The organism is SAR324 cluster bacterium (assembly GCA_015232315.1).
Taxonomy (GTDB): Bacteria; SAR324; SAR324; order SAR324; family NAC60-12; genus JADFZZ01.
Genome location: JADFZZ010000001.1, coordinates 230,685 through 346,027 on the forward strand (window position 1 = coordinate 230,685; position 115,343 = coordinate 346,027).

At 45.2% G+C, this 115,343-nt stretch carries 93 protein-coding genes and 1 tRNA gene (2 of these 94 cut by a window edge); 54 read left to right on the forward strand and 40 right to left on the reverse strand.

The annotated features are described in order from the left end of the window. On the reverse strand, positions 1-212 hold the 5' portion of the coding sequence (locus tag HQM11_00935) for a hypothetical protein (protein ID MBF0349562.1). The gene continues 19 nt to the left of window position 1, outside the view; 212 of the gene's 231 nt are visible here — the first part of the coding sequence; it begins with the start codon at positions 210-212; the stop codon falls past the left edge of the window. 1,113 nt (positions 213-1,325) lie between these two features. Between HQM11_00935 and HQM11_00940 the strand changes: the two genes are divergently transcribed. The 5 genes from HQM11_00940 to HQM11_00960 all read left to right on the forward strand — a co-directional run bounded on the left by HQM11_00940 (position 1,326) and on the right by HQM11_00960 (position 7,505). Beyond that, entirely contained in the window at positions 1,326-1,607 is a 282-nt protein-coding gene (locus tag HQM11_00940; GenBank protein MBF0349563.1) for a BrnT family toxin, read from the forward strand. Beyond that, the gene (locus HQM11_00945; GenBank protein MBF0349564.1) at positions 1,579-1,824 is read left to right on the forward strand and encodes a CopG family transcriptional regulator; all 246 of its coding nucleotides are present in this window, start codon (positions 1,579-1,581) and stop codon (positions 1,822-1,824) included. Before HQM11_00940 ends, HQM11_00945 begins: the two co-directional genes overlap by 29 nt. A 427-nt stretch (positions 1,825-2,251) precedes the next feature. Beyond that, a complete protein-coding gene (locus tag HQM11_00950) occupies positions 2,252-2,716 on the forward strand; it encodes a hypothetical protein (GenBank protein MBF0349565.1) in 465 nt (154 codons plus the stop codon). Between the two features lie 86 nt (positions 2,717-2,802). Next, a complete protein-coding gene (locus HQM11_00955) occupies positions 2,803-5,571 on the forward strand; it encodes a DEAD/DEAH box helicase (protein ID MBF0349566.1) in 2,769 nt (922 codons plus the stop codon). Between the two features lie 8 nt (positions 5,572-5,579). After that, positions 5,580-7,505 (forward strand): hypothetical protein, encoded by a 1,926-nt coding sequence (locus tag HQM11_00960; GenBank protein MBF0349567.1) that lies wholly within the window; start codon positions 5,580-5,582, stop codon positions 7,503-7,505. A 55-nt stretch (positions 7,506-7,560) separates the two neighbouring features. Here the strand turns inward: HQM11_00960 and HQM11_00965 are convergent, their stop codons facing one another. Further along, complete coding sequence (locus HQM11_00965) at positions 7,561-7,812, reverse strand: AtpZ/AtpI family protein (GenBank protein ID MBF0349568.1); 252 nt, start codon at positions 7,810-7,812, stop codon at positions 7,561-7,563. A gap of 193 nt (positions 7,813-8,005) precedes the next feature. Here HQM11_00965 and HQM11_00970 point away from each other — a divergent pair, with 193 nt between their 5' ends. The 14 genes from HQM11_00970 (at position 8,006) to HQM11_01035 (ending at position 23,241) form a co-directional block, all read left to right on the forward strand. After that, positions 8,006-9,910: a SurA N-terminal domain-containing protein gene (locus tag HQM11_00970; protein MBF0349569.1), complete on the forward strand. Its 1,905-nt coding sequence runs from the start codon at positions 8,006-8,008 to the stop codon at positions 9,908-9,910. Positions 9,911-9,913: 3 nt separating this feature from the next. Beyond that, positions 9,914-10,447, forward strand: coding sequence for a hypothetical protein (locus HQM11_00975; GenBank protein MBF0349570.1), 534 nt, complete (start codon positions 9,914-9,916; stop codon positions 10,445-10,447). A 45-nt stretch (positions 10,448-10,492) separates the two neighbouring features. Further along, positions 10,493-11,104, forward strand: a complete 612-nt coding sequence (gene cysC, locus HQM11_00980; GenBank protein MBF0349571.1) for an adenylyl-sulfate kinase — start codon at positions 10,493-10,495, stop codon at positions 11,102-11,104. 90 nt (positions 11,105-11,194) lie between these two features. Next, on the forward strand, positions 11,195-11,416 hold the full coding sequence (locus HQM11_00985) for a hypothetical protein (GenBank protein ID MBF0349572.1): 222 nt from the start codon (positions 11,195-11,197) through the stop codon (positions 11,414-11,416). After that, the gene (locus tag HQM11_00990) at positions 11,413-11,808 is read left to right on the forward strand and encodes a type II toxin-antitoxin system VapC family toxin (GenBank protein MBF0349573.1); all 396 of its coding nucleotides are present in this window, start codon (positions 11,413-11,415) and stop codon (positions 11,806-11,808) included. The genes HQM11_00985 and HQM11_00990 overlap by 4 nt, the downstream gene beginning before the upstream one ends. A 23-nt stretch (positions 11,809-11,831) precedes the next feature. Beyond that, on the forward strand, positions 11,832-15,482 hold the full coding sequence (locus HQM11_00995) for an exodeoxyribonuclease V subunit gamma (GenBank protein ID MBF0349574.1): 3,651 nt from the start codon (positions 11,832-11,834) through the stop codon (positions 15,480-15,482). Further along, on the forward strand, positions 15,479-16,258 hold the full coding sequence (locus HQM11_01000) for a lipoate--protein ligase family protein (protein MBF0349575.1): 780 nt from the start codon (positions 15,479-15,481) through the stop codon (positions 16,256-16,258). Before HQM11_00995 ends, HQM11_01000 begins: the two co-directional genes overlap by 4 nt. Before the next feature lie 190 nt (positions 16,259-16,448). After that, positions 16,449-16,685 carry a type II toxin-antitoxin system Phd/YefM family antitoxin gene (locus HQM11_01005; GenBank protein MBF0349576.1) on the forward strand — a complete coding sequence of 79 codons (237 nt, stop codon included), beginning with the start codon at positions 16,449-16,451 and terminating at the stop codon, positions 16,683-16,685. Next, complete coding sequence (locus tag HQM11_01010; protein MBF0349577.1) at positions 16,672-17,046, forward strand: PIN domain-containing protein; 375 nt, start codon at positions 16,672-16,674, stop codon at positions 17,044-17,046. Before HQM11_01005 ends, HQM11_01010 begins: the two co-directional genes overlap by 14 nt. Positions 17,047-17,110: 64 nt before the next feature. Beyond that, positions 17,111-18,370, forward strand: a complete 1,260-nt coding sequence (locus HQM11_01015; GenBank protein MBF0349578.1) for a CoA transferase — start codon at positions 17,111-17,113, stop codon at positions 18,368-18,370. A gap of 58 nt (positions 18,371-18,428) precedes the next feature. Next, the gene (locus HQM11_01020) at positions 18,429-18,713 is read left to right on the forward strand and encodes an antibiotic biosynthesis monooxygenase (protein ID MBF0349579.1); all 285 of its coding nucleotides are present in this window, start codon (positions 18,429-18,431) and stop codon (positions 18,711-18,713) included. A 122-nt stretch (positions 18,714-18,835) separates the two neighbouring features. Then, positions 18,836-21,748 (forward strand): tetratricopeptide repeat protein, encoded by a 2,913-nt coding sequence (locus HQM11_01025; protein ID MBF0349580.1) that lies wholly within the window; start codon positions 18,836-18,838, stop codon positions 21,746-21,748. Beyond that, a complete protein-coding gene (locus tag HQM11_01030) occupies positions 21,748-22,425 on the forward strand; it encodes an alpha/beta hydrolase (GenBank protein MBF0349581.1) in 678 nt (225 codons plus the stop codon). The genes HQM11_01025 and HQM11_01030 overlap by 1 nt, the downstream gene beginning before the upstream one ends. Positions 22,426-22,440: 15 nt before the next feature. Continuing rightward, the gene (locus HQM11_01035) at positions 22,441-23,241 is read left to right on the forward strand and encodes a methyltransferase (protein ID MBF0349582.1); all 801 of its coding nucleotides are present in this window, start codon (positions 22,441-22,443) and stop codon (positions 23,239-23,241) included. A gap of 120 nt (positions 23,242-23,361) precedes the next feature. Here HQM11_01035 and HQM11_01040 read toward each other — a convergent pair whose 3' ends face one another. The 3 genes from HQM11_01040 to HQM11_01050 are packed head-to-tail and all read right to left on the reverse strand — an operon-like array spanning position 23,362 to position 25,626. Continuing rightward, on the reverse strand, positions 23,362-24,129 hold the full coding sequence (locus HQM11_01040) for an RNA methyltransferase (protein ID MBF0349583.1): 768 nt from the start codon (positions 24,127-24,129) through the stop codon (positions 23,362-23,364). A 25-nt stretch (positions 24,130-24,154) separates the two neighbouring features. Then, positions 24,155-24,946 carry an iron export ABC transporter permease subunit FetB gene (gene fetB, locus HQM11_01045; GenBank protein MBF0349584.1) on the reverse strand — a complete coding sequence of 264 codons (792 nt, stop codon included), beginning with the start codon at positions 24,944-24,946 and terminating at the stop codon, positions 24,155-24,157. Beyond that, entirely contained in the window at positions 24,943-25,626 is a 684-nt protein-coding gene (locus HQM11_01050; GenBank protein MBF0349585.1) for an ATP-binding cassette domain-containing protein, read from the reverse strand. The genes fetB and HQM11_01050 overlap by 4 nt, the downstream gene beginning before the upstream one ends. A gap of 252 nt (positions 25,627-25,878) precedes the next feature. On the opposite strand from HQM11_01050, the gene HQM11_01055 reads away from it, so the two are divergent. The 4 genes from HQM11_01055 to HQM11_01070 all read left to right on the forward strand — a co-directional run bounded on the left by HQM11_01055 (position 25,879) and on the right by HQM11_01070 (position 30,748). Then, positions 25,879-26,598 carry a hypothetical protein gene (locus tag HQM11_01055; GenBank protein MBF0349586.1) on the forward strand — a complete coding sequence of 240 codons (720 nt, stop codon included), beginning with the start codon at positions 25,879-25,881 and terminating at the stop codon, positions 26,596-26,598. Between the two features lie 260 nt (positions 26,599-26,858). Then, the gene (gene rodA / locus HQM11_01060) at positions 26,859-27,965 is read left to right on the forward strand and encodes a rod shape-determining protein RodA (GenBank protein MBF0349587.1); all 1,107 of its coding nucleotides are present in this window, start codon (positions 26,859-26,861) and stop codon (positions 27,963-27,965) included. 16 nt (positions 27,966-27,981) lie between these two features. Then, positions 27,982-29,418: a glutamate--tRNA ligase gene (locus HQM11_01065; GenBank protein MBF0349588.1), complete on the forward strand. Its 1,437-nt coding sequence runs from the start codon at positions 27,982-27,984 to the stop codon at positions 29,416-29,418. Beyond that, positions 29,402-30,748: an SUMF1/EgtB/PvdO family nonheme iron enzyme gene (locus HQM11_01070; GenBank protein ID MBF0349589.1), complete on the forward strand. Its 1,347-nt coding sequence runs from the start codon at positions 29,402-29,404 to the stop codon at positions 30,746-30,748. Before HQM11_01065 ends, HQM11_01070 begins: the two co-directional genes overlap by 17 nt. Positions 30,749-30,752: 4 nt before the next feature. Here the strand turns inward: HQM11_01070 and HQM11_01075 are convergent, their stop codons facing one another. Both HQM11_01075 and HQM11_01080 read right to left on the reverse strand, forming a co-directional pair. After that, a complete protein-coding gene (locus HQM11_01075) occupies positions 30,753-32,072 on the reverse strand; it encodes a 3-deoxy-D-manno-octulosonic acid transferase (protein ID MBF0349590.1) in 1,320 nt (439 codons plus the stop codon). After that, positions 32,069-33,484 (reverse strand): hypothetical protein, encoded by a 1,416-nt coding sequence (locus tag HQM11_01080; protein ID MBF0349591.1) that lies wholly within the window; start codon positions 33,482-33,484, stop codon positions 32,069-32,071. Before HQM11_01080 ends, HQM11_01075 begins: the two co-directional genes overlap by 4 nt. Positions 33,485-33,767: 283 nt before the next feature. On the opposite strand from HQM11_01080, the gene HQM11_01085 reads away from it, so the two are divergent. From HQM11_01085 to HQM11_01120, 8 genes are all read left to right on the forward strand, one after another. Next, the gene (locus tag HQM11_01085; protein MBF0349592.1) at positions 33,768-35,132 is read left to right on the forward strand and encodes an SUMF1/EgtB/PvdO family nonheme iron enzyme; all 1,365 of its coding nucleotides are present in this window, start codon (positions 33,768-33,770) and stop codon (positions 35,130-35,132) included. A 162-nt stretch (positions 35,133-35,294) separates the two neighbouring features. Further along, a complete protein-coding gene (locus tag HQM11_01090; GenBank protein MBF0349593.1) occupies positions 35,295-35,504 on the forward strand; it encodes a hypothetical protein in 210 nt (69 codons plus the stop codon). Positions 35,505-36,029: 525 nt separating this feature from the next. Continuing rightward, positions 36,030-36,803 carry a flagellar basal-body rod protein FlgF gene (gene flgF / locus HQM11_01095; GenBank protein ID MBF0349594.1) on the forward strand — a complete coding sequence of 258 codons (774 nt, stop codon included), beginning with the start codon at positions 36,030-36,032 and terminating at the stop codon, positions 36,801-36,803. A 26-nt stretch (positions 36,804-36,829) separates the two neighbouring features. Further along, the gene (gene flgG, locus HQM11_01100) at positions 36,830-37,618 is read left to right on the forward strand and encodes a flagellar basal-body rod protein FlgG (GenBank protein ID MBF0349595.1); all 789 of its coding nucleotides are present in this window, start codon (positions 36,830-36,832) and stop codon (positions 37,616-37,618) included. Between the two features lie 32 nt (positions 37,619-37,650). Beyond that, positions 37,651-38,688: a flagellar basal body P-ring formation protein FlgA gene (flgA, locus tag HQM11_01105; GenBank protein MBF0349596.1), complete on the forward strand. Its 1,038-nt coding sequence runs from the start codon at positions 37,651-37,653 to the stop codon at positions 38,686-38,688. Beyond that, positions 38,685-39,485 carry a flagellar basal body L-ring protein FlgH gene (locus HQM11_01110; protein MBF0349597.1) on the forward strand — a complete coding sequence of 267 codons (801 nt, stop codon included), beginning with the start codon at positions 38,685-38,687 and terminating at the stop codon, positions 39,483-39,485. Before flgA ends, HQM11_01110 begins: the two co-directional genes overlap by 4 nt. Positions 39,486-39,570: 85 nt before the next feature. Then, on the forward strand, positions 39,571-39,951 hold the full coding sequence (locus HQM11_01115; GenBank protein ID MBF0349598.1) for a hypothetical protein: 381 nt from the start codon (positions 39,571-39,573) through the stop codon (positions 39,949-39,951). A gap of 350 nt (positions 39,952-40,301) precedes the next feature. Further along, a complete protein-coding gene (locus HQM11_01120) occupies positions 40,302-42,116 on the forward strand; it encodes a hypothetical protein (protein MBF0349599.1) in 1,815 nt (604 codons plus the stop codon). A 133-nt stretch (positions 42,117-42,249) separates the two neighbouring features. Here HQM11_01120 and HQM11_01125 read toward each other — a convergent pair whose 3' ends face one another. Further along, positions 42,250-43,365, reverse strand: coding sequence for a DUF3187 family protein (locus tag HQM11_01125; protein MBF0349600.1), 1,116 nt, complete (start codon positions 43,363-43,365; stop codon positions 42,250-42,252). On the opposite strand from HQM11_01125, the gene HQM11_01130 reads away from it, so the two are divergent. From HQM11_01130 to fliM, 8 genes are all read left to right on the forward strand, one after another. Further along, complete coding sequence (locus HQM11_01130; protein ID MBF0349601.1) at positions 43,355-43,759, forward strand: hypothetical protein; 405 nt, start codon at positions 43,355-43,357, stop codon at positions 43,757-43,759. The two genes, HQM11_01125 and HQM11_01130, sit on opposite strands and share 11 nt — an antisense overlap. A gap of 243 nt (positions 43,760-44,002) precedes the next feature. After that, entirely contained in the window at positions 44,003-47,881 is a 3,879-nt protein-coding gene (locus HQM11_01135; protein ID MBF0349602.1) for a hypothetical protein, read from the forward strand. 62 nt (positions 47,882-47,943) lie between these two features. Beyond that, positions 47,944-48,507 (forward strand): elongation factor P, encoded by a 564-nt coding sequence (gene efp / locus HQM11_01140; protein MBF0349603.1) that lies wholly within the window; start codon positions 47,944-47,946, stop codon positions 48,505-48,507. Further along, positions 48,507-49,778, forward strand: a complete 1,272-nt coding sequence (gene genX, locus HQM11_01145; GenBank protein MBF0349604.1) for an EF-P lysine aminoacylase GenX — start codon at positions 48,507-48,509, stop codon at positions 49,776-49,778. Before efp ends, genX begins: the two co-directional genes overlap by 1 nt. A gap of 30 nt (positions 49,779-49,808) precedes the next feature. Further along, positions 49,809-50,735 carry an ornithine carbamoyltransferase gene (gene argF / locus HQM11_01150; protein ID MBF0349605.1) on the forward strand — a complete coding sequence of 309 codons (927 nt, stop codon included), beginning with the start codon at positions 49,809-49,811 and terminating at the stop codon, positions 50,733-50,735. Between the two features lie 40 nt (positions 50,736-50,775). After that, positions 50,776-52,068 (forward strand): citrate synthase, encoded by a 1,293-nt coding sequence (locus tag HQM11_01155; protein ID MBF0349606.1) that lies wholly within the window; start codon positions 50,776-50,778, stop codon positions 52,066-52,068. Positions 52,069-52,273: 205 nt separating this feature from the next. Next, a complete protein-coding gene (gene sthA, locus HQM11_01160) occupies positions 52,274-53,674 on the forward strand; it encodes a Si-specific NAD(P)(+) transhydrogenase (GenBank protein MBF0349607.1) in 1,401 nt (466 codons plus the stop codon). A 106-nt stretch (positions 53,675-53,780) separates the two neighbouring features. After that, complete coding sequence (fliM, locus tag HQM11_01165) at positions 53,781-54,788, forward strand: flagellar motor switch protein FliM (protein MBF0349608.1); 1,008 nt, start codon at positions 53,781-53,783, stop codon at positions 54,786-54,788. Here the strand turns inward: fliM and panB are convergent, their stop codons facing one another. The 13 genes from panB to HQM11_01230 all read right to left on the reverse strand — a co-directional run bounded on the left by panB (position 54,789) and on the right by HQM11_01230 (position 68,377). Next, positions 54,789-55,598, reverse strand: a complete 810-nt coding sequence (panB, locus tag HQM11_01170) for a 3-methyl-2-oxobutanoate hydroxymethyltransferase (GenBank protein MBF0349609.1) — start codon at positions 55,596-55,598, stop codon at positions 54,789-54,791. A gap of 104 nt (positions 55,599-55,702) precedes the next feature. After that, positions 55,703-57,538: an RNB domain-containing ribonuclease gene (locus HQM11_01175; GenBank protein ID MBF0349610.1), complete on the reverse strand. Its 1,836-nt coding sequence runs from the start codon at positions 57,536-57,538 to the stop codon at positions 55,703-55,705. Between the two features lie 155 nt (positions 57,539-57,693). After that, positions 57,694-58,527: a hypothetical protein gene (locus HQM11_01180; protein MBF0349611.1), complete on the reverse strand. Its 834-nt coding sequence runs from the start codon at positions 58,525-58,527 to the stop codon at positions 57,694-57,696. Between the two features lie 17 nt (positions 58,528-58,544). Next, positions 58,545-59,015, reverse strand: a complete 471-nt coding sequence (locus HQM11_01185) for a DUF2007 domain-containing protein (GenBank protein ID MBF0349612.1) — start codon at positions 59,013-59,015, stop codon at positions 58,545-58,547. 358 nt (positions 59,016-59,373) lie between these two features. After that, a tRNA-Lys gene (locus HQM11_01190) sits at positions 59,374-59,449 on the reverse strand. 88 nt (positions 59,450-59,537) lie between these two features. After that, positions 59,538-60,098 (reverse strand): hypothetical protein, encoded by a 561-nt coding sequence (locus HQM11_01195; protein ID MBF0349613.1) that lies wholly within the window; start codon positions 60,096-60,098, stop codon positions 59,538-59,540. Positions 60,099-60,111: 13 nt separating this feature from the next. Then, a complete protein-coding gene (locus tag HQM11_01200) occupies positions 60,112-61,842 on the reverse strand; it encodes a hypothetical protein (GenBank protein MBF0349614.1) in 1,731 nt (576 codons plus the stop codon). A gap of 14 nt (positions 61,843-61,856) precedes the next feature. Further along, positions 61,857-62,378 carry a hypothetical protein gene (locus tag HQM11_01205; GenBank protein ID MBF0349615.1) on the reverse strand — a complete coding sequence of 174 codons (522 nt, stop codon included), beginning with the start codon at positions 62,376-62,378 and terminating at the stop codon, positions 61,857-61,859. Between the two features lie 9 nt (positions 62,379-62,387). Beyond that, positions 62,388-63,032, reverse strand: coding sequence for a hypothetical protein (locus HQM11_01210; protein MBF0349616.1), 645 nt, complete (start codon positions 63,030-63,032; stop codon positions 62,388-62,390). Positions 63,033-63,039: 7 nt separating this feature from the next. Continuing rightward, positions 63,040-64,620 (reverse strand): hypothetical protein, encoded by a 1,581-nt coding sequence (locus tag HQM11_01215; GenBank protein ID MBF0349617.1) that lies wholly within the window; start codon positions 64,618-64,620, stop codon positions 63,040-63,042. A 27-nt stretch (positions 64,621-64,647) separates the two neighbouring features. After that, entirely contained in the window at positions 64,648-65,847 is a 1,200-nt protein-coding gene (locus HQM11_01220) for a type II secretion system F family protein (GenBank protein MBF0349618.1), read from the reverse strand. Positions 65,848-65,865: 18 nt separating this feature from the next. Then, complete coding sequence (tadA, locus tag HQM11_01225; protein MBF0349619.1) at positions 65,866-67,569, reverse strand: Flp pilus assembly complex ATPase component TadA; 1,704 nt, start codon at positions 67,567-67,569, stop codon at positions 65,866-65,868. Positions 67,570-67,735: 166 nt separating this feature from the next. Further along, positions 67,736-68,377 (reverse strand): thiamine diphosphokinase, encoded by a 642-nt coding sequence (locus HQM11_01230; GenBank protein MBF0349620.1) that lies wholly within the window; start codon positions 68,375-68,377, stop codon positions 67,736-67,738. On the opposite strand from HQM11_01230, the gene rsmI reads away from it, so the two are divergent. Further along, positions 68,376-69,107 (forward strand): 16S rRNA (cytidine(1402)-2'-O)-methyltransferase, encoded by a 732-nt coding sequence (rsmI, locus tag HQM11_01235; protein MBF0349621.1) that lies wholly within the window; start codon positions 68,376-68,378, stop codon positions 69,105-69,107. The genes HQM11_01230 and rsmI overlap by 2 nt on opposite strands. A 28-nt stretch (positions 69,108-69,135) precedes the next feature. Then, complete coding sequence (locus tag HQM11_01240) at positions 69,136-69,579, forward strand: acyl-CoA thioesterase (GenBank protein ID MBF0349622.1); 444 nt, start codon at positions 69,136-69,138, stop codon at positions 69,577-69,579. A gap of 8 nt (positions 69,580-69,587) precedes the next feature. On the opposite strand, the gene HQM11_01245 is transcribed toward HQM11_01240, so the two are convergent. The 4 genes from HQM11_01245 to HQM11_01260 are packed head-to-tail and all read right to left on the reverse strand — an operon-like array spanning position 69,588 to position 73,021. Beyond that, positions 69,588-70,055: a septum formation initiator family protein gene (locus tag HQM11_01245; protein MBF0349623.1), complete on the reverse strand. Its 468-nt coding sequence runs from the start codon at positions 70,053-70,055 to the stop codon at positions 69,588-69,590. Beyond that, complete coding sequence (locus HQM11_01250) at positions 70,048-71,226, reverse strand: phosphoribosylformylglycinamidine cyclo-ligase (protein ID MBF0349624.1); 1,179 nt, start codon at positions 71,224-71,226, stop codon at positions 70,048-70,050. The genes HQM11_01245 and HQM11_01250 overlap by 8 nt, the downstream gene beginning before the upstream one ends. A 48-nt stretch (positions 71,227-71,274) precedes the next feature. Next, the gene (locus tag HQM11_01255; GenBank protein MBF0349625.1) at positions 71,275-71,640 is read right to left on the reverse strand and encodes a polymer-forming cytoskeletal protein; all 366 of its coding nucleotides are present in this window, start codon (positions 71,638-71,640) and stop codon (positions 71,275-71,277) included. 10 nt (positions 71,641-71,650) lie between these two features. Beyond that, positions 71,651-73,021: a peptidoglycan DD-metalloendopeptidase family protein gene (locus HQM11_01260; GenBank protein MBF0349626.1), complete on the reverse strand. Its 1,371-nt coding sequence runs from the start codon at positions 73,019-73,021 to the stop codon at positions 71,651-71,653. A gap of 210 nt (positions 73,022-73,231) precedes the next feature. On the opposite strand from HQM11_01260, the gene HQM11_01265 reads away from it, so the two are divergent. Next, complete coding sequence (locus HQM11_01265) at positions 73,232-75,379, forward strand: hypothetical protein (GenBank protein MBF0349627.1); 2,148 nt, start codon at positions 73,232-73,234, stop codon at positions 75,377-75,379. Then, positions 75,376-76,299: a hypothetical protein gene (locus HQM11_01270; protein MBF0349628.1), complete on the forward strand. Its 924-nt coding sequence runs from the start codon at positions 75,376-75,378 to the stop codon at positions 76,297-76,299. The genes HQM11_01265 and HQM11_01270 overlap by 4 nt, the downstream gene beginning before the upstream one ends. Here HQM11_01270 and HQM11_01275 read toward each other — a convergent pair. The 3 genes from HQM11_01275 to HQM11_01285 all read right to left on the reverse strand — a co-directional run bounded on the left by HQM11_01275 (position 76,293) and on the right by HQM11_01285 (position 84,776). After that, positions 76,293-77,696 (reverse strand): voltage-gated chloride channel family protein, encoded by a 1,404-nt coding sequence (locus tag HQM11_01275; GenBank protein MBF0349629.1) that lies wholly within the window; start codon positions 77,694-77,696, stop codon positions 76,293-76,295. The two genes, HQM11_01270 and HQM11_01275, sit on opposite strands and share 7 nt — an antisense overlap. A gap of 258 nt (positions 77,697-77,954) precedes the next feature. Next, positions 77,955-79,235, reverse strand: coding sequence for a phosphopyruvate hydratase (gene eno / locus HQM11_01280; GenBank protein ID MBF0349630.1), 1,281 nt, complete (start codon positions 79,233-79,235; stop codon positions 77,955-77,957). 153 nt (positions 79,236-79,388) lie between these two features. Continuing rightward, entirely contained in the window at positions 79,389-84,776 is a 5,388-nt protein-coding gene (locus HQM11_01285) for a hypothetical protein (protein ID MBF0349631.1), read from the reverse strand. A gap of 309 nt (positions 84,777-85,085) precedes the next feature. On the opposite strand from HQM11_01285, the gene HQM11_01290 reads away from it, so the two are divergent. The 4 genes from HQM11_01290 to HQM11_01305 all read left to right on the forward strand — a co-directional run bounded on the left by HQM11_01290 (position 85,086) and on the right by HQM11_01305 (position 91,365). Next, the gene (locus HQM11_01290; GenBank protein MBF0349632.1) at positions 85,086-89,024 is read left to right on the forward strand and encodes a hypothetical protein; all 3,939 of its coding nucleotides are present in this window, start codon (positions 85,086-85,088) and stop codon (positions 89,022-89,024) included. Between the two features lie 182 nt (positions 89,025-89,206). After that, the gene (locus tag HQM11_01295) at positions 89,207-90,382 is read left to right on the forward strand and encodes an ATP-binding protein (GenBank protein ID MBF0349633.1); all 1,176 of its coding nucleotides are present in this window, start codon (positions 89,207-89,209) and stop codon (positions 90,380-90,382) included. A gap of 159 nt (positions 90,383-90,541) precedes the next feature. Continuing rightward, positions 90,542-90,913: a hypothetical protein gene (locus tag HQM11_01300; GenBank protein MBF0349634.1), complete on the forward strand. Its 372-nt coding sequence runs from the start codon at positions 90,542-90,544 to the stop codon at positions 90,911-90,913. A 17-nt stretch (positions 90,914-90,930) separates the two neighbouring features. Then, entirely contained in the window at positions 90,931-91,365 is a 435-nt protein-coding gene (locus tag HQM11_01305) for a hypothetical protein (GenBank protein ID MBF0349635.1), read from the forward strand. A 117-nt stretch (positions 91,366-91,482) separates the two neighbouring features. On the opposite strand, the gene HQM11_01310 is transcribed toward HQM11_01305, so the two are convergent. The 4 genes from HQM11_01310 to HQM11_01325 form a co-directional block, all read right to left on the reverse strand. Beyond that, positions 91,483-91,896 carry an HIT domain-containing protein gene (locus HQM11_01310; protein MBF0349636.1) on the reverse strand — a complete coding sequence of 138 codons (414 nt, stop codon included), beginning with the start codon at positions 91,894-91,896 and terminating at the stop codon, positions 91,483-91,485. A gap of 125 nt (positions 91,897-92,021) precedes the next feature. Next, complete coding sequence (locus HQM11_01315) at positions 92,022-93,710, reverse strand: hypothetical protein (GenBank protein MBF0349637.1); 1,689 nt, start codon at positions 93,708-93,710, stop codon at positions 92,022-92,024. 15 nt (positions 93,711-93,725) lie between these two features. Beyond that, complete coding sequence (locus HQM11_01320; GenBank protein MBF0349638.1) at positions 93,726-95,978, reverse strand: RNA-binding transcriptional accessory protein; 2,253 nt, start codon at positions 95,976-95,978, stop codon at positions 93,726-93,728. Between the two features lie 35 nt (positions 95,979-96,013). Beyond that, entirely contained in the window at positions 96,014-97,033 is a 1,020-nt protein-coding gene (locus HQM11_01325) for a MoxR family ATPase (GenBank protein MBF0349639.1), read from the reverse strand. Positions 97,034-97,398: 365 nt separating this feature from the next. Here HQM11_01325 and HQM11_01330 point away from each other — a divergent pair, with 365 nt between their 5' ends. The 4 genes from HQM11_01330 to HQM11_01345 all read left to right on the forward strand — a co-directional run bounded on the left by HQM11_01330 (position 97,399) and on the right by HQM11_01345 (position 101,277). Next, a complete protein-coding gene (locus tag HQM11_01330) occupies positions 97,399-98,379 on the forward strand; it encodes a malate dehydrogenase (GenBank protein MBF0349640.1) in 981 nt (326 codons plus the stop codon). 126 nt (positions 98,380-98,505) lie between these two features. Further along, on the forward strand, positions 98,506-99,738 hold the full coding sequence (sucC, locus tag HQM11_01335; GenBank protein MBF0349641.1) for an ADP-forming succinate--CoA ligase subunit beta: 1,233 nt from the start codon (positions 98,506-98,508) through the stop codon (positions 99,736-99,738). A gap of 33 nt (positions 99,739-99,771) precedes the next feature. After that, positions 99,772-100,641, forward strand: coding sequence for a succinate--CoA ligase subunit alpha (gene sucD, locus HQM11_01340; GenBank protein ID MBF0349642.1), 870 nt, complete (start codon positions 99,772-99,774; stop codon positions 100,639-100,641). 111 nt (positions 100,642-100,752) lie between these two features. Continuing rightward, a complete protein-coding gene (locus HQM11_01345; protein MBF0349643.1) occupies positions 100,753-101,277 on the forward strand; it encodes a hypothetical protein in 525 nt (174 codons plus the stop codon). Between the two features lie 141 nt (positions 101,278-101,418). On the opposite strand, the gene HQM11_01350 is transcribed toward HQM11_01345, so the two are convergent. The 8 genes from HQM11_01350 to HQM11_01385 form a co-directional block, all read right to left on the reverse strand. Further along, a complete protein-coding gene (locus tag HQM11_01350; protein ID MBF0349644.1) occupies positions 101,419-103,260 on the reverse strand; it encodes a DUF4105 domain-containing protein in 1,842 nt (613 codons plus the stop codon). Positions 103,261-103,288: 28 nt separating this feature from the next. After that, positions 103,289-103,774 carry a DUF3015 family protein gene (locus tag HQM11_01355; GenBank protein ID MBF0349645.1) on the reverse strand — a complete coding sequence of 162 codons (486 nt, stop codon included), beginning with the start codon at positions 103,772-103,774 and terminating at the stop codon, positions 103,289-103,291. Between the two features lie 152 nt (positions 103,775-103,926). Next, positions 103,927-107,094 carry a DUF3427 domain-containing protein gene (locus HQM11_01360; GenBank protein MBF0349646.1) on the reverse strand — a complete coding sequence of 1,056 codons (3,168 nt, stop codon included), beginning with the start codon at positions 107,092-107,094 and terminating at the stop codon, positions 103,927-103,929. Between the two features lie 210 nt (positions 107,095-107,304). Continuing rightward, positions 107,305-107,736: an HNH endonuclease gene (locus HQM11_01365; protein ID MBF0349647.1), complete on the reverse strand. Its 432-nt coding sequence runs from the start codon at positions 107,734-107,736 to the stop codon at positions 107,305-107,307. Next, positions 107,729-108,124 (reverse strand): STAS/SEC14 domain-containing protein, encoded by a 396-nt coding sequence (locus HQM11_01370; protein MBF0349648.1) that lies wholly within the window; start codon positions 108,122-108,124, stop codon positions 107,729-107,731. Before HQM11_01370 ends, HQM11_01365 begins: the two co-directional genes overlap by 8 nt. A gap of 90 nt (positions 108,125-108,214) precedes the next feature. Then, complete coding sequence (locus tag HQM11_01375; GenBank protein MBF0349649.1) at positions 108,215-110,440, reverse strand: NADP-dependent isocitrate dehydrogenase; 2,226 nt, start codon at positions 110,438-110,440, stop codon at positions 108,215-108,217. 367 nt (positions 110,441-110,807) lie between these two features. After that, the gene (locus HQM11_01380) at positions 110,808-112,184 is read right to left on the reverse strand and encodes a DUF4175 family protein (protein MBF0349650.1); all 1,377 of its coding nucleotides are present in this window, start codon (positions 112,182-112,184) and stop codon (positions 110,808-110,810) included. A gap of 26 nt (positions 112,185-112,210) precedes the next feature. Next, positions 112,211-112,435, reverse strand: a complete 225-nt coding sequence (locus HQM11_01385) for a hypothetical protein (GenBank protein MBF0349651.1) — start codon at positions 112,433-112,435, stop codon at positions 112,211-112,213. Between the two features lie 243 nt (positions 112,436-112,678). Between HQM11_01385 and HQM11_01390 the strand changes: the two genes are divergently transcribed. From HQM11_01390 to HQM11_01400, 3 genes are all read left to right on the forward strand, one after another. Continuing rightward, entirely contained in the window at positions 112,679-113,332 is a 654-nt protein-coding gene (locus tag HQM11_01390) for a hypothetical protein (GenBank protein ID MBF0349652.1), read from the forward strand. 27 nt (positions 113,333-113,359) lie between these two features. Next, positions 113,360-114,478, forward strand: a complete 1,119-nt coding sequence (aroB, locus tag HQM11_01395) for a 3-dehydroquinate synthase (GenBank protein MBF0349653.1) — start codon at positions 113,360-113,362, stop codon at positions 114,476-114,478. Between the two features lie 283 nt (positions 114,479-114,761). Beyond that, positions 114,762-115,343: the 5' end (the start) of an FIST C-terminal domain-containing protein gene (locus tag HQM11_01400; protein ID MBF0349654.1), read on the forward strand. 600 nt of this gene lie beyond the right edge of the window; only the first 582 of its 1,182 coding nucleotides appear in the window; its start codon is at positions 114,762-114,764; the stop codon falls past the right edge of the window.

Sequence of the window (115,343 nt, forward strand, 5' to 3'; positions counted from 1 at the left end):
TCACGCATCTCCAGAATTTTCTCATCAATTTTGTCGAAGTGAGTGACTCCATAGAATTTTTCTGGATCAAACTGTTTTGAAACAGTTTGAGATGGTTGGTTTTCTTCAACCGGTAATACTACTAATTCAACCTTTGAATAGTGAAAATCTTTAGGAATGTTTATAATTCCTCTCAAATTTTCCAAATCAATTATTTCCCTTAATGCAATCATCTTAATCTCCAATTCTCTGGTTTTCCTATATATACATGCGAATCCGGTGTTATAATTTATTCATTAATATCAGCTTCGTTCAGTGTCATCTCGACTTCAGGAGAGATCTTTCAACGCTCAAGGCCTTAAGATTTCTCCTATCGTCGAAATGGCACAGACTTAACTCCGGATCCACATATATCTGTGTGAAAGTAATACTCTATCCATTATTCACAGCAAACAAGGTAAAACCAATGCATGAACAGATTTCTGGTTTCAAATCTCCAAAGCGTTACTCCCAGATTAACGCCGTCAATTTTCTTCAGCCTCTTCCCTGTGAATTTGAATTTTCCAGTGGAAATCCTGATTGAGAGCTTTGAAATCAGGAAGATTGAAGCGGCTGAATGACTTGCTTTACCGTGTTAATATCGACCAGTCTTCCTTCATTGTATTTGTGGATAATGCTGGTAATCAGAAAATTTAGGTTGACCTGCAACAGTCAACAAAATGAAATTACCAGTGTCTGGGTAAAAACCAATTTTAGAAGTAAAAAATTTCATAAATTTAGAGGATTAGCTAAATTTGAAGTAAGGCGGAAGTACTCAAAACATGAATGCGCTATTGGCGAAACGGTGACCATGGCCGGCGCTGGCATGGATGGAATTTGCAGAAAATTAATCATTCCCTATTTTGTCTTTAACCCCATAAGAGTCCATCACAATCCTGATTTTATGAGCACCTTTCAGAGAAAATTGATTAAAAGATTGCTTAACATATGGCTAATGATACATATAACCCAAGTTGTGACCGATCTGAAAAAAACTCTCGTTGAGGAACTTTCGAAAAATAACTTCCATAACTTTTCAAAAAATCATTTCCTGCCGGGCATGCGTAGAGATGCGCGATTCGCAGGTCTCTACAGACCTGGGCAAGGGCTGTGTGTTAAAAAACTTTGGGCAGTTATTCTTTTGTCGTTCCTAAGGGCATTTCACCCAGATTTTGTGTCATCCCCAATGAATATGCGGAATCTTGACCACGATTTGAGCAGTGATTTCTCCCTTTGGTCAATATGGCACCGTAGGTCACAACTTGGGTTACATATATAAATATGGTTAATTATCAGGATGATGCAAAGTGGAATTTGAATGGGATGAGGATAACAATAAAATCAACAAGGAAAAGCATGGCATCTCATTTTACGATGCTCAATATGCTTTTGCAGATCCCAATCGTATAGTTGCAAAAGATCTCAAACATAGCCAAATTGAGAAACGATTTTATTGTTTTGGAAAGGTAAAAGAAGAAATTGTAACAGTCAGATTCACTTACCGAGATCATAAAATAAGGATTATTGGCGCAGGATATTGGCGAAAAGGGAGAAGTACTTATGAACAGCAAAATAAAATACGTGGATGAACCAATGGAGTTTGAGGTTGTTGAGGATTTTCTGCCACCCCCTGTCGATCTTGTGTTTAAGGAAGAGACGATAAAAGTGACAATCAACCTCAACAAATCCAGTGTAAAATTCTTCAAAAAAAAAGCACAGGAAGTTGGGATTCCTTATCAAAAAATGATTCGTAAAATAGTAGATTTATATGCGAATCGATACAGTGATACGGGAAGCTCTCATTAAAACTTTAGGAGTGATAATGGCAATGTCGGAGTCAGTTTGATGTGCGGATGTTTAAGGCTATCAACGAAAGCCGATACACTTTGTAAATTCAATGAATTAGAGAACCCCTGCAAGGTCAGACGGGACGTACGATTTTGACTAAAATTTTACGACCATCTGTATCGGGTTAACCTGGTAGCCCTCAAAACATGAATGCGCTATTGGCGAAACGGTGACCATGGCCGGCGCTGGAATGGATGGAATTTGCAGAAAATTAATCATTCCCTATTTTGTCTTTAACCCCATAAGTGTCCATCACAATCCTGACTTTATGAGGATTCATCAGAATCCTGTCTTTCCTTCATGCCCATCCTGATTTTTTCTGGCCTATTTTTTCAAAGTCGATAGTTCTATAAAAAACATCCACAATCATCTGAATGGAGTCGCTATGGGATTGAGTGTTGAAGATAAAAAAGAAGTGGAGGACTTTGTCAAAAACGTCATGCAGTTGAACCAACTGGATGTGCAGGACCTTCAACAGCAATGGCGAAAATTCAAGGAAGCTCCTGAAGCCAGTTTGGCGGCACTTGAAGTTCAGACATCAGAACTTGGCCGGGAAATTCGGGAATTCAAGCAGGATGTATCAAAACGTTTTGAGCAGGTGGATAAACGTTTTGAGCAGGTGGATAAACGTTTTGAACAGGTGGATAGACGTTTTGAGCAGGTAGATAAACGTTTTGAGCAGGTGGATAAACGTTTTGAGCAGGTGCGTCAGCAGTTGGATGATGTCAACAAAACCATGATGCGGCTCCATGAAAGCATGAATGCCCAGGTCTGGAAATTTCTTGGCGGATTAGGGGTCATTCTCATTTTGTTACGACTGTCCGGCGCAATTTTTCCTAATCTGCCATAAGATGACTCTGCATTGAAACGCACCTGTGCTAGTGAAATATTGTCATTCCATTCATTGTAATCACACAAACAGCGAAGATATCAGACATGGATTCTTTAACAAAATTCAAACGAAAAGGTTTCAGCGCTCAAGCGGCCACAACAGAAGACAACATTGGTTTTCAGATCAACTTTGATCAGACAGGAGCCTACCTGTCTGTCATCAACTCGCAGGGAAAAGAGGTCGATCCGGATTATCGAAGTTACAGCGGAATCACCCGGGACATACTTCGTCTGATAGCGGATATTCAACTGAGGCAGGAATTTCAGATTGATTGGGATTCTGACAATTCACGAGTCTATCTGGCCTCTCATGAATCCCTGATTATGAAACTGCGTCTTCATCCCAAAGTTCTCACCGATTCCGGACAATTGATCAGTTTTTCAAGCCATGCCGCCAAATTGCTTATGGCTGTTGAGGAGAATGCCAAAAAAAAGCTCAGTGGAAAATTGCGACTGCTTCTTGGCGAGGGGGAATCTCCTGAGGTACGCTTTTTGACAGATTCTCTGGTTCTTTCGGGCACCACTGTTTATGAAATTCCATCCGCGGGAGAACGGTTTGCTGATCTTGCGATGTTTGAATCTGCGTTTCAGGCCAATGAACTGGAAAATTTTCTGTCCCTGTTTTATTCCCACTTTGCAGACATTCCGATTCGTTATCAGGATTACCAGTGTGTAGAAGGTCCCACCCGTCTGGCTCAGGCCGCTCTCGTGTTTGAGAAAATAGACCATGAACAAAATCTCTATCTGCGAGTCAGTACGACCGTGGAAGGTCTGGATGCCGATTTCTTTGAGGAGTATGAAATCAATCGGTTGGTGACACTCAATGAAATGGAACGTGTGATTCAAATATGTCCCCTGGTCGAGGAAAGCTCAGTGGATGCCTTGCGCGAAATCAACAGTCTGTTGAACAAGCGAAAGCGCCAACTGAAGACAGACAATGCGGATTTTTACCTGGAAGAGAATCTGTTCATCATTCAGAAAACACTGGCTCAGGAATTTATCTATCTGGATTTGCCCAATCTCATTGGTCGCTACTCACTGCTCGGTTCTGAAAAACTGAAAGATTACAAGGTACGTGCGGTCACGCCTCGTTTGAGTCTGGCATTGGCACATGGCATTGATTTTCTGGAAGGCGAGGCCACCCTCGAGATTGAAGGGCAGAGCTTTTCCTTGTTTGAGGCCATCAGCCTTTATCGAAAAAAATCCTATATTCCGTTGACCGACGGCACCCATGCCCTGATCAACCAGGGGTATATCGAAAAGCTGGAACGTCTGTTTAAAAAACAGCAGGATCAGGTCAAAGTTTCATTCTTTGATCTTCCCGCGATTGAAGAATTGATTGATGAAAAAGCGGCTCAGGCAACCTTTCCACAATCCCGTGAAATTTTCAGGGGATTCAATGAATTGAAGGATCAAAAAATCAAACTGCCAACCGTCAAGGCTACCTTGCGCCCCTATCAGCAACAAGGGTACAAGTGGCTTGAATATTTGCGAAAAAACAATCTGGGAGGATGTCTTGCGGATGATATGGGTCTGGGAAAAACAATCCAGACTCTGACCATGCTGGCTGGCGTGTATCCCAAAGAAAAAATGCCCTCCTTGCTGGTAATGCCTAAAAGTCTGCTGTTCAACTGGCAAAAGGAAATCGAAAAATTTACGCCGAATATCACGTGTTATGTGTTTTATGGCAATGATCGGGATATGGCCAAAGCCAAAGAGCACAATCTGATTCTCACCACCTATGCCATGCTACGCAATCAAATTGAACAGTTTTGCGAGGAACAGTTTTATTATGTAGTTCTCGATGAATCACAGAATATCAAAAACATTCAGTCCCAGATTTCCAAGGCTGTTCTGCTGTTGAAGGCTCAACACCGTCTGGCCCTGAGCGGTACTCCTGTTGAAAATAATTTGGGTGAACTGTATTCCCTGTTTCGGTTTCTCAATCCTGCCATGTTCAATTCCGCTGATGAATTCAACCGGTATTACATTGCTCCGATTCAGCAAAACAATGATAAACAGGCGATTCATGAGCTTAAAACAAAAATTTATCCCTTTATTTTAAGACGTCTCAAAAAAGATGTGCTCAAAGAACTTCCGGACAAGATTGAGCAGGTGTTGTATGTGGATATGTCTGACGAACAAAAACGGCTGTATCACCAACGGCGTGTGTTTTATCAGGATTCGCTGAAACAACAGATCGCGGTGAACGGAATCAACAAATCACAATTTTTTATCTTCCAGGCACTGACCGAATTGCGTCAGATCGCATCCATTCCTGAAGCCCAAAGTGATGGAGCGATTGTCTCCCCCAAACGGGAATTGTTGCTGGAACAAATCATGGAATCCACCGCCAACCGACACAAGGTGCTCGTTTTCGGCAATTTCCTTTCAATCCTCGAGCATGTCGGCGAAGATCTTCAGCAGGCCGGAATCCAGTATCTGGTCATGACTGGAGCAACCCAGGACAGAGGTGCTCTGGTGGAACGGTTTCAGAATGATCCCGACTGCCAGGTTTTTCTCATGACTCTCAAAACCGGCGGTTTGGGGTTGAATCTCACGAAAGCGGATACCATCTTCATTTTTGATCCCTGGTGGAATCTGGCCGCTGAAAATCAGGCCATAGACCGCAGTCATCGCATTGGACAGGATAAAACAGTGTTCAGCTACAAACTCATCACCCGTGGTTCCATCGAAGAAAAAATCCTTCAACTTCAGGAAAAGAAACGGGAACTGTTTGAAAACATCATTTCCAGTGACAGTGCGTCTATTAAATCATTGAATGAAGAAGATATTAATTTCATTCTCAGTTAAGGAATCTTATGGCGGATCTGAATAAAATATTTAAAAAACTCAGTGATATGGGCATCATTGTGGATAAAACTACAGAGGGTGTCATCATAGACAAGGTCAGTGAGTTACAGGGCATGGCGAAACCAACACAGCAAAAACCGGAAAACCAGCTCTATGCAATGATTTCCTCAAGCTACACCAAGGCCATTCTCTCTATTCTTTATGAGAAATGGATCAGGAAGCTTATTGACCGTTTTCCCGAATTGTTCAGAAAACATGGTTGTCCTGTCCCCTTGAAGTATCCTAACAAGGACCATCTCACCAGGATGCTGCTGGCGGTGTATTCAGAAAAAAAAATGTTTGACGCATTATGGCAGAACCTGCCGGAGGCGGTACGACAAATTTTTATCTGGACGATCTGGTATAAAAGATTCTGTCATCAGGACATGCTGGCACAAACACTCAAAATCCAGATTTGGCAAACTGCGGATCGCTACTCTAATGAACACCATATGTATCTGAAACCAGAGTATCTGTTTTTTTCTTATGAAGTTCAGTACAGTTACCTCAGCAACAGAAATACTGAAAAACCACCCTACATTTACAACCTGTATTTCAATCCGGAACTGGGAGAATATCTGAAACAATTCTTGCCCACGCCCGACGGTTATGATTTGCATCCAGAGGCCAAGATTCCGGAATGCAGGATTCACGAAAACCGGGGTCTGATCCTTCAGGAGTTGCCTGTGTTATGGGCCTATATCCAGCAGGGCCAACTCAAACTTTCCAATAATGGCAAAATTCTGAAAGCGTCTCTCAAGGAATTTCAGAAATTGATGCAGGTTCCTGAATTTTTTGAGGAACAGAATCTGAATTCCCTGCGAACGGAAATGCTCACCAATCTGCTGGCCTGCATCAAGATCAAGCCGCAATCCGATCCGTTAAAACTCCTTCAACAGGTTTTTGAAAATTATCAGGTAAAAAACACCTACTCTCATCTGAATGGTTTGTTGTTTCATCTCAAGGGGCGTTCGACTTATCTTTCTCATATTTATTACGAAGAATTCAATCTTGCTCCAATTCTGGTGCAAAGACTGCTTTCCGCCTTGCCACAGGGGCAATGGGTATCTTTGGAAAATCTGAAGGATTACGCGAATTTAAGGTCGGTTCCCATCCTGAACGTATTGGATCCTTATCATGCGACACGCTATCTGCATTATATCTCTGGTGAACAGAGCACGTATGAACACAAAAAGTATATCATGCGTGATAATCTTGAATATACCATCAAACAGCCTTTGATTGCCGGGTCCATGTTCCTGTACGCCTGTCTGGGATTGGTGGACATCGCTTATGATTTCCCCAAAAATGACGTGGTGCAGGAGCGTCAACTGGGTTATCTCAGTGTGTTTGATGGATTGCGCTATGTGCGGTTGACGGATCTGGGTGCCTTTCTTACAGGCAAAACTTCAAGTTACAGTGCTCCGGTCATGGCGGTGGCTCAGACAAAGGTGCTTCTTGATGAAAATCGCCTGATCTGCGGGCTGGATGGCAATGATCCCGTCAAACGCCTGATTCTTGAAAAAATGGCAAAACCCATTGCCTTGAATCATTTCAAGGTTGATCATGAATCCTTTCTGAAAGGCTGTGTGACCAAAAAAGATGTTCAGGAAAAGATTGATCTGTTCCACACTCATATCGAAGGAAAACCACCTGAAATCTGGAAAAACTTTTTTAAACAGACACTCGCCCGCATCAATCCGCTAACCCATAAAAAAGATTTGCTGGTCTTTGAACTGGAACAGGATCGGGATCTGATTCATTTGCTGGCGACAGACGCAATTCTTAAAAAACACATTTTGAAAGTTGAGAATTTCCACATCGCCATTGAACGGAGTGATTATAATAAGGTTAAAAAAAGATTGGAATCGCTGGGTTATCTGTTAACCAATTGACGTGTGACGGGACGGTGCAGGCGTGTTGTTTATAGAGACGTCGCATGCAACGCCTCTATGGTGAAGGTTCCTGTTTTTCGTGTTCCTCGGAGGCTACCGTGTTCTGCAATTTGCGAAGCAGGCGGTAGATGCTCCGGTAACCGGCAAAGACGCCAAAGAGAACAAACAGTAAAAAGAGCCAGGGCGTGGTTCCAAAAACTCTATCCAGATATTGCCCAACCACACATCCCACCACTACCGACAATCCCAGTTCCAGTCCCATCGAACTGAACATGAGCCATTTTGACTCCAGTTTAGGCCATTGCATGACGCTCCTGTCAGAGGATAAAACAATTTTGCATCTGTCTGCTGGACAAATGCTTGAGATTTTAAAAGGTTTTCTCTAAGGTTCCCTTCTTGATGAAAATCCGTTGCTGACCTTAGTAAGGGAAAGCACTGCTGTCAAGCGGGAGAATGGGTTTCCGGTTCTTTGCATGTTTATTGGTTGTTTGGGAGAAACTATGATTCAACAGTTACGTTCATATTCAGAAAGCATTTTTTTTAAGGCATTGCTGGGCTTCATTGCCATAACGTTCGTGATTTCATTCGGAATTGGCGCAATTTCAGGTGACAAAAAAGAAGTGATCGCAACGGTCAACCATACAGAAATTCTGATGAAAGACTATCAACGGGCCTATCAGAATCAGCTTCAGTCTTTGCAGGCCAATCTTGGTGAACAGGCAGAACAGTTCGCCCAGCAGTTCAATCTCAAACAACGTGTGCTGGATCAGTTGATCAATCAACAGTTGCTGATAGACGAAGCTAAAAATCTGGGAATTTTTACCACAGACAAGGAACTCAAGGAATATATCACCGAACAGCCCTACTTTCAAAAGAACGGGCATTTTGATTTTGAAACCTACCAGACCATTCTCAAACAGAACCGTTTGACCATTGATGATTATGAAAAACTTCAACGGAAAGACCTGCTGCTTCAGAAAATCCGAAACATTCTGGGCGAAGGTATTGTCGCCAGTGCCGCAGAGGTTGATCTGGAATACCGCATGGATCAGGAAAAAATGGCTGTGGACTTTATCGCTTTCACCACAGATCCATTTGTGTCACAGGTTCAGTGGACGGAAGAGGAACTCAATAAAACTTATGAAGATTCGAAGCTGGAATATAAAACTCCGCGCCAGTTTAAAATCGCGTATATTCCATTGAAGCTGGATGCGTTCATTCCTGAAGCTGTGAAGGATCGTGAAATTGAACGCTATTACGAAAAAAACAAAACAGATTACACGCAACAGGCAGAAGTGAAAGCCAGACACATTCTGTTGAAAATTGAAGCGGAAGCCAATGATGCGCAAAAAACAGAAAAAAAACAATTCCTGGAATCTCTCCGGGCACGCATTCTCAAAGGAGAGTCTTTTGAGGGACTGGCCAGAATTTATTCCGAAGACGGAACCAAAGACAAAGGCGGTGATCTGGGTTGGTTCAAAGTCGGAGAAATGGTGCCGGAATTTGAAAAAGCCGCATTTGCGCTCAATCCAGGCGAAGTGAGCCCCCTGGTGGAATCTCCTTTTGGTTATCATCTGATCCAAGTTGACGAAAAACGACCTGAAATCATCGCGTCTCTGGACGATGTGAAAGATGAAATCGCGGATCTGCTCAAAAGCAAACGTGCTGAAAAATTATTGGATAGAGCGCTTGAAAATCTTGAAACACGAATGACAACCCTCAAGGAACTGGATGAGATCGCTAAGGAGTTTCAGCAGACCATTGTCACCACCGAATGGTTTTCAGAAGATACTGTCATTCCGGGATTGGGATCTGCCAAACCCTTGGTTTCAACATTGCGCCACAAGAGCGCCGACGATTTGGGAACATGGAAACGAAATCCTGTGGTTGGGCATGTCGTTTATAAACTGGTTGAACTCAAAGAGCCTGAGATTCGGCCGCTGGCTGAGGTGAAAGTGGCAGTGGAGGAAAAAATCCGGAACGCTAAAGCCGAACAACAGGCCTGGGACAAAGCTCAGGAGTCGCTCACACAATTGCGGGAAGGAACCTCACTGGAAGATATCGCTCAGCGTTACTCATTTAAAATTGAAAGTGTTTCGCTCAATATCAAATCGAACAATCTGCCAGGTGTGGGCTCAAACACGGAATTCAAGAAAACCGCTTTCGACTTGAGCCAGGCCAGTCGCTATGGACTGAGCAGAAACACTCAGAAACAAATGCATCTGCTCCGGTTTAAACAACGACAACTGGAAGCGGGCGATGCCACTGCCAAAAAACTGGAACTGCGACAACGTCTGTTTGAAAGTTCACAGAACAGCATTGTGGAAAAAAGAATCCAGCAGCTTCGTGAATCTGCCACCATTAAAATTCTGAATCCATTGTTCAACCAGGCGGCTCAGGGATAATCCATGCGGAACCGTTTTTCACAGCAGACAATTTTTGCGGAACTTTGTCTGCTGGTTTTATGGTCTTGCGGACTTCATGCACAACCGTTTGCCTGGGAAACGGCTCAAGCCACGTCCCATGTCACCCTGTATGCGGAATTCAATCCCTTCGTTGTCACTCCGGGAACGGATGTTCATTTACAGATACAGGTTTTTCCGGCAACAGGCTGGCATGTTTACTCCATTCTTCCACAGCCTGACGGCGGACCAGATCCGACGACACTGACACTGAGTCTGCCTGCTTTTCTGGTACCTGTGGGCGTTTTGACGGAAAGCCCCGCGGAAAAGAAACAGGATCTGGTTCTGGAAATGGAGGTGGCTCTGCATGAAAAACCTTTTTTACTAAGCCAGGCGTTGCGATTAAAGTCTGATGCCCCTGTCGGAGAATATAATATTTCAGGAACCTTGAGTTTCCATGCCTGTGACCAGCGGATATGTGCTCCCCTTCAGCATGCATCGTTTGTCACTTCCCTGACTGTGAATTCTTCAACTCCATAGTGGAATCATGGTCCATTTCATGATCTGTTGCTTCAGGAGAAATACATGAGCAATCAACCAAAAAGTCAGAATATTGTGTGGCATCATGGTGCTGTCACCCGGGATATGCGAGAAGAGCAATACAAACAAAAATCATGCACCCTCTGGTTCACCGGATTGTCCGGATCGGGTAAATCCACGTTAGCCCATTTGGTTCAGCACCGTCTGTTTGAGCTGGGAAAACCCTCCTATGTTCTGGATGGTGACAATCTGCGTCATGGGTTGAATGTGGATCTGGGCTTTTCTCCCGCAGACCGCAATGAAAACATTCGTCGAAGCGGCGAAGTTGCCAAACTGTTCAATGACGCGGGATTGATCGTGTTGACCGCCTTCATTTCACCCTATCGTGCTGACCGTGACAAAGTCCGGAACATCATGAACGAGGGACAATTCATTGAAGTCTGGCTCAATCCATCGCTCGATGTTTGTGAAGCGCGGGATCCCAAAGGACTTTACAAAAAAGCCAGAGCCGGTCAGATTCCAGAATTCACCGGAATTTCAGCACCCTATGAAGAGCCACTGAATGCCGAGATCCCACTTGACACCGGGAAATATTCCCAGGAAGAGGCCGCTCAGCAGATTCTGGACTATCTGAATCAGAAGGGTTATTTGTTGTAGTGAGACTTTAATAAAAGCATGATCAAGAGTCATGTTGATGGCTCTTTCATGCACTCTGAACAAAATAATGATCTTTAGTCTTGAGGGAATATGGAGGCTTATCGGATAGAAACTCAAGTGGATCAAAACAGTTCACTGGTTCTGACCAATTTACCATTTCATGAGGGAGAAACGGTTGAAGTTCTCATTATCAAAGCTCCTCTACCTATGAAAAATAATTCAAACAAATCTTATGTACTACGTGGTACTCCAGTGAAATACATCGAGCCAACTGAACCTGTTGCTAAAGAGGACTGGGAGGCGTTGAAGTGATTGTTTTGGATACTCATATCTGGATTTGGTGGGTCCACGGTGATCGTAATCTTCCTGATGTCTACAGGAATTATCTTCAACAGAATGAATCTCAGGGACTGGGGATCAGTATCATTTCCTGTTGGGAAATTGCCAAATTAGTTGAATATCAACGTCTGGAATTGCCCTGTGATGTGGCGGAATGGACAGAAAAAGCTGTCAGTTATCCGTACATCTGTTTACTGGATTTAACACCAGAAATTATTATTGATTCGACAAGACTGCCTCAACCATTTCATCGCGATCCAGCAGATCAATTGATTGTTGCAACGGCCAGAATCCATCATTGCTCACTAATGACGGTAGACTCAAAAATTACAAACTATCCACATGTATCAAAGGTTCCACAATAGATCATTGAACAGCAAGGTGTGATTTGCCTAAACTCTATTATTCGAATGACCTGACCATCATGGCTGGTATGCTGGCTGAAAATCTCGCGGATGAAGATCCGTTTGACACCGGCATCATTGTTGTTCCCAATTTCAGCCTGCAACAGTGGCTTTCTCTACAAATCGCTTCGTTGAACGGTATTGCCGCCAATCTGAGCTATGTGCCGCTTGAAAAGGCAATTCTCTCCGCGATTGTTCCCTCCAGTCAGAAAAAAAACATCACCCTCCTGCATCCCGGGTCCATTCAACTGCTGCTGGTCAGTCTTCTTCATGAAAAACTCAATGACAGTGACCCTGTCTGGACTCCGCTGAAGGACTACATTTTCAGTCATGAACAGTTGCAGTCTCATGCGTTGGAAGTTCGTATTTTTCAGCTTGCCGCCAAACTGTCCAACCTGTTCCAGCAATATGAATATCTCCGCTGGGACATGCTGGCTGAATGGAAAGCGGGCCGCACCTGTTTCAATGAACCGGCATTGACCACGGAACGTTGGCAAAAAGCGTTGTGGTTGGGATTGTTTGGCGAGAATGGTCTGGTGGAAAAGTTCAATGAACAGGTTCTCAACAACAGAGATGGTGAGCTATCCAGGACATATTGGACCTTACCCCAGATTGTACGCTATCTGCCGCTGGCCTCCCCTGTTCAATCGAAAAAGAGCCTGCATATTTTTGGTTTGTCCTACATTTCCCGTTTTTATCATGACATTCTGTCAACAAAACTTGAAGATTACTATGAGGTGTCGGTTTACACCCTCAACCCCTGTATGGAGTTTTGGGAAGATCTTGAATCAGAATGGGAATCCCGGATTGCCGCCAAAAAAATTCTCCGGCAGAGTCCGGAATATTATGACAAGGTGCTCACCAGATATCATACGCCGATTTCCGATGAAGACAGTCAGGCTGGAGAATTGTTTCAGCACGAGGAAGATAATCAGTTTCTCAAGGCCTGGGGTCGGCCCGGACGGGAAAACATCCGTCTGCTCAATGAATGGGGCCAGTGGGAATTTTATCCTGTGTTCCATAATCCACTGCATCTGCGGCACACGATTCTGAGTCAGATTCAATTTGATATTCTCACCAGAGAACCCCGCAAACCTGCCCCTTTGCAATTGCCTCAAGATGACAGCCTGGTGGTGATGGCCTGTCCCAATGTTCGTCGTGAAGTGGAAATTGTGACCAATGAAATCTGGAAACTGCTTCAAAGCCATGAGGATCTCCGGATGAATCAGATTGCGGTCATTATTCCTGATATGGAACGCTACCAGACCGATGTCGAAATCGTCTTCCAAGCGATCCATCGTCTCCCCTACAACCTGATTGATGGTGTCAATCTGCGTGCCGGCAGGTTGCTGGATGGCGCGTTAAAACTGTTTGGACTCTGTTTGACCGACTATACCAGGAAAGATATGTTTGAACTGCTTGGAAATCCCAACTTTCTCAAGCATCCTGACGATCCGGAGATCGATCTCGAACTGTGGCTCGACTGGGCTGAAAAACTGGGGATTTTTTATGGAATCAGTGAAACCGATAATCGGGAACGTGGATTTCAACACCTCAAGGATGATTTGTATAACTGGGAACAGGGATTGAACCGCTTGAATCTGGGCATGTTTCTCAGTGTTTCTCCTGACGATCCAAAACTGTTTGAATTGCGGAACCGGTCCTGTGTGCCCTTGACCATTGAAGCACAACATGACACGCAGGCTCAATGGTTCATGACCCTCATCAGGTCGCTGATCGCTGACACCCGGTCCATGCGAAACTGGCAAATGACAGGAGATCTGTGGGGGAAATACCTGCACACGCTGTTCACCACCTATTTCGCACCGCTCAATGACACGGAACAGGATGAATATTCACGTATCGCCAACAGCCTGTTGGAAATGCGTGAATTTGAAGTTCTGGGAAAGTCTGCTGTTGGCTTTTCTGTGGTGTATGAGTTTTTCAAACAGTCTCAGGATGAAGTTTCCATGCACCGTGGACGTTATCTGGCAGAAGGGGTGACAATTTCCTCGTTTTTGCCCATGCGGCCCATTCCGTTTGATGTGGTCTTTATTCTGGGACTGGGAGAAGGCCAGTTTCCCGCGCTGGATCAAAAGGACAATCTGGACTTGCGGCAGGCCCGGCGGCTTCTGCACAATCCTGTCAGGGGCAAAGCCTACCGAGACCGGGAAATCGGCGATGTGTCCAATGCGGAGAAAGACAAGTACATGTTTCTGGAAATTATGGTTTCAACCAGAAAAAAGTTGTATCTCAGCTACATTTCACGCAATGACAAAACCGATGATCCTCTCAATCCGTCTTCCGTGGTTCAGTCTTTGATTGGCATTCTCGATACGGAATATCTGGCAGGACGATTTCAGCAACAGGTGCATCCGCTTAAAAATTATGATTCCCGCTATTTTCCAGAATTGAAGCCACAACCATCTGAAACAGCTCTCCACAGTTTTGACCATTATGCCCGACTTCAGGCTTATGCCCGGCATTGGCGCGAGCAACTTCAGATCAGGACTGAAAACAGCCCGTCATCAGCCCCTGTACTCAAGGATCAATGGGAAAAATGGTACTGGCAATTGACCGGAGGCAAAGAGCGGTTGAGGCCAACGAACGAAAAAGAACTGCCGGAAAAAATCGTGATTTCGTTGTCACAAATCCGACAATTTCTGGAATGTCCACTGCAATCCGCGGCTCGACGGCAGTTGGGCCTGTTTGATGAAGAGGATCTGTCATCGGTCGAAGCAACCCATGAACCCTTTGGGGTGGACCACCTTCAGGAATGGCAGCTTTTGAACCGTACACTGGAATATGGCATGAGTCCCGCTGGTCTTCATTCGTCTCTCGACGCATGGTATCAACAGCAAGTGCGTTATCTGGAATTACAGGGGCAGTTTCCTTCAGGTTTGTTTCAACAAAATTGGAAAAAGAAACATCTCGATATTCTGAACCAATGGTTTGACAAATTCAAAACCGTGACCAAACATTTGGAGGTCACGACACCGCACAAGGTTTTCTTTGGAACCGTGCGAGAATCCTTTGTGACTGAAGCCATCAGTCAGCATCGGTTTCAGCCGGCATTCAAAACAACCATGAAACGGGGAGAGCAGACGCTTCAGGTGGAGATCCACGGACAAACCGAGTGGTTGGCCTCTCTTTCCGGAAGTGTGCTGTGTCATTTCACTGCCGGCAATATCAAATCAAAACACTGGCTGAGGGTCTTTCTAAGTGCGGCGTTATTACGGGCAACGGGTTCCATTTCCTCCGGGTCAGACAGCAGTGAAGCCTGGATCATCTCCGGAGAAGATAAACCTGCCCGAAAGTTACTGCGTCTCGATCATTGGACAGCGGAACAGGCCGCAACCTGGCTGAAACAAATATTGCATGCCATGCTTGCGGAGCGGTTTGATATTCTGTTTCCGGTCGAAGCGGTCATTGCCAAAGATCCAACAGGAATGGAACCTTCTGAATTCAACCGTCAGTTCAACGAAACGCTGGACAAACTGGTTCAGGGGGGAAAAGGATTCAGTTCGCTGTATGGACCTGTCACCAATCTTGAGGATTACAGCGCGCCTGAAAATCCGTATGAATTGATGACACAGCGTTTTGGCGATTTTTTTAATATCCTGAGGGACCCATGAAAACCCGATGGCGACTGATCATCGATCCGCCGATGCCGCCAGCGTTCAACATGGCGGCAGATCAAGTTCTGCTCAATCAGCAAACCGCCGACTCTTTGCCGGTATTCCGGATTTATTTCTGGAACCAGCCCACGCTTTCTATCGGCAAAAACCAGAAAATTCATTCATCCCTGAACTGGGACTGGTGCGCACAACACAATGTCGCCGTGATCCGTCGGGTCACAGGTGGACAGGCGGTGTTGCATGGGCAGGACATTACCTATTCTGTCATCGGCAGTGTCAAAGATCCGATGCTGGGAGGGGGAATCCTGCAGACGTACCGCACCATTTCACAAGGTCTGTTTAATTTTTTTCAATCGTTGGGTTTGTCTCTGGAAATCCAGCCGCATTCTACACGGGATTTGGCAAGATCCGCCGTTTGTTTTGAAATGCCCTCTGCCTTTGAATTGCTGATCAACGGCAAAAAGATTGTGGGCAGTGCCCAGCGGCAAACCACAACCGCGTTTTTACAGCATGGCACCATTCCCCTGAACAGTCAGATCGAACCGCTGAGCCATCTGTTTCTCAAGGCGGACCCCAATAAACTGTCTCAGGAAATCACATCGCTGGAATCAGAAAATGTGTTGCATGGAGCGACCACAGAATTGCTGTGCGACAAACTGTGTGATTCGTTTCAGACCGTCTTTGGCATGGACTGGGATCGTTCAGGCTGGACAGAACAGGAACTGGAACAGATTCAGGCTGAGATCAGCAATTTTCCTCTTTCCTCTCCATGATTGGCAGAGATATTTTTCCATATCATCTGAAACCCCGGCAGTGGTCTCGTTTGGGTAGTACTGCAAAGGTAATGCTTTTGAGATCATTTTTCAGATTTTGACAATGAACCACTCTTGACTCAAATTATATTCACTTCTATTGTGTACGTATCTTGAAAAATATGATGTACGTTCCAGAACCGGAGGAATTATGAAAACTGTCACACCAACAGAATTGCGGAGTAATATTTATCATTTACTGGATGAAGTACTCAGCACAGGAGTGCCCATTGAAGTGAATAAAGGTGGAAGGAAACTGAGGATTGTGCCTATTGGAACGACAGAAAAACTTCAAAACCTGGTTTCAAGACCTCATGTCATTCAGGGAAATCCGAATGATCTGGTCAATATTAGTTGGGAAGATGAGGTGAATCTTGATTTACATTGATACACATGTGGTGGTGTGGCTGTATGCGGGACTCACTGAACAATTAAGCGAACAGGCCAAAGAACTTATCAATGAACATGAAATTTATATTTCAACCGTTGTTCGTTTGGAATTACAATATTTGTACGAAATCAAACGTATCACTGATGACTCCAATACCATCGTTTCTGATCTGACTACAAGATTGGGACTTAAGGTGTGTGACAAAACTTTCAATGCTGTTATTGGTCAAGCACTTCAAGTCACGTGGACGCGTGATCCTTTTGACCGTATGATTACAGCTAATGCGGCTCTTGACAAAAATATTCTGCTTACCCGAGATCAGAATATTTTAGTCAATTATTCAAACGCCAGGTGGTAAGCGAGGTCATCTCGCCATTTTGTCACCACACAAAGGATTCTTATCTCAACCTGACAGGACACCTATGACACAAACCTCACAAAAATCACAATCCACCTTGCCTCTCAGAGGCGTCAGGGTGCTTGATTTCACCCAGAATCTTCCAGGGCCGTATGCCACATTTTTGCTGGCATGTCTGGGAGCCGAAGTGATCAAGGTTGAGCCTCCCCGTGGAGATGGGGCCAGGGCATTGCCGCCATTTTTTGAAATGGTCAATCGGGGCAAAAAAAGCATGACTGTGGATTTGAACCGGCCTGAAGATCGTGAAATTCTCTGCTCACTTGTGTCAAGGATGGATGTGGTGGTGGAAGGTTTTCGCCCCGGTGTGATGCAGAAATTCGGATTGAATGGTTCTGCGTTGCTGGAAATAAATCCAAGACTGATCTATTGCTCCATCAGCGGCTACGGACAAACCGGGCCCCTGTCTGAAACACCGGGTCATGATCTGAATTTTCAGGCTTTTTCCGGGATGTGCCACATGCAACGTGATGCGTCTGGCATACCTCAACCTGTTGCCATTCCTATGGCCGATTTGTCTTCTTCAATGTCAGCCGTATCCGCCATTCTTGCGGCACTCTACGCCCGGGAAAAGGAATTCATTGGCCGGATCATTGACATTGCCATGACCGACACCATTTTTTCATGGGTCTGGATCTGGTATCAAGGACTTCACCCTCAAAACGCTTCCGCAAAGCAGGGAATAGCGTCCGCTGAAAACTGGCTGGATTCACAGAAAAAAGGCGTATTGCATCGGCTTCGTCCCTTGTTGTCATCGCCCTCTCTGAAAAACTCCCTTGAGCATCTGGAACAGAAAATTCAACACAGTTCGTTCATCAAGGAACTGGAACGCCTTCGACTTCACATTCTGCCGCATTATAATTTGTATCGCACTAAAGACGGGCATTATCTCAGCATTGGCATTGTGGACGAAGAAAAATTCTGGAAGATTCTTTGCAAAGAGCTCAATCTCAATGCGTTTCTCGCTGTTCCTTTGCCGGCAAGGGGGGTGTTAGCATGGCCCCTTCGCAGACAAATCAGGCAACGTATCGCAAAAAAGACGCTTGAAGAATGGACACAAAAACTGTTTTCAGCGGATCTCCCGGTGTATCCGGTGATTCGCCCGGATGAAGCCGCAAAGAATCTTCAACGTGACAGAAACTCTGTGATGGAAAATGGAATCCTGGGGTCCCCGTTTTCATTAGGGCAATGTCCGCCTTCTCCTGCTCCCCGACTAGGAGAACACAATGAAGAAATCCTGGCTTCACTGCTCATCCCTGAAAAGTAGGGGCGACCGGCCGGTCGCCCCAGTCCCATTATTTCTACCAATAATTTACAGGAACCTTATGATCACCGTTGGCATGAATTACAAAGTCCTTTCCGGCAAAGAAACCATTTTTGAAAACGCCTTTCGTCAGGTTGTGGAAAAGATGCGAGAAACTGAAGGACATCAGGAGACACGTCTTTACAAAGATATTGATGAAAGTCAGAGTTATCTGATTGTTTCGGAATGGACATCCCGTGACGCGTTCAATACCTTCATCGCATCGGAGCAATTCAAAAAAGTCACAAATTGGGGAACCACGCAGGTTCTCGCGGGGCGTCCCAAACATGAGGTCTATGAAAAATAGTTGGAACTTTTCGCAATGTGAATGAAATTTGCTGAAGAGATCCGCTTTTGCATGGAGATGGCATGAAATTTCTATGATATACGGATCAATAAAGATACTCTTCAGAAAGAACAGGCAGGCACATGCGGATCAAAATCTGGATATTGACAGGATTATTGAGTTTATGGTGGGTGGGACAGACCGTTCTGGCGCAGGATGCGGTTACGTCCATTCAGGGCATTGAACTCAAACGCCTTGGACAGCAATTGAATGTCCGCTTCCTCTGCGATATGACGCCGGTCTATGAAATTGTAGAAAATCTGGACCGTCAAACCATGATCATCAAATTCAAAAATGCCCGCACTGCTTTTCCTGACGGCAAGGATGAGCGCCGGTTCAATGATGTGATTCTGGAAGGAATCCGGTTTATGCCGGTGGGGAAAGAAATCTGGGCTCAGATCAAAACCCTGGAAAGCAACCTGGCTTACAGCATTGGGAAAAGCCAACAACCAGGGGTTCTGGAACTGGAACTGCGTCCCTCTGTTGTCTTGAATCCCCTACCACCTCCGCCCCGTGAACCTTCACTTCGCCTCACCGCAATTCGCTTTGGAATGCATCCGCCTGACTACTCTCGAGCCACATTTACGCTGAGCGGGGAAGCCCGTATCATGATTGTTCAGGACAAAGACCAGAAAACGACTAAAATCCGCTTTGCAGACACACATCCAGCACCTGATCTGAAAATTCCGACCTATTCCGATGACCGGATTCGCTTTGTTGAAATCACAAAAGATCCCAACCAGACCTTCATCAGCATTGAATCAACGACTGGCAAGCTGGAAGTCAAGGAAAGTTTTTTATATGATCCTCCCCGGTGGGTCGTTGATTTTTATGGCGAACCCGGATCTGCTCAAGTCACACCTGAGGTTGCGGAAGTCGTTGAAGAAAAAAAGGATCTGACCGAAGAAGAACAGCAAAAACTGGCGGCTGAAGAAAAAAAACGTGAACTGGCTGAAAAAGAAAAACGAAAGGAAGATCGTGCAAGAAGCAACCGTCAAGCGGCCTTGCGTAATAATTATGCCAAGGCGGAAAGTGCCTTCAGAGATGGCAGTTACACGGGTAGCATCAATATTTTCAGACAAATCTACACCCAGGCCAAAGCCGATACCGGTGAATTTAAGGATCCGTTAGACCCGTTGGCGATTCAGTCCCTGTTCAGAATCGCGGATGCCATCTATACCATGGTGGAAAAGGAGAATGGTCGGAATTATCATGAAGCGATCACGGCCTATGAAACAGCGATCCGGGTGGCAAAACAGAATGATGTGGAACTGGATCTGATTCCACATGCCTATTTCCGGATTGGGCAAAGTTATCACAAAATGCAGTTTTATGATGACGCCAACCTGATTTATCAGCAAATTGAGACAAATTATCCCGGCAGTGTTTACGCAACAGAGGCCCGTTTCTGGAAAGCCGTCAGTCAGGTGGATCGCAGAGAATGGAATCTGGCAATTCAGGATTTCCGGGAGTACCTGCGCACGCCGGATACCAAACATCTGGCGACCGCTTATTATAAAATGGCGGAAGCCTATTACAACATCAATCAATACATCAAGGCACGGGAGGCGTTCGACAAAGCCCGTGCGATTGATCCCCGCTACCCTGATGACGCGTCCCTGTTGTTCCGCATGGGGGAAACCTATTATGAAACCGCGGATTACGCCACGGCCCGGGAAGTGTTCAAGGTATTGCTCAAGCGCTATCCCGATGCTGATTTTTCCAAACTGGTGGCCTTGCGTCTGGGTGATTTCCTGAGAGATGAAGGCCAGGAGGATGAGGCCATAGCTGTCTATCAGACCGCTATGAAAAGCTTCTCTCGTGACATTGCGTTGCTGGGAAAGATGAGAATTGCCAATATTCAGGCACAGCGGCCCTATTCCCGTGAATTCCATGAAGCGATCAAGGTTTATGATGAAATTGTAACCAAATATCCGGAATCCTCCCAGGTGGAAAACGCCATGCTCCGCAAAGGCTTAACGCTGACTCTGTTTGGACAGTATGTGGACGCGATTGCGGCATTAGAGACTTATATGCAGAAGTATCCCAACAGTGTGTATGTGAATAAAAACATTATTCAGGATAACATTGACGAAAACCTCAAAGGGCTGATCAACCGTCACTTCATGGAGGGCGATTATCTGGGGGTGCTGGCCATATATCAGGAGTACAAAGCAAAATATTTAACCAATTTCCAGTTTGACACCACTCTCTTTCAGGTGGGCATCGCCTACCAGAAAATCGGGTTGTTTGATGACGCGCTGGATTTGTTTAATTTTGTTGAAAATCGCACTTCGCAGACTTTGAAGGAACTCACCGCGCAGGAAAAAGCGGAGGTGCTCATTCAAAAAGGGGAACTGGCACTCGGACGGGACACACTGGCCCGTTTTATCAACGCGTTTCCTGACAGTCCCTATGATGCGGATGTTCGCAAGCGTCTGGCGGAGGTGTTTGAACTGAATCGTCAGTATCCGGAGGCGATTCAGGTCTATGAAGAAACCCTTCGAAAATATGTCAAAACCAACAATCCGCTGCATGCCGAGATTGTTCCCAATCTGTATTTTCAACTGGCAGAGCTTAATAAAAATCAGGGGAATTATGTCAGAGCTGAGGAATCCTATATCCAAACCATTAAACAGTTCCGGCATCCTGTGATTGGCGATAATGTTCCGGGTTACATCATTCAAAGCCATTTCTATGAAGCTGAAATGGCTTATAAACGAAAAAACCTGGATACGGCTCTGCAAAAATATGAAAAAGCCATCAGTCTGTATTCCGGGCGGGATGAACCAGAGGTGATTGAGTCGGTGCGCTGGGCCAGATTTTATATGGGCAATATCTTTCAATCCACTGGAGAATTACAAAAAGGCTTAGCAATCTACAAGGAGCTGATGGATATCCCTGATAACCCGGACGCACTCTGGAAAAAACTGGCGAAGGAAAATTTTGACGCGTTGACTCGCCAATTGGCTTATGAAAATTATCTCAAAAACTGATGATGGCCGCAGATCACTTCATTGAGATGATGTTTCAGCATGGATGGGCGTTTGATTCCAGTTGCTGGGAAAAATGGCTACAGGCATTTCCTGATAATGTGGATCTGCTATTCGAGGATCGCGGATATTATGGTCCGGTACGTCGGGTTTCTTTTCAGCGTCAGGCTTCTTTCAAAATTGTGGTGGCCCATTCGATGGGGTTGTGGTGGCTCAGTGAGTCTGTGCTCAGTCAGTGTGATCGTTTGATTTTGCTGGGATGTTTTGAAGGACTTCCTCCGGAAATTGAAGGCAAACCGCTCGCGTTTTCCAGAAGTCTGCCCCGTATGATCCGAAAATTCAGGGAACAGCCCTTATCGGTTTTGCGGGATTTTTTCAAATATTGTGATTGTCCGGATTTTTTCATGGAGAATTGCGATTTGTCCATCAATCTGGAATTGCTGATGGAGGATCTCGTTCAGTTGAAAAACAACCGGATGGATCTGGAATTGTTGGAGAATATCCCGGATATCCTGATGTTTCACGGGACACAGGATCAAATCATTCCTCTCCGGTTGGGCACACAACTTCAGCAACAGCTTTCTCAGAGTCAATTGATCCTTGTTCCTGATGCGGGACATGCGCTACCAGTCGTGTTACCAGATGTATGCCCGCATTCTTTTCTGTCAATCATCGCCTGAAAAAAGTTATACCGCATGATAGCACCGGACATAAAACATAAAATCATCCGGAATTTTTCCCTGCATGCCCGGGAATATGAGAATCATGCGGATTTTCAAAAATATTCGGCAAACCAGTTTTTTTCCCGTTGCGAGCCGATTCTTCCCTTATGTACACAGCATCCTGTGCTGGAGATTGGCTGTGGAACAGGGTTTGTTTCAGAAATTCTTTTGTCAGCCGCACCAGACCACCATCTCGAAATCACGGATATCTCACCTGCCATGTTGAGACAATGTCAGGAACGTCTCCTGAGTCGGCAAATTCCCATTAATCATGCGAAATTTTATCAACTGGATGGTGAAAAACTGGACACCAGGGAGCATTATGGCCTGATCTTGTCCAATCTTACGTTTCAATGGTTTCTTGATTTTTCCGGGTCACTGGAAAAACTGATGAAGGCCTTACGTCCCGGGGGATGGTTGGTTTTTTCTGTTCCGGGAAGTGGTTGTTATCCTGAGTGGAAACAGGCATGCATGGCACTCCATCTGTCTGTCACGGCCAACAGTCTTCCTGATTTAACGGCCCTCACAAAACAAATGCAACCCCACTCTGCCGGGATTCACCTGGAGCAGATGGAATATACAGAATGGCACCCCTCCGCCAGAGCTTTTTTCCATAGTCTCAAAGCAATTGGAGCCGCGACCAGCCTTGGTTCGGTCAGGCTGTCGCCTTCAGAATTCAGACGTTTGCTGGAATATCTGGACGGTCAGGCCTCTGACCGGGGAATACCGGTGACCTACGAATTGGGGATATTCACGCTTCAGAAGCAGGCGTAGGAACACTCAAAAATTAGAATAGAAAACTTTCCAAAAATATTTCTTCTGCCAGGCACACGTAGAGACGCGCGATTCGCACGTCTCTACAGATCTGAAAATGGAGGTTGCTTGATACTAAAACTAATACAATTTATTCTTTTGCTGTTCCATAGAAGCGGGCTGACTTTGCTGATCGAGTGCCCAACGGGTTTGCCTGATCATTCCCCGTAGCAAGGCGAGATCGTCAGGTGATGGTTGAGCACGGAACAGCATCCGGCGGATTTTGTTCATGCGGGCTTCAACGGTATGGGGATACAAATAGCCAATTTCCAGTAGCAATTCTGAAAGATGCTCCAGAAAATGATTCATATCCGTCACAGGAGCCAGAGTTTGAGCCTGCCCGGACTGTTCCTCCGGATGATCCGAAGTCGTGGCTTGTTCGGCGCAAAACCAGCGGTAGCAGCAAATTCCTACGGATTGAGCAAGATTGAGTGTGGAAAATTCAGGCGATGCGGGTATGTGGATCCAGTGCTGGGCCCATTGCAGTTCTTCGTTGCTCAACCCCCGGTCTTCAGCGCCGAATAAAATCCCTGAAGGCTGATTTTGTGAGATGATCCGGTTAAAAATCGGGTCTGGTTCCAGCATGGTTTCCTGGATCTGCCTTGATTTCGCAGTGGTAGCCATCACGGTCGAGCATCCTTCCAGAGCCTCCGCCATTGTTGATACACAACGAATTTCCCGCAGAATATCCGCTCCATGTGTCGCCATATTGAACGCCTCCTGTGAGTGAACATCACAGCGTGGATTCACGGCGATCAAAGAATCAAAACCGAAATTTTTCATGACACGGGCAATGGATCCTACATTCAGGGGCCCCTGGGGTTCTACAAGGACAATACGGGGTTTCATAAGCAAGTCAGATGGGATCAGGGTGTTATTTGGAGATCAACAGGTCTTCCCGGAGTTGATGCTGTGGGGTGAATAATCTAAAAAAAGCGAGCAGTATCACCCCTGTCAATCCAAAGGCAACGGCCGAGGCGATCAGCACCATGATCACGATCTGATAACGTACCGCTTCAATCGGGGGCGTTCCTGATAGAATCTGTCCGGTCATCATTCCCGGTAAACTCACCACGCCAGCGATCATCATAGTGTTCAGAATAGGGATCATGCCTGTTCTCAGGGTGTTGCGCATGGTCTCCTGAATAGCTTCCCAGCGTGTGGCACCCAACGCCAAGGATGTTTCGATCTTGTCACGATGAGTGACAATTTCTTCCATGAACCGGTCAAGGCCCAAGGAGATACCATTCAGGATATTTCCCAGAATCATACCGAAAATCGGGAAAAAATATCGTGGTTCGTACCATGGGGTTACCTGAATGATGCCTGTCAGTCCAATGCCGGTGACAATGAAGGCAGAACCCAGAATGGAGACAAAACTGTGCCAGTAGATGCCGGGAAATCTCCGTTTTGTACGGTTCACCGCTGAAATGCTGGCGATGGTTGTCATGATCAATGCTCCGACCATCACCCAGATAAACGAGCGGAGCGCAAAGATCCACTCCAGAATCATACCGACCAGCAATAACTGAATGGTCATCCTTGCCACGGCAATTCCCAGGGATCGCTCAAGTTTGAGCTTTAACATCAGCGATAGCCCCAGATTACCCAGCAAAAGCAACAATGCCAGGCCCAGTTGAAGAGGATGAATCGAGATATAGTTCATGAGTTGGCTCCTGCTGGATTCAATGTAATCTGACGGTTGGAGATTCTGGAAATCTGGGCTTCATCATGTGTGATCCATAGCCATGAACGCAAGGTCTGCCGTTCCTGTTGCCAGTCTGTTAAAAATTGCTCCACTTTGTGCAGGAGGGGCGGATCCATGGCTGAAGTTGGTTCATCCAGCAAAAGCAATTCAGGGTCATTTTGTAAGGCTCTCAGGAGGGCTACAAGCTGAGCTTCTCCTCCAGAGAGACGATGGGCTTTTTGGGTTAAAAATGATTCAGGACGTCCCAACAAATTTAGCCACTTATGAATCATGTCAGCGGGGTATTTCTGATTTTTGTACTGTCCATACTGATAAACACGTCGAAAGTTATCTTCAACGGTTCCTTCCCATAGCATTGGTTTTTGTGCGACATAGCGCACCTGAGTCCGGTACAACGGAACAGACCATTGCGCCAGGGGTTGATTTTTATAAAAAAGCTCTCCTTCCTGAAGTGGATCCAACAAGCATAACCGTCGCATCAGCAACGATTTTCCTGAACCTGAAGGGCCAGTCAACGCAATTCGTTCTCCAGACTGAATCTCAAAATCGAGGCCTCGCCAGAGCCATTGATCATTGATGTAGCATCCCAACTGATGAGCGTTGAGATTCCATGAGGAAGCATTTGGGGAAATTGTCATAAATCCGGAAACTCTTGTGTAAACAAAGGGGGTTCATAACATAATCATGTGAACGGGAGCACATCATACATAAGGTTTCCGGATATTCCAGTTTTGTCTTTGTCGTGAAATGCTCAGGAAATTCGTGGAATCATGGTTTGGAAACCCAAACACTGAACCTGACTTGCTGTCAAACAGGGGGATATAATCACTTGAACATTAAATTCAATCTCTATAAAACCTCGAAAGTTGTCGCTGTCCTGATTTTAAAGTATGTCTTCCAACTATCTGTCTGTTAGATATCATACTCTTAGTGGATCAATTATTGATATGAGTAAAAACCCAAAAAAACGTAATAAACCGAAAAAAAATAAGAACCACTTACCCAGAAGTGTAATGTTTAGAAAGCGTAAGTCATTACAAACACTTCAATTTTCAAATTACAGTATTACATATGACGCGCTTGAGAGAACCAGATTTCCAGAAGAAGTGGAAGAACAATTTAAAGAGCTTCATGATCTTGTTTATAGTGATCCACTTGAGGCAATTCCACGTTTAAAGGCATTAAAGGCAAAGTATCCAGAGATACGTGAATTATACAATTGGCTATTCGCCGCTCTCAGCAAAAACGAACAATTGGAAGAAGCTGACGCAATCGTAAAGGAAAATTATCAAAAACATCCAGATTACTTATTTGCAAAATTAAATTATGCGGAGTTTTGTCTTCGAAAGGGCAACTTCGAAGAAGTTCCAATTATTTTGGAACAAAAATTCGACTTAAAAATGCTTTATCCTGACCGCGATATTTTTCATATTACAGAGGTCGTTGGCTTTTTTGGTGTAACAGGACTATATTTTCTTGAAAGTGGTCAGATTGAAGCGGCTAAAACATGTTTTAATCTTCTTCAAGATATAGCGCCTGACTCTTCTGTGACCTCAAAATTGATGTTAAAACTTGCACCTTTTTTATTTAGAGAATTACTCGGTTTTTGAGTGTAAATTGTACACTTCCAAAGTGCACCGTTCAAAATCAGTCACAAGTACTTTACAGTTTGCCGGTGTCATCCCGACAGAGCGAGGTATGAGCGACGAGGGATCTTGAAGCGTGGTGAACCGGATCGCTTCTTCGTCGAGATGACAAACTGTCAACCGTGATTTGAAAAGTGCCAAAGATTTCAGTGATTTTTCAGAGCATCTCTTTTTCAACGTTCAGTGATCCCCGTCAACCACTGACCTTTGCGTTATGAAACAACATGTTTGATCGGCGTCTGATCTCCAATTTTGACTGGTTCCTGATTTTTATGCTGATCGTTATTTGCGCAATAGGCATGGTAGCGATGTATTCTGCGACCACAGGAGATCCGGTCATGCTGTTGTACCGCAAACGGCAATTGTACTGGATCCTGGTAGGATTTGGCGTGATATTGTTCACCATCCTGATTGATTACCGGTTTTTTGTAAGCCTTGGATACATTGTTCATGGCATGGTTATCGGCTTGCTGGTCCTGGTTTCCATGTTCGGAACAGGAGGACCCGGATCTCCGGTAGAACGCTGGCTGGCTGTTGGCCCTGTGTTTATCCAGCCTTCGGAGTTTGCCAAATTTTCTTTGGTGTTGGCCTTGGCCTATTATTTCAGGGAGGGACGTCGTATTGGCGATTTGCGCTGGATCAATCTGCTTTGGCCGGCCCTGCTTCTGGGGGTTCCGTTTATTTTGATTCTGCGCCAGCCTGACCTGGGAACAGCTCTCATGCTGGTCATTATTTTTGTGCCTATCATTTTTTTGGCTGGAATTCGTCTGAGCTCCATGTTTTCGACCCTGGCACTCAGTCTGGTGTGTTTGCCCATCGCCTGGTTCTATGTTCTCAAACCCTACCAGAAAGACCGTGTTCTTACGTTTCTTAACCCTGACCGTGATCCCTTGGGAACAGGCTATCATGTGATCCAGTCCAAAATCGCGGTTGGTAGCGGCCAATTCTGGGGTAAAGGATTTGGTGGCGGAACTCAGGGACAACTCAATTTTTTGCCGGCTCATCATACCGATTTTATTTTTTCAGTATTTTCAGAAGAATGGGGTTTTGTCGGCGCTGTGAGTGTGTTGGTCGTGTTTCTGCTGTTTGCGTTGTGGGCACTTTCCAATGTGTTGAAAACCAAAGACCGGATCAGCGCGATATTGACCGTCGGGATCGTGGTGATTATTACCTCACAGGTCACCATCAATATCGGCATGGTTCTGGGGCTGATGCCTGTGGTCGGAGTTCCCCTTCCGTTTTTCAGTTATGGGGGTTCTTCCATGCTGTCCATGATGTTTGGCGTGGGTTTGTTGTTAAATATCCGTATGAGACGATTTCAATATAATTAAAACTTTCAGGAAGTATATGGTTCGTACACGTTTTGCGCCAAGCCCAACCGGATACCTTCATGTCGGGGGATTGCGCACCGCATTATTCAGTTTCCTGTATGCCCGACAACAGCAGGGATCATTTCTTTTCAGACTGGAAGATACAGACCGGAATCGACTGGTTGAGGGGGCTGAGGAAGACTTGATTGCCATGCTGAAATGGGCTGGCATTACTCCTGACGAAGGACCTGGCGTTGGTGGCGATTATGGCCCCTATAAACAGTCAGAACGGCTGGAAATCTATGCCCGACACGCACAGATTCTGCTGGACAAAGGCCATGCGTATCCCTGTTTTTGCAGTGCTGAACGGCTGGAACAGGTGAAAACGGAACAAAAAGCTCAAGGATTGATTTCCCGCTATGATGGACATTGCCGTAATTTGCCACGTGATGCAGGTTTGACACGCATAGAATCAGGAGAGCCTTATGTGATCCGCATGAAAATTCCTGAAAATGAAACAATCCTGATGGAAGACCTGATTCGTGATAAAGTTGCCATCAACTCAGAACAGATTGATGACCAGGTGCTGATCAAAACCGACCGTTTCCCAACCTATCACATGGCGGTTGTGGTGGATGATCACCTCATGCGGATTACCCATGTGATCCGTGGTGAGGAATGGTTGCCTTCCTTTCCCAAGCATCTGCTACTGTATCGTTATTTTGGCTGGGAACCACCACAGTTTGCCCATCTTCCCCTGATTCTGAATACCGATCGTTCCAAGTTGAGTAAACGTCAGGGCAGTGTGTCGGTTGAAGACTTTCGTAAGGAAGGCTATCTGTCGCAGACCATGGTCAATTTTATCGCATTACTGGGCTGGAATCCCGGTGACGCGCAGGAATTGTTCAGCATGGAACAACTGATTGAACGATTCAGTTTTGAACGGGTGGGTAAATCAGGATCCGTGTTTGACAGGGAGAAACTGAACTGGATGAATCAGCAATATATCAAAAAACTGTCTCCGGAGGAGTTATGGGACGCGTTAGCTCCTTATATTCAGACCACTCCATTTGCGGGGGAATCGCCGGATCGTCTGAAAAAAGTATGTCAGATTGCTCAGAACAGTCTGACACAGCTTAAAGATATTCAGAATTCGCTATCGTTGTTTTTTGAAGATCGGGGCAGTACTCTGTCTGATCCGGTTTTGATTGAGTTCCTGAAAAAAGAAGAATCACGAGTGGTGCTGAAGGCCTTTCTGGAACAGACTGAAACGCTGGAAACACTGGAAGACAGCAACTTTGCTGAAGTGATGAAACAAATTCAAAAAATAACAGGTATCAAAGGAAAAAATTTGTGGTTGCCAATGCGTTACGCCATCACTCAGGTTGAACAAGGACCCGATCTGCATTTAATGGTGGGGGTTTATGGGAAAAACAAGTGCAGGAAGATGGTGGAGTATGCGCTGGGTCTCTAAGCATTTTTTAACTCCGCGATTCAGGCCGGTTATGGCCTGTGCCTGCCTGATGATCGCCTGGTCTGCCAGTGTGCGGGCCGAAACGTTTTCTTCTGTTCCCGAAGCCATGGAACATGCGGCTACAGCCTTTTTCCAGCAAACAGACAAGCTTCCTGCCTTAAAACCACTGATTGTTGTGCTGAATATTGCCCCTCGACAGGCACAGCGTGATGAGATTTCCGAAAAACTGGAAAAAATATTAACAGATCAATTGATCCTGAAAAACAAACGTAGCATTATTCCCTTTGACAGATTGAATAGACTTCGTGCGGAATGGCTCAAAGTTTTTCCGCAAACCGGTCAGAGTGAAATTGCTTCAGAGCTTACCAGTCTGGTTGGCGCAGACTGGATCGTTCAGGGAGAGTATCGTCTCAAGGATGAGACACTTCTCTCGATTCACCTGGAATTGTTTGATGTGTTGACCGGTTCCATCTTGTGGAATATGGAACTGACCACAGCCATGGTATTTAAAATTCCTGAAGCAACCGCCAGGGTTGAACAACCTATCGAACAGGACACTCCTCTGGTCACTGTTCCCACCCCTGCTCTCGCGGAAATCGTTCCGGTGATTCCTGAACCTGAAACAGCCGTTGTTCCTATGGTTCTGATTCCAGCCGGCAATTATAGCATCGGCAGTAACAGCAACTATCCTGAAGAACAGCCTGTCCATGAGGTATTTCTGGACGCTTTCATGATTGATATCCATGAAGTGACCAACGACGCTTTTTCGCGCTGCAAGACTTGTCAGAAAGGAACAGGGATTTTTGACACCACGAATCCTCTTCAACCTGTGGTGTATGTCGATTGGGAAAACGCAAATAATTACTGTGAATTTGTCGGAAAGAGGCTTCCCACTGAGGCTGAATGGGAAGTTGCCGCCAGATCGGGTAGCCCGGGAAAATATGCCTGGGGGGATGATGTCACACAACTGCGGGATTATGCCTGGTTTGCGGGGAATATGGATGAAAAACCGGGAGCGCATGATGTGTCAATTCTCAAACCGAACAGTCTGGGAATTTACGACATGCAGGGCAATGTCATGGAATGGGTGATGGATTGGTTTGATCCCGCGTATTACCAGGTTTCAGATCCGATGAATCCCAAAGGGCCGATGCAGGCTGTTTCAGAAGAATATCCGCTCAAAGGTGTCAGAGGTGGTGCCTGGGGTGGCGAATTTGGAACTGGCTCGGCAGAAAATATGAGAGTGGCACACAGGATGGGATTGGCACCCTGGACTCGGGCATTTCATCTGGGATTCCGCTGTGTCAGAACTGGCACAACCGTTGAGTGATTCCTCACATCGCAGGCTCCTCCATCTCACACCGCTCCAGAATGATCTCAAAACACATCTTTGAAGCTCCACTGGCTGACTCCACATACTCTCGCAATTGATGTCCAATATTTTTTGTCAATTCTGGTGAACCCAGTAATTCATTGAATATTTTTCTGAACTCCTCCGTTGTTTCTACAGAAAATACCAGTCCCTGGGAAATAAGATCCAGTGCTTCAGGCGCATTGTGATATTTTGGACCAAAGATCACGGGCACTCCCATGGCGCAAGGCTCCATAATGTTGTGGATTCCAGTGGTGAAGCCTCCGCCGATATAGGCCAGATGTCCCTTGTGATAAAGGGATGAAAGAACTCCAACTGTATCGACCAGCACCACTCGTGCGTCTGTGTTTTGAGTGTGCCATTGTGACCAGCGGACAGGTTTCCAAGCTTGAAACATCTGTTCCAGGGGGGCCAGATGTGATTCTGTGGGTTCATGTGGCACCATGATCACCATCAACCGGGAATTTTGTTTCAGGGATTCCAGCAAGACAGGCACCATGCACTTTTCATCCGGTGGCCAGGAGCTTCCCGCGATAAAAACAAACTGGTCATCACGGCACGGCATGTGCGGAACCGGGATCCGGTCTCGCCGGTAAATGACGCTGTCTATGCGGGTGTTCCCGGCAATCAGCAATTGTTCAGGATTGGCTCCGGCATTTTCCAGCAACTGCCGGTCTGTTTCCGTGACTGTAAAAATCTGTTCCAGACAGGGATACAGGCTTTGAAAAAAAGACCGTCCCAGAAAAGAGTTCACTTTGCCTGAGTCAGGAGAGACGGAAGCAGAAACCAGGTATTGCGGAATGTTTTGCCGGTATGCTTCCCAGAGCAGATTAGGCCACAGGTCAAATTTGATATACACGATAGCAGAAGGTTGGATCAAGGCCAGCAGACGACGCATGAAATAAGGGTAATCCAGTGGGAGATAATCACACATGACAGCGCCTCCGGTTTCACTGAAATTGATTTTTTTCAACCATTTGAGAGCGTTGACAGAAGTGTAGGTGACAGCGAATTCCACATCATGCGTTTTGCACAATTCCATCAAGGGTTGTGCCTGAAGATATTCTCCCGCGCTGGCGACATGAAACCAGATCAGCGGTTTTTTCCATTCACGCCGGGCAAGCTGGTTCCCGATACGCGTCCAGAGATCCTTGCGGCCTTGCAGGGATTCCCGGAGATTTTCAGATTTCATGGACACAATCTTGACCAGTATCCAGGCGACAGGCAGAAATAGAAGGTTGTATAGTGTGGACCAGAATTTCTGAAAGGGAGACAGTTTCATGCGAGTTTATTTTTAATGGAGGAATCGTTATTAAAAGCACTGGGCAGGATATTGAAGGGCAATACCTTGATCAGAATCGCGAGAACCACCGCACCTGCGGGTAACAGAAAAATGGCGATTGCCGGAATCGTTTTGAGAATATCCAGCAATTGCAGGCGCACCTTGACGACTTCTTCATCGGTCAAAGGTTCAGAGGTTGCCTTGACCAGCAAAGAATACAGTTCCTGGGTTTCCTTGATTTCAATCATGATTTTGTCAAGGTTGTCTTTAATCTGATTCATGATTTTATTCTGGAATCGTTGTTGAAGCTGAGACACCATCGGGTTGTTCTTCAGAAATACAAAACGATGACTTTCCCTCGCAAAAAAAGCACCGACAGAATCATACATGATTTCCAGTTCATCAGAACTCATCTCGAGCATTCCGGCAATCCGTTCAATCATCATGCGCTCCTGGGTTACCTGCTGATTATCAATCAGCGAAAGCAGAATGGTGCGCTCAAGGAGATATTTTTTCAAAGGCATGGCCTTTATTTTGAAGTGCAAATCATCCAGTCCCATGGGTTCCTGGATGCGCTCCAGCATCAATTCCTGCAATTCATCCGGAAAATCAGCCTGTTTGATATACTGCTCCATCACATTCATTTCCACATCAGCCAGATAGCCGTCAGACCAGATCAAGGCACCAAATACAAGAATGATCTGCAATCGGAAATCAAATTCTTCGTCGAGTGTTTTTCTCAAATCTTTTTCTCCATCTTGTTCTATGAGAAGATTTGTCGTATACCACCGGAAAAAATAGAATAACTTGGGGAAAATAAAACTGTTTTGCAGTGATCCAATCTGTGACAGGCGCGGATCCTGAATGTGGACTTTGTTGATCAGTGTGTCTTCCAGCAGATGCAACAGCCTTTGGCATTCGGCATGATCAAACAATCGCAAAACGGGCAGATCCTTGTGGATCATCAGGCTTTTTTCCTCAGGAAGATAAAAACGCAGTATTTTTACAAGGATGTGTGCCATTCTGTTTTCATAAGTCAGCATCGGTTGAATCACAAGGGACTCACGCATTGGCACAAAAAACAGGGTTTCCAGATAAATAAACAGGGATCCCGAATCTTCCACCGGAAAATGCAGAGAGTGAACAGTCTCGCTTAGGGATTCATCAAGAATGGGGCATCCATAAAAAATTCCGTTCTCCTGAACAACCGCATATAAAAAATCATCAAAGGGCAGCCAGTTGTCTGGTGAATTTTCAAAAAAATGATCATCAAAGGGATTCAGCAGGCGAAAACGGAGATAGCGTTCAATCCAGCCATGTCCACTTTGCAACGGATGATTACGCTGGAAAAAAAACGCAATCGCGTTCCAGAATCTTCGCAGGATCTGCATTAAATGACTGAGTCGTTGCATTGAAGATTTAATCTCCAGAAAATGAAATGAGAATATGGGAAATATCGGTTTATTGAACTCCCAGCAATTTTGTTGCCAGAAAAACTATTCATATGATGGATTCATGCTGAAAAAAATGATTTCACCCCTTTGTGGTCTGCGGATTGGTAAAGACTCAAGAATAACCGCTCCATGTTTTAACCCCGACCTGCTTCCTCCCGGTAAGGGTAGGCCTACTAAAATCCCCGTCTTTTTTCAAGGGGTTAGGGGGGCTTTCCGAAAAATATTGGAAGTCTTTGTTTACGTGTTCCTGATCGGGATGGTCAATCCCTTTGCCGTTCAGGGGCAAACCATATTTCAGAATCTGGTCGTGGATTATGGTCAGACGGTGGTGACTGACTTTGTGACCTATGCTGTTCAGGGGGAACGATATCCCCTGATGCATGCGATTTCAAAACTCAGATACCGTGTTCTTTCCGAAAAATTGAGTCTTACCAGTCCCGGCCAGACCAAAGCTTGTTCAGATTTCAGAAATCTGGGGACACCTGTGCCCGTTGATAAAAAGGATTTTTGTCAAAAATATGACCAGTTGGTTGATTTGTCAAAACAAGGATTAGCGAATCTTGATGCGTTTGAAGAAATGATACGGGTTTTAGAGACATGGCTCATTCGTGAAGTTGAACGGCAAAAAGCGTCAACAGCCATGAAGCGCTGGATTCAGCAAAAATTGAATTGCCTGGATGAGTTGACACGTTGTGGCAATGATGAGGGCGCCATGCTGACAAGAATCTCAAAACGTGACCCTAACCTGCTGAGACTCTACCGCTTTACTCTGAAAAATCTCCACAAGAAACTTTTTCCAGTCATGCTGGATTCCCTTGCTCAGGGGGTTCCCGCAGATTCTCCCTGCATTTTTACAGGGAAATTGGGGAATCTTGTCGTTGAAAAAGGAATGGTTTTTATTCCTTATGGTGTGTTTTTAATGGGCAGCACGGAAGGTCGCGAAAATGAGCGACCGGTTCATGCGGTGGAACAGGATGGTTTCTGGATCGATCGCTGTGAAGTGACCAACGCCATGTTGCAGGAATTTCTGGTGAAAGATCCTTATCTTCGTAAAAGTACCTTCCCCAGAAAATATCATGATGGTGAATACCTCCAGTTATGGGACGACGATTTGAAAATGCCCAAAACTCAGGACAACATGCCGGTTGTTTATGTATCCTGGTTTGCGGCTAATTATTATTGTCTCCAAACAGGAAAAAGACTCCCTTCGGAAGCAGAATGGGAAAGAGCTGCCCGGGGCAATGTGCTCACCCAGACAAATTATGGTCATGGCAATGATCTGGTTTTGTTGAAAAACTATGGATGGTTCAATGAAAATTCAGAAGGTTTTTTTCATGTTGTCGCCGATCTTGCCCCCAATGATTTTCAGCTATTTGATATGCATGGCAATGCCTGGGAATGGGTTTATGACTGGTATTCGCCATATTCCTCCGGCCGGGTGACCAATCCGCAGGGGCCCTCTGACGGCAAATACAGGGTGCTTCGTGGAGGCTCCTGGAAAAGTCCGGCCTTTCATCTCAGAAGCAGTATGCGTGGTGACGATTCCCCCATCAACACCAGTCCTGATGTCGGCTTTCGCTGCGCCACCGATTCACGCCCACGATAGGGGATAAACCACAATTTGCAGCACAAAAGAAGGCTGGTCTCATCTTGATAGTTGTGTCAAAATCGAAAATAAAAAATGGTTTTGAGGAGATCTTAACAGGAATCCCGCTTGAATTTTCAAACAAGTCTTTCTTATGAAGAAGTCACCAGAAAAAGGATTTTTATGACTGAATTACTGGAACAGGTTATTTCAAGGGTGAAGGTTCTGCCTATAGATGATCAAAATCGTCTGGCGGCCATTCTATTGGAAGAAATATCTGATAATCAACGGTGGAATGAATTGTTCGGAAAATCACAAAACAAACTCGCTCAACTGGCCAATGAAGCTTTGGACGAATTTCACCATGGAGAGACAACCCCATTGGAATTATGAAATCGCGTGCGACCAAACGCTTTTGGAAATGTTTTGAACGACTGCCTCAAGAAATTCAGAAGCAGGCCCGTGAAACATACCGGAAATGGCAAGAAGACGCTTTTTATCCCAGCCTGGATTTTAAACAGATACATGCTGTAGAACTTGTTTACTCTGTCAGAATTGGCAGGGGATGGCGAGCTGTCGGAGTAAAAGAACACGACACGATAATTTGGTTTTGGATAGGTTCACATGAAGAGTACAATAATTTGATCGCACAAATATAAAGCTGTCTCACACTACACTGAAGTTGACTCCACACCCCGGGCAGACCTGTTGCCAACGGTCAATAATTTGATCGCACAAATATAAAGCTGTCTCACACTACACTGAAGTTGATTCCACACCAGTCAGACCTGTTGCCAACGGTCATTAGAGATCATGTTCCTGATTTCTGAAAAACGCCTCTGTATTCCAGATGGTATGGGGATTGCTTTTCTTGTTGCTACGCTCACAAATCAGTCAATTTTTACTTGAAAGGTATTTATGGATAGCGGTCTGTTTTCACTGGTTTCCTCAACCAATGTGCTTCAGAAAAAGCTGGATAATATTTCAAACAACCTGGCCAACGTGAATACCTCCGGCTACAAGGAGGACAGGCTGTCGTTCAGGGAAGTGTTGTCCAAGGCCACGGCGGTTGCTCCGGAGTCGGATGAAGAATCGTTTTTGACGCATGAATACATCGATATGTATCAGGGACTGGATAAATCTGCCGTCATGGTTGATTCTGTGGGAAAGAACTTTTCACCGGGAACCATGAATTATACAGGAAATACCCTGGATGTCGCCGTTGAAAATGAGGGTTTTTTTACCATCGACACACCTCAGGGTGAACGTTATACCCGCTCAGGGGAGTTCACAATGGATCAGGAGGGCAGGATGGTCACTCATGACGGTTATGCGGTTCTGGGACAGAAAGGCCCCATTCAGGTCAAAGGCAAAGAAATTGTGATTGATCAGGATGGCGGGGTCAATGTGGATGGCAAAGCGGTGGATACTCTGAAAGTGGTACGTTTTCGGGATTCCCAGGGACTTCAAAAACTGGGACGATCCTTTTATGCTCCTGTCACACGAGACAATGTGCCCATCATCAGCAAGGATTCAAGAATTCGTCAGGGGGTGATTGAAGGCTCCAATGTGAATACCGTTAAGGAAATGACCAATATGATTCAGGCCAATCGTGCGTATGAAAGTGCGGTGAAGGCTATGAAAAGCATTGATAGTATGAATGAAAAAGCGATTTCTATCGCTCAAGTGTAACGTTGAATGAATGAAAGAGGTGTCTTATGATGCGTTCGTTGTTTACATCAGCAACAGGGATGGGGGCTCAGCAACGGCAGATTGATACAATCGCCAACAACCTGGCCAACGTGAATACCACAGGCTTTAAAAAAAGCCGCAATCATTTTCAGGACCTGCTGTATCATAATGAAAAAACAGCGGGAGTGGCGTCTTCTTTGTCCACACAGGTTCCGGTTGGAATTCATGTGGGGCATGGGGTCAAGCATGTTACCACTGAAAAAATCCACAATCAGGGCAACATGCAGAATACAGGCAATGACCTTGATATGAGTATTGATGGTCCGGGCTTTTTTCAGATTCTTCAACCCAATGGCGCCTTGGCTTACACACGTGCCGGGCATTTCAACATTGATGGGCAGGGTCGGATGGTGACGGATGACGGGATGCTGCTTGATCCTGAAATCAACATTCCTCCTGAAACCAGAAAAGTCCAGATCGGGTTTGATGGCACGGTCTCTGTTTTTTTAAGAGATGAAACACAACCGGAATCTGTTGGAACCATCCAGCTTGCACGGTTTGCGAATCCGGCAGGATTGACCCCTATGGGGAAAAATCTTTATCTTCCCTCTCCCGCCGCCGGCAATCCAATGGTCGATTCTCCAGCATCCAACGGAATGGGGAGCATGAATCAGGGGTTTCTGGAAGGAGCCAATGTGTCAGTGGTGGAAGAAATGGTGAACATGATTACCGCACAGCGGGCGTATGAAGTGAATTCGAAGGCGATCCAGACCTCGGATGCTATGCTCCAGACAGCTAACAGTCTGGTCAGGTAAGCTTGATGCAATCTTTTAAAAATAAGGTTCCGATGAAAACTCTGTTTTCTCTGAGCGCAGTGGTATTGGTGGCTGTGTTATTGTCAGGTCTCAGTTCTGTGTATGCGGCTCCAATCCAGGAAAAACGGGCAGGTTATCAGAAACGACAGGAAAAACGCAGTCAGGAAGTGGCTCCGGAAAGTCAGATCCGTATTCTGCTTCCTGAAAGCACAGTTGTTGATGGCGAAACTTACAAATTATCGGAAGTCTCACAAATTCAGGGTGAAGATTTTGATCTGATTGAAAAACTCAATGAAGTTGAAATCGGCAGATCCCCCTTGCCAGGCCACAACACTGTTCTCAGTGAATCGCTGGTTACTTCCAGAATCAGGCCACTGGTAGACCGTAATAAAATAGTATTTCCAGGGGCGACATCAACCCGGATTGAACGTTCCGCGCTGAAAATTTCCGGAAGTGATATTGAACAGGCCGTATCCAGGCATATTCAGTCTCAGAATCCCAATGAAGAAATCAAAACCAAATTTATATCGAGTATCCAGGATGTTCTGGTTCCCAAAGGTGAATTGACCTATGAAGTTGGAACAAAACGCGAGTATAAAAAAGAGGGTGGATATCGCACCTATGACATGGTTTTTTATATTGATGGGAAAATAGTCAAAACCGTCCCTGTCAGGGTTTACGTGAAAGTTTACAAGGACATTGTGGTGGCAAAAGAAACCATTCATCGTAATGAAGTGATTGAAGAAAGCGATTTGACCACCGTCAAGCGGAATGTGGACCGATTGCCCGCAACCTATGTGGAAGACAAAAATCATTTGATTGGTAAAATTGCAAAAAGAGTGATTGGACCTGAAGAAATTCTCAAAGAAAATTCGGTGACTACCGCGCCGATTGTCAATTCGGGTGATCGTTTGCTGATTGTGTTTGATACACCAACGATCCGGTTAACGGCTCCTGGAATCGCAATGTCTAAAGGCCGTATGGGGGATCGGATTCCAGTTCGGAATATAGACAGCAAAACGATTGTTTTCGCCAAAGTTTCCAATAAAAATGTGGTTGAAGTTCAATGACATACTGCTCCTCTCATAGAGATACTCTTATGAAAAGTTTTGTCTCACTGCTGATGGTTCTGGTTTTACTGGGAGGATGTCAGCCTCTTGCCAGAAAGTCCGGTCCGCAAATGCCAATGACAACGCAGCAAAATCAGGTAAATACTGTCGCAGAACAGGCGACACCCAAACCTTCTCCCAAAAACACCAGACGGCCACAGATTTCGTCCAGATCCAATCTCTATGAAGGATCATTGTGGCGTGATGAAGCTTCTTTCGGAAACTTGTGGCGTGACCATCGTGCCCGTTTTAATAATGACCTCCTGACAATTGTGGAAGTGAATAAAATTGTCACTGTTCCTCCAGCCAAGGAAAAACCGGCTGAAACTACAGGCGCTCCTAGTGATGTCGTGCAAAAAGCCAATCTGGTGCTGGAAGCTCTCTCTTTGCGAGATATGATTGAGGAAGAACAAAATGATATTTTGCGATCGCTTGATTCGATATCCGCTGAAGTGATCAAGGTTCTACCCAACGGCAATATGCTGATTCGAGGAAAAAAAACCGATCTTCGCCAACGGAATCAAATCCGGTATGTGACGACAGTTACAGGTATTCTTCGTCCGGCGGATGTCACACAGGCAAACGTTGTTTCCGCATCCAAACTGGCTTATCCCGAAGTCAAGATAAGCCGGCAGATTCAGGGCTCACTGGTTAGGGAACGTCTGGACAAACTCAAACCTTTGCTTGGTCAGCAAAAGGCTGGTTTGATGGGACGGATTACCGATTTTACCAAAGCGGATAACCGTCAGGCCAAATAAGGTTCAAGGTATGAGTTGGTTCTGGCGCGGATCGCTATGGTTGGTAATCTTCTTCTTTCTTTCAGGCTGCTTTGTCCCGAGAACGGTGCCAGAGTCTGATGATCAAAAATGCCGGTTGGTCACCAGAAAAATGACACTGGATCTGGCGGATCGTACCAATTCTGATCTGGCCGTGAGGGCCAGTGGTGAGGCCATGACACGCTCCATGTCCCAATGTGATAAACCGGAATGCATGCTGATCATCCCTCTCAGTATGCTTGCCATCCCCATCGGTTCTCTGATTGTTTCCGGAAGTATCGTGGCCGTTGGAAATACGGTGCACTGGATTGAACAGCAGGGACGTTGTGATGAAAGTGAAGTTCAGACTGCCCTTCAGACTCTGGCTGATTCTTTACGGAGTTTAGGGGGAATTATCCTGGATACCGGTCAGAATTTCATGCGCTGGTTTGAAGCGCAAATCCTATAGATCCTTCCTCATTTTCTTTCCAGAATGCTCACTCTCAAATATGTATAATCTGCCCTGTCTTCACCATTTTAATGTGGCTTCTGATTAAACTGGCAAAAAAGGACTGATTTTCGCATGATATATTTCATGGAATACTTTTTTTACTCGACAGTGGTAAGTTCTCAGCTTTCAATTCTCAGCTTTTTTTGAACCGTTTGAAATTATTATGATTTTCATATAAGCATAAAATTTTTTGAAAATTTTATATTCAGGAAACCTTTAATTTCAAAAACTTACTAAAAGTTGAATGCTGATAACTGAAAACTTACAACTCTTGAGTTTTTTAAATTAATTTTTTACAGCATATGGTCATGGCTCGTCTTGAAGATACACTCACACTGCCCGAAACCACTAAAATTCCACAAACCCTGAATTGGGTTGAATCTGTGGCTAAAGCGCTCAATACGGAAGAAATTCAGACATACAGCAAATTGATCAGCCAGATGTTACGTGAAAACAATGGATTATCAATCAAGATAAAGCTTCTTGCGTTGAGTGTTCTGAAAACATTTTCTCATCTTTCCAAAGATCAATCATTGCTTGTTGAGCAATCCAAAAATATTCCGTTGTCGGGCAATCGTGAAATATATTATCAGGTGCCATTTCTTCCAGAATTGACCATTGCTTCGGATCAATTGTTTCAGTGGTATCAGAAAGAAGCCAAATGGGTGCTCACGATCAAACGCGATCGTGGAGAATATTCCGCACTGAAATTAATGATCTATCTATATGAGGCGATGCTATTTCAGATGAGTACCCACAAGCAATTGCAGAAACAATATCTGACCATTGCCGGAAATCTTTTTAAGACCATCCGGGAAAATATGGAGAGTATGGAAACCGCTTTCCAGAACAAGGACACCACGCATCCCTGGTTCAGTCCGGAATCTGCCGGAGATTATAAACGGGTCGCGATGTTGTGGAAAGAAACATTGGATGTCACAACGATTCGCCATGGTCAGAAAATACCATCAGCGATGCGTCAGGCTACTGGAAAAATGCCCTTTGACTGGGTTGAACTCTTAAAAATCAACCATGCCAGCAAAGTGACCATTCTGAATATTGTCTATCCGTTGAATGGTCTGGAATCCCAATGCCGTGAAATTCGAACATACAGTTCCTATCTTCTGCATTTGGTGAGTCAGGACCGTCCAGAGTTTTTACATTCGCTGACGCATACCAGGGTGGCACAAAGCTTCATGAATCGGTTGAAAATCGCCTGGCAGTTGAAACAGAACTGGCCTCAATTGCCTCAAAATCTTCAGGAATCGGATCTGCGAGAGCTGTTGATGGTTCTGATGGAACAGGCCATCAACAGCTTGGCGACACACCACAAGGTTAAAATAAAGGCGCAAAACAAACTGGCGGAAAAATTCAATGATTTTGGCGAGCAGGTGCAAACCCGGAAGGAGATTGTCGTGGTTGGACCTGAAATGGAAATTGAAGAAGTTGCACAGCCTGAACCGGCGTTGCCCTCACCAAACCCGGAAAAGGTTGTCACGGAATCTTCAAGGGTGGAAAAAACGGAAGCCCCGGCAATTGTGGCAAGCACAAAGTCAGATGAACCGCAAGCCCTCGAAAAGGCGCCTTTGGCGGAAGCGGAGGAACAACAACAGGATGATGTTCCACCGATTGCCACGGATTTTGAACCGATTACCGATGAGATGGAATTCGGTATGGGAATACAAACGATGCCATATGTTTTTCCATTTGATTATAGTAACTTGAAAGAAGAAGTCCCACTTCAGTATTTTCCTGATATCAAATGGGATCAACTCAAATGGAGTGACATGCGGGCTGGTGAAACCCATGTTTTTAACGGAGTCACCCGCGTGTTTATCAAAAAACTCGAAACCATTGAAACCTATCGCTATGACATTTACACTCCAGAAGAGTTTGAGTTGATAAAACCGGCACCCAATTATTATTGTTTTATTTTGAAACAAGCAGTTGGCGATCGATTATTTTATTATGTTGCGATTAAAAAAGCAGGCCTGGTTCCCGGCAAAAACATCGCATGGGTTCAAATCAAACTCAGTGAACGGTTTATGGCACACATTGATAAAGCCTATTTTATGATTTTCCCCAAACCTTATAACCAGCATATCTTTGTCATTCCCCGATAAAGTCTTCGACAGTTGTAAGCTCTCGGCTTTCAGTGGTCAGACCGACAGTGTACCTCTGAATCAATTCTTGGTGGCGGTTGGGGGGCCTGGACAATTTAAAAAACTGTAAACTGACGGCTGATAGCAGAAGGCTTCAATAAGCCAGAATCAGCCTGAAAAAGAAACTGGCATCAATGTTGTGCGGTTCCCAGGTGACATTGTTGACCAATCCCGTTTCCACATTCAAATTTTCGCCAACCGCGATTCGGATGGCCAGAGCCCGTTCCCGCAAATCATGATGCAGACTCTCCCTGCCATCTTTGGGGAAGATGGTGGAATAAAACAGGTCCTGAATCAGAAAATAAGTATACTCTGAGAGTTGGAATACAAATCCCAGAAAAAAGAAATTGAGAGGAGTGGGGGATTTCTCAAAACGTGGTTTGTGGGAGATGGTTTGTGCTCGGCCCACATGAAGTGCCCAGGTATCTCCCAGATAAGATGATTCAAGAGCCATGTTGTAATCGTTAAAATCAGGAGATGTCTCCTTGGATACTGTATTGAGAGTTTCCAGATATTGGTCTTCAAAGTTGGAGGCAAGTTTGAAAGAGAACGCAAAATGTTCACTCTGAATCAGCGTTTGTTTGAGGGACAAGGTGCGTGATTCAATTTGGTATTCATGGGTTGGTTGATCCTGAAAATACACAAATTTTTGTTCCTCATTATCCCAGACAAAAATGCTGAATGAATCCCGGCTTGCCTGGTTGCGTTCATCGCTCATGCCCCACAAACGATGATATTGTTCAATCACCCGATCCAGTTCGCCCCCACGGAAATAAATATCCCGATAGGCCCACTGTATCTCGGTAGAACTACCCCATTGCAAGCTGAACAGGGCAATCCGTCGCAGGTATTCTCCATCCTGAAAAATGGAATAGCCACGGCCTTTGCAGTTCCAGTCATAAGCAGGTAATTCAACATGATATCCTTCACAGCGTTTGAACCGTATGGGAAAGTCTTCTGGAGGGCCATCTACGCCTACATTCACGCTCTTTTCAAAAAAATTTACATGGTAATATCCCAAGTCCAGAATCGCCCATTGACTATCCTTTTGTCCGGCGGTATCTGGCATGTAAAGTGTATTTACAAAAAAAAGTGGATGCTGGGGGCCAATGGACAAGGGACGATACATATAAAAAGAATTCAAACCCCATGCGTTTGATATGTAGATCAGCCAGAAGATTCCCCCCAAAACAAAGCGAATGGTCATCATGATGCTCCGGAAAAGTGAATATTTGCAGAAATGCAACAAACATTCCCATCTCTTGACATTCCTCCTGGTACTATCCCTGGCAGAAAGTTGTGCTGTGGAATCCGCCAAAGCCAAACTTCAGCTTAAAATTATGCCTTCCACCACGATCCATGTTGGCGAAACACTGACCCTTGATGCCTCTGAGTCGGTTTATGATCTGATTGCCTGGAAACTCGATGGCGTGATCTATGGCCCCTGTCAAACTGAAGAAGTGTGTGAACTCACGTTTGATCAGCCTGGATTTCATGAAATGCTGGTGGAAGTGACGATGGATTCAAAACCTGATGTGCTGGGTGTTTCTAAAACCAGGCATTCCATCGATGAACAATTACTGGAAATCACCGTTCTGCCTTAATTTTTTGTAAGATCACTGTTTACATGTTTGGACAGTCCGTCCATTATTTATCAAAGATTCCATAACAAAATCTTGAAAGGTATAATTCTTTCTTTGCCAATCGAGGTGTTGATTTTTGAGGTCATTTGCGCTTAAAGTTTAGTTAGGCCTTCAACTTTTAAGAGGATGAATCATGATGATGCATGAAAACATGCTATGTTTGTATAAGCAATAACAAGTGATGATACCCGTTATGGAGCAAGAATGAGTCTTTTTTCCAAAATGGTCGGAAAGAAAAGCTCTCCCACATCGGCAAAAAAAGGGGTGACGCCAGCAAAAACGGCTGTAACTCCGCAAAAAAACAAAACAACCTCTGTTAAAAACACACTCGCTCCAGTTGTATCTGAAAAAGATAATTTTTCCAAAAAATCTCCCCAATATTCTCAACAACTGGAATCCCTGAAAGGACTGCATCAATGGTTTTTTCCGGGGGCTGTTCCTGAGGAAATGAATGAACTTCTGCCCAAAATATTACGAGTACTTCAGGATTACACGATCACTGAGGCTCTGGAGCAATCTTATCCTGCGGATAGTCTGAATGATTATAAAAATTATGCTGAACTTGAATTCAAGACGATGGGAGAGACCAACAGATTGCGTTGCCAGAGTCTTTTGGAACTAGCCGAAGAAAATTTGCGGAAAGTGATTTTTGAACTAATTATTTTGTTTCATATTAACCCTGAAAATACCGCACCTGTGGAGGTTACCCCGAAAACCAGGCATTTTGATGAAGCCGGGCGCCCTGTTGTTCAAAAATACTCCTTTGATATTTTTCCCTCTGGTTGCATTTCAGGAATTGAGGGCATCACGCGTTTTCTTCCGAAAGAGAGTATTGAAAATAAGGGTGGTTTGTATGATGTGTTGAAATTCGAATATCCATCGCTCATGGAGCACTTCCAGAAAAAACAGGGGCCGTTTGCGATCAAGGCCTTGACCACACTGGGCAGTCTTGGCGGCATTGGTCATAAACAGGATTCAGATATTGACGCGCAGATTGTGATCAACAGCAGTCCTGAATACAATTATCGATGGAATGATGGTGATTTTTTTATTGCAATCCTTACCAAGGTTTTGTGTCGTGTTCAGGCCTATTTCTGGAACAGTGTACTGAGCGAAGGGGAGCGAAACGTTATTAAAAATCAGGCCTTCCAGATTCTTCAAAAGAGGGTTGGAGGCGCTGTGCCCCTGGAGGATCACAAACTGATTCCAGAGATCTTCCCCAGTTCCATTCAGCATGAAATCTTTCGTTTGAGTTGGGACCGCTTCCTGGTAATTCCTCAAAAGCAGCAAACAGCCATCATCTGGAAAGAGTTGGCTGAGACGATTTCCGTGTTTCCTCATATTTCAGCATATCTGCAGTGTTTCATCGATTTTTTCCCGTTTTTACAGCAGGTTCCCAAGGAAAAAGTGCATCTACGGTGTCTGCCGTTTTATAAAGAGCAGATCGACCAAAATGCTGTTGTGCAGTGGCTTTCGGGATTCTATGCGGACGCAATGAATCCCAACGATAGAGATCTGTTGCTGAAATACATTGCCAAAAAGAAAAATATTTCAGTGGACCAGATTCCACCGAAACTCAAGTATGCGGTGTTTCTGGATCATTTGACCAAGTCTCCTTCCCGCTGGTCCATTCTCAACGAATTTCTGAATTATCTGTCAGAACGCATTCCCTTTCATCAAAGCAAAACATCTCTGACAAAAATTATTCCGATTCTGCGTGAGATGTATGATCCTCAAAACCGGTTTTTTAACAATACCAGGATTGAGGCCATCCAGGAACAGAGCAAACAACGTTTTCGCAATCAGATGGTAGTCCTGATTGAGGAATACGAAGATTGGGAAGCACAGAAAGGCGAAGCGGTTCATGAAATTAATTTTTATAAAAAGACCAAGGTGGTTGAGCAGTATTTGAGCATGAAATATCCGGATGTGGAAATTCATTTGTTTACCAATTTATTGAGAAATCAACGCCGGGGCAAACACACACCTTTTCTGGTATCACCTGAAGGGAGCATGGCTTATTATCTGATGTTGAATGATCTGTTGCTCAATCCGTCGGTGCTCTTTTGTGGGATTTCACCATTTCCATTTGATATTCCTCATGAATTTAAAGTTTTAACGCGAGTGGGCGTTTGCGCGAATCAAAACTGGAATATGAACCAACTCAGAGATGGGGCCCAGGAAAAATTTTCAATACAGCAACTGCCGGATTGGGGACAGGTGGACATTTCCAAAGATGTCTTTCTGGAACATGCCATTCCAATTTTTCTCAGGGAAAGCGAGAAAGTAAGCCATCGCAATCTGCCCAAGGCCTTGCTGAATTGCTGGTGGATCGAGATGATTTGCGGCACCGGTGAGGATGACCATTGTGTCCCAACCAGCCTGACACGGTTGTTGTGGAATCCGAATCAGCGGTATTTTATACGTGAAGGCGTGGAGAATGAATATGTCATCATCATTCGTACTCTTGAAAGTGATTATCCTCAGCTTCAACAGGATCCCTGGTGGATCAAATTCACGGAAATGCTGACCCGTACCAAAGATTCCATGGTTCAAAAACAGATGGTGTATTGTTTTGCGCAACATGTCCGGATTTCTGACATCATTAATTTTAACAATGAGGCAAAACCCATCTGGATCGATAAAAATGAGGCTTCCTGGCGTCTGAAATGTTTGATCAACTTTTATGAATTGTTTTTTAAGGATCAGGAAGAGCGCATCAATCTGATGAAATTGGCACAAGGACGAGATGATGTTAGCCACAAAATGGAACTTCTTCTGAAGCAGACCTTTCTCAAATCGATGCAGAATGTGGAAAAAAGAATTTTGACGTTCAACCAGAAACGGGCCATGCAAAAACTGGTTCCTTACATCAACAAGGCGACTGCTGGTAAATATACTCCGGATGAAATCCGTGATTTTCTGGATCCTCTGCTCAAAATTCTTTATCAAAAAATCGTGATTGCTGATGAGTCAATCCTGGCACTGCCTGTTGCGGACCTGGATCAGATTCAAAAAATCCAGCTTCAGGAACTTAAAAAAGAGCGGAGCAAACTGGAGCTGGTGAGCAATAATATTCTGGATTTTTATCAATCCCAGAATTTTAAGATGGAGGGCAACACCATCAAAAAAATTATTTTAGGCTCCAATATCAAAATGGGCGGCAATGCAATGGAAAATTTTATTTTCAAATACCATTTTGAAAAGAATTTTGAAAAACGTCCTTTTCAGGTGCCATTGCCCATTTCCAAAACACTGTGCATCCCGCGTAATAAAATTTCTATTGAATTTCTTGATAAAAACCAAAAATGGCTGTTCAAGTCGATTATCAGCAAGAAAGAAGCCCGTCGGTCAGGAACCTTTCTTGATAATGAGATGGCCATGTTCACCGACCATTTGATTCAGGGACTGGCACGTTGTGTTTTCAGTGGTTACATCGGTTTTGACTCCAGGAATATGACTTATTTTGAGAAACCCGCGTCATCCTCTAAAAAACCAATTGCGACCAACCCTGTGACTCATCAGGATCTTCAGTTTCTGGCGGCGGAATTCAACCAGTTTTTTCAGCCGATTGTCGTGTCATCACGGGAATTTTTGAATGATACCCATTATTTACGAGATATTTTTATGGTGTGTCATGTCAATCGGCACAATATTTTGTCGCTGGTTGTGCGTGATAACCTGGATAGCAGGTTTGTGGTCGATATGGATATTTCCAATATTGAAGTCAGGATGGAAATGAAACATCCTGGAATGGGAGAAAAATTCCCTCGATTTTTACAACAGCTTTATAGTACAGAATGCCGACAGCTCTTCCTGTCAACATTAGACCAGTTGAAAATTCCCCTGGATCATGAAAAACCTCCAAGAGTAAAAATCTGGGTTAACACCGGAAGTTTCAATTTATCGGTGGCTCCCAAATTCTATCGGGTTTATGTGGATGGCATCGTAAACGATTTATGGCCTGATGACGTGACCAGTCCTCATTTTCTGAATCCTGCACCGTTGAAAAAGTCGTTTGACGTCATGGGTAAAGACGCGATTCGTGTTTATCAGGAAAATCAGGGCAAAGCGACTGGATGAACAGGGCTGTAAAAACCCGGGAAAGGTTCCCTATTGATTAACTTTTTGACTAATGAGTGGTTGTGTACGAAACATCCGATATTCGCAAAGGATTACGTGTTGAAATTGATAATAACCCCTATGTGGTGATTGATTTCCAGTTTGTAAAACCCGGAAAGGGAAATGCCTTCACTCGAACCCGAATCAAGAACATGTTGACCGGAGCTGTGCTGGATCGAACTTTTAAAACAGGCGAAAAACTCAAACCCGCCAATATGGAAGACAAAGCGGCTCAATATCTGTATAAAGATTCTGCCTGCCATTTCATGGATACCAGCAACTATGAACAGCTTGAAGTGTCCATGGACCAGGTTGGAGACGCTATCAATTATCTGGTTGAAAACATGGAGGTCAACCTCAGTTTTTATAATGGAAGAGCCATTGGCATCACACTGCCTAACTTTGTCATTCTGGAAATTGTGGATACCGCTCCGGGAGAGAAAGGCAACACGGTCACAGGTGCCACGAAACCCGCTACGCTTTCTACAGGCCATATGGTGTATGTTCCTCTGTTTTTTGCGACCGGTGAGTTTGTCAAGGTGGATACACGAACCGGCGAATATGTGGAACGGGTTAAAGTCAAGTAATGCTTCATAGCAGACAGACGCCATACCGGACACATCGGAAGCCTCTTCTTTCCATCGAAAAGCTTGACGCGGGACAATATGCCGGCCGATTTTCGGGTTATGTAGAAGGTGAAAAAACATTTGCCTGGGTTCTGCTCGAGGAGGTAGCGTTTAAGTTATGCTTTCAGCAGTATCCTCAAATCCCTGAAGGTGCCATTATTCGCTTTGACGTGGATCACTCCTGTCACGTTCTGGATGTTGAAATTCTGAATTGTCCTGTCACGTCTGTGCCTGCGTCAGGAGATGTTTTAAGGTGGCGTCAGGGAACTGTGCCAAGAATGAAGATCCTGCGGGAACGTCACAGTATTTTGCGAGATGTCCGGAACTGGTTTGATCAACAGGATTTCATGGAAGTCCAGACGCCCTGCCTTGTGCAGGCTCCCAGTCCGGAAGCACAGTTTTTTCCGTTTCGAGTGGAAGAAGATAATTATCTGATCACTTCACCTGAATTTCAGATGAAACGACTGCTGGTCGGCGGTTTCGAGCGCATTTATCAGATAACAACCTGTTTTCGTGGAAAAGAAAACGGGAGCCGGCATAATCCTGAATTTACGATGCTGGAATGGTACAGGGCTTTTGACACATTGGGTCGTATTTATCAGGATTTACTTGAATGCCTCGTTTGTGTTACAGAAAACCATCTGGCGCGGACAGGTGGCAGTGATTCGATTTTTCTGAAACCATGGCAATATGCCTCTGTAGCAGAAGTTTTTCAGGAATATTTACACCTTCCTGCTGAAGCTTTACTGTCAAAGCACGCACTTAAATTGCACGCCTTGGAGCAGAAACACGGAGCATGTCTGGAAAACGCAGAGAGCTATGAAGAAATTTTTTTTCGCTTATGGCATCTCATGGAACCCAAATTGGGCCACTCCAGTCCAATTGTGGTCTATGACTGGCCTGTGCAACTTGCCAGTCTTGCCAGGACTCGGGAAGATCATCCTGAGTTTGTGGAACGTGCGGAACTGTATGTTTCCGGCATGGAATTGTCCAATGGTTTTGGTGAATTGATCGATGCGTCAGTTCAGCGTCAGCGTTTTGAGCAGAATCTGGTGGATTATGCAGAGATCCATCGTCGCCTGCCACCGCTTGATGAATGTTTTTTATCCAGCCTCGAACAGGCTATGCCCCCCAGCGCCGGAATTGCGTTGGGTCTGGACAGAGTTGTCATGTTGCTGACTGGAACCACTTCCATTCAGGATGTTTTGTGTTTTGCGTGGAATGAACGATAAAAATTATGAAATTATAATGATGAGTCACCCATGAAACGAGATTTTATTTCACTACTGGACTGGAGTTCCCGGGAAATCAGGGAAACCCTTGAACTGGCAAAAGAATTGAAACGTCTTAATCTCAAAGGCGAATGTCCGCAATACCTTAAAGGAAAATCCTATGCGATGATTTTTCACAAGGATTCTCTCAGAACCCGTGTTTCTTTTGAAGTTGGGATCAAACAGATGGGAGGACATTGTGTTCATCTCACCGACAAAGATTTTGTCATGGGAAAACGCGAACCTGTCGCTGATGTGGCCCAGGTGCTATCACGGTATGTGGATGGCATTCTGATCAGAACATTTGGACACCAGGAAGTTGTCAGACTGGGACAGGTCGCCAGTGTGCCTGTCATCAACATGCTGACAGACTGGTTGCACCCTTGCCAGATCATGGCCGATATCATGACGATTGAAGAACATCAGGGCAGTTCTGAACGTGCAAGGGTGGTTTATCTGGGCGATGGTAACAATGTGACCAATTCATGGATCAACATGGCCGCCAGACTTCCCCTTGATTTATGGGTTGTGACATCACCGGAAACTCTGCCCGATATGGAACTTGTGGAAAATGCCCGCAAAGAAGGACTTTCCAACATTCATGTTGTTCATTCCTGGGATGACGCTGTCAAAAATGCGGATGTCCTGTATACCGATGTGTGGGCCAGCATGGGCGAAAAAGAAAAAATTAATGAACGTGTTCAGATGTTGCAGGGATTTCAGATCAATCAGAACATGGTCAATCACAGCAAGAAAAATGTCATGGTTATGCATTGTCTACCTGCCGAAAGAGGCCATGAAATCACCGCCGAAGTGCTGGATGGTCCGAATTCCGTAGTGTTTGATCAGGCCGAAAACAGGTTACATGCCCAGAAGGCAATCATGGTTCAGTTAGAAAAATGGAGAACTGCGGGTTAAGCCACAGGAGCTCACTTTATAATTCTGGTAATGAGGTTGTATGTCTGAAAACGTTAAGATTACTTTTCCTGAAGGAAAAACAATTGAATGCCCGGTAGTCACAGGGTCTGAAAATGAAAAAGCGATTGATATTTCCAAATTACGCAGTTCAACCGGCTATATTACTCTGGACCCCGGCTATATGAATACCGGTGCCTGTGTCAGTTCCATTACCTATCTGGATGGTGAAACAGGTATTTTGCGCTATCGGGGAATACCGATTGAACAACTGGCCGAGAATTCTACATTCACAGAAGTTTCCTATCTTCTGATTTATGGCGAATTACCCAATCAAACAGAATTGAAACGTTTTTCCAGCGGACTGACGGCCCATTCCATGATCCATGAAGACATGATCAATTTTTTTGAAAGTTTTTCCGTACAGCCTCATCCGATGGCAACCTTGTCGGCCATGGTTTGTTCGCTGTCAGCTTATTATTCCGAGGCCTCCGGTACAGTGGATATGCATGAGTTTGACCGGAATGTGACCCGCCTGCTGGCGAAAATCCGTACCATTGCGGCGTTTTCATATAAAAAATCAATCGGTCAGCCGTTTGTTTACCCCAAAGATTCACTGGCTTATTGCGCGAATTTTCTGCGGATGATGTTTGCTGTTCCCGCGGAAGAATATGAATTGGATCAGGAGATTGTTGATGCGCTGGATTTGCTGTTGATCCTGCATGCGGATCATGAACAGAATTGTAGCGCATCGACAGTAAGAGGTGTCGGTAGCAGTCACGCCAATATTTACGCATCAATCGCATCTGGAATTCTTGCGTTGTGGGGACCATTGCATGGCGGTGCCAATCAGCAGGTGATGTTCATGCTGGAAAAGATTCATGCCAATGGCGGGAATGTGGATACCTTTATGGAGCAGGTTAAGGACAAAAATTCCACTGCACGATTGATGGGGTTTGGGCATAGAGTTTATAAAAACTACGATCCACGGGCTAAAATTGTCAAACAGGCTTGTGACAGGATTCTAAATAAACTGGGAATTAAAGATCCTCTGCTGGATATTGCCATGAAACTTGAAGAACGGGCATTGGCAGAGGACTATTTTATTGAAAGAAAACTGTATCCAAACGTTGATTTTTACAGTGGTATCATCTATCGGGCCATTGGTATTCCCAGCAATATGTTTACAGTCATGTTTGCACTTGGACGTATTCCGGGGTGGATTGCTCAATGGAAAGAAATGCATGATGATCCGGCTACCAAAATCATGCGTCCCCGTCAAATTTATTCAGGACCGACCGTGCATGATTATGTCCCTATGAAAGATCGAGTCTGACAGATAATATTCCAATCCTTGTTTCCTCTCTTGAGTCAGGATGTCCTCTTGACAACCCTGACTCGCTCTTACATAGACTAAGAGTCCGCTTCTCTCAATTTTTTCAGGATCTGTTTTGTCGATGATTTCAGGAATATTGTATTATCAATATTTGTCATAATCACGATTTCGCAGAAGATCCGGCACAAGACTAAAGGAGTCTGATATGCAGGAAAGCATGCAATTTGATATCGCTGTGATAGGCTCAGGTCCAGCCGGAGAAAAAGCGGCGATGCAGGCCGCCAAGCTGGGTAAAAAAGTTGTTCTGATTGAAAAAAATAAACATATCGGGGGTGCGTCTCTGCACACAGGAACCATTCCTTCCAAATCGCTGAGAGAAACAGTGGTCGATCTGGAATTGCTTCACAAGATGACGCATGGGATCCAGATTTCTTACCGTGAAGGGTTGACGACTGAAGAATTCATGTCTTTGACCAAAGTTGTGATTGATGAGCAGGAAAGCCTGTTTCACAGGAACCTCAGCAAAAACCAGATTCCCTTGATTTTTGGCACGTCTCATTTCAAATCGGCCCACCAATTGGAAGTGGTTCGTGAACAAAATCCTCAGCCGCTGATTATTGAAGCCGATTATTTTGTGCTTGCGACTGGTTCTCATCCACATCATCCGGTATGGGCGCCATTTGACAATGAATCTGTTTTTGATTCTGACACCATTCTACAGATCAAGCATCTTCCCAAAAAAATCACGATCATCGGGGCTGGTGTGATTGGCTGTGAATATGCCTGTATATTCTCAAAATTGGGAATCCGGGTGAATTTGATTGCCAGAGATCGGGACATCCTGAATTTTCTGGATGGTGAAATTGTGGATACACTGGTCTATCGGATGCGTAACCAGCGGATCACCTTGCGTCTTGGTGAAAGTGTCAGGCACATTGAAAAAATTTCTCAGGATGAAGTTCATGTTCACCTGGATAGTGGAAAAATTCTTCCCTGTTCTACCGTGATGGTGGCCGCCGGAAGAAGAGCCAATACCGAAGGACTTGGACTTGAACAGGTCGGGATTGAGATGTCACCAAACGGGCCTGTCGCCGTGAATGAAAATTATCAGACTACTCAGGAAAATATTTATGCTGTGGGAGATATCATTGGCTTTCCCGCATTGGCATCAACAGCCATGACACAGGCACGAATTGCGGTATTGCATGCGTTTGGTGAACTTCATAATGAAAAAATGCCGACAGCGCTACCATTTGGCATCTGGACTATTCCCGCGATTGCCATGGCTGGGAAAACAGAGGAAGAACTGACGGATATGCAGATTCCCTATGAAGTCGGGATAGCGCATTTCAAAGAAGTAGTTCGTGCTAAAATTATGGGAGATGACGAGGGGATTCTCAAACTGCTGTTTGACCCCGGTTCATTGAAACTGCTGGGGGTGCATATCATTGGTCCCCGTGCGACAGAATTGATCCATTTGGGACAGGCTGTCCTTTATTTTGAGGGCACTGTTAAATATTTCATGAATGCGGTGTTCAATTATCCAACGCTGGATGAAGCCTACCGTATCGCGGCATTCAATGGTGTCAATCGGTTGCGGGTGTGAAACAGGGCAATATTGATTCATGAAAATCCAATATGCGGCCTGTCACAGTTATTGCATTGATAGGAGTTCACTGAATTTATGCCATAATTTTTGATGAAAGGTCACTATGGGAGCTGTCTTGTCACAACAGGAAGTTGATGCCTTGCTGAGAGGTGTCGCTGGTGATGATATGGGAAGCGATGATGAGGAAGAATATGATCCCAATGAGGTCGTCCCGTTTGACCTGACAGCTCAGGATCGCATCATCCGGGGACGTATGCCCACACTGGAGATCATCCATGACCGTTTTGTTCGACTGTTTCGACTGACATTGTCCAATGCGCTTCGTAAGGTGGTGGATATCAGTGTGCGTTCCACAGAGCTGATCAAGTTTGGCGAATTTTTGAAAACACTGCCTGTTCCGTCATCATTGAATCTTTTCCGCATGACGCCACTGAGGGGAAATGCCATCATGGTGCTGGAAACACGCCTTGTTTTCACATTGATTGATTTGTTTTTTGGTGGAACCGGAGAACTTGAAGTCAAGGCTGAAGGTCGTGATTTTACTGAAATTGAACAGCGTATGATCAAACGGGTGGTGATCAGTGCGTTGGAAGATCTGCAAAGTTCGTGGCGTCCTGTGTTTCCAATCCAGATCAATTACACTCGATCCGAGGTCAATCCACAGTTTGTGGCGATTGTGCCTCACAGCGAAATTGTGATTGTGGTGACCTTTGATGTGGAGATTGGACGTGCCCCCATGTCGATTACGGTATGTGTCCCCTACTCCATGATTGAACCCATCCGGGTCAAGCTCAATGCGGGTTTCCAGAGTGAACAGGATGAAGCGGATAATACGTGGATCAACAGGTTTAAGAAAAACCTGGATAAAGCTAATGTCGAATTTGTGGTGCAGTTGGGACAAACAAACATGAATGTCAGAAATTTCCTCAATCTGCAGGCCGGAGATCTCTTGTTGCTGGATCAGGAAGTCCATGAACCGGTTGATGTTCTCATCAATGGCGTCAAAAAAATTACCGGCTATCAGGGATCTTATAAAGGACACAAGGCGATCACGATCAAAGATTTGATTTATATCCCACCCATGGTGGATGAAATCTTTTCCAGTTCCTGATTATTTTTTAAGATGATACAGCTCTTTTTCAGCAGGATAATTCCCCCCCTGAACGTCCTCGAGCCATTTATGAATCCCCTCTCTGGCTGATTCCGCAAGAGAGGCGTAACGCCGCACAAAGGATGGCACTTTGCCAGTGGTCATTCCCAGCAGGTCATGAAATACCAGCACTTGTCCATCAACAAATCGTCCTGAACCAATGCCAATGGTAGGAATGTTTAGTTGTTTTGTGACATCTTGGGCGACTTCTTCGGTCACACACTCCAAAACAATGCTAAAAACACCTGCCTCTTCAAGTTTGGCAGCTTCATCCATTAATCTGGCCCGGTCGGTGTCGCTCTTGCCATCCACTTTATAGCCACCATAGACATGGACTGATTGGGGCCGAAAACCCAGATGTCCCATGACAGGAACTCCGATATCATTGAGCAGTGGAACAGCCTGAAGGATAGCAGGCGATGTTCCTTCCAGCTTAACCGCGCTGGCACTACTGGCTTTGAAAACTTCCATACAATGGCGAACTGTTTCTTCCACACTCACGCCAACACTTCCAAAGGGCATATCTGCAATGATGAATTTTTCCGGGGCATTTTGAACCACAATGCCTGAATGGTAGATAATGTGCTCCATTGAAACGCCAATGGTTGTGTTTTTTCCCTGGATCACATGTCCCAGCGAATCACCTACCAGAATCATATGAACGTCCGATTGACCCACCATGGTGGCAGAAAACGCGTCATAGGCGGTTAAGCATAAGATTTTTTCCTTTCCTTTCGCTTGTACAATCTGGGGAACACCGATTTTTTTCATAGGAACAGCTCCTGTCAATGATCCGGGGGATCGTTTGAAATATCATTTCACATTTCCAGGAAATGAAACCATGAGGTATCATTCCAACCACGAACAGAAATTTATCAGGAAGAAACAACATGTGCCTGAACAATATGTCGTTCACGGTCAACATGATCAATCTGAAGCAAAATCTCATCACCTTCCTGGTACGATGTCAATCCTGGTAATGACAGCACAAACAACAATTCTTTCAATTCTATGTTGGTGGCGTGGTGTTTGTGCCGTAGTATGGTGGCTTTGAATGGTTCGCCAATATGCTGAGACAGATAACGGATTTTCCAGTGTGCAGTGATCTCACGCTCTATCTGGGCATAGGTTTTTTGCTGGAGTTCGGCCTGTTGTGCCCAGACCATGAGTTTTTCTTCATCAAACAGAGATGGTCCATTGGCCAGACTTTGCTTTAATTGATGCTGCACGATTAAATCGGTAAAACGTCGGATTGGCGAGGTTACCTGTGTATAAACATCACATCCCAGACCTGAATGGCGCCCGGGGACGGTTGTGAGACGTGCCGGATCTATCTGGATATGGCGCATCTCTAGAGATTCTCCTGGTTGTGGCTGTTTTACAATCTCATAGGGCGGTTGCGTGCGGAAAATAGCCGGATATTTTTTTTCAGACAAGTATCTGGCCGTTTCATGATTCACCAGAATCGCCAATTCTTGAATGATCAGATTGGACGGACTGTTGCGGTCAAGAGGGATGATTTTGATTTGATCAGGATTGCTGATATCCATTTCTACTTCACGTCGTTCCAGTTCCAGAGCGCCATTTTCGATCCGACGTTTCATCAATGCCTGGCAGGCGGTGAATAGTCGCGGCCAGTAATCGGTTTCCTGACGGACATATTCATCGGCCTGATTATAACTGAGATTTCGGGATACCTGAATGGTTTCGCTACGAATTGCGTTTATTTGATAAGTTCCTGTTGCCGAAATTTCAAAAGTAAACGCAATGGCGGGTCTGTTTTTATGCGCCACCAGTGACAGTGCCTGATTGGACAGAATTTCAGGTAGCATGGGAAAGATTTGACGCAGTGTGTAAACGGTGGAAATTTTTTTTCTGGCATCCTCAAAAACCAGGGATTCAGGAGCTATTCTATCAGCAACATCTGTAATATAGACTACAATCGTTAGCTGTTGATCGTTCCAGGATAACACTGAAAAAGCATCATCATAGTCACGTGTCTTTTCAGAATCAATTGTCAGGCATTCCGCATTACTTGAAGGAGATTTTTCATGGAGAATTTCTGCGATACTCGTTGCTTCTTCCAATACATTTTGTGAAACATGGTCACGAATCTGCGATTTTTCCAATAAAAGTCGACACCACGAAACCGGCATTCCAGATTGTAACAACCATTTCCTGATTTTACATTCATCATCTCTCTCCAGGGTATTCCAATTCATCAAAGTGCTGATTTCTTTCCAGTGAGGAGACTCTTTAGCCTGGATCAATACACTGCGCAGTTGTTGAAGCCATTCACGCAAATCAGGATCGTCATCGACTGATAAGGACTGTTGCTGATCCAGTTGCATAATCCATTTCTGAATCTGAATACTTTTTGCGGCCAATTTCCGGGCTTGTCTGGTCTGCGTTTCAATCAGTTCGAGTTCGGCAGATGTCCTGGGAATGAAGGTTTGGTGACGGGTGCGTTTGAACCAGAGATTGTCTTCAAGCAAGGCGATGAGCAATGCCAAACGGGGAACAGGTTGGGGGGAATCCAGAAAGTTTTCTGCCAGTTCTTCCAGCGTATATTCCTGATCAGGCACTAGAAGCTCATGAATAATTTGAAGGTCTTGCTGTTGTCGGATTTCCTGAATTTCATGGATTTGGTGTTCCAGCAGAATTCTTATACGGGATGATTCAGTGATGGATACCGGGATGCTCCATTTCATCAAAAGCCGATTTTCAGGAAGAAACAACTCTTTGCCCTGAAAGGGTTGTATGATCAGTTTATTTTTTTGCTCACCTGCAATCCATCCAAAGGTAAGGTGATCATCTTTGAAAAAGAGGCAACATTCAGTCAAATGGCTGGACATAAACAATAGAGTTAAAATTTTGCGGTGATAGTAGCGCTCATGAGGAGTCCGGTGAAATAAACTTCTTCGGCGGCACCCGGCGCCTGTGGATTGCCGTAAAAAATATTTTCATCTTTTTGAATGATGACTGTTTTAGTAATGAAATGCATGGAAAACCTGAAGCCAAATGTCTCCCCATTGGTATCTATCGCAACAAATCGGATCGGAACCGGGGCAGCCTGGAATCGCTGCAATTGTGTACTGCTCCTGAAGTGGTTTGCTGCAGAACCCCGGAATCCACCACGATAGATACCCTGAATTTTGGCAAATCCTGTGCCTACGGAAATATCAATGTCTGATTCATTTGGGTTAAATAGCGGATGGATGGCTGCTACAAACAAATCGTAATAGGTTTTCATCTGGACGATAGGACGTTCAGATCTTGGTACAGTCGTAAGTCCTCCTACAGTTCCATCATCTTCATAAGTGGTTACGTGTGTGTACATCAGCGAAACATAATTGATCAATGTGTCTGTCGGAAATGCATATTCAATGGTGGATGGAGGCATTTCATGGACAAATTTTTGTTCAATGGTTTCTTCTTTCTGCCCCTCTAGTCTCCCCCGGTAGTCCAAGGAAATGTTAACAGAAAATGGTGGAATATCAAAAGCCGCTGAACCACTCATTTGAGTGAATGGATGGGGGGTGTCATATCGTGGGGTTGTCAGTCCCAAAAAACCTAATCTCCAGTATGAATCAGTAGAACCACCACCTCCTCCTTCCTGGGCATAAAGATTGGGGGTTATAAAAAATATCAACACATACCCGCCGCACAAAATCATGAATTTTCTGAGCAAAGCAAGCATGTGACTCCTGTTTGAAATTATAATGGACCAGATGGCGCATTCTGATCCTGACGGTTTTTTATGAGATCCTTTGCTTTTCTCTCATCGGACGGTTTGACTAAAACTTTAATCTCCAGAGCATCGACTGGGTGTATCAGGATGCTGGCTTGCTGTTTGTTCAAGACCCTGGTTTCAATACCTTCTGCTTCCAGAAAACCTGAAACCAGCTCCGCTTCAATCACTGACGTTGACGCCAATACAGGGACCCATGAGGGGAACGTTGAGTTGTTTCGAGCCTCTTGTTTTTTTTTGCGATACTCATCAAGTGAGATTACCTCAGCGGTATTCTGGGGCCTCTGGGGTCGTGGTTTCTGTGAATATTCGGTGAATTTTATCACCAGGGCTCCTGCAAGGATGAGAATGCCATAAACCACCCATTGACTCTGTGGATTGAGTCCCCAAATCAATACGGAAGAAATGATTATAGTCAATGTCAGTATTTTTCCCATAAATCCCCCCTAAATCCCTCTGCAATGATGTTTATTGTCAATGTGATGAGCTGACAATCGTAAATGTGTCAATTTGATTTTATTAAATTGTGGAAATTCAGATTGATGCATATCCCTGAGATAGATTATCAGGATTTCAGCATAATAGGACGCTCAACTTATGCTTGAGGCAATGTCACAAACCATACAGATGAAGGAGCTTCTAACAGGCCTAAAAAACAACAGATATTTTTGAATATTAAACGGGATGAAAGGGGCTTTGCGGGGTAGAATGAGCCAATTTGAAATTGAGAAAAATACTTCAAATTGGTTTCAGGGATGTTGTATCTGATCAAAATCGGATCCCTATTTTTTTCTATGGTGGGTCGGCTGGGATTCGAACCCAGGACCACCTAATTAAAAGTCAGATGCTCTACCAACTGAGCTACCGACCCATCCAAAGAAAGTCGAAATGTATACTTAGCCTTAACATTAATGTCAATGTTTCTTTTTAGAAAATTCCCGTTTTTTCAACACAAATAATTATTCTGTTGGTTCTGTCTCATCCGTACCCGTGGTTGCCTGTTCCGGGGCCGGTAAATCCTGTTCCACTTGTTGGCGTATGACTTCAACCATGGTTTCCGACTTGTCTTCATTTGCAAAATATTCAAACAGCCAGTAACCCGGCTTATTCACAGCTTCATCGACTTCCACTGTGTAGACGATGGAGAATCGTGAAAGATTTTTAGTCAAGGTCACGATGCCATCCTGAAAATGAATTCCAGCGGCAAGATTGGCATCATGATCACCACGTTCTTCAATACTGCCACGCTGTTCCAGGACAATATTGCCCTCACCATCTGTAATACGTATTCCAAAAATATAGACATCCGGGTTCAAATCGAAATAATGCACCACAGGATAAAAGGTTTTTATACTTAAGGGAACCCGTTTGATGGAATCGATAGGGACTCCATTTTCATCAATCTGACTGGAAAAGCTGAAACTTGTATTATAAATGCTGTCCTGATTGCCATCACGCTCAGCACATCCGCTGAACAGGATGGCCGGAAGAAGTATCAGAAGTAACAGAAACAACCGCATGAATCCTCATAAATTATAATTCTTGAAATAAAGTGGGATCTTTTTGTTTGAAATATTTTTTCTCACGCTCGGACAATTGATGGATGGTTCGCCCCGTGATGATGGTCGGGGTCAATAAAATCACCAGTTCTGTTTTCTCTTTTTGAATTTTTGTGGATTTGAATAATTCGCCGAGGATGGGAATCTCACTTAAAATGGGCACTTTATTTTCTGATTCAGAAACACGATCCTTGATGAGTCCTGCAATCAGGATGGTTTCACCGTTACGTGCGTTTACCATGGTGTTGATTTCACGAACACTCAATACGGGTGCAGAGGCCATGATCGTTCCATATTGAGGATCTCTTATCACAGCATCCTCCCCGACGGTATCCGTAATCACCGGATGAATGTCGATCATGATGTCTCCGTTTTCACTGATATAAGGCGTGACCCTGAGAGAGATACCAATCGTAACATGTTCTTTTTCTGCGGTTCGTTGAATGATGGGGGTTCCTGAGGTTGCCAACGGAGTTTCTTTTATGGAAAAAACAGGCTGTTCCTTGGCAATTTTGATGATGGCCGGTTGATTGTTCAACGTAGAAATACTGGGTGAAGAAAGAATCTTTACTTCCTGATTTTCCTGCAATGCTCTCAAGATCGCACTGGCTCGACCACGATCTCCACGAATTGTTGCTGAAAAAAACGACGAATCAGAAAAGGGGGGTTCCGAAGTAAAGCCACTCACACCATTTTGTTGTCGTTCACCAAAAGGGGTGATTCTTTCCCAGTTCACACCAAATTGAGTGTTGTCATCCAGGGTGACTTCAGCAATTTTGGCTTCTATGCGAACCTGGCGGTGAACAGAGTTTTCTACGACTTCCAGAAATTTGGCGACGTCATTGATGATTTCTTTACTGGCACGTACCAAAATCAGTCCGCTGTTTTTATTAATAACCAACTTAGGTTGCTCCCCCGCTACGGGCATAATTTGGGAGCCTTGCGAAACAGTTTGTGCCGAAACCGGCGGTTGTGCCGAGGACGCTGAGGAGAACAGACTGCCTAACCCTCCACTTGACGTTGGTGCCGTAGTAGTTGGCGATGTTTCCTGACTATCGCCTTGTTGAGGGTCACCTTCTGCGGCCGCGTCTTCTGTCGTAGAAAGGCCAACAAGCGCTTTGAGCTGTTTTTCAAGATCAACCCAGAAATCGGTTTCCATTTCACTGGTAATACTCCCTGTTCCTGTTCCTCCGGCTGTTTCTCCAATACTACTGACAGCGATTTCTCCTTTGCTGGAGCGTTTGATCATCAGGTGGTTCAAGGTAAATATTCGTGTTTCAAATTTTTTCCTGAAAACGCGAAGCACATTGCCTTCTCTTGAATAATCAAGGGCAATAGGGTCCAGCATGAAGAACAGAATTTCTTCAAGTGTTACCTGTTTAAGATCCACACTCACATTCCCTTCCACATCCGGATCGATCACAATGCTCAATTGACTGTCTCGGGCAAAAGCCTTGAGTACCTTACGAATATCGGTGTTTTCTACAGCGATAGTGAACAGGCGAGGTCCCTTTTTGTCTTCCATCTGGGCGACAGGAACTTCAGGTAATGCTTCAAGCCCGTCAGCTTTTTCACCTGTTAAAGGTTTATAGGGAGAAACTTCTATTTCATCCCGCGTTTTTTGAGGAGTACTTTTATACTGTGACGAACAGCCAACCAACATACTCATCAATACAATTCCCAAAATTGCCTTCATTTTATTCACATTGACCTCTCAGGTTAATACTCATCATCATTGCGAGATTCTTCTACGGAAAAACTAATGTCTGGCTGATTCAAAAACAAGGTTCTTTTCCCTCGTTTGGAGCGCAGAATAATGTAATCTTCGCCAATAGTCGCCAGTGTTTCGATTCCAATGGGATCGCCTTTTTTCAACACCTGACCACTAATGGTCGCCACATACTCTTTGCCATTAAAAAAAATCAATTCAAGGCTCAATTCAGGCAAAGGCTCTTCAAATGCCTGTTGGATAATCTGATTGATCCTGGTTTCTTCTACCGGTGTTGTGAATGGATCTCGAACCCATCCCAACCGCTGAATCCTTGCGATTTCCTGCTGGATTTCCTTGGAGGACACCTTTCCCGGAACTTCCTGCTGAATTTCTTCCACAGACGCGGTGTTCTCCTGTGAGGGGGTATAGGTGACTGACGGCGCTACAGAATCAAATAACCCGTTTGAATATGCGGCAAACAAGGCACCCACAGGCAACAGCAATAATGCGATTTTCTCACTGGTCTTCATGACAGCCTTTTAATTGTATTGAGGGAACGGATTTTTTTCCTTCCGATTCATGTAGTATACGGTCAAATGAGTTTTTACCAGACCATCTTTCTGAGACAATCTCATTTTGGCCACTTCCAGTACCAGGGGAAGTTGTCTCAGTTCTTTGATGAAACGGAAGACAGTTCCATATTGCGCGCTGAAATATATATCCAATTGTTGAATATTCAGAAACTGGTTTATTTTCTCATTTTGATAGGCATTGTTGATCTCGCCTTCAATGATATCAATATTCTGAATTCCTGTCAGTCGGGTGATACCATAAAGCATTTCATACAGGGAAACGGCTTCAATTGGAATATCTACGCCCTGAAAGGACCGATTAATCGCATCATAGGTGATCTGTTTGGGAAGTGCTGACGCCAAAGGATAACTATCCATAAACGTATCAGAGATTTTTTTCCACTGGGCCTTGTCTTCTTCTGTTACTTGTGAATATTGCGACACCTGACGTTGGGTTGATAAGACCTGTTTCTGAAGTTGTGTCAGCATGTCTTGCTGTTGTGATGTGTCCATGAAGGCCATACCTGCCAGATACCCCGTGATGAGCAGAACGATGAGTAACCCACCAAGGATTAATTCAGAGATAAACCATTTCAGATCTTTTATATTCATAATACACTTACGGCTGAGAAAGAGGAACGAGTTCGAAGGTAACATCAAAGCGCAATGTGACCTTTTTTTCTTCATTCTGTTTGATGACAGTATTTCCTGTGGATGAAGCATTGTCTTCTGAAATTTTTAACGGCCGGGCTTCCAGTTTGGAAAACAGCGGAGACGCCTGTAAGGCACTGTAAAATCGATCAAAGTGACGTTTGGCACGATCTGCGTTGGTATCTTCCACGATGCCTGTCATATTTCCAATCCATCCATTGGGGGTGATTTCGGTGTTGATTTCTTTCAGGATCATCTGTTTGGGAATCACCTGACTGATCTTTTTGTAGGGATAATGCGATAATTGATATGGTTTATAGATTTCTCGTTCTGTCAACACTTTGACCCGGTGATAAAAACTCCGGATGCTGTCATCCTGTTGCAGTTTTGCCAGAACAGCCTGTTCGTTGGAAAGGATGCCTTGCTGTTCCATCACTTTGACATTCAATTCAGCATATTCTGAATTCCAATGAAAAAATAAAATACCCATGCAAAGGATCAAACCCAGAAACAGTCCGCCCAGAATAAATCTCAATTTGTGGAAAATCGTTGGTGGATTCAGTAAGTTGAGTTTATCCTTGTAGGGATTTCCCAAGGCCAGGCTCAGGGCACCACTGAATAAGCCGAGGTGATCCTTGAACGCTTCATTTCCCTGGAAATTCCCAATATCCAGATCTGCGATGGAATCATAGCCATTGACTTCCAGAGGTTTCCCATCCACTACATGCTCGCCAACAGCGTTGGCTGGAACCGGCATGCCGCAAAGGATCACCCTTTTGATATGATAATCCCGGAAGTTTTGCTGAAAATACTGTATGGATCGTGAAAGTTCTGTTGAAAAGCGATGCAGGTTTTGCCCTGTGAATTCCTCAATATCAGCGTTCTCTGCCTGATTGTCCGATTTCCCGAGAAAAAATTCCCGTGAGAAAACAAACCAGTTATTTTGCATGAACGAAATAGTATTCAAGCCTTTGCCGACATAAACATAAACATCAATTTTATTTTCCAGTTCACTTTTATCAGAAGTATCACAGCAAAAACCGGACATTGTCATGTTCATCGGTGCAATCAATACTGGTTTGAGACCAGCTTTTCTTAAAAACGCGTCAAATTGATCAACTTCAGGGCGTTCCATGGAAATGAGCAAATGTTCCCAACGTGGATTCCCTTTTTTGTCTTGGACCGTCTGGACCATTTTGTTGTCAAAATAAAGACTGGCGACCGGTTTGTTATGCAATTTTTCAATATTTCTATTGAAGATGGCCTTTAACTCATTGCTGCTGAGATCTGGCAGAACAATCCGTTGATAATGAGCCTGGTCTGTCAGCAGGGAGGCATAGGTGATATCTGTCTTGAATTGACGAATCTTGAGCAATTTTCTTAATTCAGCGGCCGATCGTGCATCATTCTGGGTTTGAGTGTAAATAGCCGAATTGAATACCTTGATCCGGTTGTTTTCCATGCCGACTTCGATGATATAATAACGCTGATCGGCCTTGCTGATGCATAAGACACGTTTCGAATACAAAAAAGAGGATTTATCGCTCATGAGTTAACTACCCTATAGGTCAAAAAATTATACGACAGCTTCAATCATACCAAACATTGGAAGCATGATCGCCATGGCAACGACAATCAACACGCCTGCCATGATAAGCATCATAATCGGTTTGAATGCCGCTAGAGCATTATCAATCGCTTCCGGAATTTCTTTATCGTAATATTCTGAAATTTTAGACAGGGAACTCTCCATCATGCCTGTCACTTCTCCCAGATTGATCATTCTCAGCACCAAGCTTGGGAACGTGTTTGTCTGCTTGAACGCCTCACTCATGGGCTGGCCGTTGATGATGGCTTGTCTCGCCTCCAGAATGGACGTCTCCAGACTTTTGTTCAGTACCACTTCGGAAACTATTTCCAGTGTTTTAGCCAGATCGACTCCGCTCATAAATAACAATTTCCAGAAATGAGCAAATCGGGACATGGCAATTTTCTGGTTCAAGGGACCCATGATCGGTAACTTGAGTTTCATTCGATCAATCGCCAACTTACCCTGGGACGTTGATCCAATATATTTATAAGCACTGATCATGCCTACAATCAATCCGAGTAGCAAATACCAGTAATTGCTCATGAAATCACCAAGCCAAAGCAAAAACCGGGTTGGTCCGGGAAGTTGTTTTCCTCCCATAGCGAATAAATCACTGAAATTGGGAATCACGACTGTCAAAACCAGCACGATCAGACCTGTCAGCATGGTCAACATGCCAAGAGGATATCTGACAGCGGCTTTGACCTGTTTTTTAAGGTCCCGATCCCATTCCAGCAAAGAAACAAGATCCTTGAAAATCACATCCAGTTGCCCACTCTGCTCGCCTGTATTCACGATGGCACGGTATATTTCATTGAAATAATTGGGATACAGACCGAGAGCCTCTGACAGCGAATTTCCAGATTCAACGTTGATTTTAATATCCTGAACAACTCTTTTAAAATGGTTTTGTTCCATTTCTTCGAGCATATCATCCAGCACATCAATCAACGGAAGTCCTGACGGAAGGCCAGTAGCCATCTGAACAGTAAACAGCAGCGTATCATTGGCACCGCTGAAAAACCCTTCAAGAAAGTTGGTTCCACGGGATTGTTCCTTGTAATCAATCAGCAGCAATCCACGTTGTGCCAGCAATTTTTCAAGCTGATCCGCATTTCCCGCGACCAATGATCCTGTGATAGCGGTTCCCGCTTCAGTTTTCGCATTATAATTATATGCAGGCATACCTGATCCTTATTATTTTTATGAATATTTGGACATATCCAGTTTTGGTGCCCAGAAACCACTTCGTTCCAGTTCCGCCAAAGAAATCATGCCCTCGGCAACCTTGCGGAGTCCATCAATTTTCAGGGGAATCATTCCATTTTCGACTGCGGCTTTTTCAATACGGCTACTATCCCCCCCCGCGACAACGAGTTCTCTGATAGTGTCATTCACGATGAGAAGTTCAACCAGAGCAAGTCGTCCGGCAGTTCCCTGCCCCTTGCATTCAGCGCAACCGGCACCTTTGTAAAACACCACTTCTCCGGGGAGTTTCCCCAACTCTTCAAGAACCTGGATATGTTTCTCTGACAAATAATCCTCTGTTCGACAATGCGGACAAATTTTTCTGACCAGACGCTGGGCAACGACCGCCAGAATCGCGGAGGAAACCAGAAAGGGTTCTGCGCCCATATCCGCCAGTCGCGGAAATGCTCCAGACGCCTCATTGGTGTGGAGTGTGCTCAACACCAGATGTCCTGTCAATGCGGCCTGAATGGCGATGCCAGCGGTTTCCCCATCTCTCATCTCTCCAACCATGAGAATATCAGGATCCTGGCGCAACAGGGCACGTAGTCCGGAGGCAAAGGAGAGTCCTGCCTTTTCGTTAACCTGAGCCTGACAGATCAGTGGCAGTGTGTATTCCACCGGATCTTCCAGTGTCATGATATTTTTGTCCAGAGAGTTGACATAGGACAAAGATGAATACAACGTCGTACTTTTTCCTGAACCAGTTGGACCTGTGATCAGGATAACGCCATAGGGTTTTTTGAGAATTTGTAGAAATTGTACCAGCACATCCGGCATAAACCCTAATTTCTGCATACCAACTTGTAAACCGCTGCTATCCAGAACCCGCATGACCAGTTTTTCACCGTCAACAATAGGGTAGCTTGAAAAACGGAGAGAAATATGACGGGAGCCATACATGAATGAAAGTTGACCGTCCTGAGGCGCTCTGGTGATGGAAATATCCAGGTTGGCCATGATTTTCAGACGGGTAGTGATCGCGGACTGAAGCACCTTCGGCATGACAGGGCCAGGCAATAACGCACCGTCAATACGGTAACGTGACCGGATAATGGTCGCCGTTGGTTCAATATGAATATCTGTTGCCTTGTTTTTTACGGCATAGACCAGCAGGTAATCCACCAGGACTTTGATGCCACCTTCATCAGAGGCCGCACCTTTTTGGGCACCAATATTTGATTCCGCGGCGGCGATCAATTCTTCCAGCGTTACGTCATCCTGTGCCGCTTCATGAAAATAACAGCGGTCCAGTGCTGTTAAAATATCTGTTTCTGTGGCTTGTACCACATCGATGTAGCGTCCGGACATTTTCTGGAGTTCATCAATGGTCTCAATGTCAAAGGCATTGGCCATGGCGACCAGAAACATGTCCTGTCCCATGCTGATTGGAACAACCAGCCTGTCCCGGGCAAATCTTTCAGGAATCATGCTTGCGGCATCTGCAGGAAATTCCGCGTTTTTAATATCAATAAAAGTTCGTCCGGACTGACTGGCCAGCACTTCAGACAAATCTTTTTCCCGAACAAATCCATGCTGAATGAGAATTTCACCCAGCAGTTTTCCGGTTCTTTTCTGTTCGCGAAGTGTAATCCCCAGTTGTTCCTCTGAGATAAATCCCCGATCAACCAGCATTTCCCCTAATGATTTCCCCTTCATAAACCTTCCTGATAGCACAAATAAAAAATGTAATGATAAGGTTTGTTTATTCCTTAACTAAACAAATTCAGAATGACAACAAAAATTTTTTATGATTGATTTTAATTTTCAGCAGGCCTGTTTGAGTGACCACATGTTTTATAAAACAGAGTCCTCGGGTGTCCCCTTAAAACAGGTTGGATTGATGTGCATAAATCAGAAACAGACAACCCTGTTTCAATGAAATATGAACATCAGATTCAAGGACTTCATTGGACAATCCTGTTGGTTCTTTACCTGGAACAAGATCCGTTCCCTGAAGTTCATATTTCAAGCCGTGAGTTTCAATACCAAATCCCCCGCCAAACAATGGCAACAGGGAAAGCACCGTTCCCGACTCCAGAGATCTGTTCCATTGAGTCCGGATACACTCAATGCGTTCCGTTGCTGTCCAGAGGATAATCCGGGCCTCATCGGAGTATTTATACAGCACCTCCAAATTTGCCAGAAAGTGATCCATTCGCTTGCCATCCGCACCCAGTAAATGTATTTCTGTCACTTGATGCTGCAAACAATATCGGATAGCTTTATCGGCGTCGTTTGTATTTTGCTCGTCGACTTTGATCAGAGGGATCGCTGATACGGTATCTGTCGATGCTTTCAGCGAATCGCCATCACCAATGATAACATCGGGGACACGGTTTTGTTGAAGCAACTGATTCGCACCGCCATCTGCCGCTATTTTGAGATCTGCCCACTCCCATAATCTCGTAAGAATCGCGGGATCCGGGGATTTTCCATTGCATACAATCAACGCTGTTTTTTTCATGAATTCATCCAATTCTTCAAATTCAGGCAAATTATATCTGGTTTCAACACATGTCGGACATCCGGATGATATTTCCAAACGAGCCATTGATGTCTTGACTCAGGTGGATCTTGTGGTGTGTGAGGAACGTAAAAATGGCTCACAACTCCTCAAACATCTGGGAATCCAGAAAGAGTTATTTTCTCTGAATGAACATAATGAAGCCGAGGAGTCACAGGGGCTCATTCACCAATTGCGCCAGGGACGAACGATGGCGTTGATTTCTGATGCGGGAACACCTGTATTTGCTGATCCGGGAACCATACTGGTTCAGCAGGCCATTCAGCAGGGTATCATGATTGTTCCGATTCCCGGCGCATCCTCCTTGATGGCGGCGTTGGTCTGTAGTGGTTTTTCGCTGAAAAGCTTCTATTATGCGGGTTTTCTGCCAAGAAATTCTCAGGATAGGCGGCATGCGATTGAAAACCTGACAAATTATCATTCCGTTCTTGTTATTTATGATACACCTTACAGGCTGGGTGCTCTGTTGAAAGATCTGTCACACTATTTTGGGAATCAGAACGGCGTGATCTGTTGTCAACTCACATATCCTGATGAAAAAATCTATCGGGGAACGGTTCGCAAATTATCAGAACAAATTACCAAAAATCCTGTTAAGTGTGAATTTGTCATCATCATTGACAATATCCGACACTCCGGGCCCAAAAACCGGAAATTCCCCAAGTCATAATCCTGTTCACCCATTCTGAAGGAGTCTCATGGAATCGTTGCTCAACAATTTTCCCGTGGTTATTGAAATCCCTGTCGCATGGGGTGAAATGGATGCGTTTCAACATGTCAATAACACTGTCTATTTTCGGTATTTTGAAGATGTCCGGATTGCCTATTTTGATAAGCTCAAGTTTATGGAGTCCATGCAAAAGACAGGTGTAGGTCCGATTCTTTCGCATATTCAGTGCAGGTTTCGTGCTCCTGTCACATTTCCTGATACATTGTCAGTTGGCACCAAAATCACACAAATTGAAGAAGACCGATTTATCATGAGCTATCGGATTGTCAGCCATAAACTCCAAAAATTGGTAGCAGATGGCGACAGCATTATTGTTGTCTATGATTATCAGCAACAAAAAAAGGCAGCGATTCCAGAAGAGATTCTCAAGAAAATTCTGCTTTTGGAAGATGGAAAAGAAGTGGAAAGTTGAGTTCCGGGTCAGGGTTTTTCAGTAGGAAGATGAAAACTGTCGCTAGAGGATAAGTAATAAACGTGCTCATTTTTTCTTAAGAGTCCCAGTTCTTCTTTGGCCAGTTTTTCAAGATAATTGACATTGCTATGCAACGATTCAACTTCTTTGACCAGTGAGTTTTCTCGTTCCTGGAGTCTCAGAATTTCATTTTCCAGTTCTACTGTTCTGTGTTTTATATCTGTTGTCGCAAGCAGTCCATAATCACCAACGACAGATATTCCAATCATGGTCATCCCGAACAATACCAGAATAGAGACCACAAACCATGTCCTCCATTCGGCCTCTTCTTTGAGGATGCTCAGATTGGATGGGATATTCTCCCCTGGAAAAAACTGTTTTGAAAAAATAACACGATCCCGTGCTCCCGGAGATTTCCGGTAATGTGCGGGTTTTTGTTGTTTTTCCAAAAATTTTCCTGATTTCAGATCACGCATGTTCCCGGTAATGAAAAGTGCCGTATTCTGATTGGATCCTCAGTTCATTGTATCCTGGCGCGGCTGTTTCACAATAGCCGATTTGCTGTGCTTTCAGGTCAAACTGCTGTGCGATGTCACAGACAATAGGCAGTAGCGATTTCGGGCCAATGATTTCCATACGATGTCCCATGTTAAACACCTGGTACATTTCTTTCCAGGGGGTTTCTGAAACACGTTGAATGGTTTGAAAGAGAGGGGGTACCGGAAACAGGTTATTTTTCACATATAAAATATTTTTCCCAAACTTCAGACATTTGGTTTGACCGCCTCCGGAACAGTGAATGATTCCATTGATTTGAGAACGGTGACTGTCCAACAGTTGTTTGATCACAGGCGCATAGGTCCGTGTGGGAGAGAGTAAGGCCTGGCCGATATTCAACGGTGTCTGTTCCAGAGGATCAGACACATGAAATGGTCCGCTGTAGGCCAAGTGTTCAGGAATCTCCGGGGAAAAACTTTCAGGATATAAGCGAACGTAATCTTTGTGGAGCATGTCATGACGTGCCGAGGTCAGGCCATTACTCCCAATGCCACTATTATATTGAGATTCATAGGTCGTTTGACCATCACTGGCGAGTCCGATGATGATATCACCGGGAGCCATTCGGTCATTTGCGACAATGAGGTTTCTTGGTACTCTGGCGGTCACGGTAGAATCAACAATCAGTGTTCTCACCACATCTCCTACATCAGCGGTTTCGCCACCTGTTGTGATGATCCGGATGCCAAAGTCCTGGAATTGTTGAATCAGTTCCTCATTGGCATTGATGATGGTCTGAATGACTTCTCCCGGAATATATTTGCTGTTACGTCCGATTGTGCTGGAAAACAGGATATTATCCACAATACCAGCACATAACAGATCATCCATGTTCATCACCAGTGCGTCTTGCGCAATGCCTTTGAATACGGAAAGATCTCCGGTTTCCCTGTAATACAGATAGGCCAATGATGATTTTGTACCTGAGCCATCCGCATGCATGACATTGCAGTATTCAGGATCATGTCCTAGAAAATCCTCAACAATTTTGCAAAAAGCAGACGGATACAATCCTTTCGAAACATTCCGAATGGCGGCATGAACCTCTTCTTTTTGGGAAGATACCCCGCGTTGCTGATAACGTGACATGAAAATTGAATGCTCCAAAAAATAGGGAGGAAAAAGGGGGTGCCGAGATCAGATATTTGAGGAAGACATCTGGCACTTGCCTTCGAGCACAGCACCCTGATGCACCATCATCCCGCCTGGAGGGACCAGAATGGTGCCCTGGATGTGTCCGTTTTTCAGAATTTCCAATTGCCGGTCAACTTTCATACTGCCTTCAATATGTCCGCCGACAATCACATTGTTTCCATGAATGTTTCCTTTAACATTTCCACTCTGTCCAATCAACAGTTCTCCTTCGCTAACGACAGTTCCATCAATATTCCCATTGATGTAAACCACTCCGTCACAATACACTTCTCCTTCAATAAACAGGCTTTCGCTCAGGTGACTGGGACCTCTGACGACTGGCAATGACGAATTTTTTGATTTGGGCACAGAACCTTTATTATTTGAAGGAAACAACAGATTGCTTCCTGTATAAGGGATAAGGAGTTCCAAACTGGCTGATCACACTCATCGGGTTGATATGGCGGCCATTGACAATGATTTCATAATGCAGGTGAGGACCCGTACTTCGTCCGGTACTGCCTGCAAGCGCAATCACATCGCCTCGCTTAACTCGTTGTCCGGGATGAACCAGAATTTTTGAAAGATGGCCAAAACGTGTGACATAGCGAACTTCACGACCCCCATGAGGATATATCCCATAGCCATGTTTGATTTCAACAAGCAGTCCATATCCAGACTGATCTCCAGTGCGAGTAACAACACCATCAGCAGGAGCGTTAATCTGACCACCTGTTTTTACTACAAAATCGGTTCCACCGTGAAACGCTGTTTCTTTGGTGAAGGGATCCGTGCGAGAGCCATAATCATCCGAGATCAATCGACTCTTCACGGGTAAAATGGTTGGTGTGTTTCGCCATGCCGCATAATTGTTTTCGATAGACAAGCTCAGTTTTTCAAAATCAGAAACAGCCTCATCATAATATTGAGCAGAATCTTCTATGGTTTGACGCAACAATCGGGATTGAATCAGGGAATCTCTGGAGTTCAAACTGAAAGTTTCTTCCATGGTTGGTCCACCACGTCCCCAATTGCCGGATTTTTTGGGCAGATTTGATTTGGTTGCATCGGCGGCTGTACGAAACGTCACCCCCGTCACACTACGGATTTTTTGGGAAATCTGGTCAATTGTTTCTTCCTTGGATTTTACAAATTGTAAATGTTCTTCAAAATCACGTTCTGATTGTGCGACTTTCATCTGAAGTTGCTGGATTTGTGTTTCCTGTTCTTCATACGTCAGTTTTCTTGAATAAAATTCACGTAATTCCTTGTCAAACTGTTGAAGATTCTGCTGTACACGTTCAATCCAGAGCACAGCTTGCTGGGGATGGTTGGGGTCATAGGAATTAGGAAGGCATTTGGTTCCAAGGGTTTGGCAGATATATTCCTGCATTTCCAGCAGTTTCACAGTGTTGGAATTGACGAGTGCCAGATGTTTTTTAAGGGAAGCTTCGCTATTATAAGCAGACTGTTTGAGCTCTTCAATGTAATCTTCAAGAAATACAATGCGGTCTTCTTTTTCAGAAAATTCACTTATTTTCTGTTGAAGAGTTGCTTTGTCCTGTTCTTGCTGGGAAATCAGTTCCTGCTGTTTCTGGATCGTATGATATTGATGGTAATACAAATAACCAATCCCCGTTATTCCTGACAGGAGGAACAGCGTGAAAACATAGAACGTGGCTGAATTTAGAGAATAGTGAAAAACTCCAGCGTTCGGATTTTTTATAAAGAGAATTGAGAAATCTTTCATATCTTTCCGTGTTCACGTTATCAAAAACAGTTCTGAAGAAGTCATTAACAGACAAAAGGGTTGATTTGCAACTCATTTTTAAGATTTTCAATTTTTTAACGAGCCTTTTGTGGTGATCCAGCATTTTCCTTGAAACTATTGGATGGTTCGTCTACTGGAATAACCATACACCTGTTCTCTTTTTCTTATCTCATTGAGGTGGCATAAGCAATGACTACACCACAAACAGCAAAAACCTTTGAAAATTTATTACTCAAGGTTGTTGAAGCTCAGATGAATAAAGCCTCAGAAGAAAATTCTGAAACCTCTTATCTGGCTCCTGATGCTCGAAAAAATCTGTTATCTCAACTCAAATTTGTTCTGGACCACGAAGGTGCGCAAACCCCCCTGTTTGACCAGGTCAGTCTCGAATCCATGGTTCACGTGTTCCGCCAGGCGGATGGTTATCAAAAACGGCTTTATGAAACTGTGCATCCGTGCCATGTGCTGTTTAAAAATCCTGCTGATTGGTTCGCTCAAAGTTATCGTTTTTTATATGATGAAGTATCCTTCCTCGAACTGATCCGGTATTTTGGAGGCGGAAAAAACGCTACTGAAAAAGAAATTATTTTTCGCTCACTGGTCGCAAAACTCATTAAAACTCAGGAAACAATCCGTACCATTGAACAGAATACGGATTTTTTAGGAAAATATCTTAAAAACTATCCCAAGTTTGGAAAGCATTATCCTGAATATCTTCAAGAAAGCAAACAAAGCCCCAAACTCCTTTCAGCCGAAGACAGCCTGAAGCATGGAATTCATGTTCTGATTCGGGACATAAGCATCAGTTGTCTGAAACTGTTGACAGAACTTAAAATTCCTCTTCCTGAAAACGCAAAAAACGCATTTGACAAGAAAATGTATTATGATGCGCTGGTTCTCACTATCCGTACAGCAAAAGACAAAGACATGTTTGAAAAAGTAACACAGGAACAATATCCCGCTCTCGTCAAGGCGCTAGGTGTTGTGATCGAAAAATCATTGTTGCATCCTGAAAGCTATTTATTTCAGCATGTCAAGCGTCAGTATATGACTGATTGGCTGGTGCACCATCTGAGAGAGTTGGATCAAACATCCAAAGACGTATTTTATCAGGCGGGAAAAGCCAGTATCTACGAACGCTTTTATGCATTAATGTTGCCAGATGACTTTGTCAAACAGTTGAGTGACCGTGCCAACTTGAAGAACAATGACATTATCGAACTTGAAGAATCAGCCCTGGAAGGTTTGTTTGAACCTGAATTTTATGATCTTTTACTCAAAGTGTACACGCGTTATAAGGATGATAGCAAACTTGGAAAAGGCTTTCCTATGTCGGCCCAGGCTTTATCATCCGCTGGTGATATTTCATGGGAAAAACAGACAATGGTGGCCCAGGTTGCCAAAAAAGTGGAAGCAGGAAATCTGACACCGGGACAAGCGAGTGGGTTTGCTTCGATGCTGGCATCCCTGAAAAAAATCACAGTGTCATTCACCAGCATTGCAAAAAAGAAAACTGAGGCAAAGCAGTCGGCTAAAGCGACTCCAGTCGAGGAACCTGTAAGCGCTACGCCACCCGTCAATCCGGAAAACGCCCCACCTCCTGTGATTTTTAAGGTCAGCCACTCTGGAACTTTGCTGGAGGCTTGTTTCCCCTTACCTAAAAAAGATGTCCCCAATCCTGTCAAGGGGCAGAAGCAGGATATTTCTTATAAAGATTCTGACACAGACGCCGCCATGGCTCCGGGGGATCAGGAATATTTTGTGGACCTGTTCAATCTGACAAAAGAAAGTAATACTCCTGTCAATAAGTATTATATAAAATTTTCCAATGCGTTGCTGGCAATTTTAAGATCCTACAACAAGGCCACCAGACATGTGCAGAAAAAAATGTCGGTTGCAGGGAATGTCACGTCATACAATGAAGATGTCCTGTATCTTAAAATCACAGATGAAATTATTTTGGCGCTTGGGGTTGCGAATATGGGACAAAGCAAAAATCTGGGTAAAGTTCCCAATGGCCAGACTGTTTACCTGCGCTTGTTTGTAAACGGGGATTGGACACAGGCACTATTCAGAACAAATGCCGCTAATTTCATGAAAGAATTCATGATCGGGGATGCGGCAAAGCGATTTCGGGAAGTGCAGATTGAGCATTTTCAAAACAAGCCTGAATTTGAGGCTCTGCTCACCCATGCATTGATCAAAGTGATAGAAAGTTTACCACAATCAGATTTTGATTTTCTCAATGATGAATCCCTTGTCGGATTTGTCGGATTGATTCAGCGTAAAGCCCAACTGCTCAAAGACAAGGGCGTTTCTTTTGATAAATTGATATGAACCAGCTTTCTCCGGATGAACCCATTCGCTGGTTTCATCGACTGGAATACGCCTTTCTTCTATTTTTAAGAAAACTCGCGCTCACCATAAATCCACAGAAACGGAATTTTTTTCAATGGTGTCTGTATGCACTGGCCTACCATGTTATCCGCATTTGCCGCAGTATTGTGAAAACAAACCTTGATCTGGCATTCCCCAACTTGTCTGATGAAAAAAAAGCTCAAATTGGACGTGACAGTTACCGCTGGTTTTCACGACTTTCCTTTGATGCGTTGCGCTTGGATCTGTTTGCGGGGAAAACTCAGCAATTGGCACAACTCGAGAATCTGGCCGTTCTGGATGAGGCTCTGGCGGAAAACAAAGGCGTGTTGTTGGTGAGCGGACATTTTGGTAATTGGGAAGTGGTCGCGCCGGTACTTGCGGAAAAACAATATTCAACCTGGATGTATGTCGGACAGCAGTCTAATCCGCTCGTGGATGAACACCACAATCAGGTTCGTCAAAAATTAAACATTCAAACCATTGGCAAGGGAAAAGCCGCGGCGTTGCAGATTGGGCGTGTTCTGAATCATAAAAATATTTTGTGCATGCTGGTGGATCAGAATGATCGTAAATCGTCACTGTTTGTTGATTTTTTCGGAAGAAAAGCCTCCATGAGCAAGGGTGTCGCGTCTTTTTATTTGATGAAACGTTCCCCGATAGTGCTGGTCACCTGTCCTTACGTGGGAGACAAGGTATTGATTAAATTTGAGAGAATTTACTGTGACTTGACAGGCAACCGGGAACGGGACACGCAGTTGATCGCACAGGCAGTGACGGACAGGTTGGAAGATGTGATTCGTGAATATCCGGATCAGTATTTCTGGATGCACCGGCGTTGGCGCACCCGACCTCAGGATGATCCTGTTTCCCTCTATTGATCTGTTTCAGAACTTTGGCCGGTCATTTTTTTTTGGTCTGGCCGAAAGATTGGTTGTCCTTCATATTTTTTTCTATTGTCTCTCCCGTGTTTAAGCGTTTCCCCGTCATGATGATCTTTGTGAAATTTTGAAACAGCCACGCGCTGTGAATGATAAATGCCGGTATGACCACTGAAATAATAGGCCGTGAAACAGGCAACCGCATAGTAAATGACATTTTCAGCGCCAAAAAGTTCGATGCCCATCATGGTGCAAGCCAGCGGCGTATTGGTGGCTCCCGCGAAAACAGCGATAAACCCCAGTCCCGCGAACAGATCAACAGGAACGCCTGTCAAGGTTGCGATCGCATTGCCCAATGTTGCGCCGATAAAAAATAAAGGCGTGACTTCTCCCCCTTTAAAGCCTGTGCCCAGAGTGATTGCCGTCAGCAACAACTTCCAGAACCAACTGAAATAGTCAGCGCCACCCTTGGAAAAAGCAGATACAATACTGATTCCGTCAGGGGATGAGGAATGGACTCCGAGTCCAAGATAATCAAACGTGTCTAACAAATAGCTGATGCCGATCACCAAAACAGCGCCGACAACCGGAATGAGCCATTTTTTGGGGATGAACTGATGGCTTTTGGCTTTTATCCCATGCGAGAGTTCCGCAAACAAAAAACTGGCCAGACCAAAAAAAATCCCTGCGACAAGGACTTTCAGCAACAGCAACACATCAAAAGAAACAAATGGAAGTGCACCCGGGTTTTTTCCTGAAAACGCGATGGAATAATGGGTATGTCCCACTTGACAGGCCGTACAGACAATATCCGCAATGATGCTGGCCATTAAGCAAGGTGCAAGTGCGTCATATTTGATTCTGCCAATGGCCAGCACTTCCAGCGCAAAAATCGCTCCTGTCACAGGAGTTCCAAAGACGGCGCCAAAACCTGCCGCCATTCCGCACATCAATAGAATTCTTTGATTTTCATGTCTTAATTTGAACTTGGTGGCCACAAACGCCGCCACACTTCCACCCATTTGCACAGCGGTTCCCTCTCTTCCCGCGGAGCCGCCGAATAAATGGGTAATCACCGTGGTGATCAGCACCAGCGGGGCCATCCGAAACGGAATACCGCCACCGGGCTTGTGTATTTCATCCATGATGAGGTTATTGCCGGCTTCAGCGTTTTTACCAAAAAAACTGTATAGCCAGGAAATGAAAATTCCAGCAAGAGGCAGAAGAAAGATAAGCCACATGTTTTCCCAACGAGTGTGGGTGGCCCATTCCAGCATTTTTAAAAACAGCGCGACAAATAATCCGACAGCAATCGCTACGGGTAAAACAAGCAGTGTCCAGCGAATCAGATGTGATGCGATACGAAATTGTTCGAATGAATATTTTGATTTAGGCATTCTGGAATGTTCTTGAAGGATTGGAGCATCTTTCATTGGCTCAAGATTTCTCGCGCTGGTTGAGATGACACTTCTGTTGAATTAAGGAATGGCAAAAAAATAAGTTGTAAAAGTGCGCTCGTGCCCTACGTTCCGTGGGGCACGTTATTCCTCAGGCTCTGCTCTGCTTCGCATCCACCGGAGGTGGGTCATGGAACGGTTACGAACGGGACGTTCGTAACCAGAAAGTTTTCCATTTCTTCAGGGTTTCTCGCTGAATCAGACCAGTCTCATGCCAAACTGGGAGGCACTGCCCAATTCATCTTCAATTTCCAGCAGACGGTTGTATTTGGCGGTACGCTCACCACGTGAGGTAGAGCCTGTTTTAATTTGCCCACCACCCATGGCAACCGCAAAATCTGCGATAAACGTATCTTCTGTTTCACCGCTTCGGTGTGAAATGATATAGCTCCAACCAACTTCCCGGCACATCTGGATGGTGGCGATGGTTTCTGAAACAGAGCCAATCTGGTTGACTTTGATCAACACGGAATTGGCGGCTTTTTTCTGAATACCTTTTTTGACAAAGTCAGTGTTGGTCACAAACAGGTCATCACCGACGATCTGCACTTTTTCTCCAATAGCGGCCGTCAAACCAGTGAAGCCATCCCAGTCATGCTCACTCAAGGGATCTTCAATGGAGATGATTGGGTATTTGGAACACCAGTTTTGATAAAGTTCCATCATTTCTTTGGTGCTCTTTTTGCCCTGACCGGATTTTTTCAAATTATAGCCACCATCGCTTTTCTCATAAAATTCACTGGAGGCGGCATCCAGGGCGATGGCAATGTCTTTGCCGGGTTTGTAGCCAGCTTTTTTGATGGCTTCAATGATCAGTTCGCAGGCTTCCTCATTGCTTTTGAGACTTGGAGCGAATCCGCCTTCGTCACCAACTCCGGTGGAATATCCGTTCTTTTTCAGAATGGCCTTCAAATTATGGAATGTTTCCGCGCCATAGCGTAGCGCTTCACGGAAATTAGGCGCGCCAACCGGCATAACCATGTATTCCTGAAGGTCCACGCTACTGTCGGCATGTGATCCTCCATTCAGAATATTCATCATAGGCACAGGCAGACGACTGGCTCCGGCACCGCCAAGATAGGCATACAATGGCAGATTGACTGCTTTTGCGCCAGCACAGGCAACGGCCATGGACACCCCCAGAATCGCGTTTGCGCCCAGGTTTTTCTTGAACGGGGTTCCATCCATATCAAGCATGACTTTGTCAATCTCGCCTTGATGTGTGACATCCATACCGGTCAATTTGGGACCAATGGTTTTGTTGATATTTTCCACGGCTTTCAAAACACCTTTGCCCAAATATCTTTTTTTGTCGCCATCCCGTAATTCCAGTGCCTCATTTTCTCCTGTGGAGGCTCCTGAGGGGACCGATGCGGATGCGGAAACACCATCATCCAGAGTCACCTTGACCCTGACAGTCGGGTTGCCACGGGAATCCATAATTTCAATGGCTGATACTGTTTGAATTTTTCTGCTCATGTTGCTCCTCCAATTTTTATGTGAACTAAAAATTAACATGCCTGTTGCTGATTTAACAGCCTCTGCTTCATTCAAAAGTGAGGCTCGATGTATACATTTAGCAAACCCACCCCTCCAATGGAAAGTGGAAAATGCGAAAATAAATAAATCAACTCACATTTTCCCATATTCATAACGGGTGTGGACCTCGGTCTGGCTGATGCTGGCAGGAGCCACATATTGAACAGGGGGTTCGCCTTTTTGTGGAAAAATTCCGCAGGTTTCATAATCCTTGCTGCCATTTATTTCAGGAGGATAAGGCAGACCGCCACCAAACGTTTCGAGCAGACCGCGGATCACACTGCGGTTGTTGATGATGTTCCAGACACTGCTGATGCCTTCATTGACTTTAATGATGCCTGAAAAACGTTTGCCGTCATGGATCAGCCGATCCACTTCAAGCGAACCTGTCAGTGCGTTGCCTACGATTTCAGGATAGTAGGTGCCGGCTCCGCAGAAGGCTTCACGGTGCTCATAGTGGTGAACGTAATCTCCATAAAACAGATCGCCGGTGATTGCGATGTTTTCCATAGCACTGAATTCTTCATCCTTTCCCGGTTTGGGCTCGTTGGGATACTGATCGGTCAACACCTGGTGATCTTTGACACCCAGACCGCAAACCAGCGCGGGAATTGCCGTCCTCCAGCCGAAATTACGGATTACATTTTTCAGGCTTTCGCCGGTTTCCACATTCAGAATTTTTCCGAGTCGTTCAGGCCCTACTCCGGTGTAATATCGGCATTGGCCATTACGTTCCCGGCCATCGCCAATCCCTGTGCCAAAATGAATCAGGCTGGCCATGGCCCGAGCCTCCAGATTGTTGGCAATGTAGGCCAACGAACGGTAAATCGCATGGATGCTGGTGGTGTTGATCAACTTGGCTGTCACTTCGCCGGGAAGCAGATTCACAAGCTGGGTCAAGGCGTGAATATCCCGTTGGGCATTCATGATGCGGAGGGTTTTTTCAGTATTTCGCACATCGCCCACAATGATGGAAACCGGCCGGGCGTTATCCAGTCCCAGCAGAAATGTTCCCAGACGGGGAGTCGGGTTGTTGCCGTCACGAACCTGACCATCGCAGGGATGAAAATATTTTTCCGGAGGTATGGCGGTGGTGATGGTGGTGTCAAATTCCTGCTTGATTCCGCAGTATGTGACGCCGTTGACCAGTAAATTGATTCGATTCTGTTCATTCAATGGACGTGGCGTCACACCATCAGACTGGTACCCCAGCAGATTGATGGTATCCGCGATGATCGACATATCGCCCACCGTCTTGGTGTAACTGCCTTTTTGAACCGAAGACCCCACCTGATTGAGTAATACCACCAGATTGTCTACATGATCGACTCCATTCAACACCACCACCATGAGATCAATGTTATACAACCGATGAATGAGATCGACCAGATACTGCAACCGTTCCACTTTTCGCACCAAAATCGACACATTGGAAATTTTACTGGAATCCAGTTTGTTGATCAGGGCGATGACACGATCCACGGACGACGCATTGGCGGAAAGCGTGTTGATGAACACGATCAGGCGACCGAAGGGATCCTGTTGTCCGGTATCATTCAGATTCAGATAAGGATTTTCAGGATTGCTCGGAAACACGCCTTTCATCAGATTCACCAACCGTTGAGTGCCGCTGAGTTTTTCCGCGTTCTGATCCAGACCATTGATCAGTGCCGCCACGGTGACAGCACCGGAATCGGTGTTATGCAATTCATTGATCAGCCGGACCATGTGATTCTGGATGGTCAGTTCTGGTGCTTCATCAATTTTGTTCAGAATATCCAGCAGTTTTTCCATGCCGGTCGGTTGTGTTTCACGTGATAAATGGTTGAGCAGTACCACAATATCCGACGCACCGGACGCGCCATTGATGAGATCTGAAAACACCCTGATTTTGCGGACATCACGAATCAGCAGGACCAACCCCGGAAACTGTTTGAAATCCAGATCATTGATCAGTGTCACCACGTTGTCAGAGCCTTTGCCTGAAATTTCTCTGAGCAGGGTCGTCAATCGGCCGAAATGGTCCTCACGGGAAGTATCATCCGGTGCGTTGTATGGAGTTTCTGTGCTTTGCTGTCCAAGACCTTCGAGCAAAAGCATCAATCGGTTGACACCATTCTGTTCAGGATTTTTGCTGTAGCGCAGACCATTGATAATTCGAGCGACATTTTCAGGACCACGGGACGTGTTATTGGCGGAAAGATCATTCACCAGCCGGACAATATGGTTGCGAATCGTGAGTGCTTTGTGAGCGTTTACCTGCGCTAATATATCTTTGAGTTTTTCACAACCGGAGGGCTGACTTTTCTCGTCGAGATGATTGATCAGGGAACTGACTCGACTCGCATCTTCAATGCCGTCAATGAATTCTGTCAGTGCTTTCGAATTGCCCAGACTGTTGACCAGATAGCTCAGACATGCCAATTTATCGGAATGGATGTTGTTGAGCAGACCATGGACGTTTTGAGATCCCCGCTGAGACAATCCTCCCAGTAAATCCGTGAGTTTCGCAAATTCCTGACTGTTTCGACCTGCTTTCTGTTCATGGCTCATTTCAGCCAACAGTTTGACCACCTGATTTTCTCCATCCGGCCGGATGCCATTGATGACCGATGCCACATTGCGGGCACCGTTTTCACCACGGGACAACTGATTGATAAAACGCACCAGTGCCCCTTTGATGGTCAAACCCGGATCATGAGCCACAGTTTCCAGCGTGATCCGAAGTTTGTCACAACCGGAGGGATTTCCCTGAAGATCCAGATGATTGATGAGTTCCGCCACTGTCGCGGCATCATCCAATCCGTTGATCAGGTCGGTGAGGTAACCGATTTGTTCCATATTGGCGATCAGTCCTGACAAACATCCCAGTTGTGGCGCTTTGATCACATTCAGCAGAGTGACCACATTCCGGGAACCGGCAGAGTCAATGGTATTGATGAGCGTCAGCAAGCGGCCAAAACGATCGGATTTTGCAGTCTCGTTCGGTTTTCGGTAGGGATGATCCATATCGTTTTCATGCAGAATTGACATGAGTTTGGCCATTCTCAGCACGGCACTCTGGTCCAACGTATTCCCCTGATGGCTCAAACCATTGAGAATCCGGGCAACGTTTTCCGCACCGGAAGAGTCTCTGGAAAGTTCATTGATCAACCGGACCAGATGGGTTTCCACCGACAAGTCCGGATCATGATCCAGCGCGGCAATCAGGGTCAGTACATTCCTGGTGCCGGGGGCGGGCGTTTTTGAGTCCAGATGATTGAGCAGTGTGACCATTTGTTGAGGCGAATTCAAACGGTTGATCAGACCTGTCAGCAGGGAAATTTTGGGAACATCCCGCACCAGCATGACCAAGGCCGGAATCTGCTCTGATTTTACATCGTTGATCAGGGAACTGATATTGGCCGTGCCATGATCTGACACGGCATTGATTAGGGTGGTCAATCGGCCGAAATGGTCGGTGGTTCCAGTATCTTCCGGATGATTGTAGGGGTGTGTCAAATCCTGACGGGACACCCCGGCGAGAATCTGGGTCAGGTTGGCAATACTGCCGGAACGGGTATGCAGATCATTGAGCAGATTGGCCACATTTCTTGCGCCCTGACTGCCTGACGAAAGATCGTTCACCAGCCGAACCAAATGTCCGATTGTCAAATCCGGATGCTGATCGATCTGATGGATCACCTGTGTGAGTGTATCCACCGCATTGGGTTTGCCACCCAGATCAAGCGCGTTGAGCAGAGTCACCACGTGTTCCGGTTCACGGATACCATTGACCAGATCGGCGACATTCCGGATCTGATACACACTGCCGATCAACTGGATGAGCGCGGAGATCTGGGCCGGATCGGTCTGATTGAGCAACACCACCGTGTTGCGGGTGCCTGAACCTGAAATGGCGTTGATAAATGCGGTCAACCGGCCAAACGCATCGGATTGATGGGTATCGAGGGCGTTTTTATAGGGATGTTCCGGATCTTGTGTGGACAAGCCTTTGAGCAGAGACACCAGTTGATACAAGCCGCCGGTATGGTTTTCTTTAAATTCCAGCCCATTGATGATTTGAGCTACATTGGCCGCACTGGTTCCATGAGACAGATCGTCGATCAGACGGATCAGATGGCTTTGAACAGACAGAATTTCCTCTCTGGAAATCTGATTGATGAGTTCCGCCATTTTCAGTGCGCCCGTCGGCGAATTCCGATGGTCCAGATGCTTCAGAATGACCAGCATTTGCTGAACATTGCGTACCTGATTGATCAGGATGACCAGATTTTGTGGATCCTCCACTTCATTGATCAGGGTGATCAGCGATGCTAATCCATCCTTTGAGTTTTGAGCATTGGTTTGAATTTTTTCCAGAATCATCGACAGGTTTTCAATGTTTTCCACATAACCAATGATTCCCGCCAGTTTATCCATGTCCTTCACTTCATTCAACAAACGCATGAGATTCGCCTGCTTCTGCGGAGTGTCAAACGTTTGATTCAGCAACACAGACAACCGCCCGGGACCCTTCAGACGATTGATCAGCATGGCAAGTCGAACAGTGGCTGTTTGATCGTTGTTGTCTTTGATTTCCTGTAACACTGTGACCACTGATTTCGTTTGCTCAATATAGTTCAGGACTTCCACAATGGCCTGGGTATTTTCCACATGATTCAGCAGGTAAACAATACGATCCAGATAATCTTTTTCTTCTGCCGACAGTTTTCCGGGATCCGCTTTGCCAAGGTTGACATCCAGCATGTCGGTGATTCGACTGAATTCTGTCACATTATCCACGATTGAAGCAATGGTTTGAAAGGTCTGAATCCGGGCCAGCACATATCCCAGTTTGATCAGATACCGCTGTTCTTCTGGTGAAATTTCAGCAATGCCGGGAGTTTTTTTATAATTGACCAGATTGACCGCTCGGCGAGGATCATGAATGTCATCAATCAGATGGGCGATGATGGCAATATGGTTGAAATCATTCAGCGTACAGGCACTGTACCACTGTTTTTCCGGAATCTGGAACCGGGGTTTTCCCTGTGGGGTTTCCAGTTGGTTGCATCCGGATTCCTTGATGGCATACAACAGTGATAAGATTCGGTCGCCGCCGGATTCGAGCGAAAAATCAATCAGCACATTCATGTCCATATCCCTGAGCAGATAGGCCAGGTCCAAGGACTCAAGTCCGGGATGCTCGCGATTTTCAGGGCTGTTCATCAGCACATTCAATTCCTGTGGCAACTGCATGGTGAACTGGGCAATCAAGGAACGGTCTGAATCGGATAGTTTTTCACCCTTGTAAAAATAATAGTTGACGAGGATCAATCCGAAAACAGATACGGCCGCGGCTATTGCCAGAAAAACCCTGAATTGCAGCAGATGTTTGAACGACTGCTGCTGTTTCTTCAGACTGAAAGTGATCAATATCAGTCCTGTGACTAGGGCGATCAGGGTTAAAATGATTTCAATAATGATTTTTATCTTCATGGTTGCCCCCATTGACTTCGAGAATGATCAATCAAAATCCTGTTAAGATCGGTACACTTGTGCTGATAAGTGTTTTACACAAAAACGATTATCGTCAAATTCGATGTCGTAAAATGTCCCGATGACATAATCCTTCAGGAAGATCAAGGTCTCTTCATTGAAAGACAATTTACACAACATCCCGGACTGTTAGCGACATGACCGCTTCCTATTTTTAAATTATTGGTACAACTGTACTAACAGTTATTTAATTGCTGTCAAAACTCTCATTAAACAAAACAGGTTTCAACTACAGACCAAGGAGGCAATATGCGGAAATGGGGGATCACCACCATCTGGTTCATCGTCATGATCATCAGTCTTGTTGGCTGCCAAAAACGGCCGGAACGTACCTTCAAGGTTTCAACCAGTTATTATGACCACAAGGAACAGGAAAGTCATCAGACTGATACTGATATGGACGCGTTGCTCCAGGGGATCGGTCAGTACAAGTTTGACGCGCTGGTAGCCGGATTGGGGGAAGCCAATCTGCAACGAATGGTGTATGAAGCGGGACACAGCAATATTATTGATTTGATCAATCAGATTGGTGATCCGCAGAAACTGGTATCATTGATGTCCGGTGACAATGCGTTGAGCGTTACTGAAGTGCTGACACTGCTGAACGCTACCGATGAAATGATCCGCGTGGAAAATCCGCCATCTCAGGATACCATCGGCAAAATCGCAAATGTCATCAATAATGTGCATGACATGAACTCCCTCAAAGACATTGTGCATGGAATGTTGCCGTATCAGGACCTGACCGGAATTGAACGTCTGAGTCTGGTGATCGCACTGGTTGATGAACAAGTGAACACCATGCCGAACCTGTTGAATGACGTCGCAGGCACCTCCGCAGGAAAAGCCAAACTGCTTAGAATTTTGAATGAAGTGGAAGAACTGAAAAAACTCACCACTTTCATCAACAACCTGCTTGCACTGAGCAATGCCACCAACCTGATCAATTCAGTAGACTCAGCCGGAATGGAGGCTTTGATCACTACGGTTCGATTGACCGCAAATTCAGAGATGATCGCCACCCTGGTTAATTTGCTGGATGTGCAGGGTGTGGTCAGCAATGACGAGGATTTTGAAGGAACCGCCAGCCAGACCTGGGCTGTCTCATCAACTGGTGGGCACATGTGGGTTATCGACAATCAGCAGGCCAGCGGCGGACAGAACAGCGCAGGCACACCGGAAGGCATGGCACACAATGAAGTGCTGAGTGCCGAGATGTTCAGTCACATCATTACCGCTGGCACTATGAATTTTCATTACAAAGTCAGCACGGAGTCTGGTCATGACTATCTGAAATTTTATATTGATGATGTGCTTCAGGGAAAAATTTCCGGCGAAACAGGCTGGAGTCAATCACCAGACTATTATGTGGAAGCAGGTGTTCATCGTTTTCGCTGGGAATATGAAAAAGACGCCTCTGGAAGCGCAGGACAGGACCGAATATGGCTGGACAACATTGTTCTGCCCGGAGACAAGGGAACACTGCGTACTCCCTACGAAAAAGTCGCGATTTTGCTGAATCAGCTTAAACCACAGATTCCTGACGCGATACCCCGGATTATTAATGGTCTTACACCAGCCGGAATGGTCACACTCACCCGTTTGCTCAATGGCATTGAATATCCTCAGGACATTCAGGCGGAACCCCGTTTGGTCAGCATTGTCAATGGCATTCAGGCCATTCCCACCATCATTGAACTGCTGAACGGCATCAATGACAATGGTGCGGTTCAACTGCTGAGTCTGGCGAACTACATTGACAACACCACCGGGATTGTTGACTTGATCAATGGACTGGCGGCTCAGGGAAGCGGGCGCAAGGCCTATGATCTGATCAACGCCGTGAATTCAACCGGTGTGTTTCAATTTGTCCGTGTGCTGGATGTGGTGGAACCCGCCGACATTGTGACCATCGCTGATGGCATTTTTCAAACGTCTCATCTGGCAGAAATTCTGAACAACCTCTATCTCAATGGACAGAAAATCTCTCAGGAAAATCAAACCAGCGGTTATACCGGTGGACACAAAGTGACGGATGCCATTATGGGGATTAAAGCTGACGCAAATCTTTCCATTGGTTACCATCTGGTCCGACTCATCAACGATATCGCGGTCAGCGGAACTCATGGAGCAAAAAACGTGGCGGATATTATCAACGGGATGGAACCTCCCACCACCGCATCACCGGAATATGGCATCACCAAGATGGTCAAGATACTGTCCGGGATGTCAGCACACGATGAAACGTATCTTTATAAAAATCCGACGGATTCGGGGTATTCAGACAAGTTTGGCCGATTGACCACCTTGATCAACAGCATCTCTGAATCTGGAGCCAGTAGCGTTGTCAAAATCATTAATGGAATGGAGGTTGCTCATTTGACGGCATTGACCCAGCTTGTGTCCGATATCAGCCAGATCCGCCAGATTTCGGAACTGATCAATCAGGTCGATGACGCGGAAAATATCGCCGTGATTTTCAATAATCTGGATCAACAGATCGATCCAAACGGTGTCACAAAACTGAAAGATGTGATCCATCTGGTCGATGGTAACACGCAACTGGAGATCCAGCATCTGGCCCGCTTGATCAATGACCTGGCCGCACAAGGTGGAAACAATGGAGCGAGCAATGTGGCTCGCATCATCAATGGATTGACACCTGTCAGTGTCTCTACACAGGAAACCGGCATTATCCGGGTTGTGTTGATCATGCAACACTTATACGCCCAGGATTCAGGGAACATTTATACCAGTCCGGATCAAACTGGCACCAGCGATCAGTTTGGCCGCCTGACAACATTAATAAACGCTATCTCCGCGAATGGAACCGATAATGTGGTGATTCTGCTGAATAATCTTTCCAACCAGAAAATTCAGGATCTGGGCTATTTGCTGACGCACACAGGCCGCATTCGCTATGTTTCTGATCTGGTGAACCGCATGATCAATGTCCAGTTGCTGACCGTGATTCTGAATGGAGTGAACAGCATTGGTTCGTTGACCCAGATTGTGAATGATATTGGCGGCTCCACCATTTCTGGAAGTGTGGTCAACGCCAAAGCAGTGGGTGATATGACCATTCTGGCGGATACCATCAATCTGCTGGGATATCAGGCCGATCGGGTCACACCTCGATCCCCCACAGAACAGCAACGGATCAACACCTTGATCAACGGCATCAATTCCTGCGGCGTCGGGCCGGCCAATAGCAGTCAGTCTGAAACGCTGTATGATCTGGATTCACCCTGGAGTCATTTGCGGGCGGAAGGACAGTCCTATTGCCGTGAATACGCCAATTATGGTTCTGTCAAACGGCTCAGTTCCCTGTTGCTGGGACTCAACTCGGCAGTGCCGTTGTCTCCGCTGGTGGGTGATGTGACTGACACCATGAAAACCGTCAAAGTAGTCAATGGTATTAGGGATATTCAGCAGTTGATCAATCTGGTGAATTATCTGCCGGGACAGGTGCTGAGCACATTTTTGAACACCATCGACTCCAGTGACGCGGTGGTTTACGGATCTGTTGTATTTCTGCTCAACCGTCTGAACGCCCAGGAACTTGCGGCCTTGCTTCATTATGGCACAGGACTTCCCGGAGACAGTTCATGCAGTTATTTCACGGGTGTCGGACCACAACGTTTAGGCACTCTATTATCCGCTGAAACAGGGCCACGACTGAATAATCTGCTGAACAAATTCGGGGTACGCCATGCGATTGCCGCCGTGGATTGTGGTTTGGCAACCCCCAATGCCGGAACGCCCCAGGATTTTGACAACCGTCACAGTGGCGGCGGACGCAATATCAGCCTGGGTCGGACTGAAGAATTGCGGATTGACAGCGCACCCAGATATCCGGGAGGAACAGGCGCAGGCTATATCCATACGTATCGTGCCAGTGAAAGTGCCTGCAAAAATTTTTATTCTGAAAAAGCGGCACTTACAGGTTGGTTGTTCCTGTGTCCCAACAAGAGTCAGGAAATCGACAAGATCATCTGGGAAAGCTATAGTTTCTGTCTGGTGGTAAAGGCTGGTCCCGGTTTGGCCGCAGTGTGGGATATTGTCAACGGAGAAGGTTTTGTGGGAACCCTTGTGGATAAATATGGTGCCGCCAGCATTCCATCTCCGACAAATAAAAATCCTTCCAGTTGCCAGGTGAATCCCGCGTTTGACAACCCTGTGCATTGATCGCCCTTGAAAACATCAGCCTGAGGACACAATTGTCCGAGGGCTGAGGTGGTCATGATTCGGCAAACACTGAATCTATTCAATGGAAAATTCAACCGAACTCCTCCATTTTTCTCTTGTGGAATCAATGGGAATTCTCTATTCCTGACCAAATTAAAGTAACAATTTATTTTGGGTTGAGCATGTTCCTGTCCAGAGATCTGACATCTGTTTTTCAGCAAAGCCGAAAGATGTTTCCCGCTGTTTTGATTACCGGACCTCGTCAGTCTGGCAAAACGACTTTTTTAAAAGAAGAAACAGCGGCAACCTATTGCAGTTTTGATGATCCCTTGAGTCGCGATTTCGCAAAGCAGGATCCCCATGCTTTTCTGGATCAGTTTCAGGGAAAACCGGTAATTCTGGATGAAATTCAGTATTCTCCTTCTATTTTGCCGTATCTGAAAATGCGGATTGACCAGGATCGAACTCCGGGCCAGTGGTTGATGACCGGCTCTCAGCAATTTCATCTGATGAGCAATATCTCGGAATCCTTGGCCGGACGGGTGGCCATTCTGGAATTGCCGCCATTCAGTCTTCATGAAGTGAAGGAACAAAAAATTTCCCTCTCAAAATTATTGTGGAACGGATTTTATCCGGAGCTTGTCTGTTTTCCGGAAAAACGTGAACTCTGGGTAAAATCCTACATCCAGACCTATCTGGAACGAGATGTCCGCCAAATAGAGGAAATCCGGAATTTTCGTGGATTTGAACTATTTGTTCAACTCTGTGCGGCGCATCACTCTCAGGAATTCCATCCAGCGACGCTGGCCAGTCAGTGTGGTGTTTCACAACCGACGATCAAATCATGGAGCAAGGTTCTGGAAATGAGCTATCTGGCTTTGCTACTGCAACCCTATTTCAATAATTTTGGAAAGCGAATCATCAAGGCGCCCAAATTCTATTTCAGTGATCCCGCTCTCGTTGCCTGGATGACACGTCAACCCTCTCAAGACGCACTTCTAGTGGGGAATATGGGCGGAGCTTTATTTGAAGGGATGATCATTTCAGAAGCGTGGAAGATTTTTTTGAGTCTTGGCAAAAAACCATCCCTTTACTTTTGGCGTTCTCAAGGAGGCCTGGAAGTGGATTTGCTGATTCACGCACAAGGAACACTCTATCCGGTTGAAATCAAATTGACTTCCACCCCCACTGCCAATCATGTGATCCCTCTGAACCAATTCAAGCAGATCGCAGAGGAAATATCCTCGCCACAAGGTATTCTGGTGTGCAATGTAGACCGGGAACAGGCTTTGCCGGGAAACAACAAGGCATTGCCCTGGTGGATGTTCTCTGAATGGATGAACGAATTGCTCTCGTAGCGCCCCCCGATTTCCTCTCAGCCAGTACTCTGCTTGATCCCCGCAAAATTACAGACTCCATCATTAAGCAGAATTTTCGCTTGAGTTCGTTAAAATCTCATGCCACTGTTTTTTGCGTTTTCATCCAACTGTAAATTCTGCTTTCAGGGGAGTCCATCCATGATTTCAATCATCAACGTATTGCTGTTTGCCGGTGCCGGATTGCTTGCGGTATCTCTTTATCAACTCAAACTGCGTCAGTCCCGGCAGATGGAAGCGTTGTTTTCCGACATACGGGAACTCCAGCAAAGTCTGAAAATGGAGTTGTCGCCATCAGAGGGCAACGGTAGCCGTAAACCGGGGGTTTTCCTGTCCATCAAAATTCGCGATCCTCTGGGGGTTGCCCGAAAAGAATCAAAACTGGCACCTCTCGTAGCGGATATTGCTCCGGGCATTGTGACTAGGGAAGTGTATAAACAAGTAAGAAAAGAATCGCTTCAAATGCTGGCACAGCGGGGTGTTGAAGCGGATGTCGATATTGTCATTCAGTAATAAAGGGGAGACGACACATGGAATTTATATTATTGGGGGGATTGGCCGGGTTGGTGGCTGTAATGTCCCGAATGGTTCATCAATGGCATTATCAACTGACACAGTTGCAGGAACTCCGGCGGCAAACACGGACCATGCTGGAGATTCGTAAAAGTGATGAATTTAAAAAAATGGAATTCAAAGAAAAGCAGGAACTTGCTGAACGTGCGATAGAGACAGGAACCACTACAGTTGAATCAATCCACCAGATCATCTCAGGGTTGACCTTTGGTATTCTCGAAAGCATTCCGGCAACCAGCCTCACCTCCCGGTTAGTCCGTGAAATTCATGACAAAACTGCTGGAACCATTTATTCCACCATCCGAACGGTAAATCGCCAGATCGGAGAATTGGCCAATGATATGGTGGGGGCCGCCAATACCAGCACTTCAACTGAAGCCTCCGAAAATTAGGAGTCCCGCCCAAGTTTGACGGGCACGTAGTCCCGTCCTACCGTAGAACTGAACAGCCATGGAGTCCCGCCACTCTAAAAAATCTGCCTGATTCTTCAAGGTCAGGCAGAAATCATTTCAGTCTTTCAAACAATTTCTGATCAGTTGCCCGACCTTGCTCATTTCACCTTCCGGATAAGGTTTTCTGTTTTTAAAGCTATAATAGGAACTGTTGACAGCCCGGGGAATGATATGAAAATGAACATGGGGCACTTCCTGTCCTGCATGCGGCCCATTGTTCAATATAATATTGTAATCCAGACCGCCCATTGCCCGGCTGACAGCGCGCGCGGTTGTTTGCAGAGTCAGCATCAGTGCCGTCACTTCTTCTGTGGAAAGTTGTTCCAGTTTCATGACTTCATGTTTGGGAACAACCAGTGTGTGTCCATGAAAACAGGGAAGAATATCCAGAAACGCAATTTCACTTTCGGTCTCCAGAATTTTTTCACAAGGAATTTCCTTGTTGATAATTCGGGTAAAAATTGAGGGCATAAATTTCCTTTATCCTGAGATCTGTTAGAAAATGGAATGCCGTCCGGCATGGCATAAAACGATTGAAACCCTATCATGATTGCGTTGTCGCTGTCGAGGCGTTTATCCATGGTGGTTGCGCAAAATCAGGAGTGCAACACGCTCAGCAACGGGCTGGATTTTTGAGGCAACAATTCAGGCAAAATCTGCACAAGATAGTTTTTCAGCAGGGGAGGGAGTTCTACAGAAAAAGTGTGACGTGCTGACAGCAGACATAAAAAAAACAGATGACGGCATTGCTGAAGCTGGTTGGAAGTCAGCATGTAATAAGGGATTTTTCCAATGTAGATGACAGCGGAATGGGGTGATAAAACCCTGCCTTGAAACAAGATCTTGAAAAACCCGCAGGAACGGGTTTTGTTTTTTTTATGTTTGGGCTGGTCATAATCAAAATGCGCAATTCCCATCTGGATCACAAAGCTCAAACCTTGTTGAACGTTCAAGGGACGTGGGCCTTCAGAAACCAGGGTGATGGGAAACGTTGTGCGGCTTTTCAGCATCAGACTCCATTCCCGTTCCCGTTCAATCTGCCCCTGAATCTGCCACTGATCTTCAATTTTGGCCCATAAGGGAATGGTTTCTTTTTTTCCCGGAAAAGGATTCTGACTGGTGGTGTATTCCAGCAGACGAGTCACATAATCCGTGAAATCATTCAACACCATGGGGCTGGAGCCAAACATTCCCTCAAAAAAAGATTCCATGTCGGAAATATAGTCTTCACTTTTTGACCTGAAATAAGGAGAAGAGCATTCCTTAACCCAACTGAAATGTTTGGATATTCCTAAAATATGCCGGGCATAACTGAAACACAGCCACTCAAAGGGGGATCGTTCCATCTCGATTTCGGGGCCCTGCTCCAGAACAGTGGGTTGAGGCGGTGTTTCCTTCAGCGTCGGTACACCCGGTGTGTCATAAAATGCCACCACTTTCAGAATGGTGCTGTCATCGGAATCCATATCCTGATTGGCTTCGACCTGTGAGTCATCTTCCATGAGGCGCAAAGGTGGGGCATCTTCAGTCAGCCGGTCATTGCCTTCAAAACGTCGTGTCATTTCTCTGGCCAAACGCTCAAGGGTACGAAAATCCTGCCGGGACAACAGGTGGTCCAGTGGGCGCCGTTCCGCGTCTGGTTCTGGTATCAGTTTGATGCGAGAGCGAATCCAGGATTCAATTTCCGGATCACAGGCACAATGAATGAGCTTGGAAAAAAAATAACGGTTTCTCAGAATAAGGTAGGAAAAATAGGCTGGTGAAAACAGCAATCCCAGCCGATCTCTGAAAAACCGTCGGGCCTGTTCCTGATTCAGTTGGGCAATGTTGGAGTCAATGGCCCACAACATGGTGCTTTGATTGTGCAGATCCTGCTGACTGCAATGAAATGCCCGACAGATAGCATGTTCGACCATTTCTCGATATTGCTCAAGTTCCTGCGATTCTCGCGGCGTCAGGATCACTTTTCTAAGCAGAGGAATTGCGGAGAGGGAACTGAAACTTTTATGCACACCCGTGCGAATGCCCTCCACGATTCCCTGGGAGGGGTCATGGTTGCTGATCAGTTTCAACGTATCTTCCACATGATACAGTTGCAGGCCATGAATGACCGCTTTCTGAAACTGACGGGGCATGGGATGCTGCCGTCGCGCAAGCATGGGACGGAGCAGATGTTCCGTGCTTTGGGATAGTTTGTAACGGAACTGCTGCACAAACCCCGATGAGTATTGAGCCAGTTCCTGATCAATATCCTGTATCTGTCCGGTTATCTGCTCAAATTCCACAAGGCGTCTATTCCGTCAACGGTTAAATTTCTGCATGAGTTGGACCAGATCCGACTGAAAATCTCCTGACACCGGGGCCGGTGCTTTCTCTGCCTTGGGCTTGCCTGTTTTTTTGCCGGCGGCATTGCCTCCAGGCTTCATGCTCAGAGAAATTCGATGTCGTTCCACATCAACCTCTTTAACATACACGACCACTTTCTGCCCGACAGAACAGGCTTCAAGCGGATTTGCGATAAAACGGTCTGACATCTCTGAAATATGGATCAGGCCATCCTGATGAACGCCCACATCCACAAACGCACCGAAATGAGTGACATTGGTGACGACTCCGTTCAGTTTCATCCCCGGATGAAGATCCGTCATTTCCTGAATATTTTCATTGAACTGGATTGTTTCGTGATCCGTTCGGGGGTCTCTTCCGGGTTTTCTCAATTCTTCCAGAATATCTTTCAGGGTAAAAGCACCGACACTGGCATCAATATATTTTTCAACTGGAATATTGTTGATCACCGAAACATTGCCAATCAACTGATCTACAGAAATATGATGATCGCTGGCAATTTTTTCAACCACGCCATAACGTTCAGGGTGAACCGATGAACGGTCCAGCACATGGTCCCCATCCGCGATTTTTAAAAATCCCGCAGACTGTTCAAATGTTTTGGGGCCGAAACCGGTGACTTTGCGGATCTGTTCCCGACTCCGGAAGGGGCCATTCTGGTCTCTAAAATCCACAATGCGCTGAGCCAGCGTTTTGGAAATACCCGAAACATAACTGAGCAATGCCATAGATGCGCGGTTCAAGTCAACTCCAACGTAATTCACGCAGGATTCCACACAGCGATCCAGCGATTGTTTGAGCCGGGTCTGGTTGACATCATGCTGGTATTGTCCGACACCAATCGATTTCGGGTCAATTTTAACCAGTTCTGCCAGCGGATCCTGATAACGTCGGGCAATCGAAATCGCACCCCGATAGGAAACATCCAGATCGGGAAATTCTTTACGGGCCATTTCTGACGCGGAATAAACGGAGGCACCGGATTCATTGACCACCACATGTTCCACAGGGCGAGTCACTGTTTTCAGCAGATCTCTCACAAACTGCGATACTTCACGGGACGCGGTTCCGTTACCGATGCAAATCACATCAACCTGATACGTGCTGATCAGATTTTTCACGATTTTCTGGGATTCCGCCACATGATTTTGCGGAGGCACCGGAAAAATCACACTATGGTGCAACAGTTTTCCTGTGTTATCGACCACAACCAGCTTGGTGCCAGTTCTGAATCCAGGATCCAGACCAAGAACAACCCCGTTTTTTCCGGGAGGCAGCAACAGCAGTTGACGCAGGTTTTTTGAAAACATGTCAATCGATGTTTCATCGGAGTCTGTTTTCAAATTAAGACGAATGTCTGTTTCAATGGCCGGACTCAGCAACCGGTTCCATGAATCCTGAAGGCAGAGTTCCATCTGCATGATCAGAAATTTATCAGAATGCCGCAACCATTTGCTCCGTAGCACTTCCAAAGCCTGGACTTCCTCCACTTCAACGGAAACACGCAACACTTCTTCCTTTTCGCCACGGCGGATCGCCAGATAGCGGTGAGCGGGAATTTCACGAATGAGTTCAGAAAAATCGTAATACATTTCAAATTTACTGGTTTTTCCCTCAAATTCAGACTTCACCTTTGAAATCAGTGTGCCCATGCGGAATGTCAATTCTCTGAGTTTGACCAGTGTTTCCGCATCTTCCGAGATCCATTCCGCCACAATATCCCTGGCACCTTTCATTGCTTCTTCAAGGGTCATTGGCGCGGTTTGTGTCTCCTTGAATTCGCTAAACCATTGTTGGAGTTGCGTTTCTCTGGCTTGAGGGGAGGCCAGCAAAACAGCCAACGGTTCCAGACCTTTTTCTTTGGCAATCATGCCGCGGGTACGCCGTTTGGGTTTATAGGGCAGATACAGATCTTCCAACTGCTGTTTGGTGGTGGTGTCAATGATGCTCTGGCGCAGTTCCGGAGTCAGTTTTCCCTGGGATTCAATGCTTTGCAGAATCGTCTGGCGGCGATCTTCCATTTCCTTGAGATAGGTGTATCTGTCATGAATCTGTTCAATCTGTACTTCATCCAGATTGCCGGTCATTTCCTTACGGTATCTCGCGATAAACGGGATGGTATTGTCATTTTGTAGCAACTCAACGGTATTTGTGACCTGCAACACGGTCAGTTTCATTTCCTGACGAATGTGTTCAATAAAATCCATAAACAACTCCATGTTGATTGAGGGAAAAACAATGATTAAAACGGTGCGGGATGCTTGCTCAACAGGTGATCAACAATCCGGTCTGCTGTCCATTGAGCGGCTTCTCCCATGAAACCCGGAATGATCCGGTGCCGGAGGACCGCATGTAGAACCCCGCGCACATGGGTTCCATTCACCACGGTTTGCCCGTCCAGCAACGCACGGGCTTTTGAGGCCATCACAATGTTTTGTGAAGCGCGCACACCAGCGCCCCAGGCGACATATTTCTGGATGATTTCATCAGTTGATTCCTGTGGGCGAGTGGCCTTGACCAGTTCTACGATCCAGCGGACAATATACGGCGGAACCGGAATCTGATGAATAATTTCCTGAAATTTCAGCAGTGTTTCCGCATCAAAAATGGGGGATAGTTCAACTGTTTTGGGCGACACGGGTCTGGCCGCGATCAGAATTTCATCTTCCAGCGAGGGGTAAGTCATTTCAATGTTGAATAAAAACCGGTCCAGTTGTGCTTCCGGCAAGGGGTAAGTGCCTTCGGAATCAATCGGGTTTTGCGTGGCAAACACCATGAAGGGTGGGGCCAGTTCATAAGTTTTTCCGGCAATGCTGACCTGACGTTCCTGCATGGCCTGAAGCAAGGCGGATTGCGTTCTGGGTGAAGTTCGGTTGATTTCATCCACTAGTAGCAAATTGGTAAATACCGGACCATGCACCAGACGAAAAAAACGTTCTCCTGTTCCGGGATGTTCTTCCAGAATTTCATTGCCGATCACATCCGACGGCATCAGATCGGGGGTGCATTGAATGCGGTTGAAATTGAGATGAAACACACTGGAAATTGCCCGGATCAGCAGGGTTTTTGCCAGTCCGGGAACTCCGGTCAGTAGCACATGACCATTGCAGAACAAGGCCAGCACCAGCAAATCCAGAATGTCTTCCTGTCCAACAATCACTTGCCGGAGTTCGGTTTTAAATTTTTCAGGAAACTCCATCAATTGTTGATGGAGTTCTTGTATTTCCTGAGTATCAAAGGGCGATGGATTCACTGAAGTCATGACTTAAACAGGCTGGATATCTGGATGTACAGAATGACAATTTTTTCCGCAACACACATGGATTGAGAAATGGATGGAAATGGAACTTGCTTGGATGTTTGTTCAACAGTTTAGCAGCGCCGACCCGACAGGGCGTAACGATTAACACGGAACAGAAAAAAATGGCAAGAAGTCTTTCCATGGATCAGTGATTCAAAAAATTATTTCTGAATCACTGAAACGAAAAGGAGAACTTGCAATGTTTTGCTGACCTTTGATATGAAGTACTGGTTTTGTAAATGATTCAACATTTACTTATCAGGAAACATCTTTGGCAAAAATCGTGGGAATCATTCCTTTTAGTAACCTGAGGCAGGAGAAGTTCTATGAAAAAAGTTAAAGTTGCGGTGACAGGAGCCGCTGGTCAAATTGGATATGCTATTTTATTTCGCTTGGCATCAGGCGCGATCTTCGGACCTGACACTGCTGTTGAATTGCAGTTGATCGAACTGGAACAGGCTCTGCCTGCTCTGGAAGGTGTAAAAATGGAACTGGATGATTGCGCGTTTCCGTTATTGCAAAAAGTTACTTTGACTTCAGACATCAACGTGGGTTTCCGCGATGCAAACTGGGTTCTTCTGATCGGAAGTGTTCCCCGCAAAGCTGGTATGGAACGTGGTGATTTGCTGAAAATCAATGGGGGGATTTTCACTGGTCAGGGCAAAGCCATCAATGAAAACGCCAGTGATGATGCCCGTATCGTTGTAGTGGGAAATCCCTGCAACACCAACTGTCTGATCGCCATGAATCACGCTCCACGTTTTGGAAAAGATCGCTGGTTTGCCATGACCGCTCTGGATGAAAATCGTGCTAAATCTCAATTGGCTAATAAAGCGGGTGTCCTCTCACGCCAGATTTCAAACATGGCAATCTGGGGAAATCATAGTGCCACCCAATATCCTGATTTCTATAAAGCTAAAATTGACGGTCAACCTGTTACCAATGTGATTACAGATACCGCATGGCTACAGGGGGAATTTCTTTCGACCGTTCAACAACGAGGCGCCGCAATCATCAAGGCTCGAGGCGCTTCTTCCGCGGCTTCCGCGGCTAACGCCTGTCTGGATACAGTAACACGTCTTCTGACTCCTACACCTGCGGGTGACTGGTTCAGTGCTGGAGTTCCCAGCGATGGCAGTTACGGCATCCCAGAAGGATTGATTTTCAGCTTCCCACTCAAAAGTGATGGGTTCAATTATAAAATTGTTCAAGGGCTTGAGCATAATGAGTTTGCACAGCAAAAAATCAATGCAACCCGTCAAGAGCTGGAACAGGAACGAGCTGACGTGAAAGACATGCTTCCATGATCCTCCGTTCTTGAACACAAGGAGCGACAACCTGCTCCTCCTCTACATCCGGAATCATTCCGGATGTATTCTCATCTCAATTGATTCAAAAAGCATCTCCAGTTTTATATCTTTTCAGGAGTTATTATGAAAATTCATGAGTTTCAGGCAAAACAGATTTTAGCAAAATATGGCGTGACTGTTCCACGCGGTCAATCAGCCCGCACTGTGGATGAAGCCATCGCTGTCGCCAGGGAATTGGAATCCCCCCCAAACATGGTCAAAGCCTCATCCAGCGAGTTACTCAATCAATCGAAGGGGGCACCGGTATTCGTGGTTAAAGCTCAGATCCATGCCGGCGGACGTGGAAAAGGCGGAGGCGTCAAGGTTTCCAAGGGACTGGCGGCCGTTGAAGAAAACGCAAAAAAAATTCTTGGAATGCAACTGGTAACTCACCAAACAGGACCTGAAGGCCAAAAAGTCAAACAGGTACTGGTTGAAGAAGGCATGGATATCCGCAAAGAATTGTATTGTTCTGTCCTGGTTGATCGGGGTTCTCAATCCATTGTCATGCTGGCCTCCACGGAAGGTGGAATGGATATTGAGGAAGTAGCCGAGAAAACTCCGGAAAAAATCCTGAAAATATTCATTGACCCCAATGTCGGCATGCGCCCGTTTCAGGCCATGGAATTGGCACACGGTCTGAAAATTCATGAATCCAATCCCAAACTGGTACGCCCTGCCGCAAACATGTTCATGGCGCTGTATAAAGCCTTTGTGCAGGAAGACTGCTCTCTGGTAGAAATCAATCCTCTGGTGTTGACCGGTGATGACCGGGTAATTGCTCTCGATGCAAAAGTAACCTTTGATGACAATGCTTTGTTCCGGCATAAGGAAATAATGGCCTTGAGAGATCTGGACGAAGAAGACGCTCTTGAAATTGAAGCCAGTGAGTCCGGACTCAATTATATCAAACTCGACGGAAACATCGGTTGTATGGTCAATGGGGCCGGACTGGCAATGGGCACCATGGATATTATCAAAAGCTATGGTGGAGACCCTGCCAACTTTCTGGATGTTGGCGGAGGCGCCACCCAGGAAACTGTTGAGAAAGCCTTCAGACTCATCACCAAAGATCCTAATGTTCGCTGTATTCTGATCAATATTTTTGGTGGAATTGTACGCTGTGACATGGTGGCGGCAGGTGTGATCGCGGCAATTAAAAATGTTGGAATCACCATTCCTGTCGTGGTTCGTCTGGAAGGAACCAATGCCAAGGAAGCCCATGATCTGGTCGCCAATTCAGGAATGGGCGAGAAACTTCGAATGGCTGATGGATTGCGTGATGCCGCTCAAAAAGCTGTGGCTGCCGTAAAATAATTGATTCTCTACATTTTTTACAAAAGGAACATTATGTCAGTTTTAGTTAACAACAACACCAAACTTCTTGTTCAGGGCATCACCGGCTCACAAGGCGCATTGCACGCCCGTGGATGCAAAAATTATGGAACCAATGTCGTTGGCGGAGTCACACCAGGTAAAGGCGGACAGGATTTTGAGGGGATCCCCATTTTCAATACTGTGAAGGAAGCCGTCGACGCAACAGGCGCAAATGCCACCATGATCTTTGTACCACCACCATTTGCTGCGGATGCCATCATGGAAGCCGCGGATGCCGGAATTCCACTGATCATTGCCATCACAGAAGGCATTCCGGTACTGGATATGATTCCAGCGGTTCGCTATGTCAAATCCAGAAAAGCCCGTCTGATCGGCCCCAACTGTCCTGGCATCATTACACCCGGACAATGCAAGATCGGCATTATGCCCGGACACATCCATCAGGCCGGTAAAGTCGGTGTCGTCTCACGTTCCGGAACACTGACCTATGAAGCTGTTGGTCAATTAACCCGTGCGGGACTTGGACAAAGCACCTGTATCGGAATCGGCGGAGATCCCGTCAACGGGACCAATTTCATCGACTGTCTGGAAATGTTTCAGAATGATCCTCAAACAGAAGGGATTGTCATGATTGGTGAAATTGGTGGTGATGCCGAAGAACAGGCCGCGGCCTATGCCAAAAAGCATGTGACCAAGCCGATTGTCAGTTTCATTGCTGGTCAAACCGCTCCTCCCGGAAGAAGGATGGGGCATGCCGGTGCCATCATCGCGGGTGGTAAGGGCACTGCCAGTGAAAAAATGAAAGCCCTGAAAGAAGCAGGGATTCATGTGGTCGCAACCCCCGCGGAACTGGGTGAGGCCATGAAAAAGCTCCTTGGTTAGGATTCCTTCCTGAATTTGCAGTCCTCTTTCTCGTACCCAATGTTCTTCGTTGGGTACGTCTTTCTGAAGTAATTTTCGGTTCCATTCCCCTGTGTGCAAAAAATGGTAGTTATGAAGCAGATCAAACCCTATTCAGGGAGTAGAGATCCACGATTCGTAACAATTCGCCGTGGTGGTACACTTAAAGACTGTGACCACTATTTACTTGCAAAATGGGCCGCTGATTGTGCTGAGCATGTTCTAAAGTATTTTATTTCTCAGCATCCTGATGATGATAGACCACGTTTCGCCATCGAACAAACTCGTGCTTGGGCGTGTGGTGAGATTACAATGACTAAAGCACGCGAAGCAGCTTATGCGGCTCATGATGCCGCAAGAACAGCTACTGGTCCAGCGCGTGAGGCTGCTCGTGCAGCAGGTCATGCTGTGGCAACCGCACATATGGCAGATCATGAACTTGGTGCCGCCGCTTATGCAATTAGAGCCGTTCAAGCGGCTTCACCAGAAGAATTACGTGACAAAGTCGGAAAAGATGAATGGCAATGGCAACTTGAAAGACTTCCTGACGCTATCCGAGATCTTGTAATATCAGATCAAGCTAATCGCAATAAAAAATTATGGTCCATTTTTCAATGATTTAAATAAAACATAGGGTAAGCTAGGTTGTTTAATAACGCCTTCTCAATGTTATGTGTACTCCATTCAACCGCTGACCTCTGCGCAAAAAACTGACCATACTTCCAACTATTTCACTGAAACGCACAACACAAGCCCCTGCTAAAAATAATATCCCAGTTGAAGTTCTTGGAATGATTTCTGGAATACCTCACGTTGGTATCGGGAAATAAAATGGTGTTGTAAACGCAATTCCCAGTTTCTGTTCCATGACACGGATTGCCCCAGAAAAGAGTTCAGGTAAAAATCTGTCGGATCGTTATTCCAGGCATCATGACGAATCGTCTGTTTCCATTGAATTTTGTAATTTTCCCAAGGATTTCCGACAATCCCCCATTCCACAAACGGCCCGAGTCTCTGTGATTTTTCAAAAAAATGTGAAAACTCGCCAAATCCGCCCATGATCAAATAAATAATTCCTTTCGACGTTCCCGGATTCAGACTTCCCCCCATTCCAAGATCCATATCGTATTTGTAACATTGCTCGCATTCCAGATTATCAACAGGCTGGTAATTCACCCCCAGTTTCCATGAAAGGTTGGGGTCCCATGAAGTGTAGGGTTCGAGTGACATGATGTTGACCAGTCCAATATGTGAAATCTTCACATCCTCGGAATCAGCATGATAATCCACTGCCAGTTCCAGAAAATCGATCTGTGAAAACGGATCAAAACCCACATCCTTCGCCAGAAGATCATGGAGTCCGGATTTTAAACCCAGACGCAATATCGGAGTGTCCTGGATGGTTGAGGTTCCAAGAAAAACTCTGGTGACATCATGTCCAAACTCAGGACCATTTTGCTGGTAATCCACTTGTTCTACAACCGATCTTTGCGGTATTTGCGCCCTGTTGCGCAGAATTTTTTCCAGCAGATGGGTATTGGCTTCTGTCAGTTTCCCACCGGCCTCCCTTTTCCTGAAATCCCAATAGGCAATCAAGGCATCCAGGATCTTTACATCATGGATCTCCTGTGGTGCCATGGTGCCATTGTTGACATCCTGAAAGACGGCATAGTCACTGGAATCCAGTTTTTGAAGTTTGGTGGAAAATTGTTTTTTCAGGGATGGTCGGTAACGAATGGCTTCAATCGCACCGGGAATCTGCGTGACCCGCCTGATAGAATCTGCCGGCAGATAATACCAGCGATTGACCTGAGATAAATCCCAGTCGGAATCTCCCAGTTCCAACACCTTGTTGATGATGGTCGAACAGTTTTCTGTCAGAAAATAATAATCAAAATAAGTGGTGGAATAGAGTTCCCAAAGATGGTTGATAATCCTCTCAACCGCTTCGGGTTGTAGCTTCAATTCATATTCATAAAGGTCCCTGCTTTCGGAATTGTTATATTCATTGACCTTCATGTAATACGGCGAAAAGCTGAAAAGTCCCTTGTAGCCTCCCAGCAACCCTCTGAACGCATAAAGCACTCCTCCGGTTTCACCCTCCGTGTGTGCAGCATAACTTGCGGAGTAATCCAGAAGTTCGTTGCGTCCATTCCATTTGAAGCGAAGAAACGTATGTCCGAAAATGGAGGCGGGATTGTTGGGATAGGAAGACGAATAAATCAACACGATGGATTGGGCACCGATGCCTGATTTCCATTCGTCGAAATCAGAACATGCCACCTCATGAGACGGCACCAACCCGGCTGTTTTTAAAAAACGGAATCTTTCAGGGAAGGCGCATGGAAGGGGTTGGTTGAAATAACCGGCCCGAGCCTGGGTATTTTGGAATCCGGCAATGGTTGCGTCCAGTTCTTTTTCAGGATCACTTTTTCCTTCCGGATGTAAAAAGAAGAGAGGACCATCAACCCTGCTGGAGTAATGGCCCTTCCAGTTTTTTTCATAATGCAGGAGTTTCAGCCAGTACTGATCCAGCCCTTTGGTTTTCAATTGCTGGAACCATGAAGAGGCTTCCAGGGAATGTGCAAAAAAAAACAGCAAAGACTGATAAAAGCAGTTCTCATCAGGCTCAGATCACCCGGCAACTGCCAGAAAGCGCATCGTTGTTCCTGATCTGCTGAAGGACATTCTGGTACATTTCAACAGGAGTGATCTGCTCAGAAGAATAGATTTTTTCATAATTCTTCTGCATCACCGTTCCAAACATCTCTGTGACGTCACCACATCCCAGCACTTGGGCAAAGCCAAAAAGAAACTCCCCGTTTCCCTGCGGTATTTCCATCTTCAGGTTGGAAAAATTGGCTTCAGCATAGTGAATCCCCCGGGCATCCTGCCTGACAATGGAATGCTTGTCACAACCCGAGGTTCCTGAGGTCATGGAAAACGTCGGTGAAAAGGTCGCATTGGTCGTACCTCGAGTAGACGTTCCCAGAAAAGATTTTTCTTCAGTCACGTCCCAACCCATACCACAGCCGTCACTGCCATCACGTGCAAACAAAGGAACGGCAACAGACATGCAGACCATTAAAAGGAATGTGGATATTATTAGTTTCATAAGCCTCCTGGAAAAGAATGAAGAAGTAGCGGATCACTTTTTTGGGAATGCAATTAAAATGCTAACAATCGGAGACAATTCAAAGAATTTTCTGCAATTTTGTTATTTTTTGAAATGGATTTCAATATTTTATGTTTCTGAATAAAAGAACTCTATGCGATTGCCAACTTTGCAGCATCATGCCAGAGATAAGATGGAAGCGTATGTTCAAGTCGCCATATAATGTTCATCGGCTGAGAACCTGAATAGGACTCCAGAAAAGCTTGTCCAAGATTGACAAATCCCATTGCCCGCCCATATTCATTGTAGCTTGCCTCACGTACAAACAGAATAATTCGTTTTCCTGTCTGCATCTGTTGAATATAGGACAAGCCCTTCCCCCTGTCTGGTCTAGCTGAATTTTGGCTTTGCCAATGAAAGAGATGCTCGCTAAGGGCGTAATCATGGTAAAGAGTTGTCGGGGAAAACTTTTTTTCAGATTTTTGGAGTGTTACAAAAAGTATTTCCAGATTACGATTTTTGATTTCCAAAACCCCTTCTCGACTGTTTGATTTTTTATCAAAGCGATGTTCTCCAAGTGATGACAAGATTTGATCTCGGCTATATCGAGCATGTACTTGAAGAGCGTTCGGATATCCAAGATTCATAGGATATTCGGCAAAATCCAGAGAATCTAGTATTAAGCTTACAATTTGATGAAGTTCATCAACCAGAATGGGATCTTTACCCAATTCAAACAGGCTCTCTTGTAAAGATGAAAAGCCCAGTTTGAGTCCATTTTCTTGCCAGAAATCATAATGGAACATCAAAGCCATTTGATTCTCAATCTCATTTTCTGTGTTCCATTGGAATTTATTTGAAACCAAAGCGGTTACAAACCGGAGATATGATCGGGAAGTACTCTGTAATAGTCGATTAGCAATTCCCTTATATACTGATTTTTCCACTTTAGGATTCAGTTCCTTTTGTAACACACCAGCCTTCACACAAAGACGACTCCAGCCTCCACCTACTTCAATCTTTGTTTTATAAATATCTTCCAGTGTGACGGATGGATTGATTTTCAAAAAGTTTTTGAGCGTCAAGGGAAGATGAGTATGTTCCCGATAAGAACGAATCCAATCTATAAGTTTTTTTTGATTCACAATGGCATTTTTGATGTTATTTAAGATCACTTCACGTGCTTTTTTTTGAAGAACAATACTGCATCCAAGTGGGAGGTGAGGAAAATTCTGTTCAATTTCAGAGACAATAGAGCCCTGTGATTTTCCAATGATAGCTCTAAATTTTTGATGAAAATCATACTCTGATCTTGCATTTCCCACAAAATCAAGCACGGTTAGACATTCCTTTCCTTCTGCTAAACGTAATCCTCTGCCTAATTGTTGTAAAAAAATGGTTAGACTTTCTGTGGGACGAAGAAATAGAAGCGTGTCAATTTCAGGAATATCTACCCCTTCATTAAAAATATCTACGACGCATAGAATATTTATTTTTCCCTGAACCAAATCATTTCGGAGTTGTACCCGTTCTTGCGTGTTTTTACTTGTCAATACAGCAACTTTCATCCCATTGAGCATAAATTTTTCAGCCATATATTGGGCATGATCCTGGCTCACACAAAAAGCAAGGGCTTTGATTGAGTGAATATCGCCAAGAATAGTCTGCATATTTCGCAATATATGCAGACATCGAAAATCATTAGATGTGTAGATTCTTGTTAGTTCTGAAGGATTATAATGCCCTCGATCCCAACTTACCCTTGATAAATCAACATCATCATCGATTCCGAAATATTGAAAAGGACACAAAAATCGCCGATTAATGGCATCTGGTAATCGAAGTTCTGCTGCTATGTGTCCACAAAAATCATCTAGAATATCGATGCCATCGTGTCTTTCAGGAGTAGCGGTCAGACCTAATAGAATTCTGGGATGAAAATTTGAAAGAATCGGCCGATAGCTTTCTGCTGCAATATGATGAACTTCATCAATAATGATAAAGTCATAATAATCTACTGATAGATCCAATGTTGGCAGTTGATTATAGAGTGTTTGAACTGAAACAAATAGAGAATCATAACGTTCGGGTTTATTTCCCCCTACCCACAAATTTCCAAATCTTGACTGATGAAGAATCCCCCGAAACATTGACAAAGCCTGTTTTAATATTTCTTCACGATGAGCTACAAACAGCAATCTTGCGTGAGGCTTTTTTCTGTAAAAACGTTGAAAGTCGAAAGCAGAAATCACTGTTTTGCCAGTACCCGTTGCGGCAACAATCAGATTTTTCCAACGATTATGAATCTCTCGTTCCACGGCCAAACGTTCCAGGATTTCCTTTTGGTAGGGCAAAGGTTGGATATCAAAATAAAATTCGTTTTCAAATTGAGGTTCGTGGTTTTCTGTTTGTAAAGCCCGCCTAAGTTTTTCCCGTGATTCCTCATGACCTGTGACAAAGGTCTCAAAATCAGAAGAGAACCAATAGGTTTCAAAGGTGTTTTGAAATTTATCAATAATATGCGGAATTTCCTGCGTCGTAATTTTAAGATTCCATTCAAGACCATTTGTCAGTGCCGATCTGGAAATATTGGAAGACCCAATATATGCGGTGTTAAAACCACTATTTCGTAAGAATAAATAAGATTTGGCATGGAGGCGTTCCTGTGCCGTATTGTAACTTAATTTGATTTCAGTATTTGGAAGTGACGCCAAAAACTCTACAGCTTTCAGATCTGTTGCTCCCATGTATGTGGTTGTAATGATTCGGAGTTGACGTCCACTATGAGTAAATTCATCCAATTCCTCCTTGAATATTCGAATACCTGTCCATTTAATAAATGACACTATCCAGCAAATTTTATCTGCAGATAGGATTTCACGTTTAATTTCTGAATCCAATGAAATGCCAACATTGCTTCCAGTAAATAATTCGCTTTGTGATAGACCTGTTACAGGAGTGATTCTGGAAATGTGAGACTTTAGATCTGCGGCAACAGGATTATGGTTAGAAAACAGCGCAGTTAGAAGATGTCCTTGGATATCCAGAAGATTTTGCGAGGATTCTGTATTTGGGCTCTGGTCTTGAAGCCAGAGAATCAACCTGTTGGAAAGTTCAATTTGTAGAGTAAGTCGATCATTTCCTTGTGGAATGGACTCTAGAACAGACCAAATAATTTTTTGAAGAAAATGTGACAAGACAAGAGCAGACTCTGCTGAATCTAAAACCTGTTTTTCGATAAAAAAATCCGAACCCAACTTTTCTAGACGTTGCCTAAGAAGTTGTGTAACCAATTGTTCATATACACCTTCATTTTCCATAATTAATAACCTGTTTTGAAAATATCTTTAGGAATCGCACAGAAATAACTTCCCCATTTGCCTCCAACCAGCCAAAGCACAGCTATGGAAATGAATATTTATAGTTGGGAATGTTATTGATGAGCGATTCCTTAGCGTAAACTTATCTATGATCAACCATGATTTCATGTATGGTAACTACGGTAACGTGTTCAAACGTTTAAAATCAAATCAGTGCATAAGAGGCGGGTGTTCTCCTGTTTCATAGAGAATCTTTCTTAAATTCACCAATCCCGGGCGATTCAATCGCAAAATGTCTATGGTGGTTCGTCCAGTAGGTGTCAACCCTATCATTAAGGTACAATCGTGATTCCAGACAAAATGTTCATTCCATTGATGTTGACGTGGATGGAAGAGTAGCACAATCTGGTGCCCCACAGGATCTGTTCCTTCTGTTCTGGTGTATTTGTGGTTGTTACATCCCTGACAGGCTAACGCAAGATTCCCCAATTCGGAGTTTCCTCCTTTGTTCACCGGAATAATGTGTTCCACAGAAAAAGACTGAGTGGCAAACTTTGACTGACTATGGCAATATTCGCAACACCCTTGGGCTCGATCCATGACAATCCGTCTCAGTTCAGCAGGTACACGTTCATTAGACATGGCGTGGAATACCCAGATTTTTCATAAGTTCCGCGAGTTGCACCCCTCGTATTTGAGCCAGTTCTGCCAAAGCTTCCACACGTTCGGCTTCCAGTTTTTCAACCTGATCCGTCAGGTTCAGCAATTCCTGTAACTCCGTGCCTGCCAGAGATTCATTTTGTCGTTTAACCATCAATTCGTCATAGCGAGACTGTATCAATTCAGGGATTCCCAGATTGATTTTATTCAAAAGTTTCGATTCAGATTCAGATAACGTCGAAGTGTGAAGCCTCGCGCGCAGAGCCATGACTTCAGCGACAAACTGCTCTAATTCAGGTTCTGGCATTTGTGCCACAGCCTGAAGTAATTGTGACGAAGAAAGTTGAGCTTCCAATTGAATCACCGGCATAATAGCTCCTGCAAAAATGAATGCGTTTTTATTACGGAGAATTGAAGAGAGGCCCCGAAGCCAGGCTGACGGACTTCGGGGTTATTTTAATCAGATGGCATCAATGATGGCATTGAAGGTGGGGCTGGGGCGCATGGCTTTTGATGTTTTTTCTTCATCGGGTCGGAAATAGCCGCCGATATCCACCGGGCGTCCTTGTGCGGCATTCAGTTCCGCAACAATTTTACTTTCCTTGGCGGCCAACTCGTTGGCAACTTTGGAAAAGCGAGCCTGCAGATCTTTGTCCGTGGTTTGCTGTGCCAGTGTTTGGGCCCAGTAGAGCGCCAGATAGAAATGGCTTCCGCGGTTATCAATTTCATTGACCTTGCGAGATGGGGATTTTTCGTTTTCCAGAAATTTGCCGATGGCCTGATCCAGGGTATTCGCAAAAGTTTTGGCCTTCTCATTATTGAAGGTAGCGTCAACCTGTTCGAAAGAAGGCACCATGGCGCAGAATTCGCCCAGGGAATCCCAACGCAAATGCCCTTCTTTGAGAAACTGCTGAACATGCTTGGGCGCTGACCCTCCGGCGCCTGTCTCAAACAGACCGCCGCCAGCCAGCAATGGCACAATCGACAGCATTTTTGCACTGGTTCCGAGTTCCAGAATCGGGAACAGATCGGTGAGATAGTCACGCAGAACGTTCCCCGTTACAGAAATGGTATCTTCGCCTTTGCGAATGCGTTCAACAGAAAATTGCAGGGCATCCTGCGGAGTCATGATGCGAATATCCAGTCCCTTTGTATCATGAGTGGGCAGATACTTTTTCACTTTGGCAATGATCTGCGCGTCATGTGCCCGTTTTTCATCAAGCCAGAAAATCGCGGGAGCGCCTGTAGCCCTGGCCCGGGTGATTGCCAGTTTGACCCAGTCCTGCACTGGAATATCCCGGGTTTGACACATACGGAAAATATCTCCCTGTTCAACCGTTTGCGTCAGTAGCACGACACCTGAATCATCAACCACACGGATGGTTCCGGCAGTCGCGGCTTCGAAGGTCTTGTCATGGGAACCGTATTCTTCGGCTTTCTGAGCCATCAAGCCTACGTTGGAGACACTGCCCATGGTGGCAGGATTAAAGGCTCCGTGTTTTTGACAATCTTCAATGATGGTTTGATACATGGTGGCGTAGGAGCGATCTGGAATGATGGCGATCGTGTCATGCAGTTTGTCATCAGCACCCCACATTTGGCCACCGTCACGAACCACGACCGGCATGGACGCGTCCACAATGATATCATTGGGCGCATGCAGGTTGGTGATACCTTTGCCGGAATCAACCATTGCCAGTTGCGGACGTTTTTTGTAAACAGCCTGAATGTCGGCTTCAATTTCTTTGCATTGAGCTTCAGGCAGTGTCTGGATTTTACTGTACAAATCGCCCAGGCCATTGTTGGGATTGACGCCCAGTTGTTTAAAGACCGCACTGTGTTTTTCAAAAACCTCCTGAAAAAATACGGAAACACAATGACCAAACATAATGGGGTCAGAGACTTTCATCATGGTTGCTTTCAAATGCAGAGACAGGAGTACGCCCTCTTTTTGAGCCTGCGCAATCTGAGCCGCATAGAACTGGCGTAACGCACGAACATTCATGACAGTGGCATCGATGATTTCGCCTTTCATCAACGCCGTTTTTTCCTTGAGGATCTTGACGGAACCATCACTGCTGACAAACTCAATGCGGACGTTTCCGGCTTTTTCAACTGTTGTTGACCGTTCCATCTCGAAAAAATCTTTCTCACTCATGTGAGCCACACGGGTTTTCGAATCTTTAGGCCACGCCTTCATCATACGGTGCGGATTCTTCTGGCCATACCGTTTGATCGAGGTGGAAGCACGTCGATCAGAGTTTCCTTCCCGCAGTACGGGATTGACGGCACTTCCTGATACTTTGGCAAATCGTGCCTTCAATTCTTTCTCAGCATCCGTTTTGGGGTCTTCAGGATAATCCGGAATGTTGTAGCCTTTTGCCTGCAATTCCTTGATGGCGTCTTTCAATTGGGGAATGGACGCGCTGATGTTGGGGAGTTTGATAATGTTGGCTTCCGGCTTGAGGCAGAGTTCTCCCAATTCAGCCAGATCGTCCGCGATTTTTTGCTCCTCAGTCAGCTTTTCCGGGAAGTTGGCGATGATCCTGCCTGACAGGGATATGTCTCTGGTAACTAGCGAAATGCCTGAACCTTTAGTGTAGGCCTGTAGAATGGGCAGTAATGAATAAGTGGCCAGTGCAGGAGCTTCATCTGTAAGCGTGTAAATAATGGTTTGTTCGGTCATATAGGTTCCTTGAATTGTATGCCGGGACTGGCAGAAGTTGAAAATTAAGTATTCCCATAATTTTAGCACCATAACCCGTCGCTGTCGCATAATTCGTTTTTTGTGTCATCCCAAACGGAACGGGAACGTTTTCCCGTTCTACCGGAAAACAGAACATCCCTGAGATGACACCAATTTTGAATTACACGACAGCGACTAACGATCACTATTGAATAATAAAATTCTGTGAATCCTTATGGCTTTCAGTCCCATACTTGATCAAGTGTTTGGATAGATCAAGCTATCTGTCATCATGAAAATTACAGTGAATAAAAGGAGTGATCCGTTGTGCCCAAAACAGCAGGCAATGGATCGTTCAGCGGTTTTTTTAGCGTTTTGGCTGATTGTGGTAGTGATTCAGTTTTTCTCTGAGTTCAGCACTATATTGTCTGAGTTCCGGAGAGAGAAACAGATCAAAAGGGGCGTCCTTGTCAATGGTGTCCAGGGTTTCCAGCAACTGGAGTTCCTGTGCACTGGATTTTTCAGGATGCCGCATATCCAGCGCTCCAAGCAACTCACCTTCAAGTTCCAGTAGTTTATTGAATTTTTTAATCAGATTCTGGTGGTACGCCTGAGCATCCAGCACTTTGAAGTTGATGTTATCAGACACCACAATGTGTGGTCCAGACAAGGTGTCGGAATCGGTAACCTCAATCCATGCTGTAATTTCATCTCCGGATTTTACGGCAGATTCTGACAGATTCCATGGATAAGTTTCATGATAGTTATCAAACAATCCATCAAACTGCTGAATGATTTCCTGATGGTTTTCACGGAGTCCCTCAATGCGGTAATGCAGGATGATGCTCTGGAGGCCGTGATCATCCTGAACCTTCAACACCACAGACAGATTGGAAGCATCAAAGATATATGGGGGCAACGACCATTGCACTTCAACCGATGGCGGCTGGTCAGGCAGGATCTCTAACGAATGGCGTTGTCGGGTTCCTGAAAGATACAGGGTTCCTGAAGTTTGCGGAGAAAATGTCAGAAGCCATCTGTCCGCTTGATCATTCCATTCAAGGGCGTTCTGGTCTGTAGCTGTTTTGTAATAATTGCCTGAAGGTGGTGACTCCTTACCTGTATAGCTGATTTCCAGACGACTTCCCTGTGGCAATGAGAGTGTCTTCGGCACCTCGGTCAAAAATTCCGCGTCTTTTCTCAGATAGCTGGCAAACAGGATTTTACAGGAATATTCTGAGGGATGGTGTGGCGTGATTCCCGTCAGTGTGTTCCAGGAATCCCGGATAGAAGGGACCAGACTGAAGGCGAACAGGGTTTGTAACAAGACGAGTCCACTGAGGATTCTGATAAAGCGGCACTGAAAAATTTCAGGAGTTTGTTTGAGCAGTGTGTTCGTTTTTTTGAGATGTTGCTGGAGCCACCATGAAGAAGATTCTGGCGTTTTGTTGGTGCTTAATTGAAGGCAACTGTAAAGAGCTTCGGCCAGAGACGGATGTTTGAGATAGAGCTGTTTCAGGCTGGAATGCTGTCGTGTGACCAACATTCCATAGCCCAGGCACAGCAGAAAACTGAGCAGACAGGTCAGCCATGCGGTATAACCGGCAAAAGAATCCGGCAACAGCAGAGCCGCAACCAGCAATCCCAGCAGACAACCCGCATAATAGCGGCTGATCTTCCGAAACCGCAGACCATTGCGATAGCGGGCGAAAAAACGTTGTATTTCCTGAAAGTCAGTTTCCATTCATCCAGATTTGGAGGGGCATCACATCAGTTGAGAAGCTGGCTTCGTTCAAGCATATCGGCCAACTCATCCAGCATTTTAGCAAACACATGAGTGGCGTAATTGACCTTGGTGTCATTGTCCAGAAAATTTTGTTTGAGTGATTCAGCCAATTCAAGAACGGCCAGTGTTACATGACGTTCAAAGGAGTGGCTGGTTTCAAAACCTACCAATTCCTGATAGTTTTCAATTTGTTGTTCCGTCTGATTCATAGCGTACTCCATTACAAAACAAGTTGCTCATCAGGCAATCATGGTGACAAATATCACCATGCCTTTCAATCAGGTCAAAAAAATGCATTTCCTTCTGACCATCAACCATAATACGATAAGGTGAACCTCGTTACTTGCTTTATCGGAACATTTGTTTAAAACTTTAGACATCATTGAGAGATTTTCTTTTTCTCTGGAAATTCTTTCTGAATCTATTTCAATGACCTTTCACGAAGAGGAGCCGTGAAGATATATGAACGCTTCTGTGGTTTATCAATAGTCCATAAAGCCATCATTGTCGGCCTGATCTCAGGAATTGCGTGGCTGGGATGTTTGCCCTCAGCAATTTCCCAGGAGTTTCCAACAGACCGAATCTATTTGCGGCGGATGCAGGAAACGCAAATTAAAAAACAAGCCTATGATGCCAAAATGCGGTTGAACCAGGCAAAGGGTTTCAATGATGGCAATTCCTATCTTGAATATCAGGATATGATGCGCAGAAAGCAGGAAGTTGCCAATCAGAAAGAGGCGGAAATTGAACGCAAAGCCACCGCCAAAGAGGCAGAACGCAGACGTTTGGCCCAGGAAGCACGCAAGCGACGGGAGGAAAAATTTGCCAAACTGTCCGGGGGAAGCACCTTGGGTTATGTTAACAAACAAGAGCAAGGTTATCAGCAGTTTATGAAAGAACATAAGAAAACATCGGACAAACACACACGCCTTGAGGAACAGATTCGGAGTAAACAGGAACGCGCCTACGCAGAACAAATGCAGCGCTTTGGCAAAATATTGGAGCAAAACCAGAATGCGGCCAGCGCACAACAGGAATCCCAACAACAGCATGCGATCCGAATGGCCAGAGAGCGTGCAAAATACAACAGGGCGACCCAGAATTAGATCACATTATCCATTGGACAGGAGTGTATGAAAGAATTGCGTGTCAATATCCCGGGCTATGAATACAACATTCATATTGGTCAGGGCATTTCAACAGTAACATTGCCCGAAACTGTGACCAGAACAAAAACAGATATGGTGGTGGTGGTGACCAATGAAACCATCAACCGGATCTATCCCGGTTTGGTGGCTGAAATGTTGAGAGAAACCGGTATCACGGTTAAAACCTGTGTGCTTCCGGATGGAGAAATTTATAAAAATATCGACACACTCAATCAGATTTATAATTTTCTGTTTGAACACCATGCCAATCGCAGAACATTGCTGATCGCCTTCGGTGGCGGTGTGATTGGTGACATGACAGGTTTTGCCGCGGCCACCTTCATGAGAGGAATCCCCTTCATGCAGGTTCCGACCACCTTGCTGGCGGATGTGGATAGCAGTGTCGGCGGAAAAACCGCGGTCAATCATCCGTTGGGGAAAAACGCCATTGGTGCCTTCAAACAACCGATCTATGTCTGCATTGATCTCAATTTTCTGAAAACACTTCCCGAGCGGGAATTGAAAGCGGGCTATTTTGAGTTGATCAAACACGGATTCATTCATGATGCCGCACTCTTTGATTTTCTACAAAATTATCGTTTTGAAAACCTGGACATGAATTTTTTTGAAGAGGCTATTTTCCGTTCGTGTCAGGTCAAAGCCCGTGTGGTGGAACAGGATGAAAAGGAAACAGGCTTACGCGCAACCCTCAATTTTGGACACACACTCGGACATTTGCTGGAAACGCACACAGGCTATACCCAATATCTGCATGGCGAAGCGGTCGGAGTGGGGATGCTGTTTGCGGCGTTTGTGTCGCATCAATGGAATTTTTTGGATACAAAGGATTTTCAACGGGTCAGTCAGACTCTGGAAGCCATTGTTGAACCGATGGTCTTGCCTGCGTTGGATTTTAACCAGTTCCAGGAACTCATGCTCCACGACAAAAAAGCGGATCAGAAATCAGTCCATTTTATTTTACTGAAAAATGTGGGAACCTGCTTTATCAACAAACACACTTCGGTAGAATCATTATGGGAAGTATTTCAGACGTTTCTGATACGCTTCCCCAAGCTAATACGGCTTGAAACTCAAGGGGGCTGATCCTCTTTTCGGTGACCTTGCCCTCTCAAACCGATGTGAGAGACTTTTTGTCAGTTCAACACAAAAAGCTTTCACATCCAGCCAAACTTCTTCGTGCAGTCTCCACCAAAACAGAACAGATCCTTGAGTAAAATCATTAAATTGAGGAAAGCTCCAGTTGCCTTAAAAATTCAGGGTTTCTCTGGATTTATGCTCTTGACGGAATGTTGTTCAATATGTCATGAAAATATAAACGCCATGGACTTCGGCATCAATCAATGGATGAAACAATCGAGAGGCCATCATGAAATGGGCATCTGCGCTTTCCGATGACGAATCACTGTATTATGCGATTCGCTACTGTTCGGAAGAAATCTTAAATCAATTCCGGGGTGAACCTCCGGATCTTGTTGTTATTTTTGTATCAGAACACTTCCGGAAATCGTTTTATCGTGTTCCTGAAATTCTGGCCTCTGAATTACATCCGCACCATGTCCTGGGGTGTTCTGCCGCAGGTGTGATCGGCTCAGGCAAAGAGTTGGAAAAGCATCAGGGGGTTTCCATCACTGCGGCGATTTTGCCCAATGTGGATTTGAATCCGTTCCATTTGAAAAACCAGGATCTGCCTTTTTTTGAAACAGGTGGCAGTTCCCGTTTTCTTAAAATTCCATCAGGGCAGGAAAATGATTTTGTCATGCTGTCCGATCCACTCAGTTTTGATTCAGAACGTTTTCTCACTCGACTGGACATGCTCTTCCCCAAGAGCCAGAAAGTTGGCGGGTTGGCCAGCGGTGGCAAAATCCAAGGCGAAAACACCCTGTTTCTGAACCAGAAAATATATGATTCAGGGATGATTGGTTTAGCGTTGTCCGGGAACATTCAAATG

Coding starts and splice junctions, on each gene's coding strand:
- HQM11_01295 (MBF0349633.1), top strand. CDS start 89,207: ATGTTCCTGTCCAGAGATCTGACATCTGTTTTTCAGCAAAGCCGAAAG.
- sthA (MBF0349607.1), top strand. CDS start 52,274: ATGCAGGAAAGCATGCAATTTGATATCGCTGTGATAGGCTCAGGTCCA.
- HQM11_01250 (MBF0349624.1), bottom strand. CDS start 71,226: ATGTCACGTTATCAGCAACGCGGGGTATCTTCCCAAAAAGAAGAGGTT.
- HQM11_01000 (MBF0349575.1), top strand. CDS start 15,479: ATGAAAACCCGATGGCGACTGATCATCGATCCGCCGATGCCGCCAGCG.
- HQM11_01365 (MBF0349647.1), bottom strand. CDS start 107,736: ATGTCTAATGAACGTGTACCTGCTGAACTGAGACGGATTGTCATGGAT.
- HQM11_01215 (MBF0349617.1), bottom strand. CDS start 64,620: ATGAGCGATAAATCCTCTTTTTTGTATTCGAAACGTGTCTTATGCATC.
- genX (MBF0349604.1), top strand. CDS start 48,507: ATGCTTCATAGCAGACAGACGCCATACCGGACACATCGGAAGCCTCTT.
- argF (MBF0349605.1), top strand. CDS start 49,809: ATGAAACGAGATTTTATTTCACTACTGGACTGGAGTTCCCGGGAAATC.
- HQM11_01025 (MBF0349580.1), top strand. CDS start 18,836: ATGCGGATCAAAATCTGGATATTGACAGGATTATTGAGTTTATGGTGG.
- sucD (MBF0349642.1), top strand. CDS start 99,772: ATGTCAGTTTTAGTTAACAACAACACCAAACTTCTTGTTCAGGGCATC.
- fliM (MBF0349608.1), top strand. CDS start 53,781: ATGGGAGCTGTCTTGTCACAACAGGAAGTTGATGCCTTGCTGAGAGGT.
- HQM11_01355 (MBF0349645.1), bottom strand. CDS start 103,774: ATGAAACTAATAATATCCACATTCCTTTTAATGGTCTGCATGTCTGTT.
- HQM11_00955 (MBF0349566.1), top strand. CDS start 2,803: ATGGATTCTTTAACAAAATTCAAACGAAAAGGTTTCAGCGCTCAAGCG.
- HQM11_01285 (MBF0349631.1), bottom strand. CDS start 84,776: ATGAAGATAAAAATCATTATTGAAATCATTTTAACCCTGATCGCCCTA.
- HQM11_01205 (MBF0349615.1), bottom strand. CDS start 62,378: ATGAAGACCAGTGAGAAAATCGCATTATTGCTGTTGCCTGTGGGTGCC.
- HQM11_01030 (MBF0349581.1), top strand. CDS start 21,748: ATGATGGCCGCAGATCACTTCATTGAGATGATGTTTCAGCATGGATGG.
- HQM11_01305 (MBF0349635.1), top strand. CDS start 90,931: ATGGAATTTATATTATTGGGGGGATTGGCCGGGTTGGTGGCTGTAATG.
- HQM11_01310 (MBF0349636.1), bottom strand. CDS start 91,896: ATGCCCTCAATTTTTACCCGAATTATCAACAAGGAAATTCCTTGTGAA.
- HQM11_01245 (MBF0349623.1), bottom strand. CDS start 70,055: ATGCGTGATCTGAAATCAGGAAAATTTTTGGAAAAACAACAAAAACCC.
- HQM11_00960 (MBF0349567.1), top strand. CDS start 5,580: ATGGCGGATCTGAATAAAATATTTAAAAAACTCAGTGATATGGGCATC.
- HQM11_01055 (MBF0349586.1), top strand. CDS start 25,879: ATGTCTTCCAACTATCTGTCTGTTAGATATCATACTCTTAGTGGATCA.
- flgG (MBF0349595.1), top strand. CDS start 36,830: ATGATGCGTTCGTTGTTTACATCAGCAACAGGGATGGGGGCTCAGCAA.
- tadA (MBF0349619.1), bottom strand. CDS start 67,569: ATGAAGGGGAAATCATTAGGGGAAATGCTGGTTGATCGGGGATTTATC.
- flgF (MBF0349594.1), top strand. CDS start 36,030: ATGGATAGCGGTCTGTTTTCACTGGTTTCCTCAACCAATGTGCTTCAG.
- HQM11_01020 (MBF0349579.1), top strand. CDS start 18,429: ATGATCACCGTTGGCATGAATTACAAAGTCCTTTCCGGCAAAGAAACC.
- HQM11_01345 (MBF0349643.1), top strand. CDS start 100,753: ATGAAGCAGATCAAACCCTATTCAGGGAGTAGAGATCCACGATTCGTA.
- cysC (MBF0349571.1), top strand. CDS start 10,493: ATGAGCAATCAACCAAAAAGTCAGAATATTGTGTGGCATCATGGTGCT.
- sucC (MBF0349641.1), top strand. CDS start 98,506: ATGAAAATTCATGAGTTTCAGGCAAAACAGATTTTAGCAAAATATGGC.
- HQM11_01135 (MBF0349602.1), top strand. CDS start 44,003: ATGAGTCTTTTTTCCAAAATGGTCGGAAAGAAAAGCTCTCCCACATCG.
- fetB (MBF0349584.1), bottom strand. CDS start 24,946: ATGAACTATATCTCGATTCATCCTCTTCAACTGGGCCTGGCATTGTTG.
- HQM11_01230 (MBF0349620.1), bottom strand. CDS start 68,377: ATGAAAAAAACAGCGTTGATTGTATGCAATGGAAAATCCCCGGATCCC.
- HQM11_00945 (MBF0349564.1), top strand. CDS start 1,579: ATGAACAGCAAAATAAAATACGTGGATGAACCAATGGAGTTTGAGGTT.
- HQM11_01375 (MBF0349649.1), bottom strand. CDS start 110,440: ATGACCGAACAAACCATTATTTACACGCTTACAGATGAAGCTCCTGCA.
- HQM11_01050 (MBF0349585.1), bottom strand. CDS start 25,626: ATGACAATTTCCCCAAATGCTTCCTCATGGAATCTCAACGCTCATCAG.
- HQM11_01330 (MBF0349640.1), top strand. CDS start 97,399: ATGAAAAAAGTTAAAGTTGCGGTGACAGGAGCCGCTGGTCAAATTGGA.
- HQM11_01035 (MBF0349582.1), top strand. CDS start 22,441: ATGATAGCACCGGACATAAAACATAAAATCATCCGGAATTTTTCCCTG.
- aroB (MBF0349653.1), top strand. CDS start 113,360: ATGAAAGAATTGCGTGTCAATATCCCGGGCTATGAATACAACATTCAT.
- HQM11_01185 (MBF0349612.1), bottom strand. CDS start 59,015: ATGGGAAAAATACTGACATTGACTATAATCATTTCTTCCGTATTGATT.
- HQM11_01090 (MBF0349593.1), top strand. CDS start 35,295: ATGACTGAATTACTGGAACAGGTTATTTCAAGGGTGAAGGTTCTGCCT.
- HQM11_01195 (MBF0349613.1), bottom strand. CDS start 60,098: ATGCGGTTGTTTCTGTTACTTCTGATACTTCTTCCGGCCATCCTGTTC.
- HQM11_01175 (MBF0349610.1), bottom strand. CDS start 57,538: ATGAAATGGAGCATCCCGGTATCCATCACTGAATCATCCCGTATAAGA.
- HQM11_00950 (MBF0349565.1), top strand. CDS start 2,252: ATGGGATTGAGTGTTGAAGATAAAAAAGAAGTGGAGGACTTTGTCAAA.
- rsmI (MBF0349621.1), top strand. CDS start 68,376: ATGAATTCATCCAATTCTTCAAATTCAGGCAAATTATATCTGGTTTCA.
- HQM11_01040 (MBF0349583.1), bottom strand. CDS start 24,129: ATGAAACCCCGTATTGTCCTTGTAGAACCCCAGGGGCCCCTGAATGTA.
- HQM11_01260 (MBF0349626.1), bottom strand. CDS start 73,021: ATGAAAGATTTCTCAATTCTCTTTATAAAAAATCCGAACGCTGGAGTT.
- HQM11_01385 (MBF0349651.1), bottom strand. CDS start 112,435: ATGAATCAGACGGAACAACAAATTGAAAACTATCAGGAATTGGTAGGT.
- HQM11_01270 (MBF0349628.1), top strand. CDS start 75,376: ATGAACCAGCTTTCTCCGGATGAACCCATTCGCTGGTTTCATCGACTG.
- eno (MBF0349630.1), bottom strand. CDS start 79,235: ATGAGCAGAAAAATTCAAACAGTATCAGCCATTGAAATTATGGATTCC.
- HQM11_01125 (MBF0349600.1), bottom strand. CDS start 43,365: ATGATGACCATTCGCTTTGTTTTGGGGGGAATCTTCTGGCTGATCTAC.
- HQM11_01075 (MBF0349590.1), bottom strand. CDS start 32,072: ATGAAACTGTCTCCCTTTCAGAAATTCTGGTCCACACTATACAACCTT.
- HQM11_01265 (MBF0349627.1), top strand. CDS start 73,232: ATGACTACACCACAAACAGCAAAAACCTTTGAAAATTTATTACTCAAG.
- HQM11_01005 (MBF0349576.1), top strand. CDS start 16,449: ATGAAAACTGTCACACCAACAGAATTGCGGAGTAATATTTATCATTTA.
- HQM11_01155 (MBF0349606.1), top strand. CDS start 50,776: ATGTCTGAAAACGTTAAGATTACTTTTCCTGAAGGAAAAACAATTGAA.
- HQM11_01290 (MBF0349632.1), top strand. CDS start 85,086: ATGCGGAAATGGGGGATCACCACCATCTGGTTCATCGTCATGATCATC.
- HQM11_01300 (MBF0349634.1), top strand. CDS start 90,542: ATGATTTCAATCATCAACGTATTGCTGTTTGCCGGTGCCGGATTGCTT.
- HQM11_01015 (MBF0349578.1), top strand. CDS start 17,111: ATGACACAAACCTCACAAAAATCACAATCCACCTTGCCTCTCAGAGGC.
- HQM11_01120 (MBF0349599.1), top strand. CDS start 40,302: ATGGCTCGTCTTGAAGATACACTCACACTGCCCGAAACCACTAAAATT.
- HQM11_00970 (MBF0349569.1), top strand. CDS start 8,006: ATGATTCAACAGTTACGTTCATATTCAGAAAGCATTTTTTTTAAGGCA.
- HQM11_01210 (MBF0349616.1), bottom strand. CDS start 63,032: ATGAATATAAAAGATCTGAAATGGTTTATCTCTGAATTAATCCTTGGT.
- HQM11_01370 (MBF0349648.1), bottom strand. CDS start 108,124: ATGCCGGTGATTCAATTGGAAGCTCAACTTTCTTCGTCACAATTACTT.
- HQM11_00965 (MBF0349568.1), bottom strand. CDS start 7,812: ATGCAATGGCCTAAACTGGAGTCAAAATGGCTCATGTTCAGTTCGATG.
- HQM11_01220 (MBF0349618.1), bottom strand. CDS start 65,847: ATGCCTGCATATAATTATAATGCGAAAACTGAAGCGGGAACCGCTATC.
- HQM11_01080 (MBF0349591.1), bottom strand. CDS start 33,484: ATGCAACGACTCAGTCATTTAATGCAGATCCTGCGAAGATTCTGGAAC.
- HQM11_01325 (MBF0349639.1), bottom strand. CDS start 97,033: ATGACTTCAGTGAATCCATCGCCCTTTGATACTCAGGAAATACAAGAA.
- HQM11_01110 (MBF0349597.1), top strand. CDS start 38,685: ATGACATACTGCTCCTCTCATAGAGATACTCTTATGAAAAGTTTTGTC.
- HQM11_01360 (MBF0349646.1), bottom strand. CDS start 107,094: ATGGAAAATGAAGGTGTATATGAACAATTGGTTACACAACTTCTTAGG.
- HQM11_01320 (MBF0349638.1), bottom strand. CDS start 95,978: ATGGATTTTATTGAACACATTCGTCAGGAAATGAAACTGACCGTGTTG.
- panB (MBF0349609.1), bottom strand. CDS start 55,598: ATGAAAAAAATCGGTGTTCCCCAGATTGTACAAGCGAAAGGAAAGGAA.
- HQM11_01065 (MBF0349588.1), top strand. CDS start 27,982: ATGGTTCGTACACGTTTTGCGCCAAGCCCAACCGGATACCTTCATGTC.
- rodA (MBF0349587.1), top strand. CDS start 26,859: ATGTTTGATCGGCGTCTGATCTCCAATTTTGACTGGTTCCTGATTTTT.
- HQM11_01380 (MBF0349650.1), bottom strand. CDS start 112,184: ATGGAAACTGACTTTCAGGAAATACAACGTTTTTTCGCCCGCTATCGC.
- HQM11_01130 (MBF0349601.1), top strand. CDS start 43,355: ATGGTCATCATGATGCTCCGGAAAAGTGAATATTTGCAGAAATGCAAC.
- HQM11_00985 (MBF0349572.1), top strand. CDS start 11,195: ATGGAGGCTTATCGGATAGAAACTCAAGTGGATCAAAACAGTTCACTG.
- HQM11_01070 (MBF0349589.1), top strand. CDS start 29,402: ATGCGCTGGGTCTCTAAGCATTTTTTAACTCCGCGATTCAGGCCGGTT.
- HQM11_01240 (MBF0349622.1), top strand. CDS start 69,136: ATGGAATCGTTGCTCAACAATTTTCCCGTGGTTATTGAAATCCCTGTC.
- HQM11_01180 (MBF0349611.1), bottom strand. CDS start 58,527: ATGCTTGCTTTGCTCAGAAAATTCATGATTTTGTGCGGCGGGTATGTG.
- flgA (MBF0349596.1), top strand. CDS start 37,651: ATGAAAACTCTGTTTTCTCTGAGCGCAGTGGTATTGGTGGCTGTGTTA.
- HQM11_00975 (MBF0349570.1), top strand. CDS start 9,914: ATGCGGAACCGTTTTTCACAGCAGACAATTTTTGCGGAACTTTGTCTG.
- HQM11_01275 (MBF0349629.1), bottom strand. CDS start 77,696: ATGCCTAAATCAAAATATTCATTCGAACAATTTCGTATCGCATCACAT.